The sequence below is a fragment of the Ruegeria sp. CDSB114 genome, assembly GCF_059611025.1.
On the sequence record NZ_JBXWOT010000014.1, the window covers coordinates 1 to 95,221 of the forward strand.

The following is a 95,221-nucleotide window of genomic DNA, read 5'->3' on the forward strand; positions in this document are numbered from 1 at the left end:
ACCGTCGGCGCCGGCGTTGTGTCGAAAATCGTCGAGTAATTCGCGCAAGCGAATGATCAAATGGAAAGGGCGCCCATCCGGCGCCCTTTTTGATGCTAGGTTCTGATCAGTGCGTTTTTCTCAATGTAATCAGCGCATTCTGAGAAGCCACGCAAACGAATCTTTTGCAGTTCGTTCACTGTTACCGGAAGGTCGTACCCTGCTTGTCTGGATAGCCCTTCGCACTGGGGGCCAACTCTGGCGGCGCAACCAGACAGGACACCAGTTCCGATCCAAATCAAAATCAGAAATCGCATTGCGGAACCTGAACTATCGTTTCTTCGTTGTAGATGGTGCTGTCCACAAGTGTCATTTGCCCTCGTAGCATAATCGCGTTTTCGCTGGTTATGCCTTCCGGCAGCTTGAGTGACAGAACTCGGGCAAAGGTCTCACCAATTTTTGCCGCGTTTTCCACAGTCATTACTTGCTCAGATATTCGGAGCTGATTGTCCGGCGCATCGACAATTTCCCGGTAGTCGAGCTTATATGCCTGAATGGAAAAACTGACGGGCTCAATAATTATTCCTTTTGGGTTTTTCACCTGGATTCTGGCGGCAAGCGTACAGTCATCGTGAATTTTCGAGGTAACGGTCAAGGTCGCGTGAGAAGAATGATCCTGTCGAACAAGAACATACCAACCGGCGACCAACGCGGCTGTTATCACAACAATTTTTTGGACAATGTCCAACAACTTATCGGCAGTTTCCATTCACCAACTCTCCACCATCGTTTGGTCACCTGCGGCATTGGCACGCAAGAAAATGCCAGGCAAAGCCTATTTGAGGTGAACCATCGTATATTGGTTGGCTTGAAATCAAGAAGTTAGCTGGAATTTCCCCCGGAACCCTTCTGTGGCCACCAAAAGGCGTGAGATCCAGAAATGCGACAACAAGAGGAGTGGTCCTTACCTGTGCCAGTTTGGTAAGGGTCGACAATTTGAGTGCGACCACTCGTGATCAGCCTGCTCGGAGTTGCGAAGGATTAATCCGCCGCCAGTTGAGCAGCAGCCCTAACAGCCTTGATGTTCTTGCCGTAAATTTCAGGTTTGTCCACCGACCCGCCCTTGAAAACCGCCGATCCGGCGACCAGCACATCTGCGCCCGCCGCAGCGACCAGAGGGGCAGTTTTGGGGTCTACACCACCGTCGATTTCGATGTGCACCGGGCGGTCGCCGATCATCTGGCGCAGGCGGCGGATTTTGCTGGTCATGTCGATGAACTTCTGGCCGCCAAAGCCGGGGTTTACAGTCATAACGCAGATGAGATCGGTCAGGTCCAGCAGATGCTCGACCGCTTCGGCCGGAGTGCCCGGGTTCAGCGCGATACCGGCCTTCATCCCTGCGGCGCGGATGGCCTGCAGGGTGCGGTGCGAATGCGGTCCGGCCTCGATATGGGCGGTCAGCACATCGGCCCCGGCATCCGCATAGGCCTGAATGTAGGGATCGACCGGCGCGATCATCAGATGCACGTCCATCACCGTTTTGACATGCGGGCGGAAGGCTTTGACGGCGGGCGGGCCAAAGGTCAAGTTCGGGACAAAATGGCCATCCATCACGTCGATATGCACCCAGTCGGCGCCCTGCGCCTCGATGGCCTGAATCTCGGCACCGAAATTGGCGAAATCGGCGGACAGGATCGACGGGGCGATCTTGATAGTGCGGTCAAAGCTCATGGTGGCCTCGTGTCATCTGAACAGTTGAGGATGCGTATAGCGTTGAGGTCAGATGATGGATAGCCCCCGCGACAATCGCGCCGTAACAAAACTTTCACCTTACTGACACACAGCCGTTGAACAGTGGCTGTAGCTGACCGCCAAGACGAATTGGGGGTGGCCTGTGCTGCGTATCGACAAACTGACCAAACGCTTCGGCGAAAACATAGCCGTGGATGCGGCGACCTTGGATGTAGACAAGCCGTGCATGATCGGCATCATCGGGCGATCCGGCGCCGGGAAATCCACCCTTTTGCGGATGGTCAATCGCCTGACCGATTCCAGCGAAGGCAAGATCCTGTTCGAAGGCCGCGATGTCACCCAGTTGAAGGGGCGAGACAAGCGGGCGTGGCAGGCCGAATGCGCCATGATCTTTCAGCAGTTCAATCTGGTGCCGCGCATGGATGTGGTGTCGAACGTGCTGCATGGCACACTGAACCGCCAATCGACACTGGCCACCATGTTCAACCTGTTCCCGATGGAGGACATCCACCGCGCCATCGACATTCTGGATCGTCTGGGCATCGCCGAACATGCGCCGAAAAGGGCCGAGGCCCTGTCGGGCGGACAACAACAGCGTGTCGCCATTGCGCGGGCGCTGATGCAGGACCCCAAGATCATTCTGGCGGACGAACCGATCGCCTCGCTGGACCCGATGAATGCCCAGGTGGTGATGCAGGCTCTGCGCCGTATCCACGAAGAGGACGGCCGCACGGTCATCGCCAACCTGCACACGCTGGACACCGCGCGCCGCTATTGCGACCGCGTTGTTGGCATGCGCGACGGCCGCATCGTCTTTGACGGGTTGCCCGAACAACTGACCACCGGCGTCGCCCGCGAGATCTATGGGGCCGATGCGAGTTTCTCGGAAGAGGCGACCTCGACCGAGATCGAAACGCTCGACGCCACCCAGAAGGCCCTGATGGAAGCCGAAGCCACCATCTGAGCCACCCCAACCACCTTTCATTGCCCGGCCCGATGAGAGGTCGGGGATATCAACCCGGAGAGAGACAGATGAAAAACCTAATTGCTGCCCTTGTTGCGACCACTGCCATGGCCGCGCCCGCTATGGCGCAGGAAATCAGCGAATTCCGCATTGGTATTCTGGGCGGCGAAAACGCCCAAGACCGGATGAGCAAAAACGAATGCCTGCGCGAATACACCGAAGAGCTGCTGGGTGTTCCGACCAAGCTGTTCGCCCCTGCCGATTATAACGGTGTGATTCAGGGCCTGCTGGGTGGCACGATTGACGTCGCTTGGTTAGGTGCGTCGGGTTACGCCAAAACCTATCTGAGCGATCCCGAAGCGGTTGAGCCGGTTCTGGTCAAGGTCAACAGTGATGGCGGCTATGGCTACTACTCGGTAGGCTTTGCGCGCAAAGACAGCGGCATCGCCTCGCTGGACGACATGAAGGGTAAAGCCTTTGGTTTTGGTGATCCGAACTCGACCTCGGGCTACCTGATCCCTTCGATCGAGATTCCACAGGCCACCGGTGCGACCATGGACTCGGGCGATTACTTCGGTGAGGTCAAGTTCACCGGCGGTCACGAACAGACTATCGTTGCGGTAAACAACGGTGACGTTGACGGCGGCGTGACCTGGGCCGACGGTCTGGGCGATTGGGAAGACGGCTATCAGTCGGGCGCGCTGCGCCGTGCTGTGGATGCCGGTCTGGTCGACATGAACGATCTGGTCCAGATCTGGAAATCTGCTCCGATCCCGGAAGGCCCGGTTGTTCTGCGCAAGGCTCTGCCCGAGGATGTCAAAGTTCAGGTCACCGAACTGTGGAATACGCTGGATGAAAAAGACCGCGAGTGTTTCTACGGCGTGGCAGCAGGCGAAGCCAAGAGCTTTGATCCCATCACGCACGAAGCCTACGAGGTCATCATCGAAGCGCGTAAGCTGAAGTCGAACTAAGCCTGCAACTCACATGATCGGGGTCCGGTGTTATACCGGACCCCGTTTTCTCAGGAGCATTCTATGACAGACCTGACCGCAGGGTCCCACAGTGTCGATCAGATCCGCGACGAATACTCAGAAATGACCCGGCGAAAACGGGCTTATGGTGGCATTCTCCTGATCCTGTTTGTGGCTTTGATGGCTGCAGGGTTCCGCACTGCGGATGATCGAAACGCAGGCAGTTTCGTTGACGGTTGGCGCAGGGTTTTCGACTATCCGGCCGAAGTTCTCTCGGAAGCGTGGGAAAAGATCGGCGCGATGCCGGAAAATCTGATCCGGTTCTTTCCGGCCTTGATCGAGACGATCAATATCGCGGCAGCATCAACCCTGATCGGTACGATTGTGGGGACATTTCTTGCCCTGATGTCGACACGGGGCATGGCGCAGTGGCCATCTCTGATCCCATTGTTTCGTCGGATTTCCGATATCTGCAGGGCCATCCCTGAAATCGTTATCGCGCTGGTTTTGATCTTTATTCTCGGCGGCGGTCCGGTTCCAGCAATGATTGCGATTGCCATCCATACCGCCGGTGCATTGGGCAAGCTATTCTCGGAAGTGAACGAGAACGCTTCGCTGAAGCCGATTGAGGGGCTGCATTCGGTGGGCGCGAACTGGTCGCAACGGATGTATTTGGGCGTGATCCCACAGGTCGGACCGAACTATGTCAGCTATGCCTTGCTGCGGTTCGAGATCAACATCCGTGCCTCGGCCATCCTCGGTTTCGTCGGTGCTGGCGGTCTGGGCTATGAGCTGCGCAACGCGATGTCATGGGGGCAGGGGCGCTACGACGAGGCCGCGGCCATCTTCCTTCTGCTTTTTGTCACAATCGTGGTCGTGGATCAGCTGTCCGGCTATCTGCGGGATCGCCTGACCCACGGGTCTGAAAAAGGAGCTTCGGCATGACGACCTTTGCCACTGATCTGTCGACAGATGACCTCAAGGCCGAGGCCGGTCGTCTGTTCAACCGCAAACGGATCGTGAATTTCGGGTTGCCCGGCCTTGTCGCTGTTTACCTGATCTACGTGTTCTTTGCCTTTGACGTGCCGGGCTTGGCAGGGCGCGCAAACTGGGAAAACGGCAAGACGCTTGTTGCCGACACCTACAGTTACAAAACCCATGTCACGCGAGACAATCGCAATGGAGAGGTGTCCGTTGCGGTCGAAGGGGACCGCAAAGGCACCTATCCCGACGGAACCGCACCCGATTGGGTGGCGCTGGGCGAAACCACGATCATTGACCTGGAGGATGGTCACGTGGTGCGTTTCGGCCCTGAGACAATCGAATATGATATCCCCGGCTATGGCGTCGTGCGCGCCACACCCACCCGCGCCTCTGGGGTGCAGGCCGAGCTACCGGCGGGCGAGGTTCCAGACTGGATCAACGTCTCGAAAAACCGGCTGGCGATCACCACCGATGCGGGGCGTCTGACCGTGACCCGCAACCGGTCCGAAGTGTTCTGCTATTTTCCAGGATGGGAGCTGTTCTGGTTCACCCTCGACAGCCCGTATTATGGCAAATCTTTCCCCGAGTTGGTCAGCCGCGCCACCGCCGGTGAGGCCGGTGCCATTTTCAACGATTTCTGGACCAACAAGATCTGGCGGCATCAGGATGTGGCCTGGGCCATCTTCGAGACGATCCTGATGGCGTTTCTGGGCACCATGGGGGCAGGGATTATCGCCTTGCCACTGGCGTTCCTGGCGACGCGGAACTTTAACCCCTTGCGGTCGGTGCGCTTTGCCACACGGCGGGTGTTCGACTTTGTACGCGGTGTGGACGCCTTGATCTGGACCGTTGTTCTGGCACGGGCCTTCGGCCCAGGGCCGTTGACCGGAGCGCTGGCAATTCTGGTGACCGATACCGGGACATTCGGCAAGATATTCTCAGAAGCGCTGGAGAATGTGGATGAGAAGCAGATCGAGGGCGTGCAGTCGACCGGTGCGAATGCGCCGCAGCGCTATCGCTTTGGCGTGATCCCACAGATCACCCCGGTGCTGTTGAGCCAGCTTTTGTACTTTCTCGAATCCAACACCCGCAGCGCGACCATAATTGGCGCGATTACTGGCGGCGGCATTGGTCTGTTGCTGACGCAGGCGATCATCACTCAGAAAGATTGGGAAGAGGTCGCCTATTACATCGTTCTGATCATTCTCATGGTGATGTTGATGGATTGGTTTTCGGGCTGGTTACGGCGTCGTCTGATCCAGGGCGACAGCGGCAAGAAGAGCAAGCCGAGCAACGCGAAAACCAAAGATTTTATTCTGCCGTGAGCGCAGCTTGAAAGGTCAGGACTATGGCACGATTGCGCACGGATGAACCGTTCATCCATCCCGATTGCCAGATTACCAACAGCAGCTTTGGTGCATTTGTCGAGATTGGCACCGGCAGTCGGATCGCCAACGCGGTCTGGGGCGACTATTCCTATTGCGACCGGACCTGCGACATCGCCAACGCCCAGATCGGCAAGTTTTCGAACATTGCCAGCTTTACCCGGATCGGCGCCACGGATCACCCGTTGCAAAAGGCCTCGCTGCATCATTTTAGCTATCGGTCGGCTGACTATTGGGACGATGCCGAGGATGATGCGGAGTGGTTTGCCCATCGCGCAAACCGGATCGCATATATCGGGCATGACACATGGATCGGTCACGGAGCGATCATCAAGCCCGAGGTGACAATCGGTAATGGTGCGGTCATCGCATCCGGGGCGCTGGTGACCAAAGACGTACCGCCCTACATGATCGTTGCTGGGGTGGCGGCCCAACCACTCCGCCCCAGGTTCCCACAAGCGGTTGCGGATCGGATGGAGCAGTTGGCCTGGTGGGACTGGGACAACAGCCGCTTGCGTGACGCATTGCCGGATTTTCGCAAACTAGAGGCCGAGGCGTTTTTGGAGAAATACGAATAGCTGGCCCTGTGACCCCAGGTGCTCCCGCGCCCGCAGAAGCATCGGCTTCGCCCGGCGCTACGCCCAACGGGATGAAACCTCCGATAGGTGGTTGAAGACGGGCGGGAGGCTTACGGGATCAATCCTCGTTCAGGGTCAATGTGACCCGTTCTCCGGCAAAGGTTGTTCTTCCGAATTCGACAGGATTGCCCTCGGGATCTGCATTGATTCCGATCGAAAACAAGACTGGTGCGCCCTCGGGCAGGTGCAGGTGCAGAGCTTGAGTTGCCGTGGCAGCCCGCGCGGTCAGGCGGGTTGAGATGCGCGTGTAATCCGGCACATCGCATCTTTGCAGGGCTTTGGTGACGGATTGGGTTTCGGTCAGAATCTGCAGAATGTCAGGAAATCGCTTGGCCGGAAAAACGCTTTGAAACAGGCCGATGGGTTGCCCGTCGGCCAGAGACAGACCGTCATAGACATGCACCGTGTCGCCGGTATCAAGCCCCAATGCTTCGGCCTCGGCTTCATCCGCGGCCCGTGTGGTCAGGGCGAGGATCTTCTTGCCGGGCATCTTGCCGCTGGCCGAGATGCTCTTGTGGTATCGCACCCGCTTACCAATCGGATACTCGGTTGGTCGGGTGGCGACGAATACACCGGCCCCGCGCCTAGAATGTACCAGCCCCTGGTCGGCCATGTCAGACAGCGCCCGACGAACCGTGTGGCGGTTAACGCCATGCGTTGCGGCCAGTTGCGCTTCGGTCGGCAGCCGGTCACCGGTTTGATATCGCCCTTCGGCAATGTCCGACGTCAGGCTTAGGGCGATGCTTTTCCAGATCGGCGTTTTGTTCATGTCACCAAAAATTCACACAGTTGCGATTGCGAGTCGCCGGGCGGCGGTCTATGATTTGTATAGTTGTATAGGATAAGTAGACAACCCCGCCAAGAGGCTTTGATGACACAACAGATAGATTCCGCGACCGAGGCGCGTAAGATGTGGATGGGCCTGCTGGCCCGCGCGCCAGATGAAGCCACGTTGGCGCTGTGGGAGGGTCTCACGGACCGTCCCGGCTTTGAATGGCTGCGCAGCCCCGAAGTGGGCGGCGTGATGGTGCGCGGACGTACCGGCGCCACCGGGGCGCCGTTCAACCTGGGTGAAATGACGGTCACGCGCTGCTCGGTGGTCTTGCAGGATGGCACGGTCGGACATGGCTATGTTCAGGGCCGGTCAAAGCCCAAGGCCGAAGCTGCAGCTGTGATTGATGCGATGATGCAGACTGCGGCAGCAGACCATGTGCGGGAAAACCTGCTCGGTCAGCTGGAACAGAAAATGCAGGCGGTCAAAATCGCGCGGGCGGCAAAGGCGGCGGCAACCAAAGTAGAATTCTTCACGCTGGTTCGGGGAGAAGATTGATGACTGCGCAAACTCAATTCTCGGGCGGGTTCCAGAACATACCGGTTGATTCCGCACATGCTTTTCGCGCGGCGATGACGGTGATGGCACGCCCTGGCGAAATCCGCAGCCTGTCAGGGGCCGTGCCCCCTGCGCCTTTGTCGGTAGCAGCGGGCACTTTGTTGCTGACTTTATGCGACCCGGAAACCAAGGTACATCTGGCGGGTGAGCTCGACACCGACGCTCTGCGCGAATGGCTGACCTTCCACACCGGCGCGCCGCTGGTTCCTGCTGCCGAGGCAGATTTCGCCGTCGGCACTTGGGGCGAAATTGGTGGGCTGGATCGCTATCGCATCGGAACTGCCGAGTATCCGGATCGGTCAACCACTCTGATTGTTGAGCGTGACAGCCTGGATCAGTCCGGTGCCATTTTGCACGGTCCCGGTATCAAGCAGAGCGCAGGCTTGAACCTACCCGATATCCCTGCGTTGCAACGTAATGCGGCTCTTTTCCCTTTGGGATGTGACTTCTTCTTTACCTGCGGTGACAAGGTCGCGGCCCTGCCGCGCAGTACCCAGATCAGCGCGGAGGGTTAAGCGATGTACGTTGCCGTCAAAGGAGGCGAAAAGGCGATTGAGAATGCCCATGCCTGGTTGGCCGAAGAGCGCCGAGGCGCCCCGGATGTGGCCGAGCTTAGCCTGGTCCAGATCCGGGAGCAGCTGAGCCTGGCGGTGAACCGGGTGATGGCAGAAGGATCGCTGTATGATCCAGACCTTGCCGCACTTGCGATCAAACAGGCGCGTGGCGATCTGATCGAAGCGATCTTTCTGATCCGCGCCTATCGCACGACATTGCCGCGTTTTGGTTATTCCGAACCGGTTGAAACTGGCAATATGGCCTGTGACCGTCGGATATCGGCGACGTTCAAGGATGCGCCGGGCGGGCAGGTGCTGGGCCCGACATTCGACTACACCCACCGCCTGCTAGATTTCAAACTGGCTGCGGATGGCGAAACTCTACCCGCGCCCGAAAGTACGGCGCGACACGAGCCGACCCCGCATATCACCGAATTCCTCAAGGGTGAGGATATTATTCAGGACGAGCCGGTCAGCGATGCTACGCCTGGCGACCTGACCCGAGAACCGCTGGAATTTCCGGCGGACCGTCCGCTGCGGTTGCAATCGCTGGCGCGCGGGGATGAGGGGTTTGTGCTGGGCATGGCCTATTCGACTCAGCGCGGCTATGCCCGCAACCACGCCTTTGTTGGCGAGCTGCGGATCGGCAAGGTCGCGGTCGAAATGGACATTCCCGAACTGGGCTTTGCCATCGAGATCGGCGAAGTCGAGTTGACCGAATGTGAGACGGTGAACCAGTTCCAAGGCTCAAAGACTGAGCCGCCACAGTTTACACGCGGCTATGGGCTCGTCTTTGGCCAGTCTGAACGCAAATCCATCGCCATGGCTCTGGTCGACCGGGCGCTGCGGTGGGAGGAGTTGGGCGAGGACAATCTGGGCGCACCTGCACAGGACGAGGAATTTGTCCTGAGCCACTCAGACAATATTCAGTCAACCGGTTTCCTCGAACATATCAAGCTGCCGCATTACGTGGATTTTCAATCCGAACTGGAACTGGTGCGCAAGCTGCGACGCGAGGCCGAGGAACGGGCTGCATCGAGGGAGGCTGCGGAATGATCTCTGAACGCTTTGCCCTACAGGCTCGTCCTACGGTTCAAAAACCAGTCGCTGCCCTGATTGGGCGATTTTCTGCCGAAAGCTTCGCGCGAATTCACGATTTCAAGCGATTCCCATTCGCACGAAAGGTCGCGGGCCATGGCCCCGAGGCGCCACTTTGCGCGAAAATTGCGCCAGATAAAATAGAGCATAATCGCCAAAAAGAGCGAACAAATACCAAATACGTCCATAAAAACACCAGAAACAAAATAGTTACATCAAATGACTGAATATAACTTCGCATATCTGGACGAACAAACCAAGCGGATGATCCGTCGGGCGATCCTCAAGGGGTTGGCTATTCCCGGATATCAGGTGCCATTTGCCAGCCGAGAGATGCCGATGCCTTATGGCTGGGGTACCGGAGGCGTGCAGGTATCTGCCGCAACTTTGACCCCGGACGATACGTTCAAGGTGATTGATCAGGGCGCGGATGATACGACCAATGCCGTGTCTATCCGTAAGTTTTTCGAGAATACGGCGGGCGTCGCCACCACCGAGGTAACAGAGAAGGCGACGGTCATCCAGACCCGCCACCGCATCCCCGAGGCGAAGCTGCGCGCGGATCAGATTCTTGTCTATCAAGTGCCGATCCCGGAACCGCTGCGGTTTCTGGAACCGCGCGAGACCGAGACACGCAAGATGCACAGCCTCGAAGAATACGGGTTGATGCACGTGAAACTGTACGAAGACATCAGCCAGCATGGTGCGATCTCAACCGCTTATGCTTATCCTGTGATGGTCTCGGACCGTTATGTGATGGACCCGTCCCCGATCCCGAAATTCGACAACCCAAAGCTTGAGATGGACGCGATCCAGCTGTTTGGCGCGGGCCGCGAGCAACGTATCTACGCGGTGCCACCGCATACCAAGGTCGTCAGCCTCGATTTCCAGGATTACCCGTTCGAGGCCACCAAGGCCGACCATCCCTGTGATCTGTGCGGGGCCGAGGACAGCTATCTGGATGAAGTCATCGTGGATGATGCAGGCACCCGCATGTTTGTTTGCTCGGACACAGATTATTGCCGGTCGCGCCGCGAGGCGGGCCATGTGGGCCGTTTGGCCAGAGAGGATGCCGCATGAAACGAGAAGATGTGCTTGGAATTGACCACCTTGGTCTTACGGTTTCGGACCTCGACGCCACGCGGACGTTCTTTGTCGATGCGCTGGGTTGGGAGGTCTTCGGCAGCAATCCGGATTACCCGGCGGTTTATGTGACCAATGGCGCGGCGAAGCTGACGCTTTGGCAGCAAAAAGGCAAGGGGTTACAGGGGTTTGACCGGCACAAGAACGTGGGGTTGCATCATGTTGCCTTGAAAGTTCCCGATGAAGAAGCGCTGACAGCGGTTTTCGAGGCGGTCAAAGACTGGCCTGCTGTCGCTGTCGAGTTTGCACCTGAACCCTCGGGTTCAGGTCCGAAACTCCATTTCATGATCCGAGAGCCGGGCGGCAATCGGATCGAGTTTTCATATGACCCAAGGTGAATGAAATGACACCGCTGCTGAGTGTACAGGATATCAGAAAATCCTACGGGACCCGTATTGGCTGTACCGATGTGAGTTTTGATCTCTATCCCGGCGAGGTGATGGGGATCGTGGGTGAGAGTGGTTCGGGCAAGTCAACCCTGTTGAACTGTCTGGCGGGTCATCTGGAGCCGGATGCGGGGCAAGTGATCTTTGACACTCTTGCAGACGGTCCGGTGGATACCGTGACCATGTCGGAACCTGAACGCCGGATGCTGAGCCGCACCGATTGGGCATTCGTGCACCAACATGCGCGCGATGGCTTGCGTATGTCTGTCAGTGCGGGCGGAAATATCGGCGAACGACTGATGGCCGTAGGTGGCCGCCACTATGGCGATATCCGCGACAAGGCGATCGACTGGCTGGGTCGGGTTGAGATCGAAGCGGAGCGGGTTGATGATCGTCCGACCGCGTTTTCCGGTGGCATGCAGCAGCGCCTGCAGATCGCGCGGAATCTGGTGACCGGCCCCAGGCTGGTCTTCATGGATGAACCGACTGGTGGTCTGGACGTCTCGGTACAGGCTCGCCTGTTGGACCTGTTGCGCGGGTTGGTTCGGGAAATGGGGCTGAGCGCCATCATTGTCACCCATGATCTTGCCGTTGTCCGTCTGCTGGCGGATCGGCTGATGGTGATGAAAAGCGGTCATGTGGTCGAGGCCGGATTGACTGATCAGGTTCTGGACGATCCGCAGCATGCCTATACGCAACTGCTGGTGTCCAGCGTGTTGCAGGTATGAGGGCCGGGACAATGATTGAACTGAACAATGTCAGCAAAAGCTTTACCCTGCACAATCAGGGCAGCGCAGTGATCCCGGTCATGCAGGGCGCTACGCTCAGGGTTGAACCGGGTGAGTGTGTGGCGCTGACCGGCGCGTCGGGGGCAGGTAAATCCACCTTGATGCGGGTGATCTATGGCAACTATCTGGCTGCCTCGGGTCAGGTTCTGGTCGGTGGTTTAGACGTCGCAAAGGCTGAACCGCGCGAGATATTGACCCTGCGGCGCGAAACGCTGGGCTATGTCAGCCAGTTCCTGCGTGTTGTGCCCAGAGTGCCAACGCTTGAGGTCGTGGCCGAGCCGCTTCTTGCCGTTGGTTGCGATAAACAGAAGGCACTGGACAAGGCCGCGGGTCTGCTCGAGCGTCTGAATATTCCTGAACGGCTCTGGTCCCTTAGTCCGACGACCTTTTCGGGCGGCGAACAGCAGCGCGTGAACATCGCGCGCGGCTTTGCCCATGAATACCCGGCCATGCTGCTGGATGAACCCACAGCCAGTCTGGATGCGCAGAACCGCGAAACCGTCCTGTCCCTGATCCTTGAGGCGAAAGAGCGCGGAGCGGCGATTGTCGGCATCTTCCATGATGTTGACGGGCGGAAACAGGTTTGCGATCGCGAGATCAACGTTTCGCAATTCACGCCGGGAATTGCGGCATGATGCTTGCCCCGGTCATAGCGGTTGTCGGTCCGTCAGGTGTCGGCAAAGACAGTGTGATTGAGGCGTTGGAAGCCCGCGCAAAAGGTATCCAGCGGCTGCGCCGTGTCGTCACCCGCCCCGAAGGCGAAGCGGGGGAAGATTTCAAACGGGTCACAGATGACGCGTTTCGACAGATGGAAGGTGAGGGCGCATTCGCGCTCAGCTGGCATGCACATGGGTTGCTCTATGGTGTGCCGAAAGAGATCGCGCAGCAACGTCAGGTGGCGGAGGCAGTTCTGGTCAACCTGTCGCGCGCTGTGTTGTTGCAGGCGCAAGAGATCTTTGGCGATCTGATTGTTATCTCGTTGACTGCAGACGCGAGCGTTCTAGAGCAACGCTTGTCATTGCGCGGGCGCGAAAGTGACAGAGAACAGGCGCGTCGGTTGGGCCAGGCCAAGACCCCGTTGCCTAAGGGGCTGGTCCGGGTGATCGAGGTCGACAATTCTGGTGCTCTGCAGGATACGGTGGCCAAAATATTGTCCCGCCTTCAGTTGGAAAGCGCATAGCGATGGATCAGGTGAAACCGTCCATCCTCGGCCTCGCCCATCAGGGCCAGATCCGCAATTCGAAAGGGCTTCGGCAAAAGCGGCCCCAGATGGTTTTCCAGGGTGCGCTGGACCGAATCCAGCACGGGCTTGTCCAACCTGCCGCTCAGGGTGATGTGAAACCGAAACGCGTTCAGCACATAGGGGTAACCCCATTTGACCAGGTTGGCGTCCTGATCCGGTGTCAGTCTGGAGGTGCGGCGATGGTCAAGTTCAGCCGCCGACGGTGGGGACCGGAACATATCAAGCTCTTGAACACAGGCGGCGGCCAACGCGTTCAGCGCGGCTGTGTCGCCCAGTGGTCGCAGGGCCAGAAACCGGCCAAGGCGGGCAATCTCAAGACCCTCCATCATGATTGCGCATTGGCTGGCAGCAAGGGTGGCGCAGGCCTCTTGCAACGCTGTGACGGATTGCCCCTCGCGCAGGCGGAACGGGGGTTTCATGGTCGCGTGCAGCCCGTATTTTCGCGGTACCTCCGTAACCGCTGCAACATCCACACCATCCAGCCCAGGATGGGCGACCGCGGTGCCAGCCTCCATGTCCCAGCCCAGCCAATGGGTTGCGAATTGCGTCCACTCCGCCGTGGCGGGTGGCGCAAAATAGATCGCGTATCGCGTGAATGTCACATTGGCCTCCTATTGCGTGGCCTTCCAATACCTCAAACTGTGTGAAGTTCAGATGACAGAAGAATTGATCCTTGCCAATGCCACGCTGATCCTGCCCGACGAAACCATTACCGGCAGCGTCCGGGTTCAGGGCGACAGCATCACCGAGATCGATACAGGCGCGGCGGTTCCAAGCGGTGCAATCGATTGTGAGGGTGACTATGTCAGCCCCGGCCTGGTCGAGCTGCACACAGACAATCTGGAACGTCATATCCAGCCCCGCCCCAAGGTCGACTGGCCCCATGCGGCGGCAATTCTTGCCCATGACGCCGAACTGGCCAGCACGGGCATCACAACCGTGTTCGATGCGATGCGCGTCGGGTCGATCCCGACTGGTCCGCGCTACAACAAATACGCACGTGGCCTGTCCCGCGAGCTGTGGCAGTTACGGGAGCAAGACGCCTTAAAAATCAGCCATTTCTTGCATTTGCGGGCCGAATTGTGTTCAGAAACGCTGGTCGAAGAACTGGATGAATTCGGCCTCGAGGACCGTGTCGGGCTGGTGTCACTGATGGACCACACGCCCGGTCAGCGTCAATTCCGTGATATCTCAAAGCTCGAAAGCTATCTGAAAGGAAAGCTGGGGTTGGAGGGCAAGGAATTCCAGCAGCATGTCGCGGACCTCAAGGCGATGAGGGACAGGAACGGCGAAAAGCACGAGGTGGAAACCGTAAAAGCGGCCAAGCGTTTTGGGGCCATGCTGGCCAGCCATGACGACACCACCCGGGAACAGGTACATGTGTCAGCGGGCCACGGTATCCGGCTGGCCGAATTCCCCACTACCGTCGAAGCGGCGCGGGCTTGCCATGATCACGGGATCAAGGTGATGATGGGGGCGCCGAATGTAATCCGGGGCGGGTCACATTCGGGGAATGTCGCCGCCAAAGAACTGGCCGATCTGGGACACCTGGATATTCTGTCATCGGACTATGTGCCGGCCGCGTTGTTGCTGTCGGCGGCACGGCTGGGGGAGATGTGGGGCAACATGGCCCGTGGACTGCGGACCGTTACGATGTCCCCGGCGCAGGTGGTCGGGCTGGAAGACCGTGGCGAGCTGCGCGCAGGCGCACGCGCCGACGTCATACGGTTCCGGATGCGTGAAGGCGCGCCTGCCCTGAACGGAGTGTGGTCGCGAGGGCGACGTGTGGCCTGATCAGGCCCTGTAGAAAAGGTATCGGTCGGGTGCGATGGTCTCCGGTCCGGTGATCTGTTCAAACCCAACCAGTGGTTGGCCGGATATCAGCAGCCCACCGGGCAGCATGACCTGAGCGATCAGCGGGCTGAGCATCGCCGCCTCAGCCACATCATCCTGCTTGATACCGCGCCCGAAATCGTAATGTGCCAATGCTATTTTTGGGCCACCGGCTGCTAGTTTCTTTAACATAGGACCCGCTTCGCCCTGCAGAAAATCCTCTGCCGGAGGGGTGCTGGACGGGTGGCACTGTAAAACCCTGTCCATGACCCAGATGCGCCGGTCTGGTAGAATTTCACGTAGGTGATCATAGGTGCGGCCATTCCCCAAACCCATGTCCAGTATATCGCCGCTCGTATCTGTAATCTGATCGACCGCCCAGTTCAGCCCGTCGCGTTGGGCCGTCAGGCGGCGCAGCATTGAATCCAATCGGCTCATTCGGGTCTCCGTGATCTATCGTTTTTTGGGGCGGTCCAGACGGTCGCCGGACCATCCAGAAACCGCGTCAGAAGGTCCTGCGTAAAGGACCAGACTTCCTCGTCATGCACCAGGTGATGCGTCAGGATGCCAAACGGCTCGGTATTGTCCGCAGGCCCTTCGCGCCTGTCCCGCAGCAGATCTGTGGCCTGAGCGATCAGCTTGTCCCGAGGGGCCAACCCCCGTGACCCGCGCCAGTCGATCGGGTCCAGATGCGTGTTGACCTGCATAAGGCCAGGTGCCGCCATCTTTACCTTTCGGGGGGTGGCGGTGGACAGGATGCGATATCCCAGGCCCGGCAATTCCTGAACCATCTCTGACGCGATCCGGTTCCAGGGTGGCACAAACATAGGGCACAGCTTGTCTGGGAACAGGCTCTGTAACCGGATCAGCCCGGCCCGCGCATCGCTGCGGATGTCCTGAATGGGGCGATGCAGTCGAAACTCCGATTTTTTCTCGTTTGTCGGAGCGTGGTTTTGATGGGCCCAGCCATGGACCACCGGTATCAATGCGGACGAGCCTTCGACATGGGTAACTAGATCTTCATCTGCGTCACGCGGAATAATCGCCAGATGAACCGGCAGTTCCAGTGATGCGGACAGCGCCTCCAAACGTTCCAACTGTGGCGTGACACAGACCGCGTCATCATCCCTCCACCACAGCGGCAGAGACAGCCCGTCCCGCCGCCACAGATCAAGCTCGGTCATCAGGGGGTGCCAATCACCGGTCATGAGCGTGATCCAACAGTGATCTTACAATCTCGACAGATTTTGCAGCCCCGTCAAAACCCTGACCGGCACTTGGCCGCGCGGGGGCGGCCAGAACGGCCTCGACAGCCTGCACCAGGGTATCTTCGGACAACTTGTTGCTTGGCAATACGTCGATCGCGCTGAGCTTCGACAGGCTTTGGCTGCGCAAAGTCTGTTCGACTTCGCTTCCGTCGTCGAAGGGGATGAAAACCGAGGGTACGCCAGACTGCAGAATGTCCAACGCCGTGTTGTAGCCGCACATGCTGACCGATGCGGCGGCCAAGGGCAGCATTTGTCGAAAGTCCGGGCGCACCGGTTCCAGCGTGACAGGGGCGTCGCCAACACCTGCTGTCAGGCGTTCTATGCGTGCTGCGGAGTCCAGCCCGCCTACCAACAGGCGCCAGCGCCAGTTGGTCATCTTTCGTGCGGCCTCGATGGCTGCCCGAAAGATCGGCTCGCCCACCGATCCACCGCCAGCGCTCACCAGAATCTCACCTTTACCAATCCCGTCGGGATGCGGGGTCGGTGCCGTAGGGGCCACGAACCCGGTATAGAACAGGCGATGCGCCAGACGTTCCGAGACTGGCCAGCTTACACTCAGCGGGATCATGCTTGGGTCTGAATGGACAAGGACACCGTCAAAGAGGTCAAGAATGATCTCCTCGGTGCGCTGGGCTTTGGCAGGTTTGGACGGGGGCGCCAGTATATCCCTGACTGATCCCAAAATAACCGGACGGGGACCCTGTGTGTGGGCCGCCTCCAACAGGGCGTCGAACTCATCCGCCAGAGATCTGCGGCCAAAGGGGTACAGCTCGGTGATCAGCGCATCCGGGGCAAAGCTCCGCAGCGCCTCTGTCAGGGCAACCTTGCGAGCGTCGAAATAGGCAGCATCTGCGACCTCATCCGTTTGCGTCAGCAATCGCGTAAAATTGGTGCCGTCTGAGCGCAATGGCGGCAGCCCTAGCAAGTCGATCCCGGTATGGTCCAGCTGCGGCGCGGGCATTCCGCCCGAGACCAGCAAGACCTTGTGACCCTCAGCGGCAAAGGCCCGGCCCAATGTAAGTGCGCGGCTCAGATGTCCGGTGCCCAGCAGATGGGTCACAACAATCATCACCCTCATATGCGGGTCTCCTGCCGGATCAAGCGGATAGGGTCAGTTTCGGGGCGCATGGACTCCATGTCCACGATATAGAGGCGGTTGCGCTTGATCTTAAAGGGGGCGGGGCCGTCAAAATCCCATCCCCAGGCGCGGGCCAGAATGACCCGCATGATGCCGATATGGCAAACGGCTACGGTATTTTCGCCAAGGCTTGCAAGCCAAGGTTCCAGCCGCTGCCAAATTTCGGCGGGGCTTTCACCTCCGGGGGGTAGGAAACCCCAACCCCAATCCTCGATATGGCGATAACCGCTTGCGGGATCGGCAATGAGATCGGTGCCGTGCTGCCCCTCCCAAGCACCCCAGTTCATTTCCGTGAGGGCCTCGGACTTCAACGGTTCGCGCCCAGTAACCAGTTGTGCCGTCTGGGCCGCACGCGCCAAGGGACTGGACCAGACCATAGCCTGATCCCAAGGGGAGGGCAGGGAATAGCATGCCAGTTCTGTCTGTGCCTGTTCATCTAATGGAATATCGCTGCGCCCCTGAATGCGCCCGGCGCGGTTCCACGCCGTATGCCCGTGGCGCAATAGGGCGAGCTTGCTCATGTGGATGCCTCCAGCAAAGGATCAACAGCCGTCCAGAACCGATCAGTTGCATCTGGCATCAGGTGGCGCGCGGCTATATATGCGGCCGATTGGCTGCCTTGAGAAGACCGCAGTGCCGGATTGTCCAGAAGAGTGCGCAGCCTTGCAGCCAGCCCCTTGGCCCCTTCAGCAACCGAAGGATAGTCGGACGGCATAAGCACATCCCGGACGCCCGGCCTGTCTTGCGCGACCACGGGGATACCATGTGCCTGAGCCTCTAGATAGATCATGCCATAGGCCTCATTCACGCCGGGCCAGACCATCAGGGATGCGGTAGCATAAGTCTTGCGCAGCGCGTCGCGATCAAGCTGCCCCAGAAACCGGACTTTCGTGCCAAACTTGGCCATCAGCGCTTCGATTTCGGCGCGGGCGGGACCATCGCCCGCAATAGACAGGGACCAATCGCCCTGCAGGTGGCGCAGTGCCTGTTCAAGCACCCGGTAAGAGGCCAGCTTGTCGCCGTGTCGCATCATGCCCACGGCCAGCATCGGGCCATCGCAGCTAGAGGCCTGCGGCAGCGAGGAGGCGGGAAGAAACGGCGGAAGCTCGACAAGCGCCTGATTTCCGAACTGCTCGCGTTCCAGCGTGATGAGGTCATTGGCGGTGTGATAAAAGATCACCCGGGCCGCGTCGCAGGCCTGATGGGCCGCTTGGGCAAACCCTGACCATGGCCCCTGAATGCGGCTGTAGGCACGGGTGCTTTCAAGCTGAACATAGGGTATGTTTCGCGCCGTACTTACACGGGGTCCAATCAGATCAGGGGCCTTGTAATAATTGTGATAGGTCACCCATAGTGCAGTGTCAGCAGGTAGGTCGTAGGTCAGGCGCAGCACCTCGGCTTCAGCCTCATGGCGCAGTTTGGCCTGGACCTCTTTGTCGCCGTGCTTGTCGAATACGCGTAGGTCCGAGGCCAGATCCACCGCATCCCCTCGGGCTTGGATTGCAAGAAGAAGATTTCGTGCCATTTCCCGGTCCCCCGACGGCACCGGGCTGTTGGGGGATTTCATCGGGGCGTAGAAGGCGATGCGCGGCATCAGCTCTTATGCGCGCCCAGCGCGCTTAACCTGGCAGACAAAAGCGCTATGCCCGGGTCCATGCGGAATTCGGCGATCAGGCGATCATAGGCAGCGCCCGCCATACCAGCAGCTTGTGCGGGGTTGGCCGCCAGCTTTGAGATCGCATTTGCCAGCGCGACCGGATCGTCGTCCGTCAGGACGCCATGCGTGCCTGTCTCGATAAACTCAGGAATCGCAGAAACGGGGGTCGAAAGGATTGGCAGATATTGCGAGGCGGCTTCCATCAACACATTGGGCAGGCCATCCCGGTCCCCATCTGCGGCGATCCGGCTGGGCAGAACAAACAGGTCTGCTGTGCGCATCGCGGCGATGACCTCGGGTTGGTCACAGGCCCCTTTCCAGGTGATGCGCCCGGACAACCCGGCCGATGCGGCCCGGTTCTGCAAAGTATCACTCAGGCTTCCTCCGCCGATATGCGTCCAGTGCCAGTCAAGATCTTCCGGCAGCATGGCGAATGCATCAATCAGGCGATCAAAGCCTTTCTTTTCGACCAACCTCCCAACGGACAGCATATGAAAAGGGCTGTCAGCGGGGCGTAAGCCGCGTTCCGGCGGGGCTGGAAAGCGGCCCAGATCCAGCCCGTGATAGATCAGTTCAACCCGTGCCGGATCGTCGGCTAGGCTGCGCAGATGCTGGGCGCCGATCGCGGTGCAGGTTGCACCAAAAGCTGCTCCGTAAGTGTCGGAGTGCAACTTTTCCGATTTTTCCCAATCCGGTGACGTCCAGATATCTTTTGCATGGGCTGAAAAGCTCCACGGAAGGCCGCGCATGATCGCGGCATAGCGCGCGACCGACGAGGGCGTATGCATGAAATGCGCATAGAGAACCTGTGTGCTGGCGGGCAATTCCGCAGCCAGAACACAGGCCTGGCCGAACCGACGGATGCGGTTATGCGTGGGATCGCGGCGCAAATCAGCGCGCCAGACCTTATGGGCCGCGCCGTATCCCGGCAGACGCTGCGCTTGTTCGCGGGCAGCCCATATGCGCTGAGGTTCTTGATACAGATATTCCGGCAGATATCGAACCTGGCCACGAAACCTGTCGTGCAGCGGATGCCGTTTCACATCGGTTGGATGACGCAGGGACCAGATGTCGAACTGATGGCCTGCCTCTTGCAGAGCAACAAGTTCCTGCGCGATGAACGTTTCGGACAGGCGCGGCCACCCTTTGACCAGCACCGCCAGATTGGGTGCGCCTGCGGTCATCCGGTTGCCCGTTCCTGTTCCTGATTCAGCAATACCTCAATGCGCCCGGTGACATAGTCCAACCCGTCCAGCAGGCCCTGTTCAATGGCCTGAGACGGCAATGGCTGATGTGGTAGGTCGCGAATGGCACGGACCATGGAATCGGTTGTTAGCCCGTCACGGAACTCGTCCAACATCCGGATCAGTCCCAGATCCTCGGCGCGTGAGGCACGTATCCACTGTTCCATACGTGGGCTGGTCCGTGGAACAATGACGGCGCGTTTGTCAAAGGACAGGACCTCGCAGAACGTATTATACCCGCCCATACAGACAACGCCAGCCGCGCCGTGGAACAGCGTTTCGATCTGGGATTCAAAGCCGACGGCGGTCACACGCCCGTTCAAGGCGGCCACACGGGTTTCGAATTCGTCCCGCAGATCACCTGACAGGAACGGGCCATAGACCAATACCGCGCGTGGTGACAGGTCGGGGTCCTTTTCGTAAGCCGAAAGAACCAGGTTCACCATCGCCTTGCCGTCCCCACCACCACCTGGGGTAATCAGGATATAGGGCTGTTCCGGTGGAGTACCGATTGGCCCCAGATCACGACGCAAATAGCCAGTCCAGTGAATGCGCGACTGGGCCGCGTGATTCAGAGGCAGCCCCTTGGTCGGATCATAGATCGAACGCAGCCCGTAAACCCAGATTTCATGATAGAATCTTTCGGTCGCTGCAGTTGCCTCTTTCCGTTCCCACTCTGCGGCCAGAACTTCGGGTTCATCCAGAACATCACGCAAACCCAGCACTAGTTTGGTGCGCTGCGAGAGCAACAGGTTTTCGAGTGTTGGCAATAGCTCGCCGCGGAACCCGGTGGGTTCTTTGTCTACGATCAGAATGTCCGGGTCGAACTGCTGAACGGCGGTCTGAATCAACCCCGATCGCAACTCGGTCACCTCGTCGATCCCCATCCCGATTGTCTGAGACGCGTATGACCCGTCCGCCCGTTTGGTCACGCCAGGCAGACGCACGTGGTCGACCCTGCGCGGAAATGTGAACCGGCCAGCGACGGGCGATCCGGTCAGGATCAGGGATGATGCCGTTGGATCCGCCTGCGTAATTGCGGCGGCCAGTGCACGAGACCTGCGCAGATGGCCCAGCCCGAACGTGTCATGGCTGTAGAACAGGATCCGTGGCGCGCGGCCAGTAGTATCGTTTTGTCTTCCTAGGCTCATGCCTTCGCCTGTCTTAAGTGTCTTGGTGTCGGTCCGCGCATCGGCACCTGTTAGCCTATCGTCTTTCACCCGTCTTGCCAAAGGGCCTTGTGACCCGCCGACTGGAAGGGACTGCGTAAAACGTCAGCCATTCCTCTGGTAAGCCGCAAGGTGCCTTTTCGTTTTTGCGCAAAGACCTTAGCTGCTTGCCCGAAAGTGTATGCCCAGCCCGTCATATTCAGTTTTGAAGCGGATGAAAACATCCGATTCCAACTCATTGCACCCGGAACACGCCTGTGCACTTTATCGGGACCGCAGCGGCGCATAAATTGAAGTGTTCGGAAAGCTTCTGTAACCTGCGACAACATGCGACCCGGAAGCGAGAATTCATGAGATTTAACCTATTGGCTGCAATGGCCCTGTTCGTCTGGGTGGCTATGCTATCTCTGGGGTCGGAAGCGACGGCGCAGACTTCGCTTATACCCGGGTATGGTTCGGGGTCTGGCACGACATCTGAAGCAGATAAGGAAAGCGAACTGGCTGACGCGATCCGATCAGCCACCGAAGCGGGTGCAAGCGTCATCGTCATCGACAGCGCCGGTCAGCTTGTCTCATCTGGTGGCAATACCGCCTCGACGCACGACGATATCGCCCATGACCCGATGTCCGAAGGGTCACAGTTGATGAAGGCGCAAGAGCGGTTCTCGAAGTTCCGCGAGTCGATGGAGTCGCGCCTGCAGGCTTTGCCGTATTCGATCTTCGAAGTGCAATATGTTTTGCGAGAGACCAGCCCGGACGGCCGAATACAGACCTATGTCGAAGTGTTGGGCTGGAATATACTCTTCCTTCTTCTGGGGCGCTGGCTGTCGATAGAAATCTACGGCAAGCGTCTTGCAAAAAGGCTTGTGGTGGCGCGGTCAAAAGAAGATCCGCAGGGCTATCGCGAAAAAATGCCCTTTCTGGTCTTTCGCTTTTTCATGGGTGTTGGGGCCACGATCTTCGCGATGCTGATGGCCTTGATCGTGGGCTATCTGATCTTTGGCGAGGCTGAAGATCTTTCGATTCAGTTCACGACCACCGCCATATTTACGGCATTCTTTCTTGCACGCACAGTTTCCGATCTTTGGCGTATGGTGTTGTCTCCTTACCTCAGTCAGTACCGGCTGCCGCCCTTTTCCGACCGGGAGGCAAAACGCCTTTACGTCTGGGCCTCGGCAATCGCGACATATGATATCTCGGTGGTATTGTTTTCTACCTGGGTTGCGGATTTTGGTCTGAACTACAATGTCTATGCGATGGTCTATGGCGGCCTGACCATGTTTGGCGCCTTGGGCAATGTTCTGATGATTCTGTTCAACGCGCGCGCCATCTCGAACGCGATCCGAGGCGGGCGGTCAAAGGAACAGGTATCCTGGATTTTGCGCCTGATATCGATTGCCTGGGCGCCGGTTCTGGCAGTTTATATCGTGTTCAGCTGGTTCAAACTGGCTGTTGATCTGGTGCTTGAGAACGAGAATTCCATTCCGATTGTTGCCAGCAGCTATGCCATCTTCATGTCTGTGGTCATTGCCTATGGCGCGATGAACTATCTGCTTGAACGCTACTTCGTCCGCAATCGCCAGATTGAAGAGCTGAACGCAGAGACTGGTGCCGGTGTTGAAGAGGATGAGGTTCCTCAAACCCCGCAAGCGGAAAAGAGAAAGCACTCGATCGTCACCTATGAGGATCTGGCGCGACGTGTGGCCGGTATCCTGGCATTTGTCGTCGGGTTATATGCTCTGGTCGTAATATGGAATCCGGACGCAAGCTGGAGCGAAGACCTGCCTATTGAACGGGCTCTGGACGTGATGGTTATCCTGTTCATGGGCTACATCTTGTTCCATTTCTTTCGTGTCTGGATTGATACCAAGATTGCTGAGGAAGAAGACGTAGCCGGTGGAGAGGTTGAACTGGGCGACGAGGGCGGGGAAGGCGGGCAAAGCCGTCTTGCGACACTGCTTCCATTGTTCCGTGGCGCAATTTTGGCGGTTGTTGTTGTGACCATCGTTCTGATTGTCCTGATGGAATTGGGTATCAATGTCAGCCCGCTGTTCGCTGGTGCCGGTGTCGTGGGTCTGGCCGTTGGGTTCGGGTCGCAAACGCTTGTCCGGGATATCTTCTCGGGCGCGTTTTTCCTGATGGATGATGCCTTCCGCAAAGGCGAATATATTGACATTGGCGATGTGAAGGGGACGGTCGAGAAAATCTCGGTCCGGTCGTTCCAGTTGCGGCACCATCTGGGCGCACTGAATACGATCCCCTTTGGCGAGATCAAAGTTCTTACCAACTATTCGCGCGATTGGGTGATCATGAAGCTGCCCCTGCGGGTGACCTATGACACCGATGTCGAAAAAGTGCGGAAACTCATCAAGAATTTGGGCCAAGAGCTTTTGAGCGATCCGGTGATTGGGGATAATTTTATCCAGCCGTTGAAATCGCAGGGCGTGATCGAAATGCAGGATTCGGCGATGATCATTCGGGTCAAGTTCATGACCAAGCCGGGCGATCAGTGGCTGGTGCGTAAGAAGGTCTATCAGGATATCCGCGAATTGTTTGCCCGCGAAGGGATCAAGTTTGCTCATCGTGAGGTGACCGTCAGGCTTGCTGACGGAAAAGAGGCCGAAAACCTGACACCGCAGGAACGCGAAGCGGTGACCGGTGCAGTGCATGCGGCCATCGACGAGGATTATCTGGACGATATCGGTCCTGGAGGCGACGACCGCTAGGGACCGCTCCCGCCTCTTTGGGCTGCGTCTCTGACGAGACCCCTTCCAAAGCGTTGGACCGGACCGCGCATCTGCCGGCGAGGGCGTAGGCGTAGGGCTATGACCAGGTGGCGCTCGACGTGCCCAGTTTGCTTGCGGGTAGGTCCCACGACATCTGAGCCGGACCAACCGAGAGCGCGGGCTTCAACCTGTGGCCAGGTCCCCATCCAGAGGTTTCGGTCTTGGTCGTGAAATCCGCAGGAACCGAAGCGCCAATTTCTGTCTTGGTGTCGAACTTGCTTAGAATGGTCAGCAGGTCAGCCGTGCGTGCCAGCGACAATCGGGCCTGCATGATCGGCGCACCCATCGCGGCTTCGGACAATGCTGACAGGACGGCGGCAGCCATCAGATATCCAGTCGCGTGGTCCAGCGCCTGCACCGGCAGGGGTGTCGGCTTGTCTGCACCGGCCCATACCCGACCTGCATCGGCAATCCCGCTGCTCATCTGTACGAGGCTGTCAAATCCGCGCCGCGAAGACCAAGGGCCTTGCCAGCCATAGGCATTCAGCGTGACTTCTACTCTGTTCGGGGCAATCTCGTCCCGTTTGGCTTGGGTGAGGCCCAGCGCGTCCAATGCGCCAGGGCGGTAGCCATGAATGAAAACATCCGCCTGAGCCAGCAACGCGTGAAGTGTCTCGGCACCTTCCGGCGATTTCAGGTCAAGATAGGCGCAGCGCTTGCCCAGGGAAATGTCCGGGATCACACCGGGTTCATCCCAACCCGGAGGATCAATGCGCAGGACCTCTGCCCCGAACCCCGCCAGAGTTCTAGTTGAAACCGGACCGGCCAGAACGCGGGTCAGATCAAGCACGCGCAGACCTGCCAGCGGGCGCTTGGCCGTTGCCTTTGGCCGGTCGCGAAGCTTAATCTGTCGGGGTTTGTGCCATCCGATCAGCGGGTCCCGTGAAACCGCGCGCCCCTGTGGATGATCCTGCCATTCCCCACGGCTGCGCATGGCGGCTGCCACACCACCCTCAGCCACGACAGCGTTTTCAAGATTGGCCGCCGACATAGTTGCAACAGCCTTTGTAACCGCGTCCCGATCTCCGTTGACCTTCAGGACTTTCAGGGCGGCCGCACGGTGCTGAGGCAGGTTCGTGTGCAGCCTGATCCAACCATCATTGGCAAGGTAATCACCGGCGATACTGTCCCAGAGGTTGGGCATTTCCCAGCCATCGGGTTTGAAAGAATATCCGTACCAGAGAGACGCCAACCGGTGATCGACCAAAATCTCGGGCGGGCTTTGGGTCAGGTTCAGCGCGCCCATCAGGCGTGCCAGTTCCTGACCAACAGCCGCAAAGCTGGCGGTCGCCAGTTCGGAGACTGCATACACGCTGGGTCGCGCTCCGGTGCCGGTTGTCCGATACCCTTCGGGTGATGGCAGTACGGATAACAGCGTCATTGCTGATATGGATCCAGGCTGTCACGAAGCCCGTCACCCAGAAAGTTGAATGCCAGCACGATGACAATGATCGGCAGCATCGGGATGGCCGTCCAGGGGTAGATCTCGATCGAGGCAAGGTTCTGCGCATCGTTCAGCATCACACCCCAGCTGACGGCCGGGGCGCGCAGCCCAAGCCCAAGGAAGCTGAGCGCCGTTTCGCCCAGGATCATTGCCGGGATCGACAGGGTTGCCGATGCGATCAGATGCGACATGAAGTTGGGCAGCAGGTGCTTGCGGATCACCCGGCCCGAGCTTGCTCCCATCATTTCGGCTGCACGTACGTATTCTTCTTCGCGCAGCGAAAGGAATTTGGCACGAACAGATCGCGCAAGGCCAGGCCAGTCGAGAATCCCCAAGATAATCGAGATGATGAAGAATACCGCGACCGGGCTCCAATTCGAGGGGACCGCCGCTGATAGCGCGAGCCAAAGGGGCAATTCAGGTAGTGAGCGCAGAATTTCGATTATACGGTTAATCACCCAGTCGATTCTGCCGCCAAAATATCCCGCAATCGAGCCGAACAGGATACCAAGAAAGAAGGACACTGAAATCCCGATCAGACCCACCGTCAATGACAGCTGGGCGCCAAAGAGGATACGGCTGAATACATCACGGCCCAGACGATCCGACCCCCATAGGAACAAAGTCGCGTCTTCAGGTGCACAGAACAGGTGCGTATCGGATTTGATCAGACCCGCCAGCTTGTACTCGGCCCCTTCGCAGAAAAACTTGATTGGCCGCGGGGTGTCGGTGTCGGCGACAAACTTCCACTGGAAGGTCTCCAGATCCGCCTCGGCCACCATCGAATAGACATAAGGCCCGATGAATTCGCCCTCATGGAACCAGTTGATGCTTTGCGGCGGGGCATAGAGATGCTCGTCATTACGTTCATTCGGGCCATAAGGCGCGATGAAACCCGCAAAGGGCAGCATGAGATAGCACAGCAACAGGAAGATGCCGGAAATCAGGCCCAGCTTGTGGGTTCGGAATTTGCGCCAGACCAGAATCCAGTTCGGAGCATCCAAATCGGCGCGCTCAAGCTGTTGCAGGGCGGCATCGGGATCGAATGGGGCGTCGTCGACATAGCGACCATCAGGGTGTTGGGTCATGCTTCACGCCCCTCATATCGGATGCGCGGGTCCAGCATGACCAGCAGAATGTCAGAGATCATCGTGCCGATCAGCGTCAGCAAGGCCACGAACATAAGGATGAAGGCGGATAGGAACTGATCCTGCGTCTTCAGCGCCGTCAGCAATGTCGGGCCGATCGTCTGAAGACCCAGAACAACCGATACCAGAACCGAGCCGGAGACCATCGAAGGCAGCAGGTTTCCGATATCCGCGACAAAGGGGTTGAAGGCCACACGCAGCGGGTATTTGGTCAGCATCCGCGACGGGGCCATGCCTTTGGCAATGGCGGTTTCCACATAGGGCTTGCCCAGTTCATCCAGCATATTCGCCCGCAGCCGCTGCATCATGGCCGAGGCGCCAGATGTGCCGATCACAAAGGTCGGTACGATCAAATGGACGAGGATGGATTTCAGCTTTTCCCAACTCATCGGCAGCCCTTCAAAGGACGGGTCCATCAGGCCTCCGATTGGTAGGTTGAAATAGCGGTGCCCATAGTAGAACAGGATCAGTGCCAGTAAAAAGTTCGGCGTTGCCAGACCCAAATAGCCCACAAAGGCCGAGGTATAGTCGATCCAGGTCCGCGACTTCGCGGCTGCAAGGACACCCAGTGGCAAGGCCACCGCATATACGAACAGGATGGCGGCCAGATTGACCACGACGGTCAGCCACAGCGTGTCGCCCACGATTTCTGCGACCGGGCGGTCAAATTCAAAGGACCAGCCGTAGTTGCCTTGCACCAGCCCATCGAACCCATGCGGGCCGGGCCAGAAACCGATCCAGATCAGATATTGCTCCCACATGGGGCGATCCAGCGCATATTCCGCGCGCAGGAATTCTGCCTTGGCCACACCCGCCGATTGTCCGGACGCCTGCAGTTCCGCGATCTGATTGCTGAGATAGTCACCCGGGGGCAGGTTGATAATCACGAATACCAGAACCGACACCACCAGAAGGGTCAGCAGCATCGTGAAAAAGCGATAGACTGCATAGCGCAGCATGACCATGTGGCTGCTCCTGATCAGTCGGCGAAAAAGAATTCGTCCGGCCGGTGAATGCCGAAATGTGCGCCGGGTTCCCAGGCCCACATGGCCTGCTCGGGGACGTTGCGCAGGCGGTTCGATACGACGATAGGCTGAGGCGCACCGTTCAGAATGCCAATGGCATAAAGTTGGTCAGCGTGGATTTTCAGCATCTCATCCCATGCGGCCTTGCGTTCCTCATCAGTCGAGGCGACCTCCCAGTTATGGGCCAGTTCCATCAGGCGCTCGGCCTCAGGCATATCGGGTTTCTCGCCAACATCGCCTCCGGTCTGATAGTACTGCCCCCATTTTGGCCAGGCCAAAAACACCTGATCGGTAGGGGCAAGATAAGCTGGTGAGGTGTGGTGTTGCGGGATGCCGTCATCCCAGCCGAACCAGACCGACGCCATTGTGCTGCCGGCAAACACCCGGTTGCGCAGAATGTCCCTGTCCAATGGGCGCATAATAAGATCGACGCCAATGTCGCGCCATGTGTCCGTGACGATTTGCAAGGCGTTTTCGACCTCTTGCCGCTCACCTGCAGTTTCGATGACCAGTTCCATCGGGCGGCCATCCGGCAACAGCCGCGTGCCGTTCTTGTCACGTTCGGTCAGGCCGGCCTCGTCCAGCAGCGCATTCGCCAATTCGATGTCGTACTGTGCCCATGCCTTTGCGTTTTCTTCGTTGAAGAAGGGCGAAGCGGGCAAGACCGACATCGCGGCGGGATGGGCCAGTTTGAAATACAGCGCCTGATTTATCGTTTTGCGGTCGATTGCCAGAGACAGCGCGCGGCGAACACGCGCGTCACGCAAAACGGTACGCCATGCTTCGTCTTCGTAGTTCAGATTGGGGTAAATCGCGATCTGTGAGGCAACCCCGGTTTTCCACAGCAAGGTTTTGTAGTCTCCACCAGCCTCGCCTTTTTTCAAGATCGAAGCGTCGCGGAACGCCAGTCCGCGCCCCTGTAGATCGGATTCGCCAGCATTGGTTTTTGCGGCAACCAGACCCCCGGCCACGATCTCCATCTCGACCACGTCGATATAGGGAAGCTGCACCCCATGGCTATCGATGCGATGAAAATAGGGATTGCGAACAAAGTTGTGACGGATCTTTTTGCCCGAACTTGCATTCAACCAGGGCTGCAAAGTTGGCAACTCGTGGTTGTCAAACTTGTAAAGGTTGTCGAGTTTGTTGTGTAAAGCCGCCCAGCTTTTGACGCGGGCATCTTCAACCTGAAAGGCAAGCTTTTCTGCGTCAGCGTATTTCTCGTGGTACTGTTTCAGGAACTCGGAAGGGCGGTAGATGAAAGGCGGGCGCGCTTGTGCCAGAGCCTGCAGGAAGCCGGGGTTGGGATCTTCCCATTCAAACACAACGGTCGTTTCATCGGGGAATGTCACGGTCGGAGTCTTGCCTTCGACGATCAGAAAATCCGGTGGTCCCGACGGGCTGAGCAGTTCGTTATTCGCCACATCCTCCCACCAGTATCGGAAGTCCTCGGAAGTGAACGGAGAGCCATTCGACCATTTGTGACCTTCACGGAGGTTGAGGGTGTATTTGCGGTTGTCGTCGTTCTGGAAGGATTCAAGTAGGTCTGGAACGACCTGATAGGTCTGGTCGAAGCCAACAAGGCGGGCATATCCGTAAACCACCATCTGCCGGATGTCTTTGGACCGAGTAATCATTGTGCGCAAAGTGCCGCCCTGTTTGCCGAATTCCCTGCCTTTTGCAGCAAGATCCACAATCAGGGGTTCGGCGGGAATTCGGTCCTGTATGGGGGGAAGGTTCCCCGCATTCACTTCGGTTTCCCAGAAAGTACTTTCTTGCAGCTCGGACATGTCTGCCGTGGCGGGCAGGGCCCATGTTGCGGCCAGCGCAACGGCCAGTAACAGCGGGCGAGTGGTCTTAAACATGGCATCGTACCTTATGGCCGGGCTCCATCTCTACCAATGAAGGTACCACGGAGTCGGTAAATCGGAAGGCGTCATCCCAACTGTCAGGTGAACCAGCACCCAAAGCAACCAAATTCAGGTCGATGGGGCGGTTGATGTCGGGCTCTGGCTGCGCAGCAATCAGTGCTTTGGTGTAAGGGTGACGAGGGTTGTAAAACAGTGTCTCGGGCGGGGCCTGTTCCACGACAAGCCCACGACGCATCACAGCAACTTCGTCGGCAATGCGCGCAACGACCGCAAGGTCGTGCGAGATGAAGAAATACGACAAGTTCAGGCTGTCCTGCAAATGTTCCAGCAATGTCAGGATTTGTTCCTGAACCGACACGTCCAGAGCCGAAGTGGGTTCGTCACAGACAATAAGCTGAGGGTCGAGCATCATTGCGCGGGCAATCGACAGGCGCTGTCTTTGGCCGCCGGAAAAAGCATGGGGATAGCGTTTCAGCATATCGGCGTTCAGGCCAACACGTGTCAGCATCTCGGCCGCTTTTTCGCGCTGCTCGGCGGTCGATCCGATACGGTGAATCTCCAACGGTTCGGTCATCGCATCCTGAATGCGCATGCGAGGGCTGAGAGAGCTGTAGGGATCCTGAAACACCATCTGCGCCTTGCGCTGAAACGCGGTGCGCTGGGTCCGGGTCATCTTGTGAACGGTGATCGCTTCTTCATCGGGGGAGGTTCGAAACAGAACCTCTCCGCCCGGATCAGGCGGCTCAGCCCCTAGTGCGATGCGGGCGGCCGTAGTTTTGCCCGAGCCGCTTTCGCCGACGATCGCCAGCGTCTTGCCCCGCGCGAGGTTCAGATCGACTCCGCGGCAGGCATGGATCAGGCGTTCGCCCTGCCAGCCCTTGCTGGATCGCATCGTATAGGTTTTCGACACGGCCTTCATCTGAAGGATCAGATCTTCGTCGGGCATCGGGATGCCAACTGCGTCCTGATCCGGAATCTCGGGCGCGGCGTTGAACAACTGTTGGGTATAGGGGTGAGCAGGGCTGGTCAGGATCGGTGCCGCAGCTCCAGCCTCCATCACGCGGCCTTTGTGCATGACCACGACCTGTTCGGCCATATTGGCGACGACCCCCAAATCATGGGTCACAAGGATCAGCGCCATTCCCGTTTCACGCTGAAGCTCTTTGATCAGCCCCAGCACCTGGGCCTGTGTCGTAACGTCCAATGCTGTCGTCGGCTCGTCCGCGATCAGTAATTCCGGTTTGGAAACCATGGCCATAGCGATCATGGCGCGTTGGCGCATCCCGCCGGACAGCTCGAACGGGTAAGAATCATATGCGCGCTGAGGGTCTGGAAAACCCACGCGTTCGAACTGTTCCAGAACCGTTTTGCGGGCCTGTGCCTCGGAGGCATTGCGATGCAGCCAAAGAACTTCGCTGACCTGATTGCCAATTTTGTGCAGGGGAGAGAGCGAGCGCATCGGCTCTTGAAATATCATCGAGATCCGATTGCCGCGAATGCCGCGCATCTGACGCTCGCTGATCTGGGTCAGTTCCTCCATGCCTTTGGAATCATTCAGAGTAATCGTGCCGCTTCGAATTTGGGCTGCTCGGGGAAGAATGCGCAACGCAGCCCGGCATGAGATCGTTTTCCCCGACCCTGATTCACCCACAAGCGCAAGTGTCTGTCCCGCTTCGACGTCGAAGTTGACGCCTTGAACCACAGACTCTCCGGCACCAAATCCGATGCTGAGGTCCCGGACAGACAACAACGCAGTCATGCGGGTATTCCACCCGTTAGGCCGTAGCTCGGCATAGGCTTGATCAACTCCCTGTGTTTTTTGTCGCAGTTTCGCGCGGTTGTGCCTGTATAGTCAAACCCGTTCTTAGGGTGAAATGTCGCGAAAACGTGAAACTGAGGCCGATTTGCCTACACAATGCCTTGAGGATTTGTCATCACATGCGATGTCGGTCACAGGTTATGTGTCGTCAGATATCAAGGAGAGATTTCCCAGTGCCCGATCCCCAAAGCCGTCTTGACCTGTTTATCGACCGCATGGTGTCCCAGCGCGCCTGCCTGGACCATGCGATTGCACAGACAAGCACCATGTCCGGTCCGGTGTTCGAGCTGGGGTTGGGCAACGGCCGCACCTATCACCACATGGTTCAGTATATTCAGAACCGCCCGGTCTATGTGTTCGAACGCGCCGTGGCCTCCCATCCGGACTCTACCCCGTCCGAGGATCTGGTGATTCTGGGGGATGTGCGTGAGACTCTGCCTGCGGCGCTGGAACGGTTTGGGGCGACGGCCAGTTTGATCCATGCGGATCTTGGCGGCCATAACAGGGACAAGAACGATGCTTTCGCGCGGTTGGTTTCCCCCCTGATAGAACCGTTGTTGGCAGAAGGTGGGCTGATGGTGTCCAGCGACCGGATGTATTTCGAAAACCTGACCGAGATGCCCTTGCCTGAGCATGCGGTAGACGGACGTTGTTTCATCTACCGCCGCTGAGTGCGAAAGGGTTGCCAAATGCTTTTCTATGATTGCACGACCGCTCCAAACCCGCGCCGCGCGCGCATGTTCATCGCAGAAAAAGGGCTGGAGATTGAAACGCGCAATATCTCGATTGCAAAGGCGGAACAGTTGGATGACGCTTTCCTTGCAGTAAACCCCAATGCGACGATCCCTGTTCTGGTGACGGATGAGGGCGCAACGCTGACCGAAAACCTGGGCATTGCCGCCTATCTTGAGGCGCGCTTTCCCGAACCACCTTTGATGGGACGTACGCCAGATGAAAAGGGGCTGGTCCTGATGTGGAACAGCATTGTCGAGCAGCAGGGTGGAGTGCCTATTGCTGAGGCTCTGCGCAACACCCATCCCGCGTTCAAGGATCGGGCGGTTCCGGGCCCGGCGAACTATGCCCAGATTCCCGAGCTGGCACAGCGTGGCATGGACCGGGTTGGCCGGTTTTTCGATTTGCTTGAAACGCGGCTGAAGGATAGTGCGTTTGTTGCGGGGGCTGAGTTCACGCTGGCCGATATCTCGACCTTTGTGTTCGTTGACTTTGCCCGCGTGATCAAGATGCGGATTCCACAGGAAAATACCGCCACATTATCATGGTTTGACAAGATTGCTTCGCGTCCAAGCGCAAAGCTTTAATGCGTTGAAATTGAGCTGTCTGAACTTGCACACCTGGACTGTACAGAAATGTCTAGACAGGTGTGAACAGTATCACTAGCGTCTCCCTCGAGTCATGCAGGGGAGAGCATAATGAAATCTCAGTATCGCGTTGTGGTCATCGGTGGCGGCGTTGTGGGCGCCTCGGTTCTGTATCACTTGGCCAAATTCGGCTGGTCAGATGTGGTCATGCTGGAACGGCGGCGGTTGGCGTCGGGATCGTCCTGGCACGCGGCGGGCGGTATTCACGCGCTGAACGCGGATCCGAACATGGCATCGCTGCAGGCCTATACAATCGACCTTCTCAGCGAGATCGAAAAGGAATCCGGGCAGAATATCGGCCTGCACATGACCGGTGGTCTGACTTTGGCTGGAACGCCCGAGCGGTGGGAGTGGCTGCAGGCCAACTATCGTATCTTCCAGTCTATCGGTATCGAAGACTGCGAATTGCTGACTCCACAAGAGGCGCAAAAGCGCTGTCCCATCATGTCGACTGACGGCGTTCTGGGCGCGATGTGGGCCGATCGAGAGGGCTATATCGACACGACCGGTACGGTTCAGGCCTATGCAACCGCCGCCAAGAAACGCGGTGCCGAGTATTACGAGGAGACCAAGGTCGAGGAATTGATCCAAACCGATGATGGCTGGCAGGTCGTGACGGACAGGGGCACAATAACTTGCGAGCACGTGGTCAATGCCGCGGGGCTTTGGGCCAAGCAGGTCGGGCGCATGGCGGGGGTTGAGCTGCCAGTGTCGCCGCTGAAACATCACTATCTGATCACGGATACAGTGCCCGAAGTGGCGGCGGCGGATTTTGAGATGCCAATGACCGTGGACCTCGAGGGGTTCACCTATATGCGGCAAGACCAAAAGGGTGTTCTGGTCGGTATCTATGAGGTCGACCATGAACATTGGGCCATGGACGGCGCGCCGTGGAATTATGGCGAGGAACTGTTTCAGGAGCAGCTTGACCGGATCGAGAATGAACTGACGCTGGGCTTTGAACGCTATCCGTCGATCCAGAATGTCGGCATCAAAACCTGGGTCAACGGGGCGTTTACATTCTCGCCTGATGGTAACCCGCTGGTCGGGCCGGTACCAGGCAAGCGCGGGTATTGGACCGCCTGCGCTGTCATGGCCGGGTTCCTGCAGGGCGGCGGCGTTGGCAAAACGCTGGCTGAGTGGATGATCCATGGCGAGCCCGAGGCCGATGCATGGCCGATGGACATTGCCCGCTATGGCGGTTTTGCCCAGAACAAACGCTATATCCGTGAAACCACCGGGCAATTCTATTCCCGCCGTTTCGTGATGACTTATCCGAATGAACAGCTGCCTGCCGGTCGTCCGCTGAAGATGGCGCCAGCTCATGACGCGATGACTGAAGCGGGATGCAAATGGGGTGTCAGCTGGGACCTTGAGGTGCCGCTGTACTTCGCGCCGAAAGGGTTCGAAGAAACGCCGACCCTCAAGCGATCCAACGCGCATGATATCGTGGCCAAGGAATGCAAGGTGATCCGCGAGGGCGTCGGCCTGATGGACATCTCTGGCTTTTCCCGGTTCGAGGTCACCGGGCCAAATGCCGAGCTGTGGCTGGATCGCGTGATGGCTTCGAAACTGCCCGCGCCAGGACGGGCCAAGTTGGCACCAATGCTGGGTGAGAATGGGCGGCTCAAAGGGGATCTGACCGTTCTGAATTGGGGCGATGGCACCTGGTGGATCATGGGCAGCTATTACTTGCGCGCCTGGCATATGCGCTGGTTCGACGATCATATGATCGACGGAGTCGAGGTTCGCGATCTGGGCGAGGAGTATTGCGGGTTCGGTCTGGTCGGGCCGAAATCGCAGGAGGTAATCGAAAAACTGGCCGAGCAGGACGTCTCGGGTCTGAAATTCATGGGCTGTGGTGATTTTGATATCGGTCTTGTCAGGGCTCGCGTTGCGCGCATGTCAGTCACTGGTGAAAAAGGCTATGAGATCAACTGCCGCTATGGCGATCACATCAAGCTGCGTCGGATGTTGCTTGAGGCGGGGGCTGATGAGGGTATTCGTGACTGTGGGTTCAACGCGATGCTGTCCACGCGGCTTGAGAAGAGCTTTGGCATCTGGTCGGCGGAATTCACGCAAGCGTACACGCCGGGCATGACCGGCATGGATCGCTGGATCGATTGGGACAAGGATTTCGTCGGTAAAGAGGCCGCCTTGGCCGAACGCGATGGCAATGGTCCTGCACAGGTTCAGGTGACGCTTGAGGTTGATGCTCTGGACGCAGATGCCAGCGGATACGAACCTGTCTGGTCAGGGGCAGAGCACGTGGGTTTTGTCACCTCGGGCGGCTATGGCCACTACACCGGCAAGTCCCTGGCGATGGCGCTGGTCAATCGTGACAAGGCTGCACCAGGCACTGAACTGTCTGTCCATGTGGTTGGGGTCGAACGACCTGCGCGGGTCATCGCGCCGTCGCCCTATGATCCACAGGGCAAAGCGATGCGGGGTTGAGCGTGTCGGCCAGCGATCAGGGACGCAGGCGCAGACGGCGCGGCGTGGATGCCGCGCCGCCGCCCGGTCGGGATATCAACTATCGCCAGCTGAAAAATCCTTTTCCACTGATGGAGGTCTTTCCCGCAGACCAGATCGCCGACATGCACGAAACCGCGCTGCGCATCTTGCAAGAGCTGGGTGTGAAAGTTCTGCTGCCCGAGGCGCGGAATATCTTTGCCAAAGCCGGCGCGCGCGTAGATGCCGATAGCGAGATGGTCTATATCGGTCGCGATATGGTCGAGGCTGCGGTGGCCTCGGCGCCGAAATCCATTGCCTGCCGGGCCGGTGCTCGGCAGAGGGATTTCACATTGGAACTGGGCAGCCTTGTGTTCCAACCGGGGGCAGGGGCGCCGAATGCCACTGATCTGGAACGCGGACGTCGCCCGGCGACCGGGCAGGACTATCTGGAATTTCTGAAGCTCACCCATCATTTCGACGTGTTCCAGATGATCTCGCCTCAGGTTGAACCGCAGGATGTGCCGACCCCTCTGCGGCACTATTTCACCACGCAGGCGCAGATGGAGCTGACAGACAAGTTCCCGTTCTTCTTCTCGCGCGGAACGCCGCAGGTGATGGATTGCTTTGAGATGCTGACGACCGCGCGAGGCCTGTCGGATGACGAATTTAGGACCCACCCGCACAGCTATACGATCATCAACACGAACAGCCCGCGCACGCTGGATATCCCGATGGCGCAAGGGCTGATCGACTTTGCGCGCCACGGGCAGATGTCGATCATCACGCCCTTCACGCTGATGGGCGCGATGGCCCCGATCACGGTGGCGGGGGCCATTACCCTGTCCCATGCCGAGGCTCTGGCCGCGCTGACCCTAACCCAACTGGCCAAGCCCGGCGCGCCGGTGTGTTATGGGACGTTCACCAGCAATGTGGACATGAAATCCGGTGCTCCGGCCTTTGGAACGCCCTCGCATTTTCAGGCCTCACTGGCGGCCGGGCAGTTGGCGCGGCATCTGGGCCTGCCGTGGCGCTCGGCTGCGGGGTCGGCTTCAAACATCAATGATGTGCAGGCGGCAAATGAAAACCAGTTTGGCCTGTGGGGGTGCCTGATGGCAGGGGCGACGGTGATCATTCACTCGGCGGGATGGCTAGAGGGCGGATTGACCGTGTCCTTTGAAAAACTGGTCTGCGACGCCGAAGTGTTGAACATGGTGGCCGAGCTGTGCGCCGGGGTGCAGGCTGGCGAGGCTGAAATTGGGTTCGACACTGCGCTAAGCGAGGTTGAGCCCAGCGGACATTTCTTTGCATCCAGCCAGACGATGGACCGCTATAATACCGAATTCTATGAGCCGCATGTCCATGATTATGCCAATTTCGGCACCTGGGCCGAGCGTGGATCGTTGGACGCAAACAGTCGTGCGACCGGTGTATGGAAGGAAATTTTGGCCAATTTTCAGCCACCTGAGCAAAACAGCGACCAGATTGGCGCGCTGAAAGACTTTATTGCCAAACGTACCGAAGAGGGCGGCGCGCCGCCGGAGAGTTAAATGAATACGAAACCCATCCTGCACCGGGACGATCCGGAAGCTGAACCGCTGATCGGCAATATCAAGGTCACGCGCGACGACTGGCTGAACGTGGCGTTGGATGTGCTAATCTCGGACGGGGTCGATCAGATCAAGGTGATGAATCTGGCGGAACGGATGGCCGTGTCTCGGTCGTCCTTCTATTGGTACTTCAAATCGCGCCAGGAACTGCTGGATGCTCTTTTGGCACGGTGGCAGGCCACCAATACCGCGGCATTGGTCGCGCAGGCCGAAGCTCCGGCAAAGACGATAACTGGTGCGGTGTGCAATGTGCATCGCTGTGTCGTCAATACCGACCTGTTTGACACCGCGCTGGATTTCGCGGTGCGCGACTGGGCGCGCAAATCGGGCAAGGTGCGGCGCGCGCTGGACCAGTCTGACGCCCGACGGTTGCTAGCGCTGCACGCCATGTTTGCCCGCTTTGGCTATTCCGAGGTCGAGGCGGAAACCCGTGCGCGCGTGCTGTATTACATGCAGATAGGATACGATCTGGCGCAGCTGAATGAACCGATGTCCACGCGGATATCAATGGTGCCGCATTATCTATATGTCTTCACCGGGGTCGAGCCGAGGCCAGAGGAAGTAGAAGAATTCAGCGCCTATTCGCGCCATCATTGGAAAGGAGAGCCATCATGAGTCAACCAGATGCAATCATCATCGGAACAGGCGTGATCGGGGCGGCCATCGCATTTGAAATGGCCAAGGCCGGGTGGAAAACCGTATCTCTGGACCGGAACGCTCAGGTTGGCCATGGCTCAACCGCCGGGTCCTGCGCGATCATCCGGATGCATTATTCCACCTTTGATGGCACGGCATTCGCCTGGGAAGGCTATCATTATTGGCGCGACTGGGCCGAGTATCTTGGCCTGCCGCAAGGCGCCGATCTGGCCCAATTCCGTGAAACCGGCTGTCTGGTCATGAAGACCGAGGCGAACGGGTTGCTGGAAAAACACATGAAGAACAGTTCCGCGCTGAATTGCCCGTTCGAGGAATGGTCCCCCGAACAGGTCTCCGACCGGCTGCCGGTCTATTCGCAGGACAGTTTTGCCCCCGCTCGTCGCATGGATGACCCCGAGTTTGGGCAGCCCAACGGACGCAAGATGCAAGGCGGCGTTTACTGGCCTCAAGCCGGGTATGTCACCGATCCGGCCCTATCCGCACAGAACCTGATGGACGCCGCCAAACAGCACGGGGCCAAAGTGCGAACCGGGGCCGAAGTGGTCGAGATTTTGACTGATGGCGGGCGAGTTTCTGGTATCAGGTTGGCATCGGGAGAAGACATTCATGCGAAAGTTGTGGTTAACGTAGCCGGGCCGGGTTCGGCCATCATCAACGGGATGGCAGATGTTCTGGATGACATGACCATTCAGACCCGCCCCTTGCGCCAAGAGGTCGTTCACGTCCCTGCGCCCGAGGGGTTTGACTTTGAAAATGACGGGACAATCGTGTCGGACAGCGATATCGCCTGCTATTGCCGGCCAGAGCATGGCAACCACATCCTGGTGGGCTCGGAAGACCCCGAATGCGACCCACATCAATGGTGCGAAGATGACGTAACCTATAATCGCGACTTTACCGACCAGTGGACGACACAAGCGATGCGCTATGCCCAGAGAGTGCCCAGCCTTGGCATCCCTTCCAAGACCCGCGGTGTGGTGGACCTGTATGATGCGTCGACGGATTGGATTCCAATCTATGACAAATCCAGCCTTCCCGGTTTTTATATGGCCTGCGGATCCAGTGGAAATCAGTACAAGAACGCGCCGATTGCAGGCAAGATGATGACGGCGCTGATCGGGTATTGCGAAGACGGCGCGGATCATGACAGTGCGCCGCTACAATTTGAACTGCCCTATATTGGACGCACAATCGATGTCGGTTTCTATTCCCGCAAGCGCCCGATCAACAAAGAAAGCAGTTTTTCCGTTTTGGGCTAGCCGACACGTCCTGATGCACTAGCATTCAAGGGATCGAGTTGAGCCCGGACGCATAATGACCAAATCGAAGAACAAGGTTCTGATCCTCGGCAGCGCCCCCACCGCGCTGCGTGCGCGGGACTGGGCGCGTATGCCGTTCACGCATATAGTCGCTATCAACAATGCCTGGCGGGTCCGCGCAGACTGGGATTTTCTGATCCACCCTGAGGATTTCCCGACCAAGAACATGCCCACATCTGTCAGTGACATTCAGCGTATAGTCACTGCAAATGAATACGTTCCGATACAGAACGGTTTCGGTGGATTTGTCTATGCCGGGGGAACGATGGCCTTTACCGCCGGATACTGGGCTTTGTCTGCATTACAGCCCTCGGTTCTGGCTTATTGCGGTTGCGATATGATCTATTCCGGACAGGGTCGGACGCATTTCTACGGCAACGGAGCCGCAGATCCGTTGCGACCCGATGTGACCTTGCGACTGCTCGAGGCGAAGTCGGCGCGACTAGGGTTGTTTGCTGCAGCGCAGGGCTGTCGCACAGTGCGATTGTCCGAAGGGCCAAGCCGACTGGTTTACCCCTCGGTCGACAGCGAAGATTTGTCTTCGGTCGAGATGCCTTCTACATCGGGGATGGCTGAGATCATACGGTCGGAGTCGGATCTTGGATATTTCGTGGAGTCTGGACGGTACTGGGAGGTTGAGACCGAGTTCGACCCGCAGAAGATTGATGCCTTGGACCAACGGTGGCTATCGCTCTATCCATCGGCCTCTCAGCTCTGAATTGCTGTGGTATTTCTGGTTCAGGCCGCGAATGTCGCCCAGGCCCAGACCATTGCCACATAGGTCAGATTATGCATGCACTGATCCAGCCCGGCTGCCCGCCAAAAGGCTGCCTGAGTCGGCATAAGCTGTTTTTTGTCGGAATAGCTGGCTTTGGCAAAATCGATGTTGAAATGAACTATCCACTCTAGCGCGGCAATGATCAGGATAAACGGCAGCGGAGCGCCGAAAACCAAAAAAACCAATACCGAACCAACAACATGCACAGCAGCATGTTGCGCGCGTCCCCAGTGAAAATACTCACCCCGGCCTGACAGCATCTTGGGCGTCTGGAGGTAAAAATCTGCAAACATATGTTTGATCTGCAATAAGCAGAGCATCAATAACACAGTGCCTAATGTGGCAGGCAAAAGACTCCTCCCGATATCGTCCTAAAGCGAACAGTAGGGGCTAATGTGAGGTTGCGCAAATGAACTTGTTCACATTCGGCAAATATCTGTTCAATTCGGAAACTATTTGCGTCTGCAGGCTTGATTGCGGTAAATTCAGACTGTTGAATTTACGAGAATTTCGTAAAGACCGGGTCAGTGATCCGCAGCAGGGGCAGGTTCCATAGAACGCACGATTTTCCGTTTTATCTGGAAATATTCAAAGCGCGACCAGCTGATTTTGCTGGCCGTAACCACGTCTTTGTTTCCTCTGCTATACCTGACGCTGGAACTGCCCAAGCGCATCATCAATGACGCGATCGGGGCTGCGACCCCTGTTGTTGATGTGCTGGGCTACAGCCTGTCGCAAACGAATTTTCTGATCATATTATGTATTGGGTTTCTGCTCGCCGTTCTGGCGCATGGTTTGATGAAAATGCGCATCAACACCATGAAAGGCGTCCTGAGCGAACGGATGCTGCGCCGATTCCGGTATCAGATGATCAGCCGCGCCTTGAGATTTCCGCAACCCTATTTCGAACGGGTCAGCCAAGGCGAAATGGTGTCGATGATCACCGCTGAAAGCGAGCCGATGGGTGGGCTGATGGGCGATGCGATCAGCCAGCCGGTATTGCAGGCGGGACAGATGATCACGATCCTGTCCTTCCTGTTCCTACAGAGCTTTTGGTTCGGGCTTGCTGCCGTTTCCCTGATCCCATTACAGGCCTGGTTGATCCCAAAGCTGCAGCGCCAGATCAATCTGTTGAACAAAAGCCGCATCCAGGAAGTGCGCGTGCTGGCTGCACAGATCGGTGAAAACGCAGCAGGTGCGTCAACGCTGCGGGCAAATGGTGGCTGGCGGTATCGCCGGGCCATGATCTCGGATCAGCTGGGCCGGTTGTTTGAAATCCGCTTCGATATCTACCAGAAAAAGTTCTTTATGAAGTTCATCAACAACTTCATTTCGCAGCTTACCCCATTCCTGTTCTATCTGGTTGGCGGCATTCTGGTCTTGCAGGGCTCGGTCTCGTTGGGGGCGTTGGTTGCGGCTTTGGCGGCTTACAAGGACCTCAGTTCGCCTTGGAAAGAGTTGCTCACATATTACAACCAGACACAGGATATGTCCTTGCGCTGGGATGTTGTGATCGAACGCTTCGCGCCCTCTGGAATGCAGGACGAAAGCCTGTTCGAAGGCGAGCCCGACAAACATCCCAGGCTGGACGGGGATATTGTTCTGAAACATGCGTCTGTTCGAGACATGGACGGGAATCTGGTTCTGGACGACCTCGATCTGACATTCCCAGGCGGTAAAACCATCGGAATCGCTGCGCCCAGCGAAGAAGACCGGCGTGCGGTTTCGGAATTGCTGACCCGAGAGATCCTGCCCAGTTCCGGCAGGGTAACGGTCGGGCAGGAAGATTTGTCAAAGCTGCATCAGGGAGTCATTGCTGCGCGGATCGGTTTTGCCTCATCGCGACCGGTTATGTTTCAGGGAACTTTGGGCGACAATGTGATGATGCCGATGCGTCTTCGTCCTCTGTCGACAGAATCAGACGACCCCGGCTTTGCTGAAACAAGACGAGCGGGCAACAGTACCGACCCGTTTAGAGTTGATTGGCTGGACCCGTCGCTGGCTGGTTTGAACACCGTGGAAGACCTGCGCGACTGGTGGTTACAACTGATCGACGGTCTAGGTTCGGGCGCTGCCCTGTTTCAGCGCGGTGCTGAACAGACATTCGAAGCCAACGAGCACCCCGAGTTGGTCAGAAAACTGGTTGAACTACGGCCCAAAGTTCAGGAGGCGGTGGTCAAGGCTGGGTTGCAACAGCAGGCTCTGATCTTTGACCGCAATGCATATAATGCGGCCTTGCCGGTCGCGGAAAACCTGCTTTTCGCGACACCCTGCGTTCCGGTCACTCAGGAAATACTGACCCGTCAGGGCGTGTTTTTGGGGCAGCTGCGCGAGCTGGGCTTGGACGAAACCCTGGTCAGCCTGACGCGCGATGTCATTGATATGTTGCGCCAGATCTTTGGATTGGACGGCACGGACCACCCGTTGTTCCGCAAGCTTGGCCTGCAGGCCGAAGTCTACGAAGCTGCAGTCGAACTGGTAGAGCGCACCCGAAACGAAGGTGTCAGCGGTCTGGATGATGGGCAACTGGCCAACCTTCTGGCGGTTCCGTTTGTCATCTCGGCAGAACAGATTGGCCCCGCGTTTACGGATGAATTGAAAAACCGCATACTTGAATTGCGGCAAAGCCACTCCGAAAAGCTGCTGCAACATCTGAATGATGTCTTCGTGCCGCTGAACGAAACCGAGTTTGCCCCCGGTCTGACCGTGATGGAGAACGCTTTGTTCGGTAAGGTCAGCCAGATCGGCGGCGCGCGATCAGATGAGGTCCGTAAGCTGATCGTTGATGTCCTTTCTGAAAACGGTGCCCGACCTTTGGTGGTCGAGCTGATTTACGATGTACCGGTCTCGCTGGGCGGGCAGAACTTGCCTGCGGTTTTCGCCGAACCTTTGGCCTTTACGCGGGCTACGATCAAGAAACCCGACATTCTGATCCTTGATAATGCCTTGGCAAGCTATGACATGGAAACTCAGATTGCGGTCTATAAGAACCTGCGCGCCCTATTGCCAAATGCGACGGTGATTTATCTGAACGATCAGTACGAAAACCCTGACGTATTCGACATGTTCATAGAAATAAGGCAAGGTCGTGTGGTTTCAGACGAAGGACCCGCCGACGTGGAAGAAGATAGCGCAGCATCAGCCGATTTGGCGCGCAAGCTTCGTGCGCTGGAACAGACGCCGCTGTTTTCCGGTCTTGACCGCAGACAGCTGCGCCTTCTGGCATTTGGTGCGCGCTGGTTCCAGGCCCAACCGGGAGAGGTGGTGTTCCTGAAAGACGACCAGCCCACCGATGGGGCCTATGTCGTTTTGGAAGGCGAGGCAGGCCTGTATTTGCCGCAACCAGAAGGTCCCGATCAACTGATCGCAACGGTTGGCTCCGGCGCATTGGTCGGAGAGTTGGGGTTGATCCGAAAGGAACCCCGCGCCCTGAGCATGATTGCAGAAACCGACCTGTCTTGTCTGCGTATCGGTGAGGAAGAATTCCTGGCCGTGGTCGAAAACGATGCCGCAACCGCTTTCAAGCTGATGCAGGTGATCGCCGGCTATGTTTCGAACTAGGGGTTGGCTTCAGGTTTGCAGAACAGGTCGTATAGCAGCTGGATGACTTTCGCTGTATTTCCGTCCTGCAGGGAATAGTAGATGGTTTTGCCATCGCGCCGTGTCGACACCAGCTGTTCTTCTCGTAGGCGTGCCAACATCTGACTGACTGCGGCCTGCCGGATTTGCAGCAGTTTTTCCAGCTCACCAACCGATTTCTCGCCATCACCCAGATGGCACAAAATCATCAGGCGGCCTTCATGCGCCAGCGTCTTCAGGTACGCGGCGGCACGTGCTGCACTTTCCTGCATGCCGGGCGGAGTTTCGTCCGTATTCAGTGTTTCGTGGTCTTGAACTGTCACGCGCGTATAGGTTCCAAACTTGGCTTTGGCGCAATATGACTCAGAATTTCAGTACTTGTCACCCCTTTGCAGCAGGGGCACCGCCCTGAAAGGCGTTGCCGTTGGCATAGTCGCAAGGTTCTTCCTGCATCTGAAGGTGCAACCCATCGCCGGTATAGGGGTGTGAGCGGGCCAGATCTTCGTCCACTTCGATCCCCAACCCTGGCGCATTCGGTGCCACGACAAAGCCATTTTCAACGCGCAGTGAACCTTTGATCAAAGCGTCGTGATACGGCGTATCAATGGTTTCCAGCAACAGCAGATTTGGGATTGAGGCTGCCAGATGGATATTGGCGGCCCATTCAACTGGACCAGCATAGAGATGCGGAGCCATCTGGGCGTTGAATATCTCGGCCATGGCTGCGACTTTCTTCATCTCCCATATCCCACCTGCACGCCCAAGGGCGGGTTGCAGGATTTCTGCAGCACCTGCGCGCAAAACTGCACCGAATTCGGCTTTGGTGGTCATGCGTTCCCCGGTTGCCACGGGTATTCGCACGTTGCGAGCGACGCGGGCCATGTCTTCGATCATGTCAGGTGGGGTAGGTTCTTCGAACCAAAGCGGTGAATAGGGTTCCAGCGCCTGACCCAGCCGGATTGCGCCTGCAGTGTTGAACTGACCGTGAGTGCCAAACAACAGGTCGGCCCTGTCGCCGACCGCTTCACGGATCGCTTTGCAAAAGGCAACTGACATCGAGATGTCGGACATAGCAGGCATATGCCCGCCACGGATCGTGTAGGGACCAGCGGGATCAAATTTTACTGCCGTGAAGCCGCGGCTCACCATTTCAGCTGCACATTCCGCGGCCTGGTCGGGCGAAGTCCAAAAGTCGGCCAGGTCATGCCGGGGCAGGGGGTAAAGGTAGGTGTAGGCCCGGATGCGTTGATTAACCAGCCCACCCAAAAGCGCATAAACCGGACGGTCGCGATCTTTACCCAGAATGTCCCAACACGCGATTTCCAGCCCTGAAAACGCACCCATTACGGTCAGGTCGGGGCGCTGGGTAAAGCCGCTGGAATAGACGCGGCGGAACATAAGCTCGATATTCTCGGGGTTCTCGCCGAGCATATGCCGTTCAAAGACATCCCGGATTACGTGACACATAGCTTCAGGTCCAATGGATGAGGCATAGCATTCGCCCCAACCGGTGACGCCTGTGTCGGTGGTAACCTTTACCAGTATCCAGTACCGGCCACCCCAACCCGGAGCAGGGGGGGCCGTGACAATGATATCGAGATCCTGCAGTTTCATAGGATATACTCCAGCCGGGGCTGCTTAGGCCCTGTCAAACATGATGACGTTTCGTTTGGCCGATCCGGTTTTGGTATCCGCAATCGCCTCGTTGATTTGCGACAAGGACCAGCGGCCCGAGATCAGTTCATCCAGCCTCAGCCGTCCCTGTTCATACAGGTCGATCATCCAGGGAATATCACGTTGGATCACCACATCCCCCATCTTTGACCCGATCAGCCCCTGACCAAGTGCGGCCAGGACAACAGGTTCATAGCTTGCCATGTCGCCGGAATGGGGCATCCCGATCATGATGGCCTTACCGCCTCGGCCAAGATAGCGAACGGCCTGGTCATAGGCCGGGATCGCACCGACTGTGATCAGGACGGCATCGGCCCCTCGACCGCCAAGTGCGCGGTAAGCTGCCTTCCATGGTGCGTCCAAAGTGGCCAGAACGCCGTGGGTTGCACCAAATTCCTTTGCAATGGCCAGTTTGTCCTCGGTCATGTCGACCGCAACGATACGCCGGGCACCCGCAATCCGTGCGCCTTGTATGGCGTTCAGGCCAACGCCTCCGGCCCCGATCACGACGACATCCTGACCCGGGCGCAGACCGGCGGCATTCACGGCAGCGCCCACACCGGTGATCACCCCGCAAGACAGCAGGCTGGCCACATCCTTTGGCAGGGCCTCGGGAATTTTCACGATCTGCCGGTGGCTGACCACGACTTTTTCGGCAAAAGCCCCGCACGCCATTGCTTGCTCCAGCGGGCCCCCGTCAGCGGTGCGCAACGGACCTTTTACAGTGTCGTGGGGTGTTTCACATAAGGTTGGCTTGCCACCCGCGCAGGAGGGGCAGGAACCGCATGCACGGATCAGCGTCACCACGACGGAATCGCCAACCTCGAACCCTTCGGTCATGCCACCCGTTGCGGTGATCACACCCGCGGCCTCATGGCCATATACAGCGGGCAGGAATCCACCCCAGGCGCCGCTGGCGAAAGAAATGTCGGAATGGCAGATCGCAACCGCATCCAGGGTGACCTCGACTTCGCCGGCGGCGGGCGGGGCGATCAGCACGTCTTCTATGACCAGGGGTTTGTCGAATGCCCGACATACGGCCGCCTTGATGGATTGCATGATGTCCTCGTATTCGGTTTTAATCACGGTGGCGCGGTTCGGAATGCCCTGCAAGGCCGAAACCGTCATCGTCATGTCGTTGTTATGCAGAAATGGGGCGAGATCTGTAAAAGAGGATAAGGCCGACAATCATAAGGCACATGGCCAGAAGAAACGGCGCGCCGGGAAAATAGATGGCGGTGCCGGGCTTTGCGAACCAGGCAAATACGCTGCTCATGACCAGAGGGGAAATCACCATGGAAAGCGCGTGCAGTGAAGTTAGCACGCCCTGAAGCTCTCCTTGTTGCGAATCTGGTGTTGCGCGCGAGGCCAGAGCCTGGATTGCCGGGGTTGCGACTGCGCCGATAGCCGTGATCGGGATCAGCATCAGCGCGATTATTCCATTGGTCAGAAAAGCCAGAAGCAAAAAGCTGACAATCTCGAACACCATCCCGAGAAGGATTGTTACGCGTTCGCCGAGATAACGTGTGGCGGGGCGTATCAATCCGCCCTGAACCGCGGCCATTCCAATTCCGTAAAGACCCAGCGACACACCAATCATCTGGGGTGACCATCCAAAACGCTCGGCGGTGAAATAGGCCCAAATGGCCGGATAGACATAGATTGAGACAGAATAGAGGAAATAGACCCACAACATCGGACGGATCCCCGGCAGCGCCGCGATGGCATGCAGTGAATTCACTGGGTTAGCGCGGCGCAGGCTGAACGGGCGCCGGTTCTTATCGGTCACCGTTTCAGGCATCACCATCATACCGACGCCGAATGTTATGGCCGAAAGCGCTGCGGCAGCCCAGAAGGGCGCACGGGTTCCATATTCGCTGAGCAATCCGCCGATGACCGGACCCAGGACAAAGCCAACCCCGAATGCCGCCCCTAACAGACCGAAATTCGCAGCTTTTTCGTGGGGTTTCGACACATCCGCCATGAACGCCGCGGCGGTGGAATGAGTTGCGGCTGTGATCCCGCCGACGATCCGACCGGCAAGTAATAGCCAGATACTGCCAGCAAGCGCCATGACCACATAGTCCAACGACATAACAAACAGAGATACCAACAATACACCCCTGCGCCCGAAAGCGTCAGACAGGTTGCCCAGGATCGGTCCAAAGATAAATTGCATCGCTGCAAAAGCGGTGCTTAGGACGCCGCCCCAGATCGCCGCGCTGGCCAGTGTACCACCCTGAACATCAATAATGAGCTCGGGCATAATGGGCAGCACAAGGCCAATCCCCATTGCATCAATCATGACAGTGGCAAGAACAAACAGGAAAGGTAAGCGCATGGGAACCGACAAAGAAAGTTTCGGGCACCCTATCGGGGGTCAGGTTCAGAGGAAAGCCGCAAGATTTCGCAGATCAGTCAAGAGTATCAAAGCCCTGCGCGATGTCGTCCAATAGATCGGCCAGTTCTTCAGGGTGCGAAAAGAATGGCGAATGAGAGCTTTGGATGGAATGGCGCATTCCCTCGGGCATGCTGAGGCTCATGATGTGCTGGTATTCAGGCGGGATGGTATGGTCGTCGAGTGTTCGGATATATGCTTTGGGCATATCCTGAAAATGTTCTGTCAGGGTAAGCCGTGCCTCCTGAGGTGCAATGGCCTGCGGGCAAAGCCGAGCCAGCGCATAAAGCAGGACCTCTTCCGGGCAGTCGTGGTAAAACAAGGCCTTCACGCTATCGGGTTTGACCGTATAGGACAGCCCGTCAGTCGATTTTTCGACGGCATCAACTATTGTTTGCCGCGGTGATTTCCGGCGCATCTCGACCATCGACAATCCGTTCTCGGGCACGTAGGCGGACAGGAAAACAAGTCCGCGCATCGCATCCGGTCTCAATTCGGCGGCGGCACTAATGGGGTATCCCCCCCAAGAATGGCCGACGATGATCGTATCCGATCTGCTCGCAGCCAGAACGGCGTTCCGGCAACTGTCCAGGGTCACCTGGTCGATCGACGTCGGGTCAGATCCGTGGCTGGGCATATCAATTGCGCGGACCGAATGGCCGCGTGTTTCAAGTGCTGGGATCAAATCTCTCCAACACCAGGCACCATGGCATGAGCCATGGACCAATAGAAAATCCGCCAAAGCAATGCTCCTTCAGATATGACCGATGCCAGTCAAAAAGTCTTTTAGTAGGGCCGCGTATTCAATGGGTTGTTCGACGCAGGGCAGATGGCCCGCTTTGCGTATCAATTCGAAACGGGCACCGGGAATAAGATCAATGGTTTCTTTTACTAGATCCGGCGGGGTAGAGCCATCCTCGCTGCCCGCAATGCCCAAAGTCGGCAAACGCAGGCCACTTGTCGGCGTGTAAAAATAGGTTCCGGAAATGGCGGCGCAACATCCCAGATAACCTTCAACAGGTTGCCGCACCATCATGTTGCGCCATAGCAGGTGCTGGGGCGACGCGTGGAATGCCCGCGAGAACCAGCGCTCCATAGTTGCGTCGGCTAGCATTTCGATGCCGCCGATCCGTACGGCTTCCATACGGTCCGCCCAAATCGCCGGGGTGGCTATTTTGGCCGCTGTATTTGATAAAACCAGCCCGCGAATCAAATCCAGGCGTTTGACGGCCAGACCCTGCGCGATCATCCCGCCGATGGACAGACCGACAAAAACGCAATCTCGGACCTTTAGGTGATCCAGAAGGCCTTCGGCATCGCGGATCAGCGCCCCCATCGAATAGGGCGCCTGAGGCGCCGAGGACAGGCCATGCCCGCGTTTGTCGTATCGAATGACTCGCAGCCCATCAGGCAGGTATGGCAGCATCGCATCCCACAGGCGCAGATCGGTGCCCAGCGAGTTCGCGAACACGATCGGCGCGCCTTGTGGGTCGCCGTCGATCCGGTAATGAAGCTGTACATCCCCAAGGTCAGCTATCTGCATAAAAATCCTCTGTCTTTGCATGCTGAACTGACACGCTGCCGGAACCGGCGGCGGTTGTCAGGTCAGGAACTCCATAGCTTTGGCAAAGACGTCCGGGTCCGCATTGCCACCCGATGCGACAATGAAAACGGCGTCTCCTTGAATTTCGGACCTGCGAAACAACGCTGCGGCCAGGGAAACCGCACCACCCGGTTCAAGCACGATCTTCAGGCGCAGAAAGGCCAAAGCCATAGCGCGCATCGCCTCTTCTTCGGTCACAGACAGGCCGGGACCGCACAGCCGTTGCAGGATCGGAAAGGTGATGTCGCCGGGTTGCGGGGTCAGAATGGCGTCGCAGATATTGCCAGATGTGGCCGCGTTGTTCTGTATTCGTCCCAGCGCCAACGAGCGTTTGACGTCGTCAAACCCTTCGGGCTCGCAGGGGCGGGCGCGCAGACCGGGTGCGTGCCCCTCGAGCGCAAGCGCAATACCCGAGGTCAGCCCCCCGCCGCCGCAACAGACCAGCACATCAGCCTGTTCGACGCCCAGCACAGCCGCCTGGCGCGCGATTTCCAGCCCGGTTGTGCCTTGCCCGGCTATCACCAGCGGTTCATCATAGGGGCGGATCAGGGTCAGGCCACGCTTGGCCGCCACGGCCTCCCCGATTTCTTCGCGGCTTTCATTGGAGCGGTCATACAGAACCACCTCGGCCCCCAGAGCGCGCGTGTTGTCGATTTTGAGCTTTGGGGCATCCGAGGGCATGATGATAACAGCCGAAATACCATGCTGTGCGGCGGCATAAGCCACGCCCTGAGCATGATTGCCCGAGGAATAGGCGATCACACCTTTCTTTCGGTCTGCTTCACTGAGGCCCGAAATGGCCGACCACGCCCCGCGAAACTTGAAACTGCCGGTGTGCTGCAGGCATTCCGGTTTTACCAACACGCGGCGTCCCGCGATTTCATCCAAAAACGGAGAGGTCAGGATTGGTGTTTCTCTGACGTGCCCTTGCAGACGCAGGGCTGCGGCTTCGATCATTTCAAGTGTGCTCATGCCGCGTCCAGTACTTTGCGAATAACGCCCAATGATTGAGGTTCGTCCAGAAACGGCACGTGTCCGCGATCGGGCACGGTAGCCGAGATCAACCCCGGATGCCGGTTCTGCATCTCGGCCAATGTCTGCGTGCTCAGAAGATCGGAATTTTCACCGCGAATGACACCCGTTGGGATGTCGTGCAGGGCCTCGAAGAACATCCACATATCCGGGATTGCCCCGGCTGCGGCCTGTTCCAGCAGCGCTGTGCGCAGGGCCGGATCATAGCGCAGGGTCAAACCCTCTGTCGTTTCCTGATTTTGAAATTCAGCCATCTGCCGCCATCTTTCCAGTGAAATCCCTGGAAACTGCGGGCCCAACATGTGCTGAAGCGCCTGCGCGGCCTCGTCATAGGTTTTCGAGACCGGTTGCTTGCCGACATATTCCATTATTTTGGCGATGCCCGATGGGTTAAAGACCGGACCAACATCATTGAGCACAACAGCCGCCAGCCGCTTTGGGTGGGTGGTGGCCAAGGTCATCGCGATCAGGCCTCCACGTGAGGTCCCAATCACGGTCACCTGATCCAGGCCAAGATGATCCAGCAGATCGATCACGTCCTGAGATTCGCGCAACAGGCTATAGTTCCCGTGATCCGAGTCATGCTCGGATTGCCCGCGCCCGCGATAATCCATCGCGATCATCCGCCAATCGGTCATGTACGGGGCAAGAAATGAGAAATCCCGGCTGTTTCGGGTAAGGCCTGCCAGACACAGGACCGGCCTGCCGCTGCCGGTGTCTTCGAAATAGAGGCGTTTGCCGTCGTTGGTCGAAAAAAAGGGCATCAGAGACCTGCAAGTTCCGGAATGGATGTCAGGTCGGACAGTACATGCGTTGGCTGCCATGGCAACCGATCCATTGGTTCGTTCGCTCGGTTGACCCAGGCGGTGACGAAACCATAGCCACTGGCCCCCGCTGCGTCCCAGCCATTTGAGCTGACGAACAAGACTTCGTCGCGCTCGCAGCCGAACCTCTGCGCGACCAGATCATAAACCTTGGCATGCGGTTTGAAGACGCCGACGCTTTCGACCGACAGAATATCATCCAGAACGCCGCTTATCCCTGCGGATTGAACCGCACCATCCAGCATCGGCGGTGATCCGTTCGACAAGATCGCAGTCTGCATCCCGCCGGCCTTCAGGGTGGCCAGCATTTCGGGAACCTCGGGATAGGCCTGCAATTCCCAGTAGAGATCAAGCAGGCGCTGGCGTAGGGCCGGGTGCTGGTCCAGCCCCGTTGCCTCTAGTGCCCAATCCAGACCGTCTTGCGTGACGTCCCAGAAATCTGCATGTGCATCGGCCACCGCACGAAGCCAGGTGTATTGCAACTGTTTCAGGCGCCAGTGATTGGCCAGATCCGGCCATTTCTGCTGTAACGCCTCAAAGCCGGGTTCTGATGCAGCTTGCCTTGCGGCTGCGGCCACATCGAACAACGTGCCGTATGCATCAAAAATGCAGGTTGTGATCGGCATCAATTCCCCTCCGTTCATTCGGTGCAGGTTTGCAAAAGTGCTAAGGGTTTACAATGTTGCTTCATTGCCTAGGTTTGACCGCTCAATTTTCTATCGGCCGGAGGCCAAAATGACAGCGATAAAACAGGGCGACACAGTTCGCATCCACTATACCGGTACGTTGCAGGACGGGAATGTCTTTGACAGTTCACAAGGGCGCGATCCACTGGAATTCGAGGTGGGGTCCGGGCAGATTATTCCCGGATTGGACAGTGCAATGCCTGGTCTGGTGGCCGGGGACAAAAAACGTGTCGAGATCGCCTGCGTTGATGCTTATGGGCCGATCAATCCCGAAATGCGTCAGAGCATACCACGCGAAGGTATTCCGGACGACATCCCGCTTGAACCCGGCACCCAGTTGCAGATGCAAACGCCCGAAGGGCACGCATTGCCGGTAACTGTTGTCGAGGCTGATGAGGTGACCGTCACGCTAGACGCGAACCATCCTCTGGCCGGAAGGGACCTGATTTTCGAAATCGAAGTGGTTTCGGTGAATTGAGTTTCGTGATCTGGATCAGCCTGAAAACAGGCTGGTCCATGATGCAAAGATCTCGCGTACATGCGGCTGAGTGAAGAATACAAACAGCATCAGCAGCATTGTTAGGGTCATCAAGGCGACGCGGCCCCTAAACCCCAGAAAACCCGGTTTTCGGCGGGAAACCCGCTTGCTGCTGGCGATGATTTGCTCTGCTTTGTTCATGCAACTATCCCTGCCTGCGAAAGATGGTCAAATCTTGGCACTGACAGGGAAAGAAATGGTCACATATGGTCCGGTTGAGGCATTCCCAGAACGTGGAAGCCACCATCAACACGAATAACTTCGCCCGAGGTGCAGGCCCCCGCATCCGAAGCCAGATAAACCGCGGTGCCGCCGACAGCCTCAAGCGTGGCATTGCTGCGCATCGGTGCGTTCTGGTCGCAGAACTTGAAGGTTTTGCGGGCCCCACCGATGGCCGCACCGGCCAGAGTTTTCATCGGACCCGGAGAGATTGCGTTCACCCGGATTCTGTCAGGTCCAAGATCGTTGGCCAGATAACGGGTCGCTGATTCCAGCGCAGCTTTGGCCACACCCATTACGTTGTAGTTGGGCACAACCCGGTTAGACCCCTGATAAGTCAGCGTCAGGATCGTGCCGCCGTTTTCTTTCATCATCGGATAGGCGCGGCGGGCCACTTCGATCAGCGAATAGGCCGAAATATCCATCGAATTCTTGAAATTCGCCCGGCTGGTGTCCAGGAACCGTCCGGTTAGTTCGGACTTGTCGGAATAGGCGACGGCGTGGACCACAAAATCTATGGTGGGCCAGCGCTGGGCAAGCTCGTCAAAAGCGCGATCCAACGACTCGTCATCGGTGACGTCCGCATCGACCATGAAATCGCTGCCAAGGCTCTGCGCCAGCGGTTCCAGCCGCTTTCCGAATGCCTCGCCCTGATAGGTGAATGCCAATTCGGCGCCCGCTTCGTGCATGGCTTTTGCGATGCCCCATGCTATCGAACGGTCATTCGCCACGCCCATAACGAGGCCGCGTTTGCCTTTCATTAGATCTGACATTCCATTCACCCGTTAAACTTTGAAAGAACCATGGACCCGTTCGTCCCACCAAAGCCGAAGCTGTTGGTCATGACGCTGTCCAAACCTGCATTTTCAACTAGCTGAGTTGCAATTTCTCCGGGCTGGATGCCCTCGGCAAGCGAGTCGACGTTGATCGACGGCGTTATAAAATCATGTTCCAGCATCAAAAGGCAGAAAATAGCCTCCAGCGCGCCAGCCGCACCTTGTGCGTGGCCGGTCATCGACTTGGTCGAGGAAATCGGCGGCACGCTACCCTCGCCGAAAATGCGGCGAACAGCTTCGACTTCGCCGACATCTCCGACCGGGGTCGAGGTGCCATGGGCATTGATGTAGTCGACCTTGCGGCCTTCGGGCAGGGTGTCCAGCGCCAGACGCATGGCGCGTTCGCCACCTTCGCCAGATGGGGCTACCATGTCGTGACCGTCGGAGGTTGCTGCAAAACCCGTCACTTCAGCATAGATTTTGGCGCCGCGTGCCAATGCGTGTTCCAGATCTTCCAGCACGACAATACCGCCTCCGCCGGATATCACGAACCCGTCGCGGTCTTGGTCGAATGCACGAGAAGCTTTTTCGGGCGCATCGTTGTATTTCGACGACATCGCACCCATTGCATCGAACAGACAGGACAAGGTCCAGTCCAGCTCTTCCCCGCCGCCCGCGAACATTACATCTTGTTTGCCCATCATGATCTGCTCTGCGGCATTGCCGATGCAATGCAACGAGGTCGAACAGGCCGAAGTGATCGAGTAATTGATGCCCTTGATCTTGAAGGCGGTCGCAAGGTTGGCCGAAATGGTTGAGCACATGCATTTAGGAACTGCAAAAGGCCCGATTCGCTTGGTTGCCCCGTTTTTCAGAACGGTCTGATGCGCAGTCAGCATGGCGCTGGTCGACGGTCCGCCCGATCCGGCGACAAGGCCGGTACGTGAGTTGGCAACCTGGTCTTCGGTCAATCCTGAATCGGCAATCGCCTGGCTCATCGCGATATGCGCATAGGCCGCTCCGGGACCCATAAAGCGCAGGGTGCGCTTGTCCACATGTTCGCTAACGTCGATTTTGAGCGACCCGGCGATCTGGCTGCGAAAGCCATGTTCGACCATCTGGTCATTGGCCACGATGCCGGACTTGCCGGCCTTGAGTGAGGTCAGAACCTCTTCGGCATTGTTCCCGATGGAAGAGACAACTCCCAAGCCGGTGACAACTACTCGACGCATGTGCGTGCTCCTTATTTGGGGCCGGTCAGGCTCAGGCTTCGGACAGAACTACTTTCATGTCCTTGACATCGTAAATCATCTCACCGTCGGCTTCGACGATACCATCTGCGACACCCATAGTCAGGCGGCGGGTCTGGATCGCTTTCTTGAAGTCGATTTTATAGGTCAGCATCTTGCGGTCCGGGCGTACCATACCTGTCAGCTTGACCTCGCCCACTCCAACGGCCATGCCGCGCCCTTGCCAGCCGCGCCAGCCCAGGTTGAATCCGGTCAGCTGCCACAAACCGTCCAGGCCCAAGCAGCCGGGCATGATCGGGTTGCCGGGGAAATGGCAATCAAAGAACCAAAGGTCGGGCGTAATGTCGAATTCAGCAAGAATATGACCTTTGCCATGGGCGCCACCATCGGCCGAAATCTCGGTGATCCGATCCATCATCAACATCGGCGGGGCGGGCAACTGTGCGTTCCCGGGGCCGAATAGTTCGCCGCGGGCGCATTTCAGCAGATCGTCCTTGTCAAAGCTGCTTGGGAATTGGGCCATTCTGCGCCTCTCCTGCCAGGGGTCTTTCCATCTAATTTGGTCTCGTCTAGCACCCGTATGCAAGGTCCTGCAAGAGCAGTGGCCTACATCATGTTGTGTTTACATTATTCTCTGCGAATGAAATTCATTTGAAATTACCTGACTACAGCACTTATATATACCTCAGCAACAAATTGGTATTGGACTGATGACAGCAGATTGCCAGAGCATAGCCACAGGTTGGTTGGTTCACGCCGGATTACGTCCGACGCGTCAGCGCGTAGCATTGGCAGAGCTGCTGGTCGGTGATGGCCGCCATCGCCACGTCACCGCCGAAAGCCTGTTTGAATCGGCCAAACAGAACGGAGATGCTGTTTCTCTGGCGACGGTTTACAACACGTTGCGCGCCTTTTGCGATGCCGGGGTTCTGCAAGAAATTACCGTTGACGGATCGAAAAGCTATTTCGACACCAACACGCATGATCATCCGCATTTCTATTGGGAAGATGAGGGCCGGCTCAGCGATGCTCCGTCCGAACAGCTGGTCATCCAGCGACTGCCCGACGCGCCTGAAGGGGTTGAGATCGCGTCAGTCGACGTTGTGATCCGTCTGCGTAAAAAGTAAACTTACGTCATCAGTCCGGTCAGGATGTGCTGTGCCTTTTCGCTATGCGGATCCATAGGGCCTGTTCCATGCCGTGCCACAACAACGGGTTCAGCTGCGATTTCATCTGACACAGGTATGCTGACCAACGGCATCCCGTCATAGCTGGTCTTGGCAGGAATGTTGGCATAGCTGATGGCAACGCCTTCGCCATGCGCCGCGAGGCTGCGTTGGATCTCGGGCGACGCGGCCCGATGTGCGACATTGGGGTTCTGCCCAAGTTGACGGAAGAGACTCAGGAAATGCTGCGCAGATAGTCCCTCGTTCGATAGGATCAGGGGGTAGGCCACGACATCCTGTAATGATACCTGCGCCCGATTGGCCAAGGGGTGGCCTTTTGTCATAACCGCGATTGGTCGATTGGTGAACAAGGTGGTCGTGGAAAAGGCCGCATCCAGTGTCAGACCATAAGTCAAGGCAAGGTCGATCTCACCATTGACGAGGCCGGAAATCAGGCCCTGAAATTCGTCTACGCGATATGTGATATCAACTTCGGGCATGTTCTGTCGCAGGCTATGCAGAGCTTTTGCCAGCAGGAAAGGCGCGAGGTCGTCGAAACAGCCCAGACGCAGGCGCGTGGTTGCGGTCCCGTCTGTTCCAGAATTTTCCAAACGTGCGGCACGTGTCAGCAAGGCCTCGGCGTTTTCAATAAAGCTGCGTCCCTGCGGTGTCAGCGCCATGGCCGCTCCGCGCTTTCGGATAAACAGCGGATAGCCCAACTGGTCTTCGACCCGGGTTAGCGCATTCGACAGAGCTGGCTGCGAAACATTTAGATGCAACGCTGCAGCAGACAGGCTGCCATGCCGTCCGATGGCGCAGACATATTCATATTGGCGTAGGGTAACGTATAACATAAGGTTAACTATACATTTCAAAGATATTATTTGAATAGATGAAAATTTCATGAGCAAATTCAGGTTAAATTCGAACGGAGGCACAGATGGCTCACCCCCTGGTTACGCAAGAGATGATTGACACATACCAACAGGACGGCGTGGTTCTGATCAAAGGTTTGTTTGCCGACTACGTGGATACGCTGCGTGACGGCATCGCGGCCAATATGGCTGAACCTGGACCATATGCGTCGGACAACCAAAAACAGGGCGAAACCGGTCTGTTCTTTGATGATTACTGCAACTGGTCGCGTATCGAACAGTTCCAGAACGTGATCCACAATTCACCGGCAGCCGAGGTCGCAGCGGATCTGATGCAGTCGCAAACCGTACAAATGTTCCATGACCATGTTCTGGTGAAAGAACCAGGCACGTCGATGGCAACGCCGTGGCACCAGGATGGGCCATACTATTTCGTCGAGGGCAGTCAGACGATCAGTTTCTGGTCGCCATTGGACCCGGTGACACAGGCCACCCTTCGTTGTGTGGCAGGTTCACATAGATGGGAGAAAGAGGTTCTGCCCACGCGTTGGGTCTCGGAAGAAGGGTTTTTCGCGGATGAAGGCCAGTACATCCCCATTCCCGACCCCGATGCCGAAGGTATGAGGGTGGTTGAATTCGAAATGGAACCCGGTGACGCGGTTGCCTTCAACTACCGTACGCTGCATGGCGCGCGTGGAAACCAGTCTGACAGCCGCCGCCGTGCTTTTTCCTTGCGGTTGGTTGGGGAGGATGCGCGATATGTGGAACGTCCGGGGCGCACCTCGCCTCCGTTTCCGGGCCACGACATGCAGCCCGGGCAGCGTTTGCGGGAAGATTGGTTCCCGGTTCTGCTGCGACGCTGAGCTGCCTAGAACCACTGCCCCGATTCGATGAGCCCCAGTTCCAGCAACTGCTGGGATGACCACTGGAACCGAGCCGAGTTGCGCCAGCGGAAGCTGGGGATGTCGAAGGTCGACCCCGCGTTGCTTTTAAGCGCCTTGGCTGCGCGGAAGGAACAGATCGCCGCCGTCAGATTGTGGTGCCATGGGCAGGAATAGGTGTTGTACTCGGGCTCATTGAACGTGTGGTCGGGCAGTAACAACAGATCATTTCGCGATTTGAACAACCCGATTCTGTCGATGCGGCGGCGTTCATAGGGGATGTGATCTTCGAACCGCCAGCGCAAACCGCCGGATATGTCCAGCTGTCTTTCCAGCGGGTGTCCTTCGGCGTTGTGTCGGGCATGTGCGTAATACCCGGTGCTGTCCAGCATGGCTTGGTCAGGGGCAACCCCGTTTGGAAACGCGCCCAGGTCATCAGCATACAGGTCGATCACATGGGTTAGCATGGCGTTCCGGCGTTCTTCGGTGTGAAAGGCCAGTAACTCGCCGATCGTGCGTGTTTCGCAGAAGGGGAAGAACAGGTATTCAGCGTTATAGCAGTAATACATCCAATGGTCAGGAGCGGCCCGGATGACCTGATTAACCGTGTCAAAGACGACGGTTCTCGGTGCGCAGGTCAGTGTCACTCTGTGGATACGCTCGGTCAGTTCAGAATCCAGCGTAAAGGCTTCGGGCATGAACACGATCAGTGATTTGAAGCCAAGGTTCAGATGGTGCCGGATGGTGCCGTCGATCTCGACATCGTCTTCGGCGAAGATCATCGCAACCGGACCTTTGGCCAACGCGGCCTTGCCGGATTGAAGGAAAGAAGTGAGACTGTCGTACTGCATTGCCTGTCCGGCCCCGTCCAACTGGAGTTTTCGGCCAAAATCGGGTAATCGCGCTGGCATTGCAAGCGGCGTTCGTTGGGTATAGATGACGCCGATCCCGCGAACGCAAAGGCCCAACCCCATGTCAGAACCCAAAAAGCTGTACATCAAGACCTATGGTTGCCAGATGAACGTCTATGACAGCGAGCGTATGGCCGAGACCCTGGGCGGGCAGGGCTATGTCGAAACGAAAAGCCCCGATGACGCAGATATGATTCTGCTGAACACCTGCCACATCCGCGAAAAAGCCGCCGAAAAGGTCTATTCCGAGCTGGGGCGTTTCAAAGGGTTGAAAGCCGAAAAACCCGATCTCAAGATCGGGGTCGCGGGCTGCGTCGCGCAGGCCGAGGGCGAAGAAATCATGCGCCGTCAGCCCCTGGTCGATCTGGTGGTTGGCCCGCAAAGCTATCACCGTCTGCCTGAGATGGAAGCCAAGACGCGCGAAGGCGCCAAGGCACTGGACACGGATTTCCCCGAAGAGGACAAGTTCGAAAAGCTCAAGAATCGTCCCAAAGCCAAACGTGGCCCCACCGCTTTTCTGACCGTTCAGGAAGGCTGCGATAAATTCTGTGCCTTTTGTGTCGTGCCCTATACCCGAGGCGCCGAAGTCAGCCGTCCGGTGGTCCGTATCGTCCGCGAGGCACAGGATCTGGTCGAACGTGGCGTGCGCGAGATCACTCTGCTGGGTCAGAACGTCAACGCCTATCACGGTGCTGGACCGAACGGCGACATGACGCTGGCGGGACTGATCTGGGAGTTGAACAAGGTTGACGGGCTAGAGCGCATCCGCTTTACCACGTCGCACCCGAATGACATGGCCGACGACCTGATCGAGGCGCACGGCACCTGCGAAAAACTGATGCCCTATCTTCATTTACCGGTCCAGTCGGGTTCGGATCGCATTCTGAAGCGAATGAACCGCAGTCACACAGCCGAGAGCTATTTGCGTCTGATCGAGCGTATCCGCGCTGCGCGTCCGGATATTGTCATGTCTGGTGATTTCATCGTTGGGTTCCCTGAAGAAACCGACGAAGATTTTCAGGCCACCATGGATTTGGTCGAGCAGGTCAAATACGGCTATGCCTATTCGTTCAAGTATTCGACGCGCCCAGGAACGCCCGCAGCCGAGCGGTCTCAGGTTGATCCTGGGGTGGCGGATGACCGCCTACAGCGGCTGCAGGGATTGATCACGCGTCATCAGCGCGAAATTCAGGATGCCATGGTTGGACGCAAAGTCCGCGTTCTGTTCGAAAAAACCGGCCGGTTGCCGGGACAGATGGTGGGAAAATCTGAATATCTTCATTCGGTTCACGTCTCTGACGCGGATGTGGAAATCGGCGCGCTGCGGGACGTTTTGATCACCGGATCAGGTGCGAATTCTCTGGCGGGGCAGTTGCTCTGACCCGTCCTTTATCTGTGATGCGGATACCATCGCTGGTATTTGTTTCCAAGATTTACCCTTGATTTATCACTTGGAATTATGTTCCGAGAAAAGTCAGGTTTTTTCGGGACCTAGGCTAACGCCTCCTGAAACGGCATATCAGTGCTGATCCTGGTGTCGGATCGGGATGACGGAGGGTGCGAGTGAAACTTTTGAGATTTAGTGCAGGGCCTAATATCAGGGTTGCTCTTCCCGCAATGGCCGCGTTGTTTCTGGTACTCAATTCCGCTGCCGCAGGGAATCTGGATCCGGATTTATCTGAACCGCCGGTAATATCGTCAGCACGGTATGGCAGCGATGTCAGCGCCTTCTATCTGGGTTTGACAGCCGGCTATTCGACCAGCGGCTCGGACCGCTTTGGCCTGACGACGCCTACAGATACGTTCGCTGTCGGCGAATTGGACCTCACCGGCAGTTACGGTGGTATTCGGGGCGGTTGGCGCGGTCTTCTGCCCGCAAAAGGCGGGCGTGACTACGTCTATGGGGTCGAGTTGGGCTATGATTTCGGATCTCTGGACGATGAAGTGTCGACGCAGATCGGAACCTCGGTCGTCAATGGCGGTTCAGAGATTTCGGATGTCATCTCAATTCGCTTTCGGAACGGTCTGACAAACCCAAGTGGCAGAGTGTTATACTTTATTTCCGTTGGTTACGTGCATGGCGATATAACCACGACCAGTTCGATTACATCCGGGGCAACAACCCAGTCCTTTCAGGATAAAGACAGTCGAAAAGGGTTCTCGGCCAGCATTGGCGCCGAGCACAAATTGAATGAGAACTGGTCGATCACTGGGGAATATGAATACGTCCGGTTCGATTCTGAAACCGTCGAATTTGACAACGGGTTTACGACCAAATCGACGCCCCGTTACCGTGGTTTGCGGTTTGGCCTGAACTATCAGTTCTAGGTTTGCCTGTTTAGAACGTTCGCGTTGCCTCCAACTTGATCGGCGGTTTTACCATTCTGTACGGAAAATTTGAATCTCTGGCTTGCGCCCACCAAGAAATGTTGTCTACGCTTGGGGTGAAACGCCCAGACAGGAGAGCGGATTGGCCATTGGCGCCCTGAACCCACCGCAAAATGAAACGCCCCAGCGGGAAGCGTTTGTTGAATTTCCAGACAATCGGTTATTGATAGATCTTTGCGGCGAATATGACCGCAACCTGACCGAAATCGAACAGAAGCTGACCGTACAGATTGTGCGCCGTGGCAACCAACTGGTTGTCATGGGTGACGACGAATCCCAAAAACAGGCGATCGAAGTTCTGCAAGCGCTGTATACCCGCCTGGAAGGTGGTCGTGACGTAGAAGCAGCGGATGTAGACCGCGAACTTCGCATGGGCGGGTCGGAAACAGGAACCGGCAGCCGGGATGGCGATCAGCTTGAGATGTTCAAGGGTGGTTCGGTTGAGATCAAAACCCGCAAAAAGCTGGTCGAGCCGCGTACTGACGCCCAGAAAGTCTATGTTCAGTCCTTGTTCAACAATGAGCTGGCCTTTGGCATAGGTCCGGCGGGCACAGGGAAGACCTATCTGGCCGTGGCCGTTGGCGTATCGATGTTTATCGGCGGGCATGTCGACCGCATCATCCTCAGTCGTCCCGCCGTCGAAGCGGGCGAAAAGCTGGGATATCTACCTGGCGACATGAAGGACAAGGTCGATCCCTATATGCAGCCGCTCTATGATGCGCTGAATGATTTTTTGCCCGGGAAACAACTGGCCAAACTGATCGAGGAAAAGCGCATCGAGATTGCACCTCTGGCGTTCATGCGTGGCCGTACGCTCGCGAACGCCTTCGTTGTGCTGGATGAGGCGCAGAACGCCACGACCATGCAGATGAAAATGTTCCTGACCCGTTTGGGCGAAGGCAGCCGCATGGTCATAACAGGCGACCGGTCACAGGTTGACCTGCCGCGCGGGGTTCAGTCGGGATTGGCGGATGCAGAACGGCTGTTGAGCACGATACCGAATATCAGCTTCAACTATTTCACCTCCAAGGATGTTGTCCGGCACCCACTTGTCGCCGCGATAATCGAAGCGTATGAGGCCGATACGGGCCGTGAAACGGGTTGATCTTCTGGGTCCCGGTATCGGGATTTTGGACATGGTGGCATGAACCTGGAACTATCGGTTGAAGACCCGCGCTGGGACGGGCTCGAGTTTTTGGCAGAGCGCGCCACAAGGGCGGTTTTGGATCATTTCGATCTTGATGCGGACCTGTGTGAGGTTAGCCTGCTGGGATGCGACGATGCACGGATCGCCCAGTTGAACACGGAATTCCGCGAAAAGGCGTCACCGACCAATGTGCTTAGCTGGCCAGCCGAAGATTTGGCTGCGGACTCCGCCGGGCAGACTCCGATACTCCCTGAACCCGATTTCTCAGGGGAAATTGCTCTGGGCGATATCGCGATTTCTTATGATACTTGTGCTCGCGAGGCGGCGGAGGCAGGGAAAAACATGGATAATCATGTCACACATCTGATCGTTCACGGCCTGTTGCATTTGCTGGGTTATGATCACATTCGTGATCTCGACGCCACGCTGATGGAGGGTGTTGAGGTGGAGATACTTGGCAAACTGGGTATTGATGACCCATATAATGCTTAAAGCGGGCCTTTCGGCTTATCATTTGGAATGGGAAAATGGGCGAAACAGACGGCAGTTCTATGGCGGCGCAGGGCGCGCAACCGAAGGACGGCAACGAAAATGTCACTGAGAGACCAGGACTTTTCTCTCGAATAGTGGATGCGTTCTCAACGCAGAGTGAAGACTCGGCTTCTGAGGTCAATGGGCAAGAGGTCGACCCGGCTCAACCTCGCGGCATGATTAATCTGCGCCGGATGCGGGTCGAGGATGTGGCGATTCCCACGGTCGAGATCGTGTCAGTACCGTCGACGATATCCAAAGATGAGCTGGCCCAGGTTTTCCGGGAAAGCGGTCTGTCCAGGATACCTGTTTATGAAGGAACGCTGGATACGCCTTTGGGCTTTATCCACCTGAAAGATTTCGCGTTGACGCACGGGTTCAACGGCGGCTCGACTGAGTTTGATCTGGTGTCGATGTTGCGGACATTGCTGTTCGTGCCGCCGTCGATGCCGATCGGTGTGCTGATGACCAAAATGCAAACCGAGCGCCGCCACATGGCATTGGTGATCGACGAATATGGTGGTGTCGACGGGTTGCTGACGATCGAAGACCTGATCGAACAGGTTGTTGGTGAGATCGCGGACGAACATGATGCGGATGAAAGCCAACTTTGGGTTCAGGAAAAACCTGGATGTTATGTGGTGCAGGCGCGGATACCCCTTGAAGATTTCGAAGCCGAGATCGGGCGTTCCTTGACCAGCCACGAGGATGTCGATGAGGAAGAGATCGACACGCTTGGCGGGTTGGTCTTCATGTTGTCCGGACGGGTTCCGGCACGAGGAGAGGTTGTTCTGCATCCGGAAGGGCCTGAATTTGAGGTGATTGATGCGGATCCGCGGCGCATCAAACGGCTGCGTGTCATGCTGCCGGATATCGTTGCATGAGCCTGATACGGGCTTGGCCCATTTGGCTTAGATTTGTCCTTTCTGGTTTGTTGGGAGGACTGGCTGCATTTGGTCTGGCTCCCTTTGGGTATTGGGTGGCTTCTGTATTGGCGTTGGTGTTGGTCGCACCGATATTTCAGAGCACCGAGACACGTGCGCGTGCGGCGTGGATCGGTTGGGCGTTTGGGACCGGGTATTTCGCCCATGCACTCAGCTGGATTGTCGAGCCGTTTCTGGTGGACGCCGATCGTCACGCTTGGATGGCTCCGTTTGCTTTGGTCTTCATGGCTGGTGGTTTGGCGCTGTTCTGGGCGCTGGCATTCTGGGTTGCTCGCAGGCCCGGCGCGCGCGGGGTTTCACAGGCGTTGTTTCTCGCCTTGGCAATCTCGTTGGCGGAATGTGCCCGCGGTTATGTTCTGACCGGGTTCCCCTGGGCCGGGCTGGCGCAGGTCTGGGTCGAGACCCCTGTTGCGCAGCTACTGTCACTTTTGGGGCCTTACGGGCTTGGGGCGCTGACCTTGGTGGCGACACTGCCACTAGGGGCGGCTTTGGCGCTGCGTTCCGGAGTATTCGTACCCTTGGGCATCAGTGTGGCATCGGTCGCATTGGCTTTGGGCTATGCGGGGACGCGGCCCGCTGTGGTCGAAACGGGACATATCGTTCGCTTGGTTCAGCCCAATGCGTTGCAACATCAGAAATGGGATCCAGAGTTTGCACCTCTTTTCTTCGCACGTCAGATCGAGTTTACTGCCGCCGAACCACAGCCAGACCTGATCGTTTGGCCTGAAACCTCGGTTCCCGCCTGGCTGGGCAGCGCGCAGCCGTATCTGGATGCCATCGCCGAGGCGGCGCAAGGCACGCCGGTTGTTCTGGGAATTCAACGAGGCGACGGGCCGCGTATCTACAACTCGATGATCTACCTTGATGTGGATGGGGCTCAGCAGGGGCTGTACGACAAACATCATCTGGCGCCTTTTGGCGAATATGTTCCGTTTGGCGACGTGATGGCGCGGTTCGGGATCTATGGCATGGCTGCAACCACTGGGCATGGGTTTAGCGCCGGGTCGGGGGCGGCGCTGCTGGATGCAGGCCCATTGGGTAAAGCGCTGCCGTTGATCTGCTACGAAGCTGTGTTCACCCAGGATGTCCTATCCGCGCCGGGGCGCGCTGATTTCCTTCTGCAAATCACCAATGATGCGTGGTTCGGAACGCGCTCGGGACCGTATCAGCACCTGGCTCAGGCACAGATGCGCGCCATCGAGCAGGGGCTGCCCATGATGCGTTCGGCCAATACCGGCGTCTCCGCCATGATTGACCCGCTGGGCCGGATCACCGAGGCCCTGCCGCTTGGGCAGGCGGGCTATATTGATGCCGGACTTCCGGCGCCTCATTCTCCGACGGCTTATTCCCGAATGGGGGATAATACTGTCTTTGCCGTGTTATTGGTGCTGTTTAGCCTGTTTTGGTACGGGCTGCGGCGGCGAAACCTATGATTTCGCATTGACCCTCAGTTTCGGGGGGCTTATCCCCTCTTGTGCCCATCACAACGGCTTCCTGGCGTGACGGGGTAATCTTAATGGAGCACTTGTATGTCCCGACAGAACTATACCTTTACTTCGGAATCCGTTTCCGAAGGGCATCCGGATAAGGTTTGTGACCGTATTTCCGATGCTGTACTTGACGCATTTCTGAACGAAGAACCCGAGGCACGCGTTGCGTGCGAGACCTTTGCGACAACGGATCGCGTGGTGATCGGCGGCGAAGTGGGGCTGTCTGATCAGGACAAGCTGCATGACTATATGGGCCGCATCGACGAGATCGCCCGCGCCTGTATCAAGGATATCGGCTATGAGCAGGATAAGTTCCACCACGAGACGGTAGAAGTTACGAACCTGCTGCATGAGCAATCTGCACATATTGCGCAGGGCGTAGATGCGTCGGGTGACAAGGACGAAGGTGCTGGTGATCAGGGCATCATGTTCGGCTATGCCACCACCGAGACACCCGCGCTTATGCCTGCGCCGATCCAGTATTCCCATGCAATCCTTCGCCGTCTGGCCGAGGTGCGCAAGAACGGGACCGAGCCTGCGCTGGGCCCGGATGCGAAATCGCAGCTGTCAGTGATCTACCAGGATGGCAAGCCGGTTGGCGTCAGCTCGATCGTTCTGTCGACCCAGCATCTGGATGAGACGCTGAGCTCGGCCGATATTCGCGCCATTGTTGAGCCGTATGTCACCGAAACCTTGCCCGAGGGTTGGCTGACCGATCAGACCGATTGGCACGTGAACCCCACCGGCAAGTTCGTCATTGGCGGTCCGGATGGCGATGCGGGTCTGACCGGTCGTAAGATCATCGTGGACACTTATGGTGGTGCAGCGCCTCATGGTGGCGGAGCGTTTTCGGGCAAAGACCCGACCAAGGTAGACCGTTCGGCGGCTTATGCCGCGCGCTATCTGGCCAAGAATGTCGTAGCCGCGGGAATGGCCGAGCGTTGCACGATCCAGCTGAGCTATGCCATTGGCGTTTCCCGGCCTCTGTCGATCTATGCGGATACGCATGGCACGGGGCAGATCGCGGATGATCGGATTGAAAAAGCCGTCGGCCAGGTGATGGACCTGACCCCACGTGGCATCCGTCAGCATCTGGAGCTGAACAAGCCGATCTATCAGCGCACAGCAGCCTATGGCCATTTTGGTCGCCAGCCGGAAGCGGATGGGGGTTTCAGCTGGGAGCGCACAGATCTAGCAGACGCGTTGAAAGCGGCGGTTTGATCTGACTGGTATTAATAGGTGCGCCCTTGCGGGCGCGCCTATTTCTTGGGAAATGTATGAGAGGCGGCGGCTATTCTGCTCTGCCGCCGCCCCTTGCCTCTGAGCCGTCCCCGCAGTATGGGCACCGCCATGAGCACCCAGACACCCCAACGCCCCCGCAGAAACTTTTATGGCCGGTTCAAAGGCAAGACCCTGAAGCAAAGCCAAAAGACGTATCTGAGCGAAGACCTCGATGCGCTGTCTCCGGGTGCTGTGGACTGGGAAAGCAATCCTGAACGCAGTCCGCTGGATCTGAATGCCCTGTTCGGTGGCAAGGATGTCTGGCTTGAGATCGGCTTTGGCGGCGGCGAGCATCTGGTGCATCAGGCGGCTAGCAATCCCGATATCGGTATCATTGGGGCAGAACCCTATATCAACGGTGTCGCCATGCTGTTGGGCAAGATTCGCAAGGCTGGGGTCGAGAATCTGGCGGTGCATCCCGGCGATGCGCGCGATCTTTTTGATGTCTTGCCCGAAGCCAGCATATCACGCGCCTTTCTTCTGTACCCCGATCCCTGGCCCAAAACCCGGCATCACCGCCGTCGGTTCGTGACCCCAGAGCATCTGGAGCCGTTGGCGCGGTCGTTGAAACCGGGCGCGATCTTTCGCGTTGCAACAGATATTCCCGACTATGTCCGCCAAACGTTGGAAGAGGTGCCGGGCGCTGGTTTCGAATGGTTGGCGGAACGCCCCACCGATTGGCGTGAGCCTTGGGAAGACTGGATTTCCACGCGCTATGAGCAGAAGGCCCTGCGCGAAGGGCGGACACCGCATTACCTGACCTTCCGCCGCAACGACTGATTGCGGCTGGACCAAGCGCCTCCAATTCGCTAATCGGCTTGGGAACTGATAGCGAAAACAGGAGCCCCCATGTCCGGACACGGCACGCCCATCCCGATGACCTCGCACCCTTGCGGTCCGCTGACCGGAACGGCAGAGGTGCCTGGTGACAAGTCGATCTCGCACCGATCGCTGATCCTGGGCGCGATGGCCGTGGGTGAAACCCGGATCACCGGTCTGTTGGAGGGTGAGGACGTTCTGGACACCGCAAAGGCGATGCGTGCCTTTGGGGCTGAGGTGACAGATCACGGGGGTGGCGAATGGTCAGTCCATGGTGTGGGCGTCGGTGGCTTTGCCGAACCCGATCAGGTCATTGACTGCGGCAACTCGGGCACCGGCGTTCGGTTGATCATGGGCGCGATGGCGACCTCTGCGATTTCCGCGACATTCACGGGGGATGCCAGCCTCAACAAACGCCCTATGGCGCGGGTAACCGATCCTCTGGCGTTGTTTGGTGCGCAATCTGTGGGACGCACCGGGGGGCGCCTACCTATGACGATTGTGGGTGCAGCAGACCCTGTCCCAGTAAAGTACGAGGTTCCTGTTCCCTCCGCACAGGTGAAATCTGCCGTTTTGTTGGCAGGTCTGAACGCACCGGGCAAGACTGTGGTGATTGAGGCCGAAGCGACCCGGGACCATTCCGAGCGGATGCTGGCCGGGTTCGGGGCTGAAATCACGGTCGAGGATACCGATGAGGGGCGGGTGATCACCCTGACCGGTCGCCCTGAGTTGAAACCGCAGATCATCGTTGTGCCCCGTGATCCCTCCAGCGCGGCCTTTCCGGTCTGTGCTGCGCTGATCACGCCCGGATCCGATGTTCTGGTTCCGGGCATCGGCTTGAACCCGACCCGCGCGGGTCTGTTTACCACTCTGCGTGAGATGGGTGCTGACTTGACCTATGAGAATGAGCGCGAAGAGGGCGGCGAACCGGTTGCCGATCTGCGCGCACGCTATTCGCCCGATATGAAGGGAATCTCGGTTCCTCCGGAACGAGCGGCCTCGATGATTGACGAATACCCGGTTCTGTCTGTGGTCGCGGCAAATGCCACGGGCACCACGATGATGGGCGGCGTAAAAGAGCTGCGCGTCAAGGAAAGCGACCGTATTGATGCGATGGCCCGCGGCCTGCGCGTTAATGGCGTCACCGTCGATGAGGGCGATGATTGGTGGTCTGTGGATGGTTTGGGAATTGGCAATGTTCCCGGCGGCGGCACCTGTGAGAGCTTTCTGGATCACCGGATCGCGATGTCCTTTATGGTTATGGGTATGGGGGCGAAAAAACCGGTCGGGGTCGACGATGGCGGCCCGATCGCAACGTCTTTCCCGATCTTCGAACCGTTGATGGCTGGCCTTGGTGCGCGGCTGCAGCGAAACAACCGGTAAATGCGATGGCAGTTGCCAGTTTCACCATAGCGATCGATGGCCCGGCAGCAGCGGGGAAGGGCACGATTTCCAATGCCGTTGCCGCCCATTTCGGGTTTGCGCATCTCGATACCGGCCTGCTTTACCGTGCGGTTGGCCGCAGAACGCTGGAAGGTGCCGACCCGGTTAGTGCCGCGCAAACGCTGACAGCCGAGGACCTGGATCAGGGTGATCTGCGCACGGCTGAGATCGCGCAAGCGGCCTCAAAAGTTGCAGTTATCCCCGAGGTGCGGGCTGCATTGGTCGATTTTCAGCGCGCCTTTGCGCGCCGAGCGGGAGGTGCGGTGTTGGACGGTCGTGACATCGGAACCGTTATTTGCCCGCGGGCCGAGGTGAAACTGTTTGTCACCGCCAGCGCCGAAGTGCGCGCTGAGAGACGGTTTCTGGAACTGGACGCCAAGGGCCATGAGGTTACACGCGCACAGGTGTTGGCCGATGTGCGTGAGCGGGACGCTCGGGATGCCGAACGCAGCACGGCACCTATGAAGCCAGCTGAGGATGCGGTCATATTGGATACCTCGGACCTGAGCATTGACGCGGCTCTTGCCCGCGCGATTGAGGTCATCGAACCAGTTCTGCCCTAGGGCCGTTTGCCAGAGCAAACACAACTTTGTTCACTAAGCTTTGTTTGGCCAGCGCCCGAGGCGTCGATTACCTTTGTATCGACATCTGCCGGAGGTAATCGATGTTCCGCCTGATTTTGATTTTTACCTTTCTCGCCAGTGCGCTTTCAGCGCAAGAGGCAGAACCGCCAATGACCTACGAGCGTTTGGGCAAGATATTGTTTGCGCTTGACCCCGAGACAGAGCCTCTTGGGCCGGGCTTTCAGCTTACCATCGCGGAGGTTCCCGTTCTGGTGATTACCGACGTCAATGCGGACCGGATGCGGGCCATGGTGTCGATCCAAAGTGTCGAAGATCTGAGTGCTCAGGACATGCAACGGATGATGCAGGCGAATTTCGACAGTACCCTGGATGCGCGATATGCGATTGCCAATGGCACCTTGTGGGCTGCGTTCATCCACCCCTTGTCGCGGCTGGAAAGGGATCAGTTGATCTCGGGGCTGGCCCAGACGGTGAACATCGCCAACACCTACGGCACCTTGTATTCCAGCGGAGTTGCGGAATTTGGCGGCGGCGATAGCAATGATCTTCAGCGCGCTCTGATCGAAGAGCTTCTGAAAAAAGGCGAGGATATCTGACGCAGGGCTGGTACTTGCGCATTTCCTTTCTCGCAGCATCCACCATCCTAAAGAAAGACGCGCAGTGGCGAGCGGCCTGTGTTGCCGGGTCTGATGACCCGACATGTATGCAGGCTCGGCCGTCATAGTGCCTAGCTGGATGCAGGAAAGCTGTTATAGTTTCTCTCAGGCAAAAAGGGAAAGCTGCTTTACAAGCCCCAAAATCAAAAAGGGCAGGCGGCTAAAAAACCCCAAAACCAACAGGGACAGAAAATATGAATAATCGTTTGCGCAAGATCACCATTGTGGGTGGCGGCACGGCAGGTTGGATGACCGCGCTGATCCTGGAAATGGTGTTTTCACGCACGTCAGCACCCAAGGATCGCCCGCGTATCTGCCTGATCGAAAGCCCCAATATCTCGACTGTGGGCGTCGGCGAGGCCACCGTTCCACGGATGCCGGTCACGCTGCGCCAGGCCGGCATTTCAGAGCGGGATTTCTTCCGTGAGACCAACGCCTCGTTCAAGCTGGGCGTGAAGTTTTGTAATTGGAACAAGGACGCCAAGGGCAATCGCATTGATTACGTGAACCCTTTTGCGCATGGCCAGTTGTTAGAGGGGTTAGAGCCCGCAGAATACTTCCTGCGCTTTGGCAATGGCGATAGGGATTTCACGCAGTCCATCTCGCCCCATGATGATCTGGCGCGCCTGTGCAAAGGTGGGCGGCCACTGGGTCAGCCAGAGTTTGAGCAGCGGTTCGGCTATGCCTATCATCTGGATGCTGTGAAGTTTGCAGGCATGTTGACCAGGGTTTGCACCAAGCGCGGCGTTGAGCATATCCAGGACGAGGTGAAATCGGTCGAGCTGGATGAGCAGGGCAATGTCAGCCATCTGATGCTGGAAAAGAAAGGCCGCCATGACATTGAGATGGTCGTGGATTGCACCGGGTTTCGCGGCTTGATTATCAACAAGGCGCTGGGCGAGCCTTTCATGGACTATTCTGACTATCTGCCCAACGACCGCGCCATGGCGTTGCAGATCGAGCACCCGGATCCAGAAAAAATCGAAAGCGTCACACGGTCCACCGCACTTGGTGCAGGGTGGACCTGGCGGGTGCCACTCTTTAACCGTGTGGGCACGGGCTATGTCTACTCATCTGCGCATCGCACGGATGAACAGGCGGCGGATGAATACCTCGAATGGCTGGGCGACAGCGGCAAAGGCGCGACGCCGCGCGTGATCCCGATGCGTATCGGACGAGTGCGCAATGCCTGGGTCAAGAATTGCGTGGCGATCGGACTGGCCGGAGGGTTCATCGAACCGCTGGAAAGTACAGCGATCCACATGATTGATCATGCGGTGCGCTGGTTCGCCGAGCATCTGCCTACGCGGGACATCGAACCGTCGCTGCGGGCGAGATATAACAAGCAAATGGACAAGCTCTATGACGAGGTTCTGGATTTCATTTGTCTGCACTACCGCTTGGGCAACCGCACGGATGATCAATATTGGATCGACGCGCGGACCGAAATGAAGATACCGGATCGGCTGGCCGAGAACCTTGAACTGTGGCAGCACCGCCTGCCTTTGGAACGAGATATCGAGTTTGCAACGCTTTTCGATTTCCGCGTCTATCAAACGGTTCTTTTGGGTAAGCAGGTCTATGATACGGGCTATGGCGCCGGCATCCGCGATCGCTTGCGGCCGTTGAAGAAACCGATCTGGTTCCAGTGGTGGAAAGGCGCGAAAGTGGATCTTGCGCAGATACTCAGATCAATGCCTGATCACAAAACCCTGCTGCGCGATATCCGGGGCGAGCTCGAGCGCCCAGCCTTTGGAAAGGCCGCAGCAGCGAAGCCAACCGTCGCGATGCCGGGCGCGGCCCCGGCACCATTGGCGGTCCAGAACATGCCGAATTTTGCCGAAATCCAAAGCGGCTCAAAAGATCTGCAACTGTTTTAGGCGCTCTGTCCTTTCGGAGCTGAAGAAGAATACAAATCGACCCGACCTCAGCCATGCAAGGCTGGGGTTTGCGTGTTATTTTGTGATATGCACGGTAAAACTTGCAGCGCCTGTGCGAACCCGTTATAGAGCGCGCGTCGACAAGGCGATTTGAGCCATAAAACAATGAGACGAGCAGGGTCGGACCAACCGGCCCTCTTTGTTTTGCGGTATATGTCAGATCGTCTGACCAATCCACTAAGACCGGCGGAGACAACCGCTCGGCCAGCAAAAACGTTATGTAAAGGAAAACACTGCCAGATGGCTGATACAACCATGGAGGAATTCGAAGCCCTCCTGAATGAAAGCTTCGAAATGGACACGCCCGAAGAGGGTTCTGTTGTCAAAGGTAAGGTTCTGGCGATCGAAGCCGGCCAAGCCATCATCGACGTCGGCTACAAAATGGAAGGCCGCGTTGATCTGAAAGAATTCGCAAATCCTGGCGAAGCCCCTGAAATTACTGTTGGTGACGAGGTTGAAGTTTACCTGCGCGCCGCAGAAAACGCCCGTGGCGAAGCCGTCATCTCACGCGAGATGGCCCGCCGTGAAGAGGCATGGGACCGTCTGGAAAAAGCATATGCCGACGACCAGCGCGTCGAAGGTGCAATCTTTGGACGTGTCAAAGGTGGCTTCACCGTCGATCTGGGTGGTGCAGTAGCGTTCCTGCCCGGCTCGCAGGTTGACGTGCGCCCCGTACGCGACGCTGGCCCTCTGATGGGTCTGAAGCAGCCGTTCCAGATTCTGAAAATGGACCGTCGCCGTGGCAACATCGTTGTTTCGCGCCGCGCAATCCTGGAAGAATCGCGTGCCGAACAGCGCGCCGAGGTTATCGGCAACCTGACCGAAGGTCAGACCGTAGAAGGCGTGGTCAAGAACATCACCGAATACGGTGCGTTTGTTGACCTGGGCGGCGTTGACGGCCTGCTGCACGTCACCGACATGGCATGGCGCCGTGTGAACCACCCGTCCGAGATCCTGACGATCGGCGAGACCATCAACGTTCAGGTCATCAAGATCAACAAAGAGACCCACCGCATCAGCCTGGGCATGAAGCAGCTGCAGGAAGATCCGTGGGATCTGGTTGCAGCCAAGTATCCGCTGAGCTCGGTTCATCAGGGTCGCGTCACCAACATCACCGACTACGGCGCGTTCGTCGAGCTGGAAGCCGGTGTCGAAGGTCTGGTGCACGTGTCCGAGATGTCCTGGACCAAGAAAAACGTCCACCCCGGCAAGATCGTTTCGACGAGCCAGGAAGTCGACGTCATGGTTCTGGAAATCGATGGCGCCAAGCGTCGCGTGTCTCTGGGCCTGAAGCAGACTCAGCGCAACCCGTGGGAAGTGTTTGCAGAAACACACCCCGAGGGCACCGAAGTCGAAGGTGAAGTCAAGAACATCACCGAATTCGGTCTGTTCATTGGCCTCGAAGGCGACATCGACGGCATGGTTCACCTCAGCGATCTGTCCTGGGACGAGCGTGGCGAGGATGCCATCCAGAACTACCACAAGAACGACGTGGTACAGGCCGTTGTGTCTGAAGTGGATGTCGAGAAAGAGCGTATCTCGCTGTCGATCAAAGCCCTGGGCGGTGACAAGTTCGCCGAAGCCGTGGGCGGCGTGAAGCGTGGCTCGATCATCACCGTTGAGGTCACCGCGATCGAAGATGGCGGCATCGAGGTAGAGTACGAAGGTATGAAGTCGTTCATCCGTCGTTCCGACCTGAGCCGTGACCGTGCCGAACAGCGCCCCGAGCGTTTCTCGGTCGGTAACAAGGTCGACGTCCGCGTCACCAATGTCGACAGCAAGACCCGTCGTCTGGGTCTGTCGATCAAGGCACGTGAGATCGCCGAAGAGAAAGAGGCCGTGGAACAGTACGGTTCTTCCGACTCGGGCGCATCGCTGGGCGATATCTTGGGTGCAGCGCTGAAGTCGGGCGACTAAGTCCGAGCCTCAGTCAAGCCGAATTTGCGGCCCCGCGTGAAAGCGCGGGGCCGTTTTTGTTGCGAATCAACATGTTCGCATTTTCAGGCTAATTGGGGCTTAGGTTCATGCATTTGTCGGGCAAATTACATGAACTGGCAAAATTTCGCGTTACTTAACTGTAATTTTCAGCCTTTGCCCGCAGAGTTTACGTTCCCCCGAACCCAGTTTTTTCCTATACTGTTCAGAATAATAGGCATGGTTAACCGGTCGCCTGGGAGGGTAACGCACATGATCCGTTCAGAACTGATTCAGAAAATCGCCGACGAGAACCCGCATCTTTATCAGCGTGACGTCGAGCGAATCGTGAATACCGTGTTCGAAGAAGTAACGGATGCGATGGCGCGAGGGGATCGGGTTGAACTGAGAGGCTTCGGGGCGTTTTCAGTGAAACAGCGCGATGCCCGTGTGGGTCGTAACCCGCGCACCGGCGAAACTGTGCAGGTCGAAGAAAAATGTGTTCCGTTTTTCAAAACTGGCAAGTTGCTAAGGGACCGGTTGAACGGTAAAGCCTAGGCCATGATGCGCTACCTTCGATATGCTTTTCTCGCGGTCCTCGGGATTGTCTTGATTTCAGTCTCTCTGGCCAACCGCGAAGCGGTTGAGCTGACGCTTATTCCCTCGGCTATTGCCGATTTGCTTGGCTTCAACTTCAGCGCTTCCTTGCCGCTGTTCGTGGTGGTTCTGGGTGGCATCGTCGCTGGCCTGGTCATTGGCTTTCTTTGGGAATGGCTGCGCGAGCACAAGCACCGCCGCGATGCTACCGCCAGTAAAGGTGAAGTGCGCAAACTTGAGCGTGAGGTCAAGAAGCTCAAGAAAGCGCAGAACGAAGGACAGGACGAAGTTCTCGCCCTGTTGGATGAGGCCAGCTGAGGCCCGGAATGTCGGATGTATCGGTTAAAATCTGCGGCCTGACTGCACCAGATCACGTGCGCGCAGCAGCTGATGCGGGTGCACGGTATCTTGGTTTCAACTTCTTTCCGAAATCGCCTCGATATGTTTCGCCTCAACAGGCAGCAGCTTTGTTCGAGCAAGTCCCCGTTGGGGTTGCAAAGGTCGCCTTGGTTGTGAACGCCACGGATGAGTTGTTGGACAGTATCACCGCAGCCGCACCTTTTGACATGTTGCAGCTGCATGGCTCAGAATCTGTCGAGCGGGTGCAGGAAATCAAGGCGCGCTATGGGTTGCCTGTTATCAAGGTGGTTGGTGTTGCAGATGCCGAAGACCTGGCCGCCATTGATACTTATAGCGATGTTGCCGATCAGTTGCTGATAGATGCCAAGGCGCCAAAGAGCTCGATTCTGCCGGGCGGAAACGGGCTGGCGTTTGACTGGCGTTTGCTGGCTGGGCGCAAATACTGGCGCAAGCCCTGGATGCTGGCCGGTGGGTTGAACCCCGGCAATGTGGCCGAGGCCATCCGTATGACGGGCGCGCGTCAGGTCGATGTCGCCTCGGGCGTGGAAAGTGCACCGGGCATCAAGGATGCCGCGATGGTTCGTGCGTTTGTAGACGCTGCAATTCGGGCCGGCTGAGGTATCACATCTAAGGATTCCCATGTGCGTTTTGCCATGGCAAATCCCGCCGCTACCTCCTATGAACAACGGGTACGACGATGGAGACACCCATGGCCAACGATCTTTTCAATTCCTTCATGTCCGGCCCAGACGAGCAGGGCCGATTCGGCATTTTCGGCGGGCGTTTTGTCAGCGAAACGCTGATGCCGCTGATCCTGGCGCTGGAAGAGGAATATGAAAAGGCCAAGGACGATGCCACATTTTGGGCCGAGATGGACGATCTGTGGGCTAACTATGTGGGACGCCCCTCACCATTATATTATGCCGAGCGCCTGACCGAGCATCTGGGTGGCGCCAAAATCTATCTGAAGCGCGATGAGCTGAACCACACCGGCGCGCACAAGATCAATAACGTATTGGGCCAGATCATTCTGGCGCGGCGCATGGGCAAGACCCGGATCATTGCCGAGACCGGCGCCGGACAGCATGGCGTGGCCACAGCCACCGTTTGCGCCAAGTTCGGTTTGAAATGCGTGGTCTATATGGGCGCGCATGATGTGCAGCGACAGGCCCCGAACGTGTTCCGCATGCGCCTGCTGGGGGCCGAAGTGATCCCTGTGACGTCAGGTCGTGGCACATTGAAAGACGCGATGAACGATGCGTTACGTGACTGGGTGACCAACGTGCGCGATACGTTCTATTGCATCGGTACTGTTGCTGGCCCGCACCCGTATCCGGCGATGGTGCGCGACTTTCAGTCGATCATCGGCAAGGAAGCCAAGGAACAGATGCACAAGGCTGAGGGCCGTTTACCCGACACGCTCATCGCCGCCATCGGTGGTGGATCGAACGCAATGGGTCTGTTCTACCCGTTCCTGGATGATAAATCCGTCAACATCATCGGTGTCGAAGCCGGTGGTAAGGGCGTGAACGACAAGATGGAACATTGCGCTTCGCTGACCGGCGGCCGCCCCGGTGTTCTGCATGGCAACCGCACCTATCTGCTGCAGGATGATGACGGGCAAATCCTCGAAGGATACTCGATCTCGGCTGGTCTGGATTACCCGGGCATTGGCCCTGAACATTCATGGCTGAATGATATCGGCCGCGCGCAATATGTGTCGATCACCGACAAAGAGGCGCTTGAGGCGTTCCAGCTTTGCTGTGCAACCGAAGGCATCATCCCGGCGCTTGAACCTAGCCATGCGCTGGCTCATGTGATGAAGATCGCGCCGGATCTGCCCAAGGATCACCTGATCTGCATGAATATGTGTGGACGTGGTGACAAGGATGTTCAGACCGTGGCGAAATATCTGAACTTCGACATGTCGGATACCGAAGGTCGCAGCGCCGATTGACCAGGCGGTAAAATTTGAAATTTCTGACAAAAGCTGTGTGCCTTTGAACGGTGTGCAGCTTTGGTTTCCAGCCTGCGGCTTTTCGAATGTTGCGCAGCTGGGTAATTTTGTTGCGCACCCGCCACAGGTGCATTTCCACCTCTCAGAATATCATTGAGCGAATCCTGCCCCTTCGCCTAAACCCGCCGTTACCGGTCAAAACGGGCCGGACCCTAGCGAGCAGAGGTGATCACTCTCTCGGTGCGGACGGCGCTGCCGAAACCGTATGCCAGGGCCGAAACCGGGGATTGGTACATGCTTTGTAGCTCAGGTGGAAGAGCGGCAGATGGCAAATCTGTGAGCGGAGGTTCGACTCCTTCCAAAGCTCCAAATGTAGCTCATTCTGGTTAGAGCAATCGACTGTTAATCGATGTGTAGCGGGTTCGAGTCCCGCCATTTGAACAAACGCTGTTAGGTCAGCACCGGCCTTCAACGCCGGTCCGTGAAAACGGTCCAAATCATTAAGGTCCGGGTGTTCCCCAGCAGGGGTGGCACCGCGCTACGTCAGGCTTCGGCCGGGCGGGGCAGGGGTCTTCGCTGCTCTGGTCTTGAGCCGGAAGGCAGATGACGGTGTCGCTGGATTGGCGCCCTGCTTGATCCCTTGGGAACAGGCGGCGCATTGGTCCCGCGCCCCTCTCTCTGACCCTCTCGCAAAAGGACACGGCGCGGGGGATGCCCGGGTCTTTCACAGCCTTCATCCGAAGGCTTCACACCTGTCACCCAATCGGGGTGCAACCCACTGAAAACATGAAAAGGAGTTCGCTTTTGCGACGACGATAGAGCGAGACGAAAAGGAGAAATGAAATGACACTATTCCAAGATCTGATCGACCGGCTGACCGGTCATCAACGGCTGACCCTGACCGAGACCCAGCGGATGCTGGTTTTGCGCAAGGGGGTAATTGACACCATCCTCGGCCCCGGGAAACACCGGCTGCCACGCAGGGATGTGCTGACCGAGCTGCACGATCTGGAGGCTCTCTTTTTCGTGTCGCCCTATGAGCGGGCGCTGATGCAGAACCGGCCCGAACTGACCGAGGCGCACCTGACCGAGTTTCGGGCAGGGCCCGACGAGGTTCTGGTTCTGCTTCGGGATGGCGTGCCCGCTCGAGTGCTGATTCCCGAAGTACGGGCGCTAGTTTGGAAGGATGCGGGCCCCTGGGCCGTTGAGCAACACGCGCTGACCGAGTCCATGGTTGTGCCCAAAGCGGTCGCGCAGCGGCTGGTTCGGGTGGGGCTGCAGATCCACTTGACGCGGGTCGAGATTGCCGAAGGGCATGTCGGTTTGCTGACCGTGGATGGCGTGCTGGTGGATCGGCTGAACCCCGGCGCGCATGCCTTCTGGAAGGTGGGCCGGAACGTCGAGGTCAAGCAGATCGACCTGCGGCAACGAACCCATGAGGTAACGGGTCAAGAGATACTGACCAAGGACCGGGTGACCATCCGGGTTAACCTCAGCGCCGATTACCGGGTCGTCGATCCGGTCAAGGCGGTGGGGGCGGTGAAGGATTTTGATCAGGCCCTGCACCGGGCCCTGCAACTGGCGTTCCGGAAGACCCTTGGGTCGATGACGCTTGACCGGCTACTTGCCGAGAAGGTGGGCGTTGACACCGAGGCTGCGGATCGGGTGCGGACACAAATGGCCGGGATCGGCATCGAAGTGGGTGAGATCGCGTTGAAAGACGTCATCCTGCCCGGCGAGATGCGCGAAATCCTGACCGCCGTAGTCGCTGCCGAGAAACAGGCCGAGGCCAACGTCATCCGGCGGAGGGAAGAAACCAACGCCACGCGGTCTTTGCTGAACACCGCGAAAGTGATGGCGGAAAACCCGGTGATGCTGCGACTGAAAGAGCTGGAAGCGCTGGAAACCATCGCCGGCAAGGTCGAGCGGCTGACGGTTCATAACGGAACCGAGGGCCTGATGTCTGACCTTGTGAAATTGCGGGATTGATCCCGAATAAGGGCCGGTCCGGGTGATCCCGGGCCGGTCTGCCTAGTCCTGAACCGCGTGTTGGTTGAGAATGCGCAGAGGCACGATGTCCAGCGCCCGTTGATGTGTCGCCTCAAGATGAACCTTGGGCGCGCATCCTTCGTCATGGGCTTGCAGGAAGCGACCCGCACATAGACACCAGCTGTCACCGGCACGCAGCCCGGGAAAATTATACTCGGGGCGCGGCGTGCTGAGGTCATTGCCGACATATTTCGAATAGGCCAGAAACTCGACCGTCATTACCGCGCAAACCGTGTGGCTGCCCTGATCCTCGGGGCAGGTATTGCAGGCGCCATCGCGAAAGAACCCGGTCAGCGGATCGCGGGAGCAAGGGGCGAGCACGCCCCCCAGAACATTTATGCTTTCCTGTTTCTGCATAAGAGCATCTTACAGGCTTTGCGCAATCTTGCGGAACATTTCTATGTTGATCTCATTCACGCCAGGGTCTCGAAACTTGCGATCGGCTCCGGTGGACACGATCAGCACCCCGCGCGGCTGGTCGAAATAGATATACTGACCATAGACGCCGCGGGCCATGAACTCGCCCTCATGCGCGCCCACGGGAATCCACCACTGATATCCATAGCCGATCTTGCCCGATGCGGTCGGGGCACTGGGCAGGACCGAAGCGGCGATCCATTCGGCCGGTACCAGTTGCTGCCCATCATGAACCCCGTTTTGCAGGATCATCTGACCGAAACGCGCATAGTCGCGGGTGGTGAAATTCAAGCCGCCCAGAACAAAGGCAACTCCGGCCCCGTCGGTCACGTAATAGCCATCCCGCTCCAGCCCAAGCGGCTGTACAATGCGCTCTGTAAGCAGTTCGGCCACGCTGCGACCGGTTGCTCCTCGGACCACCATACCGATAACATGGGTGTCGATTGACACGTATTTCCAGGTTTCTCCGGGTGTTGCGAAACTGTCCTGCAGCGAGGCGGCAAAATCGTCCAGTTCTCGGCCTAAGGCGACCACTCGACCCATCCGGTTGATGTCAGAATTGTAATCCAGATAATCCTCGTTGAAGGTCACACCGCTGGCCATGTTCAACACGTTGCGGATCGTCGTACCATCATAGGCCGTGCCTTGCAGTTTGGGTACGTATTGCACGACAGGATCGTCCAATGAGGCGATTGCGCCTTCGTCCAGCAATATGCCGAACAATGCAGAAAGATAGCTTTTGGCAACCGACCACGAAATGCGTCGATCGTCTGGTGTGGTGCCCAGATAGTATTCCTCAAACCGGATCTGCCCGCCCTGCATCACAAGCAAGGATGTGACCGACCGGTCTTCGATCCATTGATCCGTGCCTGCTGGCAGGTCAAACCCGGGCCCGTAAGGCAATTCCCATGTGGCCCCATCCCCGCGCGGCAAGTTGACGGTTTTGAAAGCTGCATCCATATGCGAGAAATTGTGAACGATCTTTTCGGGGGAAAACAATGAGTTCACCGCCATCAAGCGTTGTATTTCCTCGCGTTTCCAGAACCCGACAACGGCGGCTGCCAGCACAAGCATCAGCGCGATACGCAGCACCCATTTAAACAAAGCTCTCATTTGTCGCCTCCCATGATTGCCGGTATTGGAGCCTGCCCGGGAAAATTCCGCAATCCGGACGTAGGGGCAACGGCAAGGGCGCTATTTGAACTTGTCCATCAGCTTCTGCATGGCTGACCTGCTGTCCTCGGCGGGTTCGGTAATGGTCTGGGCCGTTGGTTTTGGGTGCTCGGACGGTGACTTGGACGAACGCGGCGGTGCCGTTCGCAGGGCAACGGCGTTCATGAACTTACCGCCATCGCCATTGGCCAGGTGTCTTGCGCCATCTGCAACGCCGCGCAGGACATCTTCCAACCAGTCGCTGTCAGCCTTTGCGAAATCGCCCAAGACATATGGCGAAACCAATTCTTTCCGCCCGGGATGGCCGATCCCAAGGCGCACCCGATCATAGGCTGGGCTGATATGTTCGTGGACCGACCGAAGCCCGTTGTGACCGGCATGGCCTCCGCCTGCCTTGACGCGGACCTTACCCGGCGCCAGATCCAATTCATCATGCAGGACAGTGACGTCGGTCGAATCCAACTTGTAAAACCGCATGGCCTCGCCCACCGATTGACCGGACCGGTTCATGAAGGTCTGAGGCTTGATAAGCAAAACCTTTTCTTGACCCAGCCGCCCTTCGGCGATTTCGGCCTGAAATTTGGATTTCCAAGGACCAAAGCCGCAATCCTCGGCGATCCGGTCAACGGCCATAAAGCCAATATTGTGCCGGTTTCGAGCATATTTTGATCCGGGATTTCCCAGGCCGACAAACAGCTTCATCGTCATGTCCTTGTCTCAAGCGCGATATCGCAACTGGTTGATGGCACGGATTGGGGCCGATTTTCCAGCCCAACGGGCAAAAGAAAACGGGACCCCAATGGGGCCCCGTCACAAAAACCGAAACTTTGGATCCGGCCTTATTCTTCTTCGCTTCCGACGACTTCGACTTCATCGGGTGCAACATCACCCTCTTCGCCCTCTTCGTCATCGCTTGTAGCCAGGCCGGTTGGGGCCGAGATGTTGGCGATCACAAAGTCACGGTCGATGGTCGGCTTGGTGCCAGCAGGCAGATCGACCGACGAGATGGTGACAACGTCGTTGATGTTCAGACCGGTCAGATCAACGGTGATCTTCTCAGGAATCTCACCAGCGGTACACATCAGCTCGACCTCAGGACGGACAACGGTCAGAACGCCGCCTTTCTTGATGCCGGGGGCCTCTTCCTCGTTGATGAAATCAACCGGAATAAACAGTGCGATCTTGGTGGTCCGACGCAGGCGCATCAGGTCCAGGTGGGTCGGCAGGTCTTTGACAACGTCACGCTGAACGTCGCGGCAGATGACGCGAACGTCTTCCTGGCCTTCAACCTTCAGGTTCCACAATGTCGACTTGAACCGGCCCGCTTTCAGGCGCTTGAACAGTTCGTTGAACGGGATCTGGATCGGCAGCGGCTCTTTGTCGCCACCAAAAACAATGCCCGGAACCATGCCGTCGCGGCGTGCCTGACGAGCGGCGCCCTTGCCTGTCCCCGTCCGTTCCAGAGCTACGAGATCAGGAATCTCTCCAGCCATGATATTTCTCCAATGTTAGGGCGGGTATCCTCCAAGGCTGTATACCCGCGTGAAGCCGCGTCCTTAGCTTGATTCATTGAGTTTGGAAAGGGGTTTTTGCAGCTCGTCTATTTTACGAGGCTCCGTCTCGCGCTCCGAAGTATTTTCGGCCAGATGGAGCAAGGAATCCTTTCTTCAACTGGCTCTAAATATATCGGGCGAGGCGGCCAAAGGGCGACTGGGGTAGAGCCCCATGCGCGCGATCAATCTGTCCAGCTCCCTCCGAAGTCTTTCGGGACAAGCAAATTGTGCCGGCCCAGATCGCTCAAATTGCGTTCACCGCAAAGCGCCATGGTCGTATCAAGTTCTTTCTGAATGATCTCAAGTGCCGTGGTCACGCCTTTCTGGCCCATTGCGCCAAGACCGTAAACAAAGGCGCGCCCGATAAAGGTGCCCTTCGCGCCAAGTGCCAGTGCTTTCAGAACGTCCTGGCCAGATCGGATGCCGCTGTCCAGATGCACCTCGATATCATTGCCGACGGCGTCCATGATCTCGGGCAGGACGCGAATGGAGCTGAGCGCCCCGTCCAGCTGGCGACCTCCGTGGTTCGAAACCACGATGGCATCGGCGCCCAGCTTGGCGGCCATCTTGGCATCCTCGGAATCCAGGATACCCTTGAGGATCACCTTGCCGCCCCATTGGTTCATCAGCTTTTCAACCTTGCCCCAATCCAGGCTGGGGTCGAATTGTTCGGCCGTCCATGTGCCCAGCGATCTTGTATCAGTGATATTATCAACATGGCCAACAATATTGCCGAAGTTCCGCCGTTTGGCGCCTAACATTTCGATGCCCCAGGCCCATTTTGTCATCAGATTGGCGATGGTCGTGGGGGTCAGCTTTGGCGGCGCGGACAGACCATTCTTTAGGTCCTTGTGGCGCTGCCCGAGTATTTGCAAGTCCAGGGTGATCACAAGGGCCGAACATTTTGCATCCTTGGCGCGTTGGATCAGCCGAGAGACATAGTCCTGATCCTTCATGGTGTAGAGTTGGAACCAGAAGGGCGCAGTGGTGTTCTCGGCCACCTCCTCGATAGAATTGATTGACATCGTGGACAGGGTAAAGGGGACGCCAAAAGCCTCGGCTGCTTTGGCGGCTTTGATCTCACCATCCGCGTGCTGCATGCCGGTCAGGCCTATGGGGGCAAGGGCAACAGGCATGGCAACGTCTTGCCCGATCATCTGTGACGCAGTCGTGCGCCCGGTCATATCAACTGCAACCCGCTGTCGCAGGCGGATATCTTTGAAATCCGAGCTGTTTTCGCGAAAGGTCTGCTCGGTCCAGCTACCGCTTTCGGCATAGTCAAAGAACATGCGCGGGACGCGTCGTTCATAGATGCGTTTGAGGTCTTGGATACTGGTGATAACGGGCATGAGATGCGGCCTTCGAAGGATTGGTCCTTTTTCCTTACCAATTTTTTGGGGGTCCCGCAACGGCGCGAATTGCACTTTGTCAGGCCGCAAAAGAAAAACCGCAGCCGGGTTGCGCCGACTGCGGTCAAGATCATGAATCTGGTAGGTGGATCAGGCCGAATGCGCCCCATCTGCCAGCGATTTCACAAAACTCAGAACCTCATCAACTGGTTTTCCGGCGGCGATCTGACTGACAATGGCCGAACCGACCACGGCGCCGTCAGCAACGCTTGCGATGGCTCGTGATTTTTCAGGAGTGTTGATGCCAAAGCCCACGATCACCGGCAGGTCCGTGGCGGATTTGATCCGAGAGACCTCGGGGCCCACATTCGTCGCCTGAGCTTCGGCAGCGCCCGTGATCCCGGTGATCGAAACGTAATACACAAATCCCGAAGTGTTCTGAAGAACGCGCGGAAGCCGTTTGTCATCCGTTGTCGGCGTGGCGAGGCGGATAAAGTTCAATCCAGCCGCCTGTGCAGGCAGACAAAGTTCGTCATCTTCTTCGGGGGGCAGGTCAACGACGATCAGGCCGTCGATGCCAGCCTCAGTAGCGTCCGCCAGAAACCTTTCCACACCGCGGCTGTAGATGGGATTGTAATACCCCATTAGCACAATAGGCGTTGTATCATCCGTTTCCCGAAAAGCACGTGCAAGATCCAGTGTGCGTTGCAAGGTCATCCCGCCCTCTAGGGCGCGTTGTCCTGCTGCCTGGATGGTCGGGCCATCCGCCATCGGGTCGGTGAACGGCAGCCCAAGTTCGATCACGTCGACACCGGCACCGGGCAAGCCCCTGACGATCTCAAGCGAGGTGTCGAAATCGGGGTCACCGGCCATGATGTAGGATACGAAGGCCTTTTTGCCCTCGGCCTTGAGGGCGGCGAACTTGGCGTCGATACGGGTCATCTGCGGTCCTTGCATACGGATTTGAACCTGATGTGCAGAAACTTTGCACGGAAATCAATCCCGCCGCGCCAGATTGCTTCAGAACCCGTAGTGATAACGCATGAACACTGAGTTGACGCCGGGATTGAAACTGTCCGTGCTCGCGTTCGAAATATGGGTGATGGCCAGCGAGAGCTTGTTTCCGTTTTCCAGGGCATATCCAATTCCGAAAAGGCTGCGGATCTGGAAATTTCCGCCGAGATCATTGTCATCATTTGAGGCGTTGTAGTAACCAGGCATCACGCTGGCCTCTGCAAACCACCGATCAGAGATCGTATAGAGACCGACCAAACCGGCGCCAATATGCGTGTCGGCATCTGCATCCACCGTCAGGGCCACACCCCAGCCAGCACTGAGGCGCGTGGCTTCGTGAAACGGGCTGTGCTGATATTCCAGTGACACGACCGCCTGATCATTGCTGCTGGTGTGGGTGAAATCCGCATATCCTGCTCCCAATACGATGGACTGCCCGTGTGCCATGGTCGTGGTGGCCAGCAAAGTGCTCATTAAGAAAAGTGTTTTCATCTCGGTACTTCTTGGTTTTCTCAACTCCCTGTCAGTTGGTGACGTGGCAGTGGCAAAATCAAGTATTCGAAGTACACGTTTGATTAACAGATAAGTGATGTTGCAACTGGGACTCGACCTGTTGCCGCCGTCCGGGTTGCGCATTTGCCCGGACGTGAATAGAAGACGCCGTCGTATCGCTTCAGGAGGCCGAGATGGGCTTTAAAATGGGAATCGTGGGTTTGCCGAATGTGGGCAAGTCGACTCTCTTCAATGCGCTGACCAAGACAGCGGCTGCTCAGGCGGCGAATTTCCCGTTCTGCACCATTGAACCCAATGTGGGCGATGTGGCGGTGCCCGATGACCGGCTGGACAAGCTGGCGGCGATTGCAAGTTCAAAGCAGATCATCCCGACGCGAATGACGTTTGTGGATATCGCGGGCCTGGTAAAGGGCGCGTCAAAGGGCGAGGGGTTGGGCAACCAGTTTCTGGCCAACATCCGTGAGACTGACGCCATCGCTCATGTGTTGCGCTGCTTCGAAGATGGTGATGTGACCCATGTCGATGGCCGCGTCGATCCCGTGGCGGATGCCGATACGATTGAGACCGAACTGATGCTGGCCGATCTGGAAAGCATCGAAAAGCGCCGTGCCAATCTGGTGCGCAAGCTGAAGGGCAACGACAAAGAGGCACAGCAACAGGAACGTTTGCTTGCCGAAGCGCAGGCCATGCTGGAAGACGGCAAACCCGCGCGTCTGGTCGAAGTTAGCGACGAAGACGATAAGGCGTGGAAAATGCTGCAACTGCTGACCACCAAACCGGTTCTCTATGTCTGCAATGTCTCGGAAGAAGAGGCCGCCGAGGGCAATGAATATTCAGCCCGTGTGGCTGAAATGGCCGCAGCGCAAGGCAACTCGCACGTCATTATCAGTGCCAAGATCGAAGAAGAGATTAGCCTGCTGGAAGAGGACGAAGCGCAGATGTTCCTCGAGGAAATGGGGCTGGAAGAGCCAGGTCTCGACCGTCTGATCCGCGCAGGCTACGACCTGCTGAAGCTGGAAACCTATTTCACCGTCGGCCCGAAAGAAGCCCGTGCCTGGACCATCCGCACCGGCACCGCCGCGCCGCAGGCTGCTGGCGTCATCCATGGCGATTTCGAAAAGGGTTTCATCCGTGCTGAAACGATCGCCTATGACGACTATGTTTCGGCAAACGGAGAGCAAGGCGCCAAAGAGGCAGGCAAGATGCGCGCCGAAGGCAAGGGCTATGTCGTCAAGGATGGCGATGTGATGCACTTCTTGTTTAATACCTAAGCGCCTTGGCATTGCGAACTGCAGAAAAGTCAGATGCGTCCAGTATCGCTGCCATCTCGATTGAGGTTTGGATCGGAACCTACCTCAAACATGGTGTCAGTGGGATTTTTGCAGATTTCGCCTTGTCGGAATTTACGCCAGGCAAAATCCTAGAGCAGATTCAAAACCCGGATGAGTTCATTCTGGTGTCCGACAATGGCGCAGGGATCGACGGGTTCATCCGTGTTTCCCCTGCACGCAGCGCCCCTGTTTCCGGGTGGTGGGGCATGGAGATATCGACATTCTACGTCCAGCCGCGCCATCACGGAAAAGGCATCGGAAGTCGTCTTTTGGCAGCCGCGCTGGATCATTGCCGGGATCAGGGGGCAGACGTGGTCTGGCTGATGACCAATGCTGAGAACACCTCGGCCATCAAGTTCTATCTGGCCAAGGGTTTTGAGTTCATTGGAGAGACCCACTTTCAGATCGACGATCAGAAGTATTTGAACAACGTCTATGCGTTGCACTTTTCCTGATCAGGGAAAGAGGCCCCTTTCCAGACCAAATATTCTGTAAGATGGTCTTCTTTCCTTCTGCTTCAAGCGTTCATGCGCTTTGTGGCATCTTCCAGAATGAGGTCCGCGCCGCGCGCGGCCAGCATCATCACAGGCGCATTGGTGTTGCCTGAGGTGATGCTTGGAAACGAAGACGCGTCGACCACCCTAAGGCCTGCCACCCCATGCACCCGCAGTCGAGAATCCAGAACTGAATCCTGTTCCGATGTCCCCATGCGACATGTACAGCTTGGATGAAATATAGTTCCGGCGTTGGCGCGGAAATTCTCTAACATCTGGTCGTCATTCATCCGCGTAACATCTGGTTCTATCCTGGTCCGCGTAACACTGCGGATCGCCTCAGTCTGCGCCAGTTTCTGTAACACCCGACCCGCTTTGATAGCCATGTCGCAGTCATGGTTTGTGGAGAGAGAGTTCGGTTGGATGGCGGGTGAATCCATGGGATCTGCCGAACGGATGTTGATCTCCCCTCTGCTTGTCGGCCTGCAGGGCTGGGCGCACAGAAGAAAGCCTGCTTCGGTATCAACGCCCGGCTGTCCTTTGGTGTCGGTCTTATAGGACATCGGATTGCAATAGATTTGCATATCAGCAAATTCGGCGGTTTCGTCCGAACGCACAAAGCCGCTGACCTGGTTGACGGGGACGCTGAGTGGCCCGCTGCGGGTCAACATATAACGAATACCGGACAACATCTGTCCCAACCGATTGCCAAGCGTATTATTCAATGTCGGCTCGGTCGCATGAAAGAAATGGGATATGCCAAGATGATCCTGCAATCCCTGTCCAACCTGCGACAGGTTATGGCGCACTTTGATGCCGTGCCTTTTCAATAGGTTCGCAGGCCCGATCCCCGAAAGCTGCAAGAGCTGTGGCGAGTTTACGGCTCCCGCAGACAGGATGACTTCACGGATCGCGAAGGACGTAACCACCTGACCCCCAACGTGATAGCGGACACCGGTGGCTTTGCCCTGATCCAGAATGACGTTCTGCACCAGAGCATTGGATACCACCCGCAGATTGCCGCGTTTCAGAGCAGGGCGCAGGAACGCAGCAGCGGATGACCAGCGGCGGCCGTTTTTGACGGTGCTGCGCAGGTTCATCATCCCTTCGGCGTCCTGACCGTTCAGATTGTCAGAAATATGCCAGCCCATCTGCCGTGAGGCCTCCAGAAAGTGGCGCGAAAACGGGTGCATGCCCTCACTGACATCGCTTACCACGAGAGGGCCGCCCTCGGAGGAAGGTGTTTGGCCTCTTTCGACATGGGTTTCGATCGCCTCATATGCCTGGCGAACTGTTTCCCAGTTCCAACCCTCTGCGCCTGCCTTGGCCCAGTCATCAAAATCATGCGAGAGGCCTCGCAAATATGCCATGGCGTTGATCGAGCTTGATCCGCCAATAACCCGCCCGCGCGGCCAATAGGCCTGACGGTTGTTCAACCCGGGATCAGCCTGGGCAGAGTAACACCAGTTCACCTTGGGATCGTTGAAGGTTTTGCCGTATCCCAGCGGTACATTGATCCAGAAACGGCGATCGGTTCCGCCGGCTTCTATCAGCAACACTTTATGGCTGCCACACGCGCTCAGCTTGTTTGCCAGCACGCAGCCGGCAGATCCGGCGCCCACGATGATATAGTCGAAGGTCTGCGTCATCTCGAACCGTTTTGGGTAATAGGCTCCATGATTTGCACGCAAAGATTGTCAATTCAAACAATGTATATTACCCATTAGGCATAATTTTCATTGAAGGTAAGAAATGGCGAAACTGCCCCATGTCACCTGGTTGCGGGCTTTTGAAGTTGCCGCGCGTCACAACAGTTTCTCTGCGGCAGCAGAGGAGCTGGGGCTGACATCAGCGGCCGTCAGTCAGCAGATACGGTTGTTAGAGAAGCATCTAAACGTATCCCTGTTCGAACGCTTGCCGCGCGGGGTTGCCCTGACCGAAATCGGGCGGGCCTATGCGATGCCGGTTCAAAAGACGTTTTCCGAGTTAAGAGACGCAACCAGCGGCCTTTTCACCAATTCCCGCAGGCGGGTGGTCAAAATACGGGCCTCCATCTCATGTGCGGGGCTGGTAATCGCACCAAGACTGGCTGAGTTTGAAGACCTGCACCCCGACATCAAAGTGGACCTCTCAACCTTCGTCTGGGCGAACCGGTTTGGAGAGGAAGAAAGCGATATTGATATCCGGTTCGGCTATGGTGACTGGGATGACGGGATCGTCTCGCATCTGGGCCATGAATGTGCGGTGCCGGTCTGCCATCCCGATTATGCGGCATCTTTTGGCGCAGATCTGAGCATTCAAAATCTGGCTCAGGGCCGGGTCGTCACAATCAAAGGGTCTGAGAATGACTGGATGAGATTGTCCGATCAATACACGCTCAATTTGGGCGCGCCCTCCAGAACGCTTCGAATGGATTCGTCACTTTTGGCCTTGCAGGCCGTCACGGCGGGGCAGGGTGCGGCCATGGTATTAGAGAGCTTTGCCCATGAGTACATTAAGCAGGGTCTGCTGGTGGCACCCTTTGATTTCCGCCTGCCCATTCAACCTTCGCATTATCTGGTTAAACGCAAAGGCGCTGAAGACCGCATCGAGGTACAGGTTTTCGCAAGTTGGGTGACGTCACTCTATTAGCGGGCTATTCCAGCGATACCCATAGCACACGGGCATCTTCGGTACTGGTTGAAATACAGCCGTGCCCCATTCCACTGTCATAATAGAGCGAGTCCCCGGCTTTCATCGGCAGCGGACGGTAGTGTTCCGACACAAAAGTCAGCTCTCCGCTGAGGACAAACATGAACTCTTCTCCAGAATGGCGAATCCAGTTTTCAAATTCGGAAATGTCGCGCGCCTTGATTGTCGCGATATAGGGCAGCATCCGTTTGCTGGTCAGCTCTGAACACAGCAACTCATGGATATATGTGGAGGTGTCCTTGATCTCACCGTCGCCCTTGGGCGTATAATCGCGACGGCCTGATATACCCGATTGACCGGACTGTAGAAACAGCTGCGGTGTACTGAGGTCAAGCGCCTGTGTGAGCCGCCGAACAATATCAAAGCTGGGCTTTGTCTGGTTGTTTTCGATTTTTGACAGGGTTGATCGACCGATCCCGGCAGCACGACCGGCTTCTTCCAATGTCCAGCCTTTTGCACGGCGCGCGTCGCGGATCGAGCGGCCCAGAGCCATACCCTCGTCCTGATCGTCCATTCCGGAAACATCCGTTAAATTCTCTTCTGCCACGTGAAATCCCCCTGTTTTATCGATGCTTGCATAATTTCCAATCAAAATCAAATTCACCATTGTAAGAAAAATGTTGCCTTAAGGATGAAAATTCCACTATAGGAAACAAAGTTTCGCAATTTGGATTCGGAACCGTGGGAGGAGACCATGTTTAAAACGTCGCTGGCTGAGGCCGATCCGGTAATCTCTGCGTCGATTTCCCGTGAGGGTGCCCGTCAGGCGGATCAGATCGAACTGATCGCATCTGAAAACATCGTCTCGCAGGCGGTGATTGATGCGCAGGGGTCTGTGCTGACCAACAAATACGCCGAAGGGTATCCCGGTCGCCGGTATTACGGTGGCTGCGAATATGTCGACGAGGTCGAATCCGAAGCTATCGAGCGGTTGAAGAAACTGTTTGGGTGCGAATACGCAAACGTACAACCTCATTCCGGTGCTCAGGCGAATGGAGCGGTCAAGCTGGCGCTGCTTAGCCCCGGTGACACGATATTGGGAATGTCGCTGGATGCTGGCGGGCACCTGACCCACGGCGCGAAACCCGCGCAATCGGGCAAATGGTTCCGTCCGGTGCAATACGGTCTGAACGATGCCGGGCTGATTGATTATGATCAGGTCGAGGCATTGGCAGAAGCTGAGAAGCCCAAGCTGATCATCGCGGGCGCATCGGCCTATTCGCAGAAAATCGACTTTGCGCGCTTTCGGGCAATCGCTGACAAGGTTGGGGCCTGGCTGCTGGCAGATATGGCGCATATCGCGGGGCTGGTGGCGACTGGGCTGCATCCGTCTCCTGTTGGGCACGCTCATGTGGTGACGTCGACCACTCATAAGACCCTACGTGGACCACGCGGCGGGATCATCCTGACCAATGATGAAACACTGGCCAAAAAGATCAACTCGGCTGTGTTTCCGGGTCTGCAGGGTGGCCCGCTGATGCATGTGATCGCGGGCAAGGCCGTAGCCTTTGGTGAAGCTTTGAAGCCTGAGTTCAAAACCTACATGCAGCGCGTAGTCGACAGCGCGGCGGCTTTGGCGAATGTGATGATGGCGCGAGGCTGTGACATCGTTTCTGGCGGAACCGAGAACCATCTGATGTTGGTCGATCTGCGCCCCATCGGCGTGACCGGCAAAGATGCCGAAGCCGCGCTTGAGCGTGCAGGTTTTACTTGCAACAAAAACAGTGTTCCCGGCGATCCGCAAAAGCCAACGATTACCAGTGGTATTCGTCTGGGCACCGCTGCCGGATGCAGCCGTGGATTTGGCCCCGAAGAGTTTACGACGATCGGTCATCTGATTGGCAACGTGCTGGACGCTTTGGCTCAGTCTTCTGACGGGGATGCGACCGTCGAAAAAGAAACTCGTGAAAAAGTCCGCGCCCTGTGCGCGAGCCATCAGATCTATTGAGGTTAAATCATGAGCACCTATGACCTGATCGTTATTGGCGGTGGCCCCGGCGGATATGTAGCGGCCATTCGTGCCGCTCAGCTGGGCATGAATGTCGCTTGCGTCGAGGGGCGGGGTGCTCTTGGCGGGACCTGTCTGAATGTGGGGTGCATACCCTCCAAAGCGTTGCTGACCTCCTCGGCCAAATATGCCGAGATCAGCCATCTCTCCTCCCATGGCATTGAGGTCGAGGGGGCCAGCATCGACATCGGCGCGATGATGGGGCGCAAGGACAAGATCGTTGGTGACCTGACCAAAGGGATCGGATTCCTGTTCAAAAAGAACGGTATCGACCTGATCGAAGGTTGGGCCAGTATTCCGGCTGCAGGGCAGGTTCAGATCGGCGACACGATCCATGAGGCAAAGAACATCCTGATCGCCACCGGGTCCGAGCCCACCTCGCTGCCGGGGATTGAGATTGACGAGCAAGATATCCTCAGCTCGACCGGGGCGATTGCGCTGGACACCGTGCCGGATCATCTGGTGGTGATCGGTGCCGGTGTCATCGGATTGGAACTGGGTCAGGTCTGGGCGCGTCTGGGTGCCAAAGTCACGGTGGTTGAATATCTCGACCGTGTTCTGCCCGGCATTGATGGAGAGATCGCCAAGCTGGCACAGCGCGCCCTGTCAAAGCGCGGGCTGAAATTCCAACTGGGCAGGGCGCTGAAATCGGTCGGGAAAACCGACGCGGGCCTGTCCCTGATCGTGGACCGAGTTGGCAAGGACAAGGAAGAAGTGATCGAGGCCGACAAGGTCCTGATCGCTGTAGGCCGCCGCCCTGTGACGCGCGGACTGGGGTTGGAAGATCTGGGCGTTGCCATCAACCAACGCGGTTTTATCGAGGTCGATGGAGCGTTCCAGACCTCGGCGCCCGGTATCTATGCGATTGGTGATTGTGTGCCCGGACCTATGCTGGCGCATAAGGCCGAAGAAGACGGCGTCGCCTGTGTCGAAATCCTGGCCGGTCAGGCCGGGCATGTGGATTACAACACCGTTCCGGGCGTGGTTTACACCGACCCCGAGGTCGCCTCGGTCGGTTTGACCGAGGAGGCGCTGAAAGAGGCTGGCACTGACTACGCGGTCGGCAAGTTCGCCTTCATGGCAAATTCGCGCGCGCGCTCGACCGGCGAAACTGACGGTGCGGTCAAGGTGCTGGCCGATCCCAGCGGCAAGATCCTCGGCGCGCATATCTGCGGCGCGCATGGCGGCGACCTGATTGCCGAGCTGGTTCTGGCCATGACTAAAGGCGCAACAGTTGCTGAAGTTGCCGCAACCTGTCATGCGCACCCTGCCATGGGCGAGGCGGTCAAAGAGGCCTGCCTTGACGCCCTGGGCCGTGCGATTCACGCTTAAAGAGGATCAGCCAGATGACCATCCAGCTTCGCCCTCGCCACCCGGAAAAAGCCAAAAAGGCTGACAGTGTCATTCCGCGTAAACCGAAATGGATTCGGAAGAAACGGGTTGAAAGCGCAGAGTATTACGAAACCCGCCGCCTGATGCGTGACCATAATCTGGCTACCGTTTGCGAAGAGGCTGCTTGCCCAAATATCGGCGAATGCTGGTCCAAGCGCCACGCCACCATGATGATCATGGGCGAGGTCTGTACCCGCGGCTGTTCCTTCTGCAACGTTGCCACTGGCCGCCCCGACGCTCTGGACCAGTTCGAACCCGGCCGTGTGGCCGTTGCGGTGAAAAAGCTGGGCCTGCGTCATGTCGTGATCACCTCGGTTGACCGGGATGATCTGGCTGATGGCGGCGCTGAACATATTGCCCAAACCATCCGTGCTGTGCGCCACCAGAATCCCGGCACAACGGTAGAAGTTCTGACCCCCGACTTTCTGGGCAAAGGGGACGCGGCCGATCTGGTATTTGCGGCCGCCCCCGACGTATTCAATCACAATCTCGAAACGGTTCCGCATCTGTATCCTACAGTGCGTCCGGGCGCGCGGTATTACACTTCGCTGCGTCTGTTGGACGATGCCAAGCGCGCCAACCCCGAGATCTTTACCAAATCCGGCCTGATGGTCGGGCTGGGTGAAAGCCTTGGCGATGTGCGGCAGGTGATGGATGACCTGCGCGCCGCGAATGTCGATTTTCTGACAGTGGGGCAATACCTGCAGCCGACCGCAAAACATCACCCGATTGACCGGTTCTGGACACCGGAAGAATTCGCCCAGCTTGAGCAGATCGCACGCTCAAAGGGCTTTCTGCACGTGTCAGCCACGCCGCTGACCCGTTCGTCGTTCCACGCGGACGAAGACTTTGCCGCCCTCAAGCAAGCTCGCCAACGGGCGATTGCTGCCGGGGCATAATCCAAACGCGCTAGGGAGGAATACCATGGAAGCGTTAAATTCAATCGTAGGGGCCATCAATGGCGTCGTGTGGGGGCCGCTGATGCTGGTCCTCATTCTTGGCGTTGGCTTCTTCCTGCAGGTGGGGCTGAAATTCATGCCGATCCTGCGTATCGGCACGGGCTTTAAGCTGCTGTTTGCTGGCCGCGAAGGCCAAGGTGATGGTCAGATCAGCCCGTTCAACGCGCTGATGACGTCGCTGTCGGCAACCATTGGTACCGGCAACATCGCCGGTGTGGCCACTGCTGTCTTCCTGGGCGGTCCGGGCGCTTTGTTCTGGATGTGGATGACCGCCCTGGTGGGCATGGCCACCAAATATGCCGAAGCTGTTCTGGCGGTTAAATACCGTGAAAAAGACGAGCTGGGCAATTTTGTCGGCGGCCCGATGTACTACATCAAAAACGGCCTCGGCGCGAAATGGGCCTGGCTGGGCGTTGCATTTGCCCTGTTCGGCGCAGTTGCAGCCTTTGGCATCGGAAACGGCGTGCAGGCCAACGGCGTGGCGCAGGTTCTGGAATCGAACTTCGGCGTGAACACTTCGGTCACCGGCGTTGTTCTGATGGTCCTGACCGCAGCCGTTATTCTGGGCGGCATCACCCGCATCGGTGCGGTTGCTGGTAAACTGGTTCCGGCCATGGCAATTGCATACATTGTTGCAGGCCTTTTGGTTCTGATCATCAATATCGGCGAGATCGGCAACGCGCTGTCACTGGTCTTCACCTACGCCTTCACGCCGTCCGCCGCCGAAGGTGGCTTTGCAGGTGCAGCCGTTTGGGCCGCCATCCGTTTTGGTGTGGCACGTGGTGTGTTCTCGAACGAAGCTGGTCTGGGTTCGGCTCCGATTGCTCACGCGGCAGCCGAGACCAAAGGTCCGGTCAACCAGGGCCTGATCGCGATGCTGGGTACGTTCATCGACACAATCATCGTGTGCTCGATCACCGGTCTGGCGATCATCTCCACAGGTGCATGGACCTCCGGTGAATCCGGTGCGGCCTTGACCTCGCTGGCATTCGCCACGTCGCTGCCGGGTGGCGGTGCTCTGATCGCAATCGCTCTGTCGATCTTCGCCTTCACAACCATCCTCGGCTGGTCGTTCTACGGCGAAAAATGCGTCGAGTTCCTTCTGGGTGTTAAATCCCTGATGCCGTACCGCGTTCTGTGGATTGTCGCGATCTACTTCGGCGCAACCGCAGATCTGGGCTTTGTCTGGCTGCTGGCGGATACGCTGAACGCCATGATGGCCATTCCGAACCTGATCGCCCTGGCCCTGCTGAGCCCGATCGTCTTCAAACTGACGAAAGAGTTCTTTGCCTCGGGCGGCAAATCCGAAGAGCCGGGCGGCACGCCTGCCGAATAATCCGGCCCTGAAGAATACGGGGGGCCATTCCGGCCCCCCGCACTTAAACAGAATTCCATATCTCGAGGAGAGACGTGATGGCCACGAAAATCCTACTGCCTATTGACCATACCGACGACCGCTCGTGGAAACTGGCCCTGCCGGTCGCACTGGAACAGGCGAAGTTCTACGGTGCCGAACTGCATGCGGTTGCCGTCATCCCCGAGATCATCCAATTGCCGAACCTGCCTGCCAACTACGGCGCTGGTGCCAAAGACCACGTGCGCAATGCGGTTCAGGCCATACTGGATCACGGCAACGCCTCTGACGTGCAAGTGCATGTCGAAGAAGGCAGCGTCTACCGCGAAATCCTGAAGCTGGCCTACAAGGACGGCTTTGATCTGATCGTCATGGCGTCGACCAAAGGCGATTTCCCGAATTATGAAATTGGCCCGAACCTGGCCCGTGTGGTGCGCAACGCGCATTGCACCGTCATGGTCGTTCGTGACCAATCTCGCTGATCGAAAGGCTAGAGATATGACCGATTTAAAACGCACGCCTTTGCATGGTTTGCATGTTGAGTTGGGAGGTAAGTTGGTTGATTTTGCTGGTTGGGAGATGCCTGTTCA

94 protein-coding genes, 1 tRNA gene and 1 riboswitch are annotated in these 95,221 nt (G+C 57.5%); of the genes, 54 read left to right on the forward strand and 41 right to left on the reverse strand.

From position 1 onward, the window contains the following. Nucleotides 1-283: 283 nt before the first annotated feature. Together AC2FIP_RS19705 and rpe are read right to left on the reverse strand one after the other, a co-directional pair. Nucleotides 284-748, reverse strand: a complete 465-nt coding sequence (locus AC2FIP_RS19705; protein WP_496787819.1) for a hypothetical protein — start codon at nt 746-748, stop codon at nt 284-286. Nucleotides 749-1,020: 272 nt separating this feature from the next. Continuing rightward, nucleotides 1,021-1,710 carry a ribulose-phosphate 3-epimerase gene (rpe, locus tag AC2FIP_RS19710; RefSeq protein ID WP_496709905.1) on the reverse strand — a complete coding sequence of 230 codons (690 nt, stop codon included), beginning with the start codon at nt 1,708-1,710 and terminating at the stop codon, nt 1,021-1,023. A 163-nt stretch (nt 1,711-1,873) separates the two neighbouring features. On the opposite strand from rpe, the gene phnC reads away from it, so the two are divergent. From phnC to AC2FIP_RS19735, 5 genes are all read left to right on the forward strand, one after another. Next, nucleotides 1,874-2,695, forward strand: a complete 822-nt coding sequence (phnC, locus tag AC2FIP_RS19715; RefSeq protein ID WP_496751028.1) for a phosphonate ABC transporter ATP-binding protein — start codon at nt 1,874-1,876, stop codon at nt 2,693-2,695. A 68-nt stretch (nt 2,696-2,763) separates the two neighbouring features. Next, nucleotides 2,764-3,666: a phosphonate ABC transporter substrate-binding protein gene (gene phnD, locus AC2FIP_RS19720; protein ID WP_496703501.1), complete on the forward strand. Its 903-nt coding sequence runs from the start codon at nt 2,764-2,766 to the stop codon at nt 3,664-3,666. Between the two features lie 63 nt (nt 3,667-3,729). Further along, nucleotides 3,730-4,611 carry a phosphonate ABC transporter, permease protein PhnE gene (phnE, locus tag AC2FIP_RS19725; RefSeq protein ID WP_496787822.1) on the forward strand — a complete coding sequence of 294 codons (882 nt, stop codon included), beginning with the start codon at nt 3,730-3,732 and terminating at the stop codon, nt 4,609-4,611. Further along, a complete protein-coding gene (gene phnE, locus AC2FIP_RS19730) occupies nt 4,608-5,975 on the forward strand; it encodes a phosphonate ABC transporter, permease protein PhnE (protein ID WP_496703502.1) in 1,368 nt (455 codons plus the stop codon). Before phnE (AC2FIP_RS19725) ends, phnE (AC2FIP_RS19730) begins: the two co-directional genes overlap by 4 nt. Before the next feature lie 23 nt (nt 5,976-5,998). Beyond that, a complete protein-coding gene (locus tag AC2FIP_RS19735; protein ID WP_496787823.1) occupies nt 5,999-6,613 on the forward strand; it encodes an LbetaH domain-containing protein in 615 nt (204 codons plus the stop codon). A 118-nt stretch (nt 6,614-6,731) separates the two neighbouring features. Here AC2FIP_RS19735 and phnF read toward each other — a convergent pair whose 3' ends face one another. Continuing rightward, nucleotides 6,732-7,442 carry a phosphonate metabolism transcriptional regulator PhnF gene (phnF, locus tag AC2FIP_RS19740; RefSeq protein WP_496787825.1) on the reverse strand — a complete coding sequence of 237 codons (711 nt, stop codon included), beginning with the start codon at nt 7,440-7,442 and terminating at the stop codon, nt 6,732-6,734. Nucleotides 7,443-7,544: 102 nt separating this feature from the next. Between phnF and phnG the strand changes: the two genes are divergently transcribed. Genes phnG through AC2FIP_RS19785 form a run of 9 tightly spaced genes read left to right on the forward strand, consistent with a single transcriptional unit; the run spans nt 7,545 to nt 13,212 of the window. After that, the gene (gene phnG / locus AC2FIP_RS19745; protein ID WP_496787826.1) at nt 7,545-8,003 is read left to right on the forward strand and encodes a phosphonate C-P lyase system protein PhnG; all 459 of its coding nucleotides are present in this window, start codon (nt 7,545-7,547) and stop codon (nt 8,001-8,003) included. Next, nucleotides 8,003-8,578: a phosphonate C-P lyase system protein PhnH gene (gene phnH, locus AC2FIP_RS19750; RefSeq protein ID WP_496787827.1), complete on the forward strand. Its 576-nt coding sequence runs from the start codon at nt 8,003-8,005 to the stop codon at nt 8,576-8,578. Before phnG ends, phnH begins: the two co-directional genes overlap by 1 nt. 3 nt (nt 8,579-8,581) lie before the next feature. Continuing rightward, nucleotides 8,582-9,673, forward strand: a complete 1,092-nt coding sequence (locus AC2FIP_RS19755) for a carbon-phosphorus lyase complex subunit (protein ID WP_496787829.1) — start codon at nt 8,582-8,584, stop codon at nt 9,671-9,673. After that, a complete protein-coding gene (locus tag AC2FIP_RS19760) occupies nt 9,670-9,942 on the forward strand; it encodes a hypothetical protein (RefSeq protein WP_496787830.1) in 273 nt (90 codons plus the stop codon). The genes AC2FIP_RS19755 and AC2FIP_RS19760 overlap by 4 nt, the downstream gene beginning before the upstream one ends. Next, complete coding sequence (locus AC2FIP_RS19765) at nt 9,935-10,795, forward strand: alpha-D-ribose 1-methylphosphonate 5-phosphate C-P-lyase PhnJ (protein WP_496787832.1); 861 nt, start codon at nt 9,935-9,937, stop codon at nt 10,793-10,795. The genes AC2FIP_RS19760 and AC2FIP_RS19765 overlap by 8 nt, the downstream gene beginning before the upstream one ends. After that, on the forward strand, nt 10,792-11,196 hold the full coding sequence (locus tag AC2FIP_RS19770; RefSeq protein ID WP_496787833.1) for a VOC family protein: 405 nt from the start codon (nt 10,792-10,794) through the stop codon (nt 11,194-11,196). The genes AC2FIP_RS19765 and AC2FIP_RS19770 overlap by 4 nt, the downstream gene beginning before the upstream one ends. Before the next feature lie 5 nt (nt 11,197-11,201). Then, entirely contained in the window at nt 11,202-11,972 is a 771-nt protein-coding gene (phnK, locus tag AC2FIP_RS19775; RefSeq protein WP_496787834.1) for a phosphonate C-P lyase system protein PhnK, read from the forward strand. An 11-nt stretch (nt 11,973-11,983) separates the two neighbouring features. Further along, nucleotides 11,984-12,667: a phosphonate C-P lyase system protein PhnL gene (gene phnL, locus AC2FIP_RS19780; protein ID WP_282022252.1), complete on the forward strand. Its 684-nt coding sequence runs from the start codon at nt 11,984-11,986 to the stop codon at nt 12,665-12,667. Continuing rightward, nucleotides 12,664-13,212, forward strand: coding sequence for a ribose 1,5-bisphosphate phosphokinase PhnN (locus AC2FIP_RS19785; protein WP_496787835.1), 549 nt, complete (start codon nt 12,664-12,666; stop codon nt 13,210-13,212). Before phnL ends, AC2FIP_RS19785 begins: the two co-directional genes overlap by 4 nt. On the opposite strand, the gene AC2FIP_RS19790 is transcribed toward AC2FIP_RS19785, so the two are convergent. Next, nucleotides 13,194-13,877, reverse strand: a complete 684-nt coding sequence (locus AC2FIP_RS19790) for a DUF1045 domain-containing protein (protein ID WP_496709914.1) — start codon at nt 13,875-13,877, stop codon at nt 13,194-13,196. The two genes, AC2FIP_RS19785 and AC2FIP_RS19790, sit on opposite strands and share 19 nt — an antisense overlap. 52 nt (nt 13,878-13,929) lie before the next feature. On the opposite strand from AC2FIP_RS19790, the gene AC2FIP_RS19795 reads away from it, so the two are divergent. Next, nucleotides 13,930-15,069, forward strand: a complete 1,140-nt coding sequence (locus AC2FIP_RS19795; protein WP_496787837.1) for an alpha-D-ribose 1-methylphosphonate 5-triphosphate diphosphatase — start codon at nt 13,930-13,932, stop codon at nt 15,067-15,069. Here AC2FIP_RS19795 and AC2FIP_RS19800 read toward each other — a convergent pair whose 3' ends face one another. Genes AC2FIP_RS19800 through AC2FIP_RS19830 form a run of 7 tightly spaced genes read right to left on the reverse strand, consistent with a single transcriptional unit; the run spans nt 15,070 to nt 21,566 of the window. Next, complete coding sequence (locus tag AC2FIP_RS19800; protein WP_496698837.1) at nt 15,070-15,546, reverse strand: class I SAM-dependent methyltransferase; 477 nt, start codon at nt 15,544-15,546, stop codon at nt 15,070-15,072. Then, nucleotides 15,543-16,316 carry a polysaccharide deacetylase family protein gene (locus tag AC2FIP_RS19805; RefSeq protein ID WP_496787839.1) on the reverse strand — a complete coding sequence of 258 codons (774 nt, stop codon included), beginning with the start codon at nt 16,314-16,316 and terminating at the stop codon, nt 15,543-15,545. Before AC2FIP_RS19805 ends, AC2FIP_RS19800 begins: the two co-directional genes overlap by 4 nt. Further along, nucleotides 16,306-17,454 carry a glycosyltransferase family protein gene (locus AC2FIP_RS19810; RefSeq protein ID WP_496787840.1) on the reverse strand — a complete coding sequence of 383 codons (1,149 nt, stop codon included), beginning with the start codon at nt 17,452-17,454 and terminating at the stop codon, nt 16,306-16,308. Before AC2FIP_RS19810 ends, AC2FIP_RS19805 begins: the two co-directional genes overlap by 11 nt. Further along, entirely contained in the window at nt 17,451-18,035 is a 585-nt protein-coding gene (locus AC2FIP_RS19815) for a histidine phosphatase family protein (protein ID WP_496787841.1), read from the reverse strand. Before AC2FIP_RS19815 ends, AC2FIP_RS19810 begins: the two co-directional genes overlap by 4 nt. Next, the gene (locus AC2FIP_RS19820; protein WP_496787842.1) at nt 18,032-19,108 is read right to left on the reverse strand and encodes a glycosyltransferase family 4 protein; all 1,077 of its coding nucleotides are present in this window, start codon (nt 19,106-19,108) and stop codon (nt 18,032-18,034) included. The genes AC2FIP_RS19815 and AC2FIP_RS19820 overlap by 4 nt, the downstream gene beginning before the upstream one ends. After that, the gene (locus AC2FIP_RS19825; RefSeq protein ID WP_496787843.1) at nt 19,108-20,355 is read right to left on the reverse strand and encodes a glycosyltransferase; all 1,248 of its coding nucleotides are present in this window, start codon (nt 20,353-20,355) and stop codon (nt 19,108-19,110) included. Before AC2FIP_RS19825 ends, AC2FIP_RS19820 begins: the two co-directional genes overlap by 1 nt. After that, entirely contained in the window at nt 20,352-21,566 is a 1,215-nt protein-coding gene (locus AC2FIP_RS19830) for a glycosyltransferase family protein (RefSeq protein WP_185956733.1), read from the reverse strand. Before AC2FIP_RS19830 ends, AC2FIP_RS19825 begins: the two co-directional genes overlap by 4 nt. Before the next feature lie 368 nt (nt 21,567-21,934). On the opposite strand from AC2FIP_RS19830, the gene AC2FIP_RS19835 reads away from it, so the two are divergent. After that, the gene (locus AC2FIP_RS19835) at nt 21,935-24,310 is read left to right on the forward strand and encodes a mechanosensitive ion channel family protein (protein ID WP_281973444.1); all 2,376 of its coding nucleotides are present in this window, start codon (nt 21,935-21,937) and stop codon (nt 24,308-24,310) included. A 97-nt stretch (nt 24,311-24,407) separates the two neighbouring features. Here the strand turns inward: AC2FIP_RS19835 and AC2FIP_RS19840 are convergent, their stop codons facing one another. The 5 genes from AC2FIP_RS19840 to AC2FIP_RS19860 are packed head-to-tail and all read right to left on the reverse strand — an operon-like array spanning nt 24,408 to nt 31,617. Beyond that, nucleotides 24,408-25,751, reverse strand: coding sequence for a CoA transferase (locus tag AC2FIP_RS19840; protein WP_496787845.1), 1,344 nt, complete (start codon nt 25,749-25,751; stop codon nt 24,408-24,410). Further along, on the reverse strand, nt 25,748-26,902 hold the full coding sequence (locus AC2FIP_RS19845) for an ABC transporter permease (protein WP_496787846.1): 1,155 nt from the start codon (nt 26,900-26,902) through the stop codon (nt 25,748-25,750). The genes AC2FIP_RS19840 and AC2FIP_RS19845 overlap by 4 nt, the downstream gene beginning before the upstream one ends. Then, nucleotides 26,899-27,927, reverse strand: coding sequence for an ABC transporter permease (locus tag AC2FIP_RS19850; protein WP_271951540.1), 1,029 nt, complete (start codon nt 27,925-27,927; stop codon nt 26,899-26,901). Before AC2FIP_RS19850 ends, AC2FIP_RS19845 begins: the two co-directional genes overlap by 4 nt. Nucleotides 27,928-27,941: 14 nt before the next feature. Continuing rightward, on the reverse strand, nt 27,942-29,852 hold the full coding sequence (locus AC2FIP_RS19855) for an ABC transporter substrate-binding protein (RefSeq protein ID WP_496787847.1): 1,911 nt from the start codon (nt 29,850-29,852) through the stop codon (nt 27,942-27,944). Then, entirely contained in the window at nt 29,845-31,617 is a 1,773-nt protein-coding gene (locus tag AC2FIP_RS19860) for an ABC transporter ATP-binding protein (protein WP_496690375.1), read from the reverse strand. Before AC2FIP_RS19860 ends, AC2FIP_RS19855 begins: the two co-directional genes overlap by 8 nt. A gap of 200 nt (nt 31,618-31,817) precedes the next feature. Between AC2FIP_RS19860 and AC2FIP_RS19865 the strand changes: the two genes are divergently transcribed. From AC2FIP_RS19865 to AC2FIP_RS19895, 7 genes are all read left to right on the forward strand, one after another. Further along, nucleotides 31,818-32,348 (forward strand): class I SAM-dependent methyltransferase, encoded by a 531-nt coding sequence (locus tag AC2FIP_RS19865; protein WP_496787849.1) that lies wholly within the window; start codon nt 31,818-31,820, stop codon nt 32,346-32,348. 18 nt (nt 32,349-32,366) lie between these two features. Beyond that, a complete protein-coding gene (locus AC2FIP_RS19870; RefSeq protein ID WP_496787851.1) occupies nt 32,367-32,996 on the forward strand; it encodes a glutathione S-transferase in 630 nt (209 codons plus the stop codon). Nucleotides 32,997-33,107: 111 nt separating this feature from the next. Continuing rightward, nucleotides 33,108-35,510, forward strand: coding sequence for a GcvT family protein (locus AC2FIP_RS19875; RefSeq protein WP_496787852.1), 2,403 nt, complete (start codon nt 33,108-33,110; stop codon nt 35,508-35,510). Between the two features lie 2 nt (nt 35,511-35,512). Then, entirely contained in the window at nt 35,513-37,057 is a 1,545-nt protein-coding gene (locus tag AC2FIP_RS19880) for a trimethylamine methyltransferase family protein (protein ID WP_496787853.1), read from the forward strand. Continuing rightward, entirely contained in the window at nt 37,058-37,732 is a 675-nt protein-coding gene (locus AC2FIP_RS19885; RefSeq protein ID WP_271951552.1) for a TetR/AcrR family transcriptional regulator, read from the forward strand. Next, complete coding sequence (locus AC2FIP_RS19890; RefSeq protein ID WP_496787854.1) at nt 37,729-39,033, forward strand: NAD(P)/FAD-dependent oxidoreductase; 1,305 nt, start codon at nt 37,729-37,731, stop codon at nt 39,031-39,033. Before AC2FIP_RS19885 ends, AC2FIP_RS19890 begins: the two co-directional genes overlap by 4 nt. A 55-nt stretch (nt 39,034-39,088) precedes the next feature. Continuing rightward, a complete protein-coding gene (locus AC2FIP_RS19895; protein WP_496787856.1) occupies nt 39,089-39,811 on the forward strand; it encodes a hypothetical protein in 723 nt (240 codons plus the stop codon). 20 nt (nt 39,812-39,831) lie between these two features. Here the strand turns inward: AC2FIP_RS19895 and AC2FIP_RS19900 are convergent, their stop codons facing one another. Next, nucleotides 39,832-40,191, reverse strand: a complete 360-nt coding sequence (locus tag AC2FIP_RS19900; RefSeq protein ID WP_496692932.1) for a DUF3307 domain-containing protein — start codon at nt 40,189-40,191, stop codon at nt 39,832-39,834. A 244-nt stretch (nt 40,192-40,435) separates the two neighbouring features. Between AC2FIP_RS19900 and AC2FIP_RS19905 the strand changes: the two genes are divergently transcribed. After that, nucleotides 40,436-43,432, forward strand: coding sequence for an ABC transporter transmembrane domain-containing protein (locus tag AC2FIP_RS19905; protein WP_496787898.1), 2,997 nt, complete (start codon nt 40,436-40,438; stop codon nt 43,430-43,432). On the opposite strand, the gene AC2FIP_RS19910 is transcribed toward AC2FIP_RS19905, so the two are convergent. From AC2FIP_RS19910 to AC2FIP_RS19950, 9 genes are all read right to left on the reverse strand, one after another. After that, entirely contained in the window at nt 43,429-43,722 is a 294-nt protein-coding gene (locus tag AC2FIP_RS19910) for an ArsR/SmtB family transcription factor (RefSeq protein ID WP_142639497.1), read from the reverse strand. The two genes, AC2FIP_RS19905 and AC2FIP_RS19910, sit on opposite strands and share 4 nt — an antisense overlap. A 109-nt stretch (nt 43,723-43,831) precedes the next feature. After that, entirely contained in the window at nt 43,832-45,064 is a 1,233-nt protein-coding gene (locus tag AC2FIP_RS19915) for a mandelate racemase/muconate lactonizing enzyme family protein (protein WP_496703535.1), read from the reverse strand. Between the two features lie 24 nt (nt 45,065-45,088). After that, the gene (locus tag AC2FIP_RS19920) at nt 45,089-46,183 is read right to left on the reverse strand and encodes a zinc-binding dehydrogenase (RefSeq protein ID WP_496787900.1); all 1,095 of its coding nucleotides are present in this window, start codon (nt 46,181-46,183) and stop codon (nt 45,089-45,091) included. Between the two features lie 82 nt (nt 46,184-46,265). Beyond that, on the reverse strand, nt 46,266-47,465 hold the full coding sequence (locus AC2FIP_RS19925) for a TCR/Tet family MFS transporter (RefSeq protein WP_496787857.1): 1,200 nt from the start codon (nt 47,463-47,465) through the stop codon (nt 46,266-46,268). Between the two features lie 73 nt (nt 47,466-47,538). Further along, the gene (locus AC2FIP_RS19930; RefSeq protein ID WP_496694537.1) at nt 47,539-48,264 is read right to left on the reverse strand and encodes an alpha/beta fold hydrolase; all 726 of its coding nucleotides are present in this window, start codon (nt 48,262-48,264) and stop codon (nt 47,539-47,541) included. A gap of 12 nt (nt 48,265-48,276) precedes the next feature. Beyond that, complete coding sequence (gene pcaD, locus AC2FIP_RS19935; RefSeq protein WP_496787858.1) at nt 48,277-49,065, reverse strand: 3-oxoadipate enol-lactonase; 789 nt, start codon at nt 49,063-49,065, stop codon at nt 48,277-48,279. Nucleotides 49,066-49,122: 57 nt separating this feature from the next. Beyond that, on the reverse strand, nt 49,123-50,097 hold the full coding sequence (locus AC2FIP_RS19940; protein WP_496787859.1) for a threonine ammonia-lyase: 975 nt from the start codon (nt 50,095-50,097) through the stop codon (nt 49,123-49,125). Further along, nucleotides 50,094-50,921 (reverse strand): alpha/beta fold hydrolase, encoded by an 828-nt coding sequence (locus AC2FIP_RS19945; RefSeq protein ID WP_496787860.1) that lies wholly within the window; start codon nt 50,919-50,921, stop codon nt 50,094-50,096. Before AC2FIP_RS19945 ends, AC2FIP_RS19940 begins: the two co-directional genes overlap by 4 nt. Beyond that, complete coding sequence (locus tag AC2FIP_RS19950; RefSeq protein ID WP_496692939.1) at nt 50,921-51,607, reverse strand: haloacid dehalogenase type II; 687 nt, start codon at nt 51,605-51,607, stop codon at nt 50,921-50,923. Before AC2FIP_RS19950 ends, AC2FIP_RS19945 begins: the two co-directional genes overlap by 1 nt. A gap of 109 nt (nt 51,608-51,716) precedes the next feature. Here AC2FIP_RS19950 and AC2FIP_RS19955 point away from each other — a divergent pair, with 109 nt between their 5' ends. Beyond that, nucleotides 51,717-52,145 carry an FKBP-type peptidyl-prolyl cis-trans isomerase gene (locus AC2FIP_RS19955; protein WP_142639411.1) on the forward strand — a complete coding sequence of 143 codons (429 nt, stop codon included), beginning with the start codon at nt 51,717-51,719 and terminating at the stop codon, nt 52,143-52,145. 15 nt (nt 52,146-52,160) lie between these two features. Here AC2FIP_RS19955 and AC2FIP_RS19960 read toward each other — a convergent pair whose 3' ends face one another. Genes AC2FIP_RS19960 through fabA form a run of 4 tightly spaced genes read right to left on the reverse strand, consistent with a single transcriptional unit; the run spans nt 52,161 to nt 54,973 of the window. Further along, nucleotides 52,161-52,346, reverse strand: a complete 186-nt coding sequence (locus tag AC2FIP_RS19960; RefSeq protein WP_142639413.1) for a hypothetical protein — start codon at nt 52,344-52,346, stop codon at nt 52,161-52,163. A gap of 59 nt (nt 52,347-52,405) precedes the next feature. After that, complete coding sequence (locus tag AC2FIP_RS19965; RefSeq protein WP_496787862.1) at nt 52,406-53,197, reverse strand: enoyl-ACP reductase FabI; 792 nt, start codon at nt 53,195-53,197, stop codon at nt 52,406-52,408. A gap of 5 nt (nt 53,198-53,202) precedes the next feature. Further along, complete coding sequence (gene fabB / locus AC2FIP_RS19970; RefSeq protein WP_496787863.1) at nt 53,203-54,432, reverse strand: beta-ketoacyl-ACP synthase I; 1,230 nt, start codon at nt 54,430-54,432, stop codon at nt 53,203-53,205. Nucleotides 54,433-54,463: 31 nt separating this feature from the next. Then, the gene (fabA, locus tag AC2FIP_RS19975) at nt 54,464-54,973 is read right to left on the reverse strand and encodes a bifunctional 3-hydroxydecanoyl-ACP dehydratase/trans-2-decenoyl-ACP isomerase (protein WP_142639419.1); all 510 of its coding nucleotides are present in this window, start codon (nt 54,971-54,973) and stop codon (nt 54,464-54,466) included. Nucleotides 54,974-55,160: 187 nt separating this feature from the next. Between fabA and irrA the strand changes: the two genes are divergently transcribed. Next, nucleotides 55,161-55,577 carry an iron response transcriptional regulator IrrA gene (gene irrA, locus AC2FIP_RS19980; RefSeq protein ID WP_142639421.1) on the forward strand — a complete coding sequence of 139 codons (417 nt, stop codon included), beginning with the start codon at nt 55,161-55,163 and terminating at the stop codon, nt 55,575-55,577. A 2-nt stretch (nt 55,578-55,579) separates the two neighbouring features. Here irrA and AC2FIP_RS19985 read toward each other — a convergent pair whose 3' ends face one another. Further along, nucleotides 55,580-56,470, reverse strand: a complete 891-nt coding sequence (locus AC2FIP_RS19985; protein ID WP_271951570.1) for a LysR family transcriptional regulator — start codon at nt 56,468-56,470, stop codon at nt 55,580-55,582. 86 nt (nt 56,471-56,556) lie between these two features. Here AC2FIP_RS19985 and AC2FIP_RS19990 point away from each other — a divergent pair, with 86 nt between their 5' ends. Continuing rightward, complete coding sequence (locus tag AC2FIP_RS19990; protein WP_271951572.1) at nt 56,557-57,354, forward strand: phytanoyl-CoA dioxygenase family protein; 798 nt, start codon at nt 56,557-56,559, stop codon at nt 57,352-57,354. 5 nt (nt 57,355-57,359) lie between these two features. On the opposite strand, the gene AC2FIP_RS19995 is transcribed toward AC2FIP_RS19990, so the two are convergent. Continuing rightward, nucleotides 57,360-58,223, reverse strand: a complete 864-nt coding sequence (locus AC2FIP_RS19995; protein WP_496704114.1) for a glycosyltransferase family protein — start codon at nt 58,221-58,223, stop codon at nt 57,360-57,362. A 121-nt stretch (nt 58,224-58,344) separates the two neighbouring features. Between AC2FIP_RS19995 and miaB the strand changes: the two genes are divergently transcribed. The 19 genes from miaB (at nt 58,345) to AC2FIP_RS20090 (ending at nt 78,323) form a co-directional block, all read left to right on the forward strand. Beyond that, nucleotides 58,345-59,664, forward strand: coding sequence for a tRNA (N6-isopentenyl adenosine(37)-C2)-methylthiotransferase MiaB (gene miaB / locus AC2FIP_RS20000; RefSeq protein ID WP_496787864.1), 1,320 nt, complete (start codon nt 58,345-58,347; stop codon nt 59,662-59,664). 182 nt (nt 59,665-59,846) lie between these two features. Next, on the forward strand, nt 59,847-60,611 hold the full coding sequence (locus AC2FIP_RS20005) for an outer membrane protein (RefSeq protein WP_496698792.1): 765 nt from the start codon (nt 59,847-59,849) through the stop codon (nt 60,609-60,611). Nucleotides 60,612-60,753: 142 nt separating this feature from the next. Further along, nucleotides 60,754-61,776 carry a PhoH family protein gene (locus AC2FIP_RS20010; protein WP_142639428.1) on the forward strand — a complete coding sequence of 341 codons (1,023 nt, stop codon included), beginning with the start codon at nt 60,754-60,756 and terminating at the stop codon, nt 61,774-61,776. A 39-nt stretch (nt 61,777-61,815) separates the two neighbouring features. Then, the gene (gene ybeY / locus AC2FIP_RS20015) at nt 61,816-62,310 is read left to right on the forward strand and encodes an rRNA maturation RNase YbeY (RefSeq protein WP_496787866.1); all 495 of its coding nucleotides are present in this window, start codon (nt 61,816-61,818) and stop codon (nt 62,308-62,310) included. A 35-nt stretch (nt 62,311-62,345) separates the two neighbouring features. Next, nucleotides 62,346-63,233 carry a hemolysin family protein gene (locus AC2FIP_RS20020; protein WP_142639432.1) on the forward strand — a complete coding sequence of 296 codons (888 nt, stop codon included), beginning with the start codon at nt 62,346-62,348 and terminating at the stop codon, nt 63,231-63,233. After that, nucleotides 63,230-64,726 (forward strand): apolipoprotein N-acyltransferase, encoded by a 1,497-nt coding sequence (gene lnt / locus AC2FIP_RS20025; RefSeq protein WP_496787868.1) that lies wholly within the window; start codon nt 63,230-63,232, stop codon nt 64,724-64,726. The genes AC2FIP_RS20020 and lnt overlap by 4 nt, the downstream gene beginning before the upstream one ends. 42 nt (nt 64,727-64,768) lie before the next feature. After that, nucleotides 64,769-64,817, forward strand: a riboswitch (SAM-SAH riboswitch). Nucleotides 64,818-64,822: 5 nt separating this feature from the next. After that, the gene (metK, locus tag AC2FIP_RS20030; protein WP_496787869.1) at nt 64,823-66,004 is read left to right on the forward strand and encodes a methionine adenosyltransferase; all 1,182 of its coding nucleotides are present in this window, start codon (nt 64,823-64,825) and stop codon (nt 66,002-66,004) included. A gap of 129 nt (nt 66,005-66,133) precedes the next feature. After that, nucleotides 66,134-66,844, forward strand: a complete 711-nt coding sequence (gene trmB, locus AC2FIP_RS20035; RefSeq protein WP_496690363.1) for a tRNA (guanine(46)-N(7))-methyltransferase TrmB — start codon at nt 66,134-66,136, stop codon at nt 66,842-66,844. A gap of 69 nt (nt 66,845-66,913) precedes the next feature. Continuing rightward, nucleotides 66,914-68,266 carry a 3-phosphoshikimate 1-carboxyvinyltransferase gene (gene aroA / locus AC2FIP_RS20040; protein ID WP_496787871.1) on the forward strand — a complete coding sequence of 451 codons (1,353 nt, stop codon included), beginning with the start codon at nt 66,914-66,916 and terminating at the stop codon, nt 68,264-68,266. 5 nt (nt 68,267-68,271) lie between these two features. Beyond that, a complete protein-coding gene (locus tag AC2FIP_RS20045) occupies nt 68,272-68,889 on the forward strand; it encodes a (d)CMP kinase (RefSeq protein ID WP_496709931.1) in 618 nt (205 codons plus the stop codon). 101 nt (nt 68,890-68,990) lie between these two features. Then, on the forward strand, nt 68,991-69,506 hold the full coding sequence (locus tag AC2FIP_RS20050; protein ID WP_271951586.1) for a hypothetical protein: 516 nt from the start codon (nt 68,991-68,993) through the stop codon (nt 69,504-69,506). A gap of 254 nt (nt 69,507-69,760) precedes the next feature. Beyond that, nucleotides 69,761-71,446 carry a tryptophan halogenase family protein gene (locus tag AC2FIP_RS20055; RefSeq protein ID WP_496750976.1) on the forward strand — a complete coding sequence of 562 codons (1,686 nt, stop codon included), beginning with the start codon at nt 69,761-69,763 and terminating at the stop codon, nt 71,444-71,446. Nucleotides 71,447-71,746: 300 nt separating this feature from the next. Next, nucleotides 71,747-73,423: a 30S ribosomal protein S1 gene (gene rpsA, locus AC2FIP_RS20060; RefSeq protein ID WP_142639449.1), complete on the forward strand. Its 1,677-nt coding sequence runs from the start codon at nt 71,747-71,749 to the stop codon at nt 73,421-73,423. 270 nt (nt 73,424-73,693) lie between these two features. Further along, entirely contained in the window at nt 73,694-73,978 is a 285-nt protein-coding gene (ihfB, locus tag AC2FIP_RS20065; protein WP_037310872.1) for an integration host factor subunit beta, read from the forward strand. 6 nt (nt 73,979-73,984) lie between these two features. Then, on the forward strand, nt 73,985-74,335 hold the full coding sequence (locus AC2FIP_RS20070; protein WP_271951622.1) for a lipopolysaccharide assembly protein LapA domain-containing protein: 351 nt from the start codon (nt 73,985-73,987) through the stop codon (nt 74,333-74,335). A gap of 8 nt (nt 74,336-74,343) precedes the next feature. Continuing rightward, nucleotides 74,344-74,994 carry a phosphoribosylanthranilate isomerase gene (locus AC2FIP_RS20075; RefSeq protein WP_496787874.1) on the forward strand — a complete coding sequence of 217 codons (651 nt, stop codon included), beginning with the start codon at nt 74,344-74,346 and terminating at the stop codon, nt 74,992-74,994. A gap of 92 nt (nt 74,995-75,086) precedes the next feature. Further along, nucleotides 75,087-76,334 carry a tryptophan synthase subunit beta gene (gene trpB, locus AC2FIP_RS20080; protein WP_281973469.1) on the forward strand — a complete coding sequence of 416 codons (1,248 nt, stop codon included), beginning with the start codon at nt 75,087-75,089 and terminating at the stop codon, nt 76,332-76,334. A 366-nt stretch (nt 76,335-76,700) separates the two neighbouring features. Then, nucleotides 76,701-76,775, forward strand: a tRNA-Asn gene (locus tag AC2FIP_RS20085). 402 nt (nt 76,776-77,177) lie between these two features. Next, nucleotides 77,178-78,323: a slipin family protein gene (locus AC2FIP_RS20090; protein WP_496787875.1), complete on the forward strand. Its 1,146-nt coding sequence runs from the start codon at nt 77,178-77,180 to the stop codon at nt 78,321-78,323. Nucleotides 78,324-78,365: 42 nt separating this feature from the next. On the opposite strand, the gene AC2FIP_RS20095 is transcribed toward AC2FIP_RS20090, so the two are convergent. The 7 genes from AC2FIP_RS20095 to AC2FIP_RS20125 form a co-directional block, all read right to left on the reverse strand. Continuing rightward, on the reverse strand, nt 78,366-78,740 hold the full coding sequence (locus AC2FIP_RS20095; RefSeq protein ID WP_496787877.1) for a DUF2237 family protein: 375 nt from the start codon (nt 78,738-78,740) through the stop codon (nt 78,366-78,368). Nucleotides 78,741-78,749: 9 nt separating this feature from the next. Continuing rightward, nucleotides 78,750-79,913, reverse strand: coding sequence for a serine hydrolase domain-containing protein (locus AC2FIP_RS20100; protein ID WP_496703561.1), 1,164 nt, complete (start codon nt 79,911-79,913; stop codon nt 78,750-78,752). A gap of 81 nt (nt 79,914-79,994) precedes the next feature. Beyond that, entirely contained in the window at nt 79,995-80,675 is a 681-nt protein-coding gene (pth, locus tag AC2FIP_RS20105) for an aminoacyl-tRNA hydrolase (RefSeq protein WP_496787879.1), read from the reverse strand. A gap of 137 nt (nt 80,676-80,812) precedes the next feature. Next, complete coding sequence (locus AC2FIP_RS20110; RefSeq protein ID WP_142639464.1) at nt 80,813-81,466, reverse strand: 50S ribosomal protein L25/general stress protein Ctc; 654 nt, start codon at nt 81,464-81,466, stop codon at nt 80,813-80,815. Between the two features lie 242 nt (nt 81,467-81,708). Next, complete coding sequence (locus AC2FIP_RS20115) at nt 81,709-82,875, reverse strand: alpha-hydroxy acid oxidase (RefSeq protein WP_496787880.1); 1,167 nt, start codon at nt 82,873-82,875, stop codon at nt 81,709-81,711. A gap of 150 nt (nt 82,876-83,025) precedes the next feature. Further along, nucleotides 83,026-83,817, reverse strand: coding sequence for a tryptophan synthase subunit alpha (trpA, locus tag AC2FIP_RS20120; protein WP_496787881.1), 792 nt, complete (start codon nt 83,815-83,817; stop codon nt 83,026-83,028). A gap of 78 nt (nt 83,818-83,895) precedes the next feature. Continuing rightward, nucleotides 83,896-84,381 (reverse strand): acyloxyacyl hydrolase, encoded by a 486-nt coding sequence (locus AC2FIP_RS20125; protein ID WP_496787884.1) that lies wholly within the window; start codon nt 84,379-84,381, stop codon nt 83,896-83,898. Between the two features lie 194 nt (nt 84,382-84,575). Between AC2FIP_RS20125 and ychF the strand changes: the two genes are divergently transcribed. Next, nucleotides 84,576-85,673: a redox-regulated ATPase YchF gene (gene ychF / locus AC2FIP_RS20130; RefSeq protein ID WP_281995894.1), complete on the forward strand. Its 1,098-nt coding sequence runs from the start codon at nt 84,576-84,578 to the stop codon at nt 85,671-85,673. A gap of 11 nt (nt 85,674-85,684) precedes the next feature. Then, entirely contained in the window at nt 85,685-86,188 is a 504-nt protein-coding gene (locus AC2FIP_RS20135) for a GNAT family N-acetyltransferase (protein WP_496787886.1), read from the forward strand. Nucleotides 86,189-86,250: 62 nt separating this feature from the next. Here AC2FIP_RS20135 and AC2FIP_RS20140 read toward each other — a convergent pair whose 3' ends face one another. Further along, nucleotides 86,251-87,876, reverse strand: coding sequence for a GMC family oxidoreductase (locus AC2FIP_RS20140; RefSeq protein WP_496787888.1), 1,626 nt, complete (start codon nt 87,874-87,876; stop codon nt 86,251-86,253). A gap of 103 nt (nt 87,877-87,979) precedes the next feature. On the opposite strand from AC2FIP_RS20140, the gene AC2FIP_RS20145 reads away from it, so the two are divergent. Beyond that, a complete protein-coding gene (locus tag AC2FIP_RS20145) occupies nt 87,980-88,858 on the forward strand; it encodes a LysR substrate-binding domain-containing protein (protein ID WP_496787889.1) in 879 nt (292 codons plus the stop codon). A 4-nt stretch (nt 88,859-88,862) separates the two neighbouring features. Here AC2FIP_RS20145 and AC2FIP_RS20150 read toward each other — a convergent pair whose 3' ends face one another. Beyond that, the gene (locus tag AC2FIP_RS20150) at nt 88,863-89,432 is read right to left on the reverse strand and encodes a helix-turn-helix domain-containing protein (protein WP_496698867.1); all 570 of its coding nucleotides are present in this window, start codon (nt 89,430-89,432) and stop codon (nt 88,863-88,865) included. A gap of 180 nt (nt 89,433-89,612) precedes the next feature. Between AC2FIP_RS20150 and glyA the strand changes: the two genes are divergently transcribed. The 5 genes from glyA to AC2FIP_RS20175 all read left to right on the forward strand — a co-directional run bounded on the left by glyA (nt 89,613) and on the right by AC2FIP_RS20175 (nt 95,113). After that, a complete protein-coding gene (glyA, locus tag AC2FIP_RS20155) occupies nt 89,613-90,866 on the forward strand; it encodes a serine hydroxymethyltransferase (protein ID WP_496787892.1) in 1,254 nt (417 codons plus the stop codon). A 9-nt stretch (nt 90,867-90,875) separates the two neighbouring features. Next, nucleotides 90,876-92,258 carry a dihydrolipoyl dehydrogenase gene (lpdA, locus tag AC2FIP_RS20160; protein WP_496787894.1) on the forward strand — a complete coding sequence of 461 codons (1,383 nt, stop codon included), beginning with the start codon at nt 90,876-90,878 and terminating at the stop codon, nt 92,256-92,258. Nucleotides 92,259-92,272: 14 nt separating this feature from the next. Next, nucleotides 92,273-93,217 carry a lipoyl synthase gene (lipA, locus tag AC2FIP_RS20165; protein ID WP_281995889.1) on the forward strand — a complete coding sequence of 315 codons (945 nt, stop codon included), beginning with the start codon at nt 92,273-92,275 and terminating at the stop codon, nt 93,215-93,217. Between the two features lie 25 nt (nt 93,218-93,242). Continuing rightward, the gene (locus AC2FIP_RS20170; protein WP_496787896.1) at nt 93,243-94,613 is read left to right on the forward strand and encodes an alanine/glycine:cation symporter family protein; all 1,371 of its coding nucleotides are present in this window, start codon (nt 93,243-93,245) and stop codon (nt 94,611-94,613) included. A gap of 77 nt (nt 94,614-94,690) precedes the next feature. Next, on the forward strand, nt 94,691-95,113 hold the full coding sequence (locus tag AC2FIP_RS20175; protein ID WP_058273652.1) for a universal stress protein: 423 nt from the start codon (nt 94,691-94,693) through the stop codon (nt 95,111-95,113). The last annotated feature ends 108 nt before the right edge of the window (nt 95,114-95,221 follow it).

Bases quoted from the DNA above. Each gene is read 5' to 3' on its own strand.
- AC2FIP_RS19705 (WP_496787819.1), bottom strand. From the start codon at position 748: ATGGAAACTGCCGATAAGTTGTTGGACATTGTCCAAAAAATTGTTGTG.
- rpe (WP_496709905.1), bottom strand. From the start codon at position 1,710: ATGAGCTTTGACCGCACTATCAAGATCGCCCCGTCGATCCTGTCCGCC.
- phnD (WP_496703501.1), top strand. From the start codon at position 2,764: ATGAAAAACCTAATTGCTGCCCTTGTTGCGACCACTGCCATGGCCGCG.
- phnE (WP_496787822.1), top strand. From the start codon at position 3,730: ATGACAGACCTGACCGCAGGGTCCCACAGTGTCGATCAGATCCGCGAC.
- phnE (WP_496703502.1), top strand. From the start codon at position 4,608: ATGACGACCTTTGCCACTGATCTGTCGACAGATGACCTCAAGGCCGAG.
- AC2FIP_RS19735 (WP_496787823.1), top strand. From the start codon at position 5,999: ATGGCACGATTGCGCACGGATGAACCGTTCATCCATCCCGATTGCCAG.
- phnF (WP_496787825.1), bottom strand. From the start codon at position 7,442: ATGAACAAAACGCCGATCTGGAAAAGCATCGCCCTAAGCCTGACGTCG.
- phnG (WP_496787826.1), top strand. From the start codon at position 7,545: ATGACACAACAGATAGATTCCGCGACCGAGGCGCGTAAGATGTGGATG.
- phnH (WP_496787827.1), top strand. From the start codon at position 8,003: ATGACTGCGCAAACTCAATTCTCGGGCGGGTTCCAGAACATACCGGTT.
- AC2FIP_RS19755 (WP_496787829.1), top strand. From the start codon at position 8,582: ATGTACGTTGCCGTCAAAGGAGGCGAAAAGGCGATTGAGAATGCCCAT.
- AC2FIP_RS19760 (WP_496787830.1), top strand. From the start codon at position 9,670: ATGATCTCTGAACGCTTTGCCCTACAGGCTCGTCCTACGGTTCAAAAA.
- AC2FIP_RS19765 (WP_496787832.1), top strand. From the start codon at position 9,935: ATGACTGAATATAACTTCGCATATCTGGACGAACAAACCAAGCGGATG.
- AC2FIP_RS19770 (WP_496787833.1), top strand. From the start codon at position 10,792: ATGAAACGAGAAGATGTGCTTGGAATTGACCACCTTGGTCTTACGGTT.
- phnK (WP_496787834.1), top strand. From the start codon at position 11,202: ATGACACCGCTGCTGAGTGTACAGGATATCAGAAAATCCTACGGGACC.
- phnL (WP_282022252.1), top strand. From the start codon at position 11,984: ATGATTGAACTGAACAATGTCAGCAAAAGCTTTACCCTGCACAATCAG.
- AC2FIP_RS19785 (WP_496787835.1), top strand. From the start codon at position 12,664: ATGATGCTTGCCCCGGTCATAGCGGTTGTCGGTCCGTCAGGTGTCGGC.
- AC2FIP_RS19795 (WP_496787837.1), top strand. From the start codon at position 13,930: ATGACAGAAGAATTGATCCTTGCCAATGCCACGCTGATCCTGCCCGAC.
- AC2FIP_RS19800 (WP_496698837.1), bottom strand. From the start codon at position 15,546: ATGAGCCGATTGGATTCAATGCTGCGCCGCCTGACGGCCCAACGCGAC.
- AC2FIP_RS19805 (WP_496787839.1), bottom strand. From the start codon at position 16,316: ATGACCGGTGATTGGCACCCCCTGATGACCGAGCTTGATCTGTGGCGG.
- AC2FIP_RS19810 (WP_496787840.1), bottom strand. From the start codon at position 17,454: ATGAGGGTGATGATTGTTGTGACCCATCTGCTGGGCACCGGACATCTG.
- AC2FIP_RS19815 (WP_496787841.1), bottom strand. From the start codon at position 18,035: ATGAGCAAGCTCGCCCTATTGCGCCACGGGCATACGGCGTGGAACCGC.
- AC2FIP_RS19820 (WP_496787842.1), bottom strand. From the start codon at position 19,108: ATGCCGCGCATCGCCTTCTACGCCCCGATGAAATCCCCCAACAGCCCG.
- AC2FIP_RS19825 (WP_496787843.1), bottom strand. From the start codon at position 20,355: ATGACCGCAGGCGCACCCAATCTGGCGGTGCTGGTCAAAGGGTGGCCG.
- AC2FIP_RS19830 (WP_185956733.1), bottom strand. From the start codon at position 21,566: ATGAGCCTAGGAAGACAAAACGATACTACTGGCCGCGCGCCACGGATC.
- AC2FIP_RS19835 (WP_281973444.1), top strand. From the start codon at position 21,935: ATGAGATTTAACCTATTGGCTGCAATGGCCCTGTTCGTCTGGGTGGCT.
- AC2FIP_RS19840 (WP_496787845.1), bottom strand. From the start codon at position 25,751: ATGACGCTGTTATCCGTACTGCCATCACCCGAAGGGTATCGGACAACC.
- AC2FIP_RS19845 (WP_496787846.1), bottom strand. From the start codon at position 26,902: ATGACCCAACACCCTGATGGTCGCTATGTCGACGACGCCCCATTCGAT.
- AC2FIP_RS19850 (WP_271951540.1), bottom strand. From the start codon at position 27,927: ATGGTCATGCTGCGCTATGCAGTCTATCGCTTTTTCACGATGCTGCTG.
- AC2FIP_RS19855 (WP_496787847.1), bottom strand. From the start codon at position 29,852: ATGTTTAAGACCACTCGCCCGCTGTTACTGGCCGTTGCGCTGGCCGCA.
- AC2FIP_RS19860 (WP_496690375.1), bottom strand. From the start codon at position 31,617: ATGACTGCGTTGTTGTCTGTCCGGGACCTCAGCATCGGATTTGGTGCC.
- AC2FIP_RS19865 (WP_496787849.1), top strand. From the start codon at position 31,818: ATGTGTCGTCAGATATCAAGGAGAGATTTCCCAGTGCCCGATCCCCAA.
- AC2FIP_RS19870 (WP_496787851.1), top strand. From the start codon at position 32,367: ATGCTTTTCTATGATTGCACGACCGCTCCAAACCCGCGCCGCGCGCGC.
- AC2FIP_RS19875 (WP_496787852.1), top strand. From the start codon at position 33,108: ATGAAATCTCAGTATCGCGTTGTGGTCATCGGTGGCGGCGTTGTGGGC.
- AC2FIP_RS19885 (WP_271951552.1), top strand. From the start codon at position 37,058: ATGAATACGAAACCCATCCTGCACCGGGACGATCCGGAAGCTGAACCG.
- AC2FIP_RS19890 (WP_496787854.1), top strand. From the start codon at position 37,729: ATGAGTCAACCAGATGCAATCATCATCGGAACAGGCGTGATCGGGGCG.
- AC2FIP_RS19895 (WP_496787856.1), top strand. From the start codon at position 39,089: ATGACCAAATCGAAGAACAAGGTTCTGATCCTCGGCAGCGCCCCCACC.
- AC2FIP_RS19900 (WP_496692932.1), bottom strand. From the start codon at position 40,191: ATGCTCTGCTTATTGCAGATCAAACATATGTTTGCAGATTTTTACCTC.
- AC2FIP_RS19910 (WP_142639497.1), bottom strand. From the start codon at position 43,722: ATGCAGGAAAGTGCAGCACGTGCCGCCGCGTACCTGAAGACGCTGGCG.
- AC2FIP_RS19915 (WP_496703535.1), bottom strand. From the start codon at position 45,064: ATGAAACTGCAGGATCTCGATATCATTGTCACGGCCCCCCCTGCTCCG.
- AC2FIP_RS19920 (WP_496787900.1), bottom strand. From the start codon at position 46,183: ATGCAATCCATCAAGGCGGCCGTATGTCGGGCATTCGACAAACCCCTG.
- AC2FIP_RS19925 (WP_496787857.1), bottom strand. From the start codon at position 47,465: ATGCGCTTACCTTTCCTGTTTGTTCTTGCCACTGTCATGATTGATGCA.
- pcaD (WP_496787858.1), bottom strand. From the start codon at position 49,065: ATGCAGATAGCTGACCTTGGGGATGTACAGCTTCATTACCGGATCGAC.
- AC2FIP_RS19940 (WP_496787859.1), bottom strand. From the start codon at position 50,097: ATGAGCACACTTGAAATGATCGAAGCCGCAGCCCTGCGTCTGCAAGGG.
- AC2FIP_RS19945 (WP_496787860.1), bottom strand. From the start codon at position 50,921: ATGCCCTTTTTTTCGACCAACGACGGCAAACGCCTCTATTTCGAAGAC.
- AC2FIP_RS19950 (WP_496692939.1), bottom strand. From the start codon at position 51,607: ATGCCGATCACAACCTGCATTTTTGATGCATACGGCACGTTGTTCGAT.
- AC2FIP_RS19955 (WP_142639411.1), top strand. From the start codon at position 51,717: ATGACAGCGATAAAACAGGGCGACACAGTTCGCATCCACTATACCGGT.
- AC2FIP_RS19960 (WP_142639413.1), bottom strand. From the start codon at position 52,346: ATGAACAAAGCAGAGCAAATCATCGCCAGCAGCAAGCGGGTTTCCCGC.
- AC2FIP_RS19965 (WP_496787862.1), bottom strand. From the start codon at position 53,197: ATGTCAGATCTAATGAAAGGCAAACGCGGCCTCGTTATGGGCGTGGCG.
- fabB (WP_496787863.1), bottom strand. From the start codon at position 54,432: ATGCGTCGAGTAGTTGTCACCGGCTTGGGAGTTGTCTCTTCCATCGGG.
- fabA (WP_142639419.1), bottom strand. From the start codon at position 54,973: ATGGCCCAATTCCCAAGCAGCTTTGACAAGGACGATCTGCTGAAATGC.
- irrA (WP_142639421.1), top strand. From the start codon at position 55,161: ATGACAGCAGATTGCCAGAGCATAGCCACAGGTTGGTTGGTTCACGCC.
- AC2FIP_RS19985 (WP_271951570.1), bottom strand. From the start codon at position 56,470: ATGTTATACGTTACCCTACGCCAATATGAATATGTCTGCGCCATCGGA.
- AC2FIP_RS19990 (WP_271951572.1), top strand. From the start codon at position 56,557: ATGGCTCACCCCCTGGTTACGCAAGAGATGATTGACACATACCAACAG.
- AC2FIP_RS19995 (WP_496704114.1), bottom strand. From the start codon at position 58,223: ATGCAGTACGACAGTCTCACTTCTTTCCTTCAATCCGGCAAGGCCGCG.
- miaB (WP_496787864.1), top strand. From the start codon at position 58,345: ATGTCAGAACCCAAAAAGCTGTACATCAAGACCTATGGTTGCCAGATG.
- ybeY (WP_496787866.1), top strand. From the start codon at position 61,816: ATGAACCTGGAACTATCGGTTGAAGACCCGCGCTGGGACGGGCTCGAG.
- AC2FIP_RS20020 (WP_142639432.1), top strand. From the start codon at position 62,346: ATGGGCGAAACAGACGGCAGTTCTATGGCGGCGCAGGGCGCGCAACCG.
- lnt (WP_496787868.1), top strand. From the start codon at position 63,230: ATGAGCCTGATACGGGCTTGGCCCATTTGGCTTAGATTTGTCCTTTCT.
- metK (WP_496787869.1), top strand. From the start codon at position 64,823: ATGTCCCGACAGAACTATACCTTTACTTCGGAATCCGTTTCCGAAGGG.
- trmB (WP_496690363.1), top strand. From the start codon at position 66,134: ATGAGCACCCAGACACCCCAACGCCCCCGCAGAAACTTTTATGGCCGG.
- aroA (WP_496787871.1), top strand. From the start codon at position 66,914: ATGTCCGGACACGGCACGCCCATCCCGATGACCTCGCACCCTTGCGGT.
- AC2FIP_RS20045 (WP_496709931.1), top strand. From the start codon at position 68,272: ATGGCAGTTGCCAGTTTCACCATAGCGATCGATGGCCCGGCAGCAGCG.
- AC2FIP_RS20050 (WP_271951586.1), top strand. From the start codon at position 68,991: ATGTTCCGCCTGATTTTGATTTTTACCTTTCTCGCCAGTGCGCTTTCA.
- AC2FIP_RS20055 (WP_496750976.1), top strand. From the start codon at position 69,761: ATGAATAATCGTTTGCGCAAGATCACCATTGTGGGTGGCGGCACGGCA.
- rpsA (WP_142639449.1), top strand. From the start codon at position 71,747: ATGGCTGATACAACCATGGAGGAATTCGAAGCCCTCCTGAATGAAAGC.
- ihfB (WP_037310872.1), top strand. From the start codon at position 73,694: ATGATCCGTTCAGAACTGATTCAGAAAATCGCCGACGAGAACCCGCAT.
- AC2FIP_RS20070 (WP_271951622.1), top strand. From the start codon at position 73,985: ATGCGCTACCTTCGATATGCTTTTCTCGCGGTCCTCGGGATTGTCTTG.
- AC2FIP_RS20075 (WP_496787874.1), top strand. From the start codon at position 74,344: ATGTCGGATGTATCGGTTAAAATCTGCGGCCTGACTGCACCAGATCAC.
- trpB (WP_281973469.1), top strand. From the start codon at position 75,087: ATGGCCAACGATCTTTTCAATTCCTTCATGTCCGGCCCAGACGAGCAG.
- AC2FIP_RS20090 (WP_496787875.1), top strand. From the start codon at position 77,178: ATGACACTATTCCAAGATCTGATCGACCGGCTGACCGGTCATCAACGG.
- AC2FIP_RS20095 (WP_496787877.1), bottom strand. From the start codon at position 78,740: ATGCAGAAACAGGAAAGCATAAATGTTCTGGGGGGCGTGCTCGCCCCT.
- AC2FIP_RS20100 (WP_496703561.1), bottom strand. From the start codon at position 79,913: ATGAGAGCTTTGTTTAAATGGGTGCTGCGTATCGCGCTGATGCTTGTG.
- pth (WP_496787879.1), bottom strand. From the start codon at position 80,675: ATGAAGCTGTTTGTCGGCCTGGGAAATCCCGGATCAAAATATGCTCGA.
- AC2FIP_RS20110 (WP_142639464.1), bottom strand. From the start codon at position 81,466: ATGGCTGGAGAGATTCCTGATCTCGTAGCTCTGGAACGGACGGGGACA.
- AC2FIP_RS20115 (WP_496787880.1), bottom strand. From the start codon at position 82,875: ATGCCCGTTATCACCAGTATCCAAGACCTCAAACGCATCTATGAACGA.
- trpA (WP_496787881.1), bottom strand. From the start codon at position 83,817: ATGACCCGTATCGACGCCAAGTTCGCCGCCCTCAAGGCCGAGGGCAAA.
- AC2FIP_RS20125 (WP_496787884.1), bottom strand. From the start codon at position 84,381: ATGAAAACACTTTTCTTAATGAGCACTTTGCTGGCCACCACGACCATG.
- ychF (WP_281995894.1), top strand. From the start codon at position 84,576: ATGGGCTTTAAAATGGGAATCGTGGGTTTGCCGAATGTGGGCAAGTCG.
- AC2FIP_RS20140 (WP_496787888.1), bottom strand. From the start codon at position 87,876: ATGACGCAGACCTTCGACTATATCATCGTGGGCGCCGGATCTGCCGGC.
- AC2FIP_RS20145 (WP_496787889.1), top strand. From the start codon at position 87,980: ATGGCGAAACTGCCCCATGTCACCTGGTTGCGGGCTTTTGAAGTTGCC.
- AC2FIP_RS20150 (WP_496698867.1), bottom strand. From the start codon at position 89,432: ATGGACGATCAGGACGAGGGTATGGCTCTGGGCCGCTCGATCCGCGAC.
- glyA (WP_496787892.1), top strand. From the start codon at position 89,613: ATGTTTAAAACGTCGCTGGCTGAGGCCGATCCGGTAATCTCTGCGTCG.
- lpdA (WP_496787894.1), top strand. From the start codon at position 90,876: ATGAGCACCTATGACCTGATCGTTATTGGCGGTGGCCCCGGCGGATAT.
- lipA (WP_281995889.1), top strand. From the start codon at position 92,273: ATGACCATCCAGCTTCGCCCTCGCCACCCGGAAAAAGCCAAAAAGGCT.
- AC2FIP_RS20170 (WP_496787896.1), top strand. From the start codon at position 93,243: ATGGAAGCGTTAAATTCAATCGTAGGGGCCATCAATGGCGTCGTGTGG.
- AC2FIP_RS20175 (WP_058273652.1), top strand. From the start codon at position 94,691: ATGGCCACGAAAATCCTACTGCCTATTGACCATACCGACGACCGCTCG.